A 115,343-nucleotide genomic window follows, 5' to 3' on the forward strand; every position below is an offset into this window, starting at 1 on the left:
CCGGGTTGCGCTTGCCCAGGCTTTCCAGCGGGTAGGTAGACTTGGGGAAACTGCCATCCGGGTTGGGCCCCATGACGATGGCGTCGGTTTCGCTGTTGATGATTTCGTTGCCATTGACCATGGCAATGATCGGTTTGCCGGCCTTGCCTTCGGCGATCCAGGGCTGCGTTTGCGGGTAGCGGGCCTCGTAGTCGATCACCGGCTGGCCGGTGGCGGTACGGCCGGTGGTGGCCAGGCGCATTTCTTCTTCGGTAAGGGTATTGCGGTAGGTGCGCCCGCCCTTGGGCACCACCACTACCTGGCCGAACAGGCCGTTGGCAACGTTGCCTGCCGTGCCCTCGCCGCCGAAGGTGGCGGCTTTGCTGGTAGCGGCGAAGGCGCCTTCGCGCTCTGCGTACAGCGTGTAGCTGCGGGTGCTGCCAGGGCTGACGAAGAAGTTGCCGTTACGCCCGGTGTAGGCAGAAATATCGGCGATGCTGTTGACCGCCTGCATACCGTTGACCTGGAAGCCGACCATGCGCTCGGCCACCTGTTCGTCGGCGACGAAGCCTTCAGCGGCTTCATTTTCCAGTTCCAGCCCCTCCTCTTCGCCCTCGGGCTCTGCAGCCTCAATGCCGTGCTTGTTGGGGTTGGCCTGGTAGTCAAGCAGGTTGGTCAGGTTGACCGTCAGGCAGTCACCGGCGGCCACCCGCAGCACGATGGGCCGGGGGCGCTTGTCCGGGCGCAGGGTGACCTTGCCCGGTACCGCCGCCCCACCGATGCTGAGGGGGACCAGCTTGTCGTCCACCACATCCTCGCGCAGGGCGAACATCATGCCGTTGGCGTTTTGTGCGCCAAGGCGGTTGAACATCAGCGGCTGGTCCAGCGCCACCACGTTGGCGACCAAGGTGCGCTGGCACTGCACGGCCGCTTCGCTGGCCGCTGCCCAGCCGAGCAAGGCCAGAGCGAGTGATGACAGAATGGGGCCTTTCAGTGGCGTAGGCATGCCGCACCTCCGGGACACAGGATCTCTGCGTGGAGCTGGAGCAAGGTATATGCCAGAAGATAATCTATTTGAATTTCATGAGGTTACACTAGCAAACGGAACAGATTGGGGAGGATCCCCCAACGATTTCCCCCGAATCGGGGAGTGAGGATTGCCGGTGCCAGATGGCGCTGCTCCTACATTTTCGACCACGTCGATTTCAAGCCATGTCGGCCAGACCCACCACGAAACCTTGCTAGAGTGGGCAATATCGCCACCAAGCAAAAATGCAGAATCCCCCTGCATATTTGTCGATTGTGCAAGGCAAATTCGCATGACAGGATCCTGCGATCCTCCAGCGAACTCCAGACTTCACTTGGAAAATCAATAACAAAGCAGGGAGAACGCAATGACTGCGCACGCTCATACCTCGGCAACCGACCACGTGCTGGCCGAGGTCCGCAACCAGATCGGCCACCTGACCCTGAACCGCCCCGCCGGTCTCAATGCCCTGACCCTGGACATGGTCCGCAGCCTGCGCCAGCACCTCGACCTGTGGGCCGAAGACCCGCAAGTGCACGCCGTGGTACTACGTGGTGAAGGCCCCAAGGGCTTCTGCGCCGGTGGCGATATCCGCTCGCTGCACGACAGCTTCAAGGCCGGCGAAACGCTGCATGAAACCTTCTTCGTCGAGGAATACGCCCTCGACCTGGCCATCCACCGCTACCACAAGCCAGTGTTGGTGCTGATGGACGGCTTCACCCTTGGTGGAGGCATGGGCCTGGCGCAGGGCTGCGACCTGCGCGTGGTCACCGAGCGCAGCCGCCTGGGCATGCCCGAAGTGGGGATCGGCTACTTCCCGGATGTTGGCGGTAGTTACTTCCTGTCGCGCATCCCCGGCGAGCTGGGCATCTATCTGGGCGTCAGCGGCACCCAGATCCAGGCTGCCGATGCGCTGTACTGTGGCCTGGCCGACTGGTACCTGGCCAGCGACCAGCTGGCAGCCCTCGACAAGGGCCTGGACCAGCTGCGTTTTGGCGACCACCCACTCAAGGACCTGCAAAACCTGCTGGCCACGCTCGGTACCCAGGTGCTCGACGACGCGCCGCTGGAAAAACTGCGCCCGGTCATCGACCACTTCTTCGCCCTGCCCGACGTGCCCGCCATCGTCGAGCAACTGCGTGCGGTGAGCATTGGCGACAGCCACGCCTGGGCCGTAGCCACCGCCGACCAGCTGGAAAGCCGCTCGCCGCTCGCCATGGCGGTTACTCTGGAGATGCTGCGCCGGGGTCGCCACCTGAGCCTTGACGACTGCTTTGCCATGGAGCTGCACCTGGACCGCCAGTGGTTCCAGCACGGCGACATCATCGAAGGCGTGCGCGCGCTGATCATCGACAAGGACAAGCAGCCACGCTGGAACCCGCCGACCCTGGCTGCACTGCAACGCCAGCGGGTCGACCAATTCTTCGAAGGCCTGTGAGCCCGGGAGTACACAGATGCAAGACCTGGAACTGAGCGAAGAACAGATCATGATCCGCGACATGGCCCGGGACTTTGCCCGTGGCGAGATCGCCCCGCATGCCCAGGCCTGGGAAAAGGCCGGCTGGATCGACGATGGCGTAGTGCGCAAGATGGGCGAACTGGGCCTGCTGGGCATGGTGGTGCCGGAAGACTTCGGCGGCAGCTACACCGACTACGTTGCCTACGCCCTGGCGGTGGAAGAAATCGCCGCCGGTTGCGGCGCCACCGGCGCGATGATGAGCATCCACAACTCGGTGGGCTGCGGCCCGCTGCTGGCCTACGGTACGCCCGAACAGCAACAGCAGTGGCTACCACGCCTGGCCACTGGAGAGGTGATCGGCTGCTTCTGCCTGACCGAGCCACAGGCCGGTTCCGAGGCGCACAACCTGCGCACCCGCGCCGAACTGGTGGATGGCCAGTGGGTGATCAACGGCGCCAAGCAGTTCGTCAGCAACGCCCGCCGCGCCGGGTTGGCAATCGTCTTCGCGGTGACCGATCCGGAGCTGGGCAAGAAAGGCCTGTCGGCGTTCCTGGTGCCCACCGACAACCCAGGCTTCAAGGTCGATCGCAGCGAACACAAGATGGGCATCCGCGCCTCCGACACCTGCGCGGTCACCTTCGACAACTGCCGCATCCCCGCCGCCAACATCCTCGGTGAGCGTGGCAAGGGCCTGGCCATCGCCCTGTCCAACCTCGAGGGCGGCCGTATCGGCATTGCGGCCCAGGCGTTAGGCATTGCCCGCGCTGCGTTCGAGGCTGCGTTGGCCTACTCGCGCGATCGGGTGCAGTTCGGCAAGCCGATCAACGAGCACCAGAGCATCGCCAATCTGCTGGCCGACATGCAGGTGCAGGTGAATGCCGCGCGCTTGCTGATCCTGCATGCCGCACGCCTGCGCAGCGCCGGCAAGCCCTGCCTTTCAGAGGCCTCGCAGGCCAAGCTGTTCGCTTCGGAAATGGCCGAGCGGGTATGTTCGATGGCGATCCAGGTGCATGGCGGGTATGGCTACCTGGAGGATTACCCGGTGGAGCGCTATTACCGCGATGCGCGAATCACGCAGATCTATGAAGGGTCGAGCGAGATCCAGCGGATGCTGATCGCGCGGGAATTGAAGCACTACCCGCTGTAGGCGCAGCCTTGCGCTGCGAAGAGGGCCGCCATGCGGCCCTTTCGCGACACAAGGCCGCTCCTGCAAGGGCCAGCGTTAACCGCCCCACACTCGGCTATCGCCAATACCGCGAATCATCCACCACCCTGGCATGCCCCTCGAACAGTGCCGGCAGCTGCTCCTTGAGGTAATCGATCCAGGTGCGCACCTTGGCATCCAGGTAATGCCGTGACGGGTAGATCGCATACAGCGCACTCTCGCGCAGGCGATACGGCGCCAGCAACCGGCACAACCGCCCCTGCCCGATCGCCTGGCTGGCGGTATAGAACGGCAGCAGGCCAATGCCCATGCCCAGCTCGCTGGCCACCAGCATGGCGTCGGCGACGTTGGTGGAAAAACTGTCGCTCGGCGCGATCACACACTGGTCCACTCCTTGCGGGAACACCCAGTCACCTTCGTACATCGGATAAGCCATGCGCAGGCAACGATGCTGGTGCAGGTCTTCCGGGCGCTCTGGCACGCCGTGGGCCTCCAGGTAGCTCGGCGCCGCGCAGGGGATGCTGAAAATGTTGCCCAGCGGCACGGCGATCAACTGCGAATCCGGCAACGCCCCGTCCACGGTAATCACCACGTCATGCCCTTCGGCCAGCGGGTCGGGGTTGCGCTGGGACAGGGTCAGCTCGATCACCACCTCCGGGCACAATGCGTTGTAGCCGGCCACCAGCGGCATCAGCAACAGGCCCAAGCCGTGCGGGCAATGCAAGCGCAGGTGGCCGCGGGGCGTGAGGTGCGCACCACGGGCTTCGCCCACCGCCTCTTCGGTCAGCAACATGATCTGCCGCGAGCGCTCGAGAAACCGCTCGCCCGCCTCGCTCATGCGCAAACGCCGCGTGGTGCGGTGCAGCAGGCGGGTTTGCAGCTGGTTTTCCAGCTCGGCAACGATGCGCGAAACCTGCGCCGCAGAAATGTCCAAGGCATTTGCGGCCGCAGCGAAGCTGCCACATTCCACCACACGGGCGAAGGTACGCATGGCATGCAGCATGTCCATGAAGGTGTGCTCCTTGTTCGGTCTTATTCTTGCGTTACAGGCAGGAATCTATCACGGGTTAGCCCATTTATTGTGGATAGCCAATGAATGGATCATTAGCCATACATTGAAAAAAGGAGCCTGCCATGAACCGTTCGATCGCTGTCCTTGCCGTTGCTGCTACCCTCGCCTCGTTCGGTGCCTTTGCCGACGCCGGCACCAGCCAGCCGGTCAGCAGCAGCAACTACGAATACGGCATGCCGCTGGACGTGGCCAAAGTCATCTCCATCACCCCGCCCAGCAATGCCGCCGACTGCCAGGTTGGCACCGCGCACATGGTGTATGTCGACCACCAGGGCCAGAAACGCGAAATCGATTACCGGGAGATGGGCAACTGCTCGCAGCAGTGAGTCAGGCCAGTACCCCGGTGATCCAGCCGACCTGCTGCTTGAAATCGTCGATTTTCGCCTGAGGCACGGCATCGCGGGCCCGCTCGAAATTGGCCAGGGTCTGCTGCTTCTGCCGCAGCATGCGCCGCCACTTGACCGTGAACGCCTCGCTTTTCTCCTGCAACAGCACCGGGCCGAAGTACAGCTGTTCAGCGGTGTACGCCGCCCCGCCCGGCTCGGCGACGATGATCTCGTAGTCGAAGCGGTTTTCCCGCAGCAGTTCTTCGCCGACGATCCGGTAACCATTGCCCATCAGCCACTGGCGCAGTTCGCGCTCAGCGCCATTGGGCTGCAGCACCAGGCGTGTGACGCCAGCCAGGCGCTGCTTGCCGGCCTCGAGGATCTCGCACATGGTGTCACCACCCATGCCGCAGATGCTGATCACCGAAATGCGATCTTCCGGCTCGACAGCTGCCAGGCCATCGGCCAGTCGCACGCTGACCCGGCCCTCCAGCCCGTTCCTGCGCACGTTGCGCTGGGCCGAGGCGAACGGCGTCTGCGCCACCTCGCCCGCTACCGCCCCTTCCAGCACGCCGCGCAGCATCAAGGCCACCGGCAGATAGCCATGGTCCGAGCCGATGTCGGCCAGGCGCGCGCCTTGCGGCACTTGTGCAGCCACGCGCTCCAGGCGCCTGGACAATGTCTGTTCGTTCAACGTAAACCCCTGCTTTGCAATCGGCCGCGATTCTGACGGCGAACGCCGCGCATTTCAAACACCGGGGCGCCCTCGACCGGGCCGGCGCGCTCGCGTAGGCTTGCCGCTTTCCTTCCGTTGCAAGGCAAGACACACCATGGCACATGCAGACATCATCTACACCCCGGACCCGGACGCCGAGTCGATTTCCTCCGACGTCGCCGAATACAACGGCGTGCTGGTCACCACGCAGATTCCGACCCACGCTGATGGCAGCCTGGAACTGGGCGACATCGTCGCGCAGAGCGAATGCACCCTGCAGGCGCTGAAAGTGGCGCTGGAGAAGGCCGGCAGCGGCATGGACCGCGTGCTGCACCTGACCATCTACCTCATCGACATGGCCGACCGTGCGGCGTTCAACGAGGTGTACCAGCGCTTCTTCAGCAAGCCCTGGCCGGTACGCGCCGCCGTGGGTGTGGCTGCACTGGCGTTCGAAGGCATGCGCGTGGAAGTGACCGCAATGGCCGCCAAGCGCTGATTTTCGCGCAATACGCAATCCTGTAGGAGCGGCCTTGTGTCGCGATTGGGGTGCGCAGCGCCCCCAGATTCTCAGCTCCGCAGCAGGTATTGCCGGGGCCGCGTTGCGGCCCTTCGCGACACAAGGCCGCTCCTACAAGCACCCCGATGATGCCGCCAGCCCGTTTCGCCGCTACAATGCCCGCCTAAACCGTGACAGCCCGAACCTATAACGACATGTCCCTTCCAAAGAATCACCTGGAACTGCTCAGCCCTGCCCGTGACGTGGCCATCGCCCGTGAAGCGATCCTGCACGGCGCCGACGCCATCTACATCGGTGGCCCGAGCTTCGGCGCGCGCCATAACGCCTGCAACGAAGTCAGCGATATCGCCGAACTGGTCGAGTTCGCCCATCGTTACCATGCACGCGTGTTCACCACCATCAACACCATCCTCCATGACAACGAGCTGGAGCCCGCGCGCAAGCTGATCCACCAGCTGTACGACGCCGGTGTCGACGCGCTGATCGTGCAGGACCTGGGGGTGATGGAGCTGGACATCCCGCCGATCGAGCTGCACGCCAGTACCCAGACCGACATCCGCACACTGGCGCGGGCCAAGTTCCTCGACCAGGCCGGCTTCTCCCAACTGGTGCTGGCCCGAGAGCTGAACCTGCAGCAAATCCGCGCCATCGCCGCCGAAACCGACGCCGCCATCGAGTTCTTCATCCACGGTGCGCTGTGCGTGGCCTTCTCCGGCCAGTGCAACATCTCCCATGCGCAGACCGGCCGCAGCGCCAACCGTGGCGACTGCTCGCAAGCCTGCCGCCTGCCTTACACCCTGAAGGATGACCAGGGCCGCGTGGTAGCGTTCGAGAAGCATCTGCTGTCGATGAAGGACAACAACCAGACCGCCAACCTGGCTGACCTGGTCGATGCCGGCGTGCGCTCGTTCAAGATCGAAGGCCGCTACAAAGACGTGGCCTATGTGAAGAACATCACTGCCCACTACCGCAAGGAACTCGACGCCATCCTCGAAGGCCGCCCGGAGCTGGCCCGCGCCTCCAGCGGCCGCACCGAGCACTTCTTCGTGCCTGACCCGGACAAGACTTTCCACCGCGGCAGCACCGACTACTTCGTCACCGACCGCAAGGTCGACATTGGCGCCTTCGACTCGCCAACCTTCACCGGCCTGCCGGTGGGCGTGGTGGAAAAGGTCGGCAAACGTGACATGCAAGTGGTCACCGAGGTGCCGCTGACCAACGGCGACGGCCTGAATGTGCTGGTCAAGCGTGAAGTGGTGGGCTTTCGCGCCAACATCGCCGAACCGCGTGGCGAGTTCGAAGAAGATGGCGAGAAGCGCTACCGCTACCGCGTCGAGCCCAACGAAATGCCCGAAGGCCTGCACAAGCTGCGGCCCAACCACCCGCTGTCGCGCAACCTCGACCACAACTGGCAACAGGCCCTGCAACGCACTTCGGCCGAGCGCCGCGTCGGTGTGCAATGGCATGCGGTACTGCGCGAGCAACGCCTGGCGCTGACGGTCACCAGCGAGGAAGGCGTGAGCGCGCAAGTGGCACTGAACGGCCCGTTCGGCCCGGCCAACAAGCCGCAGCAGGCGCTGGACCAACTGCACGACCTGCTCGGCCAACTGGGTACCACCATGTACCACGCCGACAGCATCGAGCTGGACGCCCCGCAGGCGTACTTCATCCCCAACTCGCAGCTCAAGGCCCTGCGCCGCGAAGCCATCGAGGCGCTGACTGAAGCACGGGTGCAGGCACACCCGCGTGGCGGGCGCAAGGCCGAGACCACGCCGCCGCCGGTCTACCCGGAGTCGCACCTGTCGTTCCTGGCCAACGTGTACAACCAGAAGGCCCGCGACTTCTACCACCGCCATGGTGTGCAGCTGATCGACGCGGCCTACGAGGCCCATGAAGAGCACGGCGAAGTACCGGTGATGATCACCAAGCACTGCCTGCGCTTCTCCTTCAACCTGTGCCCCAAGCAGGCCAAGGGCGTGACCGGCGTGCGCACCAAGGTCGCGCCGATGCAGCTGATTCAGGGTGATGAAGTGCTGACCCTGAAGTTCGACTGCAAGCCCTGCGAAATGCATGTGATCGGCAAGATGAAAAGCCACATCATCGACCTGCCGACCCCGGGCAGCGCGGTGGCCCAGGTGGTGGGGCACATCAGCCCGGAAGACCTGCTGAAGACCATTCCCCGCGGGCCGCATTGATCGGTAGCCTGTAGGGGCTTCTTCGCGGGCATGCCCGCCCCCACAGGAACTGCGCGTACCTGTGGGAGCAGGTTTACCCGCGAACACCGGCGTAGCCGGTGCCATCCACTGCTCAGCGAATCTGATGCTTATGCAGCAACCGATAGAAAGTCGGCCGCGAAATACCCAGCACCTTGGCCGCCACGCTCAGGTTGTCACTGTGCCGGCTAAGGACATCGCACAGCGCCTGGCGCTCGGCCCGGTGCTTGTACTCCTCCAGCGTGCCCAACGGTTGCTGCACCTGGTCGAGGGTCTGCAACCCCAGGTCCTGCGCCTCGATCTGCCGGCCTTCGGCCAGCACCAGCCCGCGCCGTACACGGTTGGCCAACTCACGGACATTGCCCGGCCAGTCATGCCGGCCCATGGCCGCCAAGGCATGGTCGCTGAACGAGCGCGGTCGGCGCCCGGTTTCCAGGCTATAGAAATGGGCAAAATGACTGGCCAGCATGGATAGGTCGCCATGCCGGTCGCGCAAAGGCGCGGTCACTACCTGCAACACGTTCAGGCGGTAATACAGGTCTTCGCGAAAGCGCCCTTGTTCGATGGCCCTTTCCAGGTCCACGTGGGTAGCCGCCAACACCCGCACATCCACCGGGATCGGCTGGCTGCCACCCACGCGTTCGATGTGCTTTTCCTGCAGAAAGCGCAGCAGGTTGGCCTGCAACTCCAACGGCAGGTCGCCGATTTCATCGAGGAACAACGTGCCACCATGGGCCGCTTCGATGCGCCCGGCCTTGCGCTGGTGAGCACCGGTGAAAGCGCCCTTTTCATGGCCGAACAGCTCGGACTGGATCAGGTGCTCGGGGATCGCCCCGCAGTTGATGGCAATGAACGGCTGCTCGCTGCGCTGCGACTGACGGTGCAGGGTGCGCGCCACCAGTTCTTTGCCAGTGCCGCTTTCGCCGCGGATCAGCACCGGCGATTCGGTGGGCGCCAGCTTGCCCAGCAGCTTGCGCAGCTCGCGGATCGGGCGGCTGTCGCCAAGCAACTCGTGGCTCGCTTCCTCCACCCTCGCCGCCCCTTGGCCTCGCAGGCGCGCCATGCCGAAGGCCCGGCCCAGGGTGACGTGCACGCGAGAAACGTCGAACGGCAAGGTGTGGAAGTCGAAGAACCATTCGCAGACAAAATCACCGACCGCCGGCATGCGCAGCTGTTCGGCACTGAGCACGGCAATCCATTCGGTGTTGCTGCGCTTGATCAAGTCCTTGACCCCGTCCGGGCGCCTCAGGTGCGACGCCTGCAAGCGCAGCAGGCCCACATCGCAAGGATGATCCAGCGCGGCACCGAGCATGCAACTGTCCACATCCCAGCCTGCGCTGCGCAAGCCAGGCAACAAACGGTGGCAGTCATCGCAGGGGTCGACGATGAGCAAACGGCGTTGGGCGGCAGGCTGCTGCATGATCAATCCTTGGCGTCAGTTTTCGGTTTTTCGAAAAAAAACAGTAAGTTGAGGCGCCCGATTAACAGTAGCAACGAAGTTGACGGTTCCCAGTACCGTCGGTCTGCCGAATCATTTTTTTACAATGCGTGACGGGAATTTTCGCACTTTATCGACATCACATGGCGGCGAGGGCAAGAACGGATTCGACCCCGGCAAAATTTTTTACAACCAATATGTGACTTGCCCCCGGACAACGAGCATCAGTACACATAACCCCGCGCTGCACTTCGCGATAACCGAGGCGACTTTGAAGCAACGCGGACCTCACTTCGATGTTTGGGACCATAGAGAGACCGAACCATGAATGCCCCGCTCCGTGTCAACGAAGCACTGCTGATTGCCGACCACGCCTTCGAACCTTTCCAGTGCGTAGCCTGGGATGCACCCAACGGTACTGGTGAGCTGAGCCTGGCAGTGATCGACCGGACCAGCACCCGCATCGGCAGCAAGCAAGTGTCCTCGCGTATCTACTCCGACCCGGCCCAGTGGGCCAGTCTGATCGAGGAAGTGCGCGCCGAACTGTGCGAAAAAGGTTACGACCTGCAACCGTGGTCGATGCCGAAATAATATCGGCCGGCAAATCAAGTGCGTGCACCGCCACGCACTTGTTCAACTTCAACATTGCTGTTCTGGCAACTTTTCTTATTGCGACATAGTGTCGCGCATACACTCTTCAATCCATCACCTTGAACTGCTGCAAGTGCTGGTAATCCGCCTGCAGTTGCTCTGCCAGACGCTGCGCGCGCCCCAGACGCACCGGCGCAAGTTCCATATCAACCAACAATGTGGCGCAAGGCATCGGTTGCACGCTGTTCCAGTGCTGCAGACGACCGTCGGTAAATACCAGGCAGCGCACCGCTTCCTGCGGGTGGGCCCGTTGACGCGCCAATAACCAGTGCCGGGCCTGTTCCAGCGCAGCGATCAATGGCGTCCCGCCACCTGCGCCCAGGGCCTGCAACCAGGGCTGCAAGGCGGCCGATGCCTTCAGCCCGTGGCGCTGCCACTGCGGTGTGCGGCCGCTTGCGGTGAGCAAGGCCAAACGGGCGCGCTGCCGATAAGCCTGGTCGAACAGTGTCGCCAGCAACCCTTTGGTTTGTGCCAGTGCCTGATGCCGTCGCGTCGAGGCGGAGGCATCGACGATCACCAGCCACAACTCTGCGGGTTGACCCTGGCGTTGTTGCCAGCACAGGTCATGGCGCTGACGTGGGCGCCCCTTGAGCAAAGTCGGCAGCCAGGCCACGCGGCCAGTCGCTGCATTGCGCGCGCGGCCACGGCTGGCACCGTACTGCTTGCCTGCGCCCGCCTTGGCATCCGCCCCTGTGGCATTGGGTTGGGGGATGCTCAGGGCTTTTTTGCCCAGTTCGGCACCTCGCGACGGGCGCCGCCAGCCACGGGCTGCGCCGGTAGCGCCCCCCAGTTGCCCTGCCCGCCCTGATCGCCAGGGTTGCTGGCACCTTGCTGACCGGGCTGTTGCTCGGGCTGCGACGGTGGATTGGCCTGAGGCGTGATGCGGCGGCGATGACGCAAGGCGAACTCGGCCACTGCTTCGACATCCCGTTCTTCGATAGTGGCGCCACCGCGCCAGGCGCAATGCGCACGGGCAGCGCGCAACCACACCAGGTCGGCACGCAGGCCATCCACTCCGGCGGCGTAGCAGCGCTCGGTGATCCAGGCCAGCGCCTGGTCGTCCAGGGCAATGCCAGCCAGTGCGTGGCGCGCCGCCTGGCAGCGCTCGCGCAGTTGCCCCTGTGCCCCGGCCCATTGCGCACAGAACGCCTGCGGGTCGCTGTCGAAGGCCAGGCGGCGGCGAATGATCTGTTGCCGAGCCTCGGGCTCGGGCAAGCCTTCCAGGGCCACATTCAGGCCAAAGCGGTCGAGCAACTGGGGGCGCAACTCGCCCTCTTCCGGGTTCATGGTGCCGATCAGCACGAAACGGGCACTGTGCCGGTGCGAGATGCCATCTCGCTCGATGCGGTTGGTACCGCTGGCGGCCACATCGAGCAGCAGGTCGACCAGGGTATCGGGTAGCAGGTTGACCTCATCGACGTACAGCACGCCACCATCGGCCTGGGCCAGCACGCCCGGGGAAAACTGCGCCTTGCCCTGCCCCAGTGCGGCATCCAGGTCGAGGGTGCCGACCAACCGTTCTTCGCTGGCGCCCAGTGGCAAGGTGACGAACGGGCCCTCGCCGAGCAGATCGGCCAGGCCTCGGGCCAGGGTACTCTTGGCCATGCCACGCGGCCCCTCGATCAGCACGCCGCCGATCTTCGGATCGATGGCGGTCAGGCACAGGGCCAGCTTCAGGTCGTCGGCACCGACCACGGCAGCCAGCGGAAATTGTAAGGGTTCACTCATTTCAAGCCTGTTCCTCGCCGTCGAGCAGTTGTTCCTCAAGGGCTTCGCGGTAGTCGCCCGGTGCCTGCCACAGGCCGCGCTGCTGGGCCTCCAGCAAACGCTCGGTAAGGTCGCGCAGGGCCTCAGGATTGTGCTCGCGCATGAAATCGCGGGTCGCCGGGTCGAGCACATAGGCATCGGCCAGCGCCTGGTAATGATGATCGTCGATCAGATGCGTGGTGGCATCGAAGGCGAACAGGTTGTCGACTGTCGCCGCCATCTCGAAGGCACCTTTGTAGCCATGGCGCTTGACCCCGTCGATCCACTTCGGGTTCAGCGCCCGGGCGCGAATGACCCGGTTAAGCTCTTCCTTGAGGGTACGGATGCGTGGCCGGTCGGCCTGGCTATGGTCGCCGTGGTAGCTGGCCACTGCCGAACCGGACAAGGTTTCCGACGCCGCCAGCATGCCACCCTGAAACTGGTAGTAGTCGTTGGAATCGAGCAGGTCGTGCTCGTGGTTGTCCTGGTTCTGCAGCACCGCCTGCACCTTGGCCAGGCGCTGTGCGAACTGGGCGCGCGCCGGGGTACCCTCGTCACTGGCGCCGTAGGCATAGCCACCATGGTTGAGGTAGACCTCGGCCAGGTCGTCGCGACTGTGCCACAGGCGCCCGTCGATGGCGTTCTGCACCCCGGCGCCGTAGGCCCCGGGCTTGGCACCGAACACCCGCCAGCCGGCCTGACGAGCGGCCTGCCCGGCGTCCACGCCCTGCGCCTGCAGCGCGGCCCGCTCGCTACGCACGCGGGCAGCCAAGGGGTTGAGATCGTCGGGTTCGTCCAGTGCGGCCACGGCCTGCACTGCGGCATCGAACAGGCGGATCAGGTTGCCGAAGGCATCACGGAAAAAGCCGGAAACGCGCAGGGTCACGTCCACCCGTGGGCGGTCTAGCAGGCTCAATGGCAGGATTTCGAAATCGTCGACCCGCTGGCTGCCGGTGGCCCACACCGGTCGCACGCCCATCAGTGCCATGGCCTGGGCGATGTCGTCGCCGCCGGTACGCATGGTTGCGGTGCCCCACACCGACAGGCCGAGCTGGCGCAGGTGATCGCCGTGGTCCTGCAGGTGGCGCTCGAGGATCAGGTTGGCCGAGGCGAAGCCCAGGCGCCAGGCCGTAGTAGTGGGCAGGTTGCGCACGTCCACGGTATAGAAGTTGCGCCCGGTGGGCAGCACGTCCAGGCGCCCACGGCTGGGCGCGCCACTGGGGCCAGCGGGTACGAAACGCCCGGCCAGCGCCGCCAGCAGGCCATTCATTTCGGCGCTGCCGCAGGCGTCAAGGCTGGGGGCTACCGCTTCGCGCAGGGCCTGAACCACGTCGCGCACCGGCTGCCATTCGCTCAGGGCAGGTAAGCATTCGGTTCCGCCCAGCGCCTGGTCGATTACCTGCAGCGCCAACAGTTCGAGGCGCTCGCGGGTATCGCCACAGGTGCGCCAGGGCTCGCTGCTGATGGCCTGCAACTGCTCAGGGCGCGCGCCCTGCCACGGCAGGCCAAGTTCGCAATCGAGTGGGTCAAAGCCCGGCACCAGCGCCTTGGCCAGGGCCCGCAGCAGGCTGGCATTGCCGCCGCGACCGTCGCCACGCTCGACCCGCAACAGCGCCAGCAAGGTATCCAGGCGCAGCCGGCCCTCAGGCGCTTGACCGAACACATGCAGGCCATCGCGAATCTGCGATTCCTTCAGGTCACACAGGTAGGTATCCAGGCGTGGCAGCCACACGGCGGCATCGTCCAGCTGCCCTTCGAGCTGCAGTTCACGGTCGATGTGGTTGGCCTTGACCAGTTCGAGAATGTCGCGCTGCAACTCGCGGGCCCGCCGCGGATCGAGCAGCTGTGCTTCGTAGAATTCGTCGGCCAATTGCTCCAGGTGGCGCAACGGGCCGTAGGTTTCGGCACGGGTCAGCGGCGGCATCAGGTGGTCGATGATCACCGCCTGGGTACGGCGCTTGGCCTGGGCCCCCTCGCCCGGGTCGTTGACGATGAACGGGTAGATGTTGGGCAGCGGGCCGAGCAAGGCGTCTGGCCAGCACTGCGCCGACAACCCGACGCCCTTGCCGGGTAGCCATTCGAGGTTGCCGTGCTTGCCGACATGGATCACCGCATCGGCGGCAAAGGCATGGCGCAGCCAGAAGTAAAATGCCAGGTAGCCATGCGGCGGCACCAGGTCAGGGTCGTGGTACACCGCGCTGGGGTCCACCTGGTAGCCCCGTGCCGGCTGAATGCCGACGAAAGTCAAGCCAAAACGCAGGCCGGCAACCATCAGCCGGCCACTGCGGTACATCGGGTCCTGTTGCGGCGGCCCCCAGCGCTCCAGCACCGCCTGGCGGTTGGCCTCAGGCAGGCGCTCGAAGGCACCCTGGTAGTCAGCCAGGCTCAGGCTCTGCGCGCAGGGGCGCAGGTCCAGCTGGTCGAGGTCATTGGTCACGCCGCCGAGCAACTGGTGGATCAGTTGTGTGCCACTGCCCGGCAAGTCGGCCAGCGGGTAGCCTTCGGCCTGCAGGGCCTTGAGGATGTTCAGCGCGGCCGCTGGCGTGTCCAGGCCAACGCCGTTACCAATGCGGCCATCCCGGGTCGGGTAGTTGGCCAGCACCAGGGCCACGCGCTTCTGGGCATTCGGCAGGCGCGCCAGCTCGACCCAGCGGCGCGCCAGTTCGGCAACAAAGTCCATGCGCTCGGGGTGGGCACGGTAGCAGACCACGTCGGACTGGCTGCGCTCGCTACGCCAGGCCATGTCCTTGAAACTGACCGGGCGGGTAATGATGCGCCCGTCCAGTTCGGGCAAGGCAATGTGCATGGCCAGGTCACGCGCACCCAGGCCCTGCTCGCTGGCTTCCCAGCCGGGCTGGTTGTCTTGTGCGCAGATGGCCTGCAGTACCGGAATGTCACGACGGAACGGGCGCAGGTTGGGGCGCTCGGGGCTGGACAGGGCAAAGCCGGTGGTGTTGACCAGCACTTCGGCCCCCACCTCGTCCAGCCAGGCTTCGACCTGCTCCAGGCAGGCGCTTTCCTTGAGGCTGGCCACGGCGATCGGCAATGGGTTGAGCCCGGCCGCCTGCAGGCGCTGGCAGAACACATCGATGAATGCGGTATTGGCCGCCTGCAGGTGCGAGCGGTAGAACAACAGTGGCGCCACCGGCTGCTCGGGGTGCCACTGCGGGTACCAATCCTCCAGCGTGGCGCTGCCCTTGGTCGGGTGATACACGGCGGTGCGCGGCAAAGGCTGCGGCTCGTCCCAGGCATAGTCGCGGCCCAGCCACTGGCTGGCCAGGCAGTTGAACAGGTTGATGGCGTTGGCCTTGCCGCCTTGGCGCAAGTAGTGCCAGAGGCGCTCGGCCTGCTCGCCGCTGACGCTGCCCAGGCTGGTCAGTTCCGGGTCCGGGCGGTCGTCGCCCGGCACCAGGATCAGTTGCACGCCACGGCCGGCCAGCTCGACCAGTTGCTCGACGCCATAGCGCCAGTAGCCGACGCCACCGTGCAGCGACACCAGGATGACCTTGGCATGGCGCAGCACCTGGTCGACGTACAGGTCGACCGAGGCATGGTTCTGCACCTGCATCGGGTTGGCCAGGCGCAGGCTGGGGTAATCCCCGGGCAATTGCTCGGCGGTATCGGCGAGCAATGCCAGGTGCGAATCGCCGCTGCAGAGAATCACCAGCTCGGCGGGTGTCTGGCCGAGGTCGGCAATGCTGTCATCCGGCACGAAGCCACCGGGCTGGGTCCGCAGCAGATGCATGGGTCAGGCGCCCAGGGCCTGGCGCAGGCGCGCTTCCAGCTGGGCGGCGTCAAGGTCCTGGCCAATCAGCACCAGGCGGGTGATGCGCGGTTCGTCGGCGCGCCAGGCGCGGTCGAAGTGCTTGTCGAAACGGGTACCCACGCCTTGCACCAGCAGGCGCATCGGCTTGCCCGGGATGGCAGCGAAGCCTTTTGCGCGCAGGATGCCGAACTCCACCACCAGCTGGGTCAGAGCGTCGAGCAGCAGGCTTTCGTCAGCTTCGGGCAGGTCGATGGAGATCGAATCGAAGGCGTCGTGGTCATGATCGTCATGGTCATCGTCGTCATGGTGCGAATCGTGGTGGGTACGGCGGCCATCGATGTGCGCCTCGGACTCGGCGCCCACGCCCAGCAGCACTTCCAGCGGCAGCTTGCCGCTGCTGGCTTCGATCACCTTGACCGCCGGCGGCAGCTCTTCGGCCACCTCGGCGCGAACCTTGGCCAGGCCTTCGGCGTCGATCAGGTCGGCCTTGTTCAGCACCACCAGGTCGGCGCTGGCCAGCTGGTCGGCGAACAGTTCATGCAGCGGCGATTCGTGGTCCAGGTTAGGGTCGAGCTTGCGCTGGGCATCGACCTGGTCCGGGTAGGCGGCGAAGGTGCCGGCTGCCACGGCCGGGCTGTCGACCACCGTGATCACCGCGTCGACGGTGCAGGCATTGCGGATTTCCGGCCATTGGAAGGCTTGTACCAGCGGTTTGGGCAGGGCCAGGCCGCTGGTTTCGATGAGGATATGGTCCAGGTCGCCACGGCGTGCCACCAGCTCGCGCATCACCGGGAAGAACTCTTCCTGCACGGTGCAGCACAGGCAGCCGTTGGCCAGCTCGTAGACCCGACCGCTGGCTTCTTCCTCGGTGCAACCGATGCTGCACTGCTTGAGGATTTCGCCGTCGATACCCAGTTCACCGAACTCGTTGACGATCACCGCAATGCGGCGGCCCTGGGCGTTGTCGAGCATGTGGCGCAGCAAGGTAGTCTTGCCCGAGCCGAGGAAGCCGGTGACGATGGTGACGGGGAGCTTGGCCAGTGTTTTCATGTCGCATTGCCCTTGGCAGATTGGCGCGGGCATGCAGGACGACAGCCGCAGGCCAGGCCGGCCGGGCTTGTTCGCCACCGGATCACCCCGCCCGGTTGAAAGTCGAAAACGTGACGAGGCAGGTCTCCTGGCTCGCACCGTTCCATGTGCCCGCTGGTGCAGCAGGCTGGCGGGATGACGCCTTCCCGCGCGCAGGCGCAGTGGCTGTGTCGATCCGTTGTCGGTGCTTACAGTTGCGGGGGCAGCCGCGGCTTGTACCGCGTTCCCGTCTTAGCTTCGGCCTGGCCGAAGAACCTCGAAGTGGCAAGGCTACGCAGTGGCTGGCGGGTGGTCAACCATTGCCGCCGGGTAGACCGGCCACAAGTGGCGCAACTGGGGTAAAGTGGCAGCTTTACCCTTGGTCAAGGACGCCCCATGCCCTAATGCCAGTCAGTTAAGCGATAAGGGCTGACAGGTGCTTGCCTTGGGATTTTGGTTGCCTGTTAGATCGAGCGCCGCCCGCGCGGCGCTTCGCGGCACAAGGCCGCTCCCACTGTCTGTTTCGGGCCAGTCCACCCTGTGATGGTCACCGCTGTTCGCCTTGTTTGTTCCATTCGATATCGGCTGTGCCGCTGCTCTTCAGCAATCTCCAGCCATGCACCCAGGGTGCGCGCGCCAAAGGCACAGGAATAATTGGCCCGAAACAGATGTGGGAGCGGCCTTGTGCCACGAAGCGCCGCGCGGGCGGCGCTCGATCTTGCAGGCCCTGAAAATGTTGTGGCGAACACCTCCCAGCCCCACTGCAATACCTGTGCCGGGCCGTAATCAATGCATCGCAGGCTATCAATTCGTGACTGGCCGTTCCCGATCTGCCACGGATGTATTATGGTGGCGTGGTGCGCATATAACAGCAGCCCGAGCGATCGGGCACCTGCAAGACAATGAGGGTGTCATGAGCAACGAAAGCATTAATTGGGACAAGCTCGGTTTCGACTACATCAAGACCGACAAACGCTACCTGTCCGTATGGCGCAATGGCGAGTGGGACAAAGGCACCCTGACCGAAGACAACGTACTGCACATCAGTGAAGGCTCCACTGCCCTGCACTACGGCCAGCAGTGCTTCGAAGGCCTCAAGGCCTACCGTTGCAAGGACGGTTCGATCAACCTGTTCCGCCCGGACCAGAACGCCGCCCGCATGCAGCGCAGCTGCGCCCGCCTGCTGATGCCGCAGGTGCCGACCGATGTGTTCATCGAGGCGTGCAAGCAAGTGGTCAAGGCCAACGAGAAGTTCGTGCCGCCGCATGGCAAAGGCGCCCTCTACCTGCGCCCGTTCGTGATCGGCACCGGTGACAACATTGGCGTGCGCACCGCCCCCGAGTTCATCTTCTCGATCTTCGCCATCCCGGTGGGCTCGTACTTCAAGGGCGGCATGAAGCCGCACAACTTCCAGATCTCCAGCTTCGACCGCGCCGCCCCGCAAGGCACCGGTGCGGCCAAGGTCGGTGGCAACTACGCGGCCAGCCTGCAGCCGGGCGCTGAAGCGAAGAAAGCCAATTTCGCCGACGCCATCTACCTCGACCCGCTGACCCACACCAAGATCGAGGAAGTCGGTTCGGCAAACTTCTTCGGCATCACCGCCAACAACGAGTTCGTCACCCCGAAATCGGCCTCGGTGCTGCCAGGCATCACCCGCCTGTCGCTGATGGAACTGGCGCAATCGCGCCTGGGCCTGACCGTGATCGAAGGCGATGTGGAAATCAACAAGCTGGACCGTTTCGTCGAAGCCGGCGCCTGCGGTACAGCAGCGGTGATCACCCCGATCGGCGGCATCGAGTACAACGGCAAGCTGCACGTGTTCCACGACCTGGAAAAGGTCGGCCCGGTTACCCAGAAGCTCTACAACGAGCTGACCGGTATCCAGAGCGGTGATATCGAAGCACCAGCAGGCTGGATCGTCAAAGTCGCCTGAGGCGCTCTGGCGGTTTGAAAAACGGGGCATGCCAGCGATGGCATGCCCCGTTTTTCATTGGTTGACGCGGGCACCATTGTGGGAGCGGCCTTGTGTCGCGAAAGGGCCGCAAAGCGGCCCTAGGAATTCAGCGCAGTTGCATAAATTTCTGGGGCTGCTCTGCAGCCCTTTCGCGACACAAGGCCGCTCCCACAATGGGGCCTGCATCGGCAAAACATTTATGCAAGGCGGCGCTGCATCAGCAGGTGCCGGGCTTTGTCGAAGGCCCAGTTGTACAGCACGGTGTAGGGCAAGATGATCACGAAGAAACCCAACTCCACCATCAATGCCTGCAGCAACGAAATATCCAGCATCCATGCCGCCACCGGCAGGCACCACACCACCAGCCCGGCCTCGAAGCCCAGGCCGTGCACGAAGCGTGCGCCTGCTTTCCAGTGAATGCGCTCAGCCTGCACGTAGCGATCGACCAGTGCGTTGTAGACCATGTTCCACAGCATGGCGATCACCGAAAGGGTCACCGCCAGCGCCCCCGCTGTCGCCAGCGACTTGCCCATGATCCAGGACAATAGCGGCGCGCACAGCAGCACGGCGAACACTTCATAACCGACGGCGTGAACCAGGCGTTCGGTGAAAGACACGTTTTTCATTGCAAATTCCATCCATTGCGTGAGACGTGCTTCCTATTTTCTTTGACAGAACCGATACTCGCGAAATAGCTACCATCGGTTTTATCAATACCATGCGCTACTCACCCGAAGCTCTGGTCGCCTTTGTCGAAGCCGCATCGCTGGGTTCGTTTTCCGCTGCGGCGCGCAAGCTGCGCAAAAGCCAGTCCACCATCAGCATTGCCATCGCCAATTTCGAGGCCGATGTGGGTTGCCCGCTGTTCGACCGTGGCGGCCGCCACCCCTCGCTGAACGAGGCTGGGCGGCAGGTGCTGAGCCATGTCGAGGCGATCCTCGATGCCAGCGCCCGGCTCGATGCCCTGGCGGTGCGCCTGGCAGAAAATGTCGAGGCACTGGTCTCGGTGGTGATGTCGGACAGCTACAGCGTGACCTTCCAGGGCGCGGTGATGGCCCGCTTCGCCCAGCACTATCCGCATACCGAACTGCGCTGCGGCCCGTCGGAAGATGCCGATGTGATCGAGCTGATCCAGCAGGGCCTGGCACACATCGGCATTCTTGCCACGCAACCCAGCTACCCCGCAGACGTTGCCGTGGCGCGCTTGCCCGAGCAGGCCGAGTTTGGCGTGTACGTGGCCAGCGGGCATCCATTGGCAACTTTGCCTCAGGTGCAGATGCAGCACCTGGAGAGCGTACGGCAGCTGTATATCAAGACCTATGCCCCCAGCCTGCACCACGGTCGCGGCCAGGCCTGGTCGGCACCGGATTACCTCACCCTGCTGGAGTTCGCCGTGCGCGGGTTCGGCTGGGCCGAACTGCCCAGGGCGCTGGTGGCACGGTTTGGCAGTGGACTGGTGGAGTTGCAGGTGGCCGGGTACCCGCGACGGGTTGACATGGACGTGGCCTGGTCGAGCCGGCGCGCGCTCGGGCCGGCGGGGCAGTGGCTGGTGCAGCAGATGCTGGGACAATAGACCTTCATTGCTTGCCATTTCCCACAGAGTCAATCCCCTGCAGGCACATCTAACACCTTCCAGCTGTCATCCGGGTCGAAGCGCTTCATCTCCTTGGCCAGCTTGTCCCCGTGTGGCCCGAGGTCTTTCTCGAACACCTCGCCGTCATGGCTGATCATGAAGCTCATCACCCCGGTGTCATCGTACTTGGCCGGCCAGGCAACCATGGCGAAGCCTCGGCTCATCTGGTTGCCGATCAGGTAGCTGTAGGCGCCGCCAGGGGCGGATGGGCCTTGAGCATCGAGGATGCGGAAGTGATAGCCATACCAGGCATCACCCACCACATCCCGGCCAAACAGTGGCCCCAGCGGGCTGACTTGGCCGTCTCCGTCGTCATCCCAATACAAGCCGTCATGCTTGCCGGGTTCGCTGAAAATTTTCTGCGCATACTCCAATGCACCATTGCCATTGTGGTCCTGGGTGGCGTAGTCCATCTGTGCATCGTGATAGGCCAGCAGCGACTGCAGAACGCCCAGTTCGTTGCGGCCAATGCGCCGGGCGCGGATTTCGGCGCTGCCGGCCTTGAGGTCGAAGCGCCAGCCCTGGCTGCCTTTGGTCAGAGGAATGGGCAAGGTCCAGTGATCGTTGCCCACCGCCAGGACAGCCTTGCCCTCGCCTGCCATGTCGATGCGGTGCTGCGTGTGATACTGCGCCAGGAAGGTGTCCACGTCGCTGCGTTGCACGCCGCCGCGCGGGATGTAGGTACGCCAGTCATCACCCAGCAACTGGGCCAAGCGAGCCTCGTCAGGTTTTTCCGCGCCCAGCGCAGCAACAAAGGACTCCACTGCCCTCTCCGGCGTCGGGAAGCTTTCCTGGGCAACGGCCAGGGATGTCAAGGCCAAACCTGTCGTAAGCAGCAGTGCTGCAAATGCCGAATGGTTCATCGACGACCTCCTCCGCCCCGACGAACGGGTGCACTGGGCCGTGAGATCTGGTGCCCGGAGGCACGTGAAGCACTTGGTCGCTGAGCAAACGACAAGCTGGTGCGACCGCGACTGGCCTGAGCGCTGGTACGCGACGGCGAGCGCACACCATCGAAGGCGTTGTTACGGGCACGGCCAGCGGCATTGGCAGGTCGGTTTCGGGCTACTTGCTGCCGCTCTTGGGCAGTGCGGGTTTCCTGTCGACGCTCGGTACTCCTCACATTGTCGCCACGGGATTGCATACGATTGCCAACCGCATTGCCCGCCTGCGCCTCACGCATTTGCTGACGTGCCTGGCGGTTGCTGGTAGCGGGCCGTTCGATACCGGCCCGGTCCATCGACGCCCTGGCCTTGTCCCGTGCCTGGGCGCGCCGTGCGTCGTCACCACGGAAGGCAGTACGCTGGGTGGCACCGTCCAATTGGCGGCCGTACTGCTGGCGGCTACGGGAGTCGCGGTACGGCACGCCGTCGCGGTTGGCGGCGTTGTGCTGCCATTTGTTCTGGTTGTTGGTGATGCGGTTGTTGGCGTTGATGTTGTTGTAGCGGTTGACGTCGATGTCGATGTCGTTGTTGTCCCAGTCACAGTCGCCCCACAGCGAGGCGACGATCGCCACGCCGGTGCCGAAGGCCAGGCCCGCCACCAGCGCCGAACCGGGGTAGTACATGGGCGGTGGCGGGTAGTACACCGGCGGCGAGGCCGGGTAGGCCCAGGTGCCGTAGGTGGTGGTCGGGTTGTAGCTGGGCACGTACACCACTTGCGGGTCGGCCGGCTCGATGATGATGGTGGTGGGCGGGCTGCTGGCCGTAACCACCTGGGTGCTGCTGCCGCCGGAAGCCGGTGCCGGGGCGGTCTGCACGGTCACGTTCTGGTACTGGTTGCTCTGCAGGTTGCCGGCGGCCTGGGCCTGGTGACGCAGGCGCTGCACGCCGCCCATCACATCGTCGGGTTGCGCAAGGAAGGCGTCGCCCAGGCGCTGCACCCAGACCGGGTCTTGCCCAAGGGCCGCCAGCACCTGCGGGAAGGCCACCAGCGCTTGTACACTTGGGTCCCAGGGTTGGTTCGCCACCTTCTTGACGGCGGCGTCGCCGGAGGCCTTCGGGTTAGCCTTGGACCAGGTCACCGCTTCGCTCACCTGCCCCGGATAGGTGGAAGCCATCAACACCTGGGCCAGCAGCGCATCGGGGTACAGCGCGATGGGCGCGAGCATCTGGTCCAGTTGCTCCTGGGTGAACACCGGGTCCTTGGCCGCGACCGTGTCGGCTTGCGGTGCCGGGTCGGGGGCAGGAACATCTTCTGCCAGCACCAGGCCAGGCATGGCGCCCAGATACAGGACCGCCGCCAGGACGGCTAACAATGGCATACGCATCGCATCTCCCCATGAGGTCGGACCGCGTGGGTTAAGGGTAGCAACGGCGCTGCTTTTGGCCAGATGCGGGGGCGCAAACTTTTCGCGCTCTAAGGGTGGAGGTGGTTGCTGAGATCTGTATGGACTGCGCTGTCGCGTAGAGAACTGAATTTGCAAGCGGCCCGCGTACCCTGTGGGAGCGGCTTTAGCCACGAAGAATCCAACGCGCTGCATGGCACCGGCTGCGCCGGTGTTCGCGGCTCAAGCCGCTGCCACACGGTCCGTGCTAATTCAATGAGTCATGTGCAGTTCTATGAGAGCAGGCGGTGCTCATCCGCCCAGGGCGATGATCGCCACGATCAGTGACGCCCCGACTACTGCCAGCACCATGCCGGTCAACAGGGTGCGGCCACCGGAGTAGCGTGCCAGCAGCCAGCCCGCAAGGAAGAGCATGGCCAGGGCGACCAGGTTCGACACCCGGATGGCTATACCAGTGGTCTCGATCAGCAGGAACGGGATGACCATCGGGAAGGTCGCCAGTACCACCAGCAGGAAAGTGGCCAATGCAGCCTTGAAATCATCCAGCCCCAGGCGTGCTGGCAGCGGGCGGGCAGCATCGCGCAGCATCCGCCCGCGCAGCATCTCCAGCCCGTCTTCATCCAGAGCCCGGCCAATGCGTTCAGGTAGCGCATCGGCAATCAGCCTGCGCCCCTGGCTGACATCACCGGCTTGCAGGCGGGCCAGCAAGGTCCGACTGCGGGTGCGCTCGGTCCAGGTACGCAGCAAATAAATGACCGCATCAGCCAGGCCCCAGGCCAGGTTGCAGCCGAACGCGGCAATCAGCATCAGCCGGGCATCTTCGCGCCCTGCCGTGGCCACGCTAAGCGAGCCGATGAAGGTCATTGCCATCAACAGGCCGAAGATGACTTCGGTGATCCGGTCGATCGGTTCCAGCACGCCCCATTTGCGCGGTTGCTCGTCTTGTCCCATCGCACCCTCCGGCCCCTGGAACCATCGATAGTCACTATCGAGAATGGCAATTTCTGCCGAACGACATGGCCGAATAAGCTAGCTCCATCGACTCGCCGCACATGACCCGGCCTCTGGAGCTACCTGATGAACACCCTGGCCCGCCTGCTGTCCGTCACCCTTGCCGTTTTTGCCATCGCCATCACCAGCGGCTGTGCCAGCCACCCCGAACTGCGCCCCTACAGCGCCGAAGAAACCCGTCAACTGCAACTGGAAGCACTGCAACGCCGTGGCCTGTCGCTGGACGACTACGAGCAGCAACGTCGGGTGATCCAGCGTGCCGGCAACCTGCCTGTGGTGTCCGAAGCTGCCGACGCCGACCGTTCGACCAAAGGCTGAGTGAAGCTTCCCGGCGGTTCCCTCCCGTTACCCGCTCAGGTTGGGCTACGAGGTGAGGGTTGATCCATTATAGTCAGCCAAGCATTGCATGCCCCGACAGTCGTGGTGGTGCCGATGCTCATGGTGTGGGCACCTCTGAGATCAGTTGTTGTCATAGCGGCCATGCTTTTAGGGCCAGCACCGATATACAACAGAGTGTTTATCTGACGCCACCACCGAATCGCCCGGATCTATACCGCTGCCACCGCCTCGATCTCCACCAGCATGCCGTCCAGCGCCAACCGGGGTACCGGTATCAGCGTGCAGGTCGGTTTCATGTGTGGGCCCCAGGCCCTGTCAGCCTCGGCTACCCACTGACGCAGTCGTGTCTCGGAATGCTCGACGATCAGAAGGGTCAGCTTGAACACCTGGGCCAGGCTGGCGCCTTTCGAGGCCAGGGCAATCTCCAGGTTGGCCAGCGCCTGACGCGCCTGTTCGGCAAACAGCGGCGACAGCTGCCCGTTGTGGTCCTCTCCGCCCTGGCCGGCGATGAACAGCAGGCGGCTATCGGCATGAACCTCGGCGACATGGGAGTAGGCATTACCGCTGGGGTCGTACAGACCTTCGGGGTTGCTCAGCTGGAATGCGGTTGAATGGCTCACGGTAAGCCCTCCATCAGTTGAAAGAGTGACGGAGTATCAGACCTCGAGTTAACTCGAGGTCAAGCGCGGATTGTGGAAGCGGGCTTGCTTGCGAAGCAGGCGCCGCAGGGTAGGACGTTTCGCACAGCGCACTGGATCCTCTGAACCACGCGTCTGTATGCGCAGTGGTCGCCAGGCGCTAGATTGCAAGGCCCGGCATGGACGCCTGTACTTAAGAAGGATAAAGCGATGAGCAAATATGATTTTCAACTGGCCTATACCATCAAGCCAAACAACCCTGCCCGAGATGAAACCGATGCGGCGCAGGCGCGCCTGCATCTGCGCGAGAAGATGGGCCTGGACACCGTCGAGCACATTGAAACCACCTTGCTCGGGGTGATCACACTCAAAAGCACCACACACGCAGACCGCAAGCGCGAGGCCGAAAAGCTGTTTCGCAACTACATCCATGAAGCACTCAAGCAACTGCGTGTGCTGTCGACCGTGCAGTTCTACGGTTGCCTGATGGTGGATGGGCTGGGGTCAGCCATTCGCTTCGACATCCTGCCCAAGTGAACATCGACGGCATCAGGCGCCCCCGCGTCTGATGCCGCACACCGTCATTTTTCCTGTAGTACTGCCCTGCCCTTGACTGCCCGAGGCCCGCGCCAGGCCCAGAACAGCAAGCCGGGGAATGGCGCGTAGACCACGAAGACGATCCACAACATCTTGCGCTCGGCGCGCCGGTCGCTGCCGATGATGTGCCAGATGGCCCAGACTTCCAGCAGGACTACAAAGGCCGCGATGATGATCCAGATCGTTCCGATTTCCATGAGCGCTCTCCCATTTGGCATGTAATGGGTTGGGTTGCAGAGGCTGCCGAGGGTTCAGATTGATTTGGCCGGCGGTATGGCACCGCGGCCCTTTGTAGGAGCGGCCTTGTGTCGCGATGGGCTGCGCAGCAGCCCCAGGATTTTTGCCCTACGAAAGACCGCAGGGGGCTGCTTTGCAGCCCATCGCGACACAAGGCCGCTCCTACAGGGAGCAGTGACAGCTCTCAATGCCGTGGTGCAGTCTCCAGCGCCGCCTTCAACGCCTGGGCATCGGTAAACGCCCGCTGACTCACCAGCGTGCCCTGCTCCAACTGCAGCCACTGCACCTGGCCATCCTGCCCGGGATAACGGCTGGCCACCCGCCCGTCACGGTCAAGCAGCACCCGATAGCTGTAATCACGCATGGCGGGAATGGCGAACAGCTTGCTGATCAGCGCCGGCATGCGCTGGATGTCGGCAACGAACACCGCATCGCGCGCCTCCAGGTAACCCTTGGGCTGTTCGGCCAGCGCCGCCTTCACCAGCTTGGCACCGTCCATGTCGCGCGCCACCAGCAGAATGTGTGTACCGGCATCAAGGCTATAGGCCTGGTCGTACTGGTCGAGCAGCGTCCATGGGGCGAGCTTGTCGCCCGGCTCCAGGGCATTGGCCAGCAATGGCATCAGGCAAAGCAACAGGGCAGTGGCGTACTTCATCAAGGGCATCCTCAGAGACGGGACATCAGCATAGCGGTAACGGTCCAAGCCTGACAGGTTGCCTGAACGCGACCTCGAATACGACGCGGCCACCCGGGAGATTGTCTTTCCCCCAGCCACCCGCCACACTCTCGAGGCCAGCCAGGAAGCGGAGTCCAGAGTGCCCACGCCACGCCAGTTCAGCAAGAAGACCAGCACCAGCAACATGTTGCGGCTGAAGTCCACCAGCGCCAATGCCCAGTCCCCCTATCGGGTCGATTTCGTTTTGCTCGAACATTTCTCGATGGCCAGCTTCACCGTGGCCATGGACGTGCTGGTCACGGCCAACTTGCTGCGCGCCGACAGTTTCCGGTTCACCCCGCTGTCGCTGCAAGGCGACCGCGTGCTCAGCGACCTGGGGTTGGAACTGGTGGCCACCGAGTTGTCCGCCGAGGCGCTGAAGGATCTGGACCTGCTGGTGATCTGCGGCGGCTTGCGTACGCCATTGAAGTACCCGGAGCTTGACCGCCTGCTGGGTGATTGCGCGGCCCACGGCATGGCCCTCGGCGGGCTGTGGAACGGCGCGTGGTTCCTCGGCCGCGCCGGGGTGCTGGACGACTATGGCTGCAGTATCCACCCCGAGCAGCGTGCCAGCCTGTCCGAGCGCAGCCCGCAGACACGCATCACCCCGGCCAGCTTCACCCTCGACCGCGACCGCCTCAGCGCCGCCAGCCCCAATGGCGCGATGGAGCTGATGCTCGGCCTGGTGCGCCGGCTATACGGCGACGGCCTGGCCGAAGGCGTCGAGGAGATCCTGTCGTTCTCCGGTGCCCGCTACCGGCAGGTCGGCCCGGGAGCGAAGAAATCCATGAGCCTGCACCTGCGCACCATCGTCGAGCTGATGGAGAACAACCTCGAGGAAACCCTCAGCCTCGACCAGCTGGCCGCCTACAGCGGGCGCTCGCGTCGGCAGATCGACCGCCTTTTCCAGGCCCAGCTGGGTACTTCGCCGCGGCGTTACTACATGGAACTGCGCATCACCAAAAGCCGCCGGCTGCTGCAGTATTCCGACCTGTCAGTGATGGAAGTGGCCGTGGCCTGCGGGTTTGTTTCGGTGTCGCACTTCAGCAAATGCTATGCAGCTTACTTTGGATACCCGCCGTCACGCGAGCAGCGGTTGGGCGAGTGAGGTTCAAGGCTTGTTGAGGTGTCGCCTGGGCCGGCCCTTTCGCGGGTAAACCCGCTCCCACAGGTACTGTGCGAATCTTTGGGACAGCGGTGATCCTGTGGGAGCGGGTTTACCCGCGAAGAGGCCAGCCAGGCACTGGATAACGTTCAGGGGCGGCGCTCGATCTGGATATACCGCAGCACAGCATCGCAGATCATGGCCTTGTGACGCAGCTTGACCTGTTCATCGGACAGGTCGATCTGGAATATCTCCCCGAAAGTATGACGGTTCGAAACCCGGTAGAAGCAGAACGAACTCATCAGCATGTGCAGGTCAATGACCTCGATGCCGGCGCGAAACACGCCTTCCTGTACACCGCGGCGCAGGGTATTGCCCAGGGCCTCGAGCACCAGGCTGCTCATTTCGCGAATCGCCGGCGACTGTTTGACATACTCGCCATAGTGGATGTTTTCGGTGCAGATGATTCGCACGAAATCGACGTTGCGGTCGTGGTGATCGAAGGTGAACTCCACCAGCCGGCGGATCGCCTGCTCGGCCGGCAGCGACTCCAGGTCCAGGCTTTGCTCGGTCTTGCGAATATCGCCGTACAGTTTGACCAGGCACTCGCAGTACAGCTGCTCCTTGCTGCCGAAGTAGTAGTAGATCATGCGCTTGGAGGTGGCAGTGCGCTCGGCGATGGCGTCGACGCGGGCACCAGCCAGCCCTTGCTGGACGAACTCGTTGATGGCGGCCTGGAGGATGTCCTCGCGCGTTTTTTCGGGGTTGTTCTTGCGCGTCTTGCGCCCCCCTTCGGTTTCAGGCTGGCCGAGGCTGACTACGGAATCACTCATACCCACTCACAGGCTGTTCATTGGAATGAAGGGATTATCCGCGAGCATGGCCATGCAGGGAAGCGCGCTGTTGGTCGGGTAGCCATCAGGCCGGACGCATCATCACAAAACAAATGGATATAAAAATAACAAAACAATCTAACGAACGGGAATATAAAAATTGAAAGCCGAGCACCTCCTCCTTAGTCTGGGCGCATCGTTTCCCACCCGATCCAAGGAGCAATACCCATGGCCACCCGCGCCTTCTCCCCCCTGCGCCGCCTGCTGATCGGCGGCCTGCTGGCCAGCGTCGCCAGCACCCTGCTGCCCTGGTCTGAAGCCCTTGCCGACGAGGCCAAGACCCTGCGCATCGGCTACCAGAAGTTCAACAGCATCAACATCCTCAAGGGCAGCGGCGCCCTGGAGAAGGCCCTGGCGCCGCAAGGCGTGACAGTCAGCTGGCACGAGTTCGCCGCCGGCCCGCAGTTGCTCGAAGCCCTGAGCACCGGCGCCATCGACCTTGGCCATGCCGCCGACGCCCCCTCGGTGTTCGCCCAGGCTGCAGGCAAGCCGGTGGTGTACCTGGCCGCCGAACAACCTTACCCACGCGGCATCGGTCTGGTGGTGCGCGAGCAGGATCACCTGGCCAGCGTGCAAGACCTCAAGGGCAAGCGCGTGGCCACCGGCCGCGGCTGGAACGCCCAGTACCTGCTTGCCGTTGCCCTGGAGCAGGCCGGCCTCAGCTACCAGGACATCACCCCGGCCTACGTCAACAACGCCGCCGATGCCGTCGCCGCACTGCAATCGGGCAGCGTCCAGGCCGTGACCCTGTGGGACCCGTTCCTCGCCGCCGCAGAAAGCCAGCCGGGCCTGAAGAACCTGCGCGACGGCAGCGGCCTGTCCAACAACCGCACCTTCTACCTGTCCACCGCCAGCTTCGCCGACCAGCACCGCGATTTGCTGAAGACTTTCTTCAGCGAACTGGGCAAGGTCAGCCAGTGGGCCAATGCCAAGCCTGCGGAAGTCGCCACACTGCTGGCCCCGCAACTGGGGATCAACGCCAACGTACTGCAAGTGGCTAGCGAACGGCGCAACTACAACGCCGTGGCCATTACCCCGCAGATCGTTGCCGAGCAACAGAAGCTGGCCGATACCTTCCAGAGCCTGGGCCTGATTCCACGGAAGCTGCAGGTGGCCGACGCGGTCTACCCGGCTTCCGTATTGCCTTGAGCGGAGTACGCCCACCATGCCCCGCCCGATCCGCTTCAACGCCTTCAGCATGAATGCCGCCAGCCACCAGTCCCCCGGTCTGTGGCGCCACCCGCGCAACACCAGCGTGGCCTTCAACCGCCTAAGCTACTGGACCGACCTTGCGCGCCTGCTCGAACGCGGCCTGTTCGACGCCCTGTTCATCGCCGATGTGCTGGGTATCTACGACGTCTACCAGGGCGGCCCCGATGCCGCCCTGCGCGGTGGCGTGCAGGTGCCGGTCAACGACCCTCTGCTGCTGGTGCCGGCCATGGCCGGGGTTACCGAGCACCTGGGGTTCGGCGTCACCTTCTCGCTCACCTATGAACACCCCTACCCCTTCGCCCGGCGCATGTCCACGCTCGACCACCTGAGCAATGGCAGGGTCGGCTGGAACATCGTCACCGGCTACCTCGACAGCGCCGCGCGCAACCTGGGCCTGGCGCGTCAGCTGGGCCACGACCAACGCTATGACCTGGCCGAGGAATACCTGCAGGTGCTGTACAAGCTGTGGGAGAAAAGCTGGGACGATGACGCAGTGCTGCTGGAGCGTGACAGCGCGCGCTACATCGAACCCTCCCGGGTGCACCCCATCAACCATGTAGGCGAGCACTTCCAGATAGCTGGCATACACCTATGCCAACCTTCGCCGCAACGCACGCCGGTGCTGTTCCAGGCCGGTGCTTCGGCGCGCGGCCAGCAGTTCGCAGCGCGGCATGCCGAATGCGTGTTCATCAGCGGGCCGACCCCCACGGTACTGCGCCGCTACGCCGATGGCATCCGCCAGGCCGGCCAGGCAGCCGGGCGTGACCGTGACGAGGTGCTGATCTACGCCCAGGCGCTGTTGATCGTCGCCCCCACCAGGGAGGAAGCCGAGGCGCGCTTCGCCGAGTACCGCCGCTATGTCGACCTGGACGCCGCCCTGGCGCTGCTGTCAGGCTGGACCGGCATCGACTTTGCCGGCCTCGATCCCGATGCGCCCATCGAATACGTCGAGAACGACGCCGGCCGCGCGGCCCTGGCCGCCTTCACCGCCGCCGATCCGAACCGCCGCTGGACCGTGCGCGAGGCTGCCGAATTCGTTGGCCTGGGTGGCCGTGGCCCGGTGCTGGTGGGTGCTGCCAGCGAGGTGGCCGACCAGCTGGAAAGCTGGCTGGACCAGACCGGCATCGATGGCTTCAACCTGACCTACGCGGTGCAACCAGACGACCTGGCCCATGTGGTCGAGCTGCTGGTGCCAGAACTGCAACGCCGTGGCCGCTACCCGCTGAGCTATGCTGACGGCACCTTGCGCCACAAGCTGTTCGGCCAGGGCGACCGCTTGCAGGAAGGGCACGCTGGCCGTCAGGTTCGCATTCAGCCGGCAAATACCGGGTATTCCAACATTTAATTTGTAGATGGCGCGCGCTCGACCCTATTCTGTCGCCACATCCCCTGCGCCGCACCGGCCGGTGCGGTTCACGGCATGGGGAGAGAACAACAAGTCGAGATCGTCCATGTCGAACCATTCGTACTTCGCCCCCCACGGTGGGCACCCAGCTCAGACCGAGCTGCTGACTGACCGTGCCATGTTCACCGAAGCCTATGCCGTCATCCCCAAAGGCGTGATGCGTGACATCGTCACCAGCCACCTGCCGTTCTGGGACAAGATGCGCATGTGGGTCATCGCCCGCCCACTGACCGGCTTTGCCGAAACCTTCTCCCAGTACATCGTCGAAGTGGCCCCGGAAGGCGGCAGCGAGCGCCCTGAGCTGGACCCGAACGCCGAAGCCGTGGTGTTCATCGTCGAAGGCGAACTGGACATCACCGTCGAAGGCAAGCACCACACCCTGGTACCGGGCGGCTACGCCTTCCTGGCCCCGGGCGCCGAGTGGAGCCTGCGCAACAACAGCAAGTCCAACGTCACCTTCCACTGGCTGCGCAAGCACTACCAGAAGGTCGAAGGCCTGGACGTTCCCGAGTCGTTCGTTACCCACCGTGACAACGCCACCGTCATCGAAATGCCGGGCACCGAAGGCCGCTGGGTCACCACCCGCTTCGTCGACATGGCCGACATGCGCCACGACATGCACGTGAACATCGTCACCTTCCAGCCGGGCGGCGTGATCCCGTTCGCCGAGACCCACGTGATGGAACACGGCCTGTACGTGCTGGAAGGCAAGGCGGTGTACCGCCTGAACCAGGACTGGGTCGAAGTGGAAGCCGGCGACTTCATGTGGCTGCGCGCCTTCTGCCCACAAGCCTGCTACGCCGGCGGCCCAGGCAAGTTCAGCTACCTGCTGTACAAGGATGTGAACCGTCACGTGCACCTGACGCTGAACCCTAAGCGTTGATGCATTGGGGGCGCTTTGCGCCCCTTTCGCGACACAAGGCCGCTCCCACAAAAGTACGGCGTACGCCGAACCCTGTGGGAGCGGCCTTGTGTCGCGAAAGGGCTGCAAAGCAGCCCCAGTGGCCACATACTGAAAACCCTGCCCTCGCGCGGTACCAGCCATGAACCGCTGCCTGCTGCTCGCCGCCCTGCTGCTCTGTACCCCCGTCTCAGCCGCCGATGAGTGGAACCTGGCCTACGACCGCGAAGGCATCCGCGTGTACCTGAGTGGCGTGGCCGACTCGCCCTATCAGCAATTCCGTGGTATCAGCACCATGAAAGCCAGCGTTCGCACGCTCACCGACCTGCAGGAGAACCTGCGGGTGGCCTGCAAGTGGCTGTACGCCTGCGCCGAGATGCGCTTGCTGGATGTGGAAGGCGAAAACACCTGGGTGTACCTGACCACCAACCTGCCTTGGCCGACGATGCCGCGGGACATCGTGCTGAAGGTCACGACCGAACGCCTGGATGATGGCACGCTGCTGCGCCACCTGAGCGCCGACCCCGGCAGGATCCCCAGAGTAAAGGGGCTGATCCGTGTACAGCACCTCAGCGGCGAGTGGCGGATGAAACCGCTGGGTGAACGCAAGACCGAAGTGACCTACCAACTGCAGGCCGACCCTGCCGGGGATGTGCCGGGGTGGCTGGCCAACCGGTTTGTGGTGGATGCGCCAGTGGTGACGTTGCGCACCTTGCGGGCGGTGGCCGAGCGCCAGCCCTGAAATAAGAGGCCCGCCCGCTACAGTCCCGCGAAAGCCGCTTGATTCTGCCAGCGGCATGGCTCAAGCGGAGCGCTACAGAATGCACACAGCCAAAGGGATTTTGTGCAGTTTGAAAAGCCTGGGTGACAGTTTGCGCAAGGCACCCGCCAGCAGGCTTGACCCAGCGATTACATCTTGTAAGTCGAGAGCAGGATACTGGTTTCGGTATTTTCGATGTGCGGTATCGAGCGGATGGCGTTCAACGCCCGGTCGAAGGCCTCCAGGGTGTCTGCACGCAGCTCTGCCATCAGGTCCCAGCGGCCATTGGTGCTATGGATGGCCACCACGTTGGGATGCCCACGCAACGCGTGCTTGACCTCTGCGGCGTGGTGGCCGCTGATGCCAATGCTGGTGATCGCCCGTACGCCCTGTTCCAGCGCATCGGAGCGCAGGCGTACCGTGTAGCCGATGATCACGCCCTGCTCTTCAAGTCGGGTGATGCGGTTTTGCACGGTTGCCCTGGCCACCTTGAGCTTCTTCGCCAGGGTCAGGACGGGGGTACGCGCGTTATCCCGCAACAGTGCAATCAGTTCCCGATCGATAGTATCCATGGATGCCTGCCAAATAATCAGATTGCTATTTTTGGGTGGCAGATTGTCTAGAAAGCTGATGAAACTGGCAACCTGCTCGCTTCATCTTGACGCAACCTTTCATCAAAATGCTCATGCCACTACAACAATCTCAAGCGTTCATCCTGCAGTGACTGGAGTGAGAGCGCAATAATCAGGTGCAAGAGCATGACGTATTTCATTGATGTTCCAACCATGTCGGACTTGGTGCATGACATTGGCGTAGCGCCGTTCATTGGCGAACTGGCCGCAGCCATTCGCGAAGATTTCAAACGCTGGCAGGAGTTTGATAAATCCGCGCGTGTTGCCAGCCATTCAGAAGTCGGTGTGATCGAACTGATGCCGGTTGCCGACAACAGCCGCTACGCCTTCAAATACGTCAACGGCCATCCGGCCAACACCGCCCGCGACCTGCATACGGTAATGGCCTTCGGCGTGCTGGCCGATGTCGACACCGGCTACCCGGTGCTGCTATCCGAACTGACCATCGCGACTGCCTTGCGCACTGCGGCCACCTCGCTGATGGCGGCCCAGGCGCTAGCACGGCCGAACTCGCGCAGGATGGCGTTGATCGGCAACGGTGCACAAAGCGAATTCCAGGCACTGGCCTTCCACAAGCATCTGGGCATCGAAGAAATCGTCGCCTACGACACCGACCCGCAGGCCACCGCCAAGCTGATCGCCAACCTGAAGGAATATAGCGGCCTCACGATCCGCCGCGCCGGCTCGGTGGCCGAAGCGGTGAGAGGCGTGGACGTCATCACCACGGTAACCGCCGACAAGGCCTACGCCACCATCATCACCCCCGACATGCTCGAACCCGGCATGCACCTGAATGCCGTTGGGGGCGACTGCCCGGGCAAGACCGAGCTGCATGCCGATGTGCTGCGCAACGCCCGGGTATTCGTCGAGTACGAGCCGCAAACCCGCATCGAAGGTGACATCCAGCAGTTGCCCGCGGACTTCCCGGTGGTCGACCTGTGGCGCGTGCTGCGCGGCGAAACCGAGGGCCGCCAGAACGACGGCCAGGTCACCGTGTTCGACTCGGTGGGCTTCGCCCTGGAAGACTACACCGTACTACGGTACGTACTACAGCAAGCCGAAAAACGCGGCATGGGTAGCAAGATCGACCTGGTGCCATGGGTGGAAGACGACCCGAAAGACCTGTTCAGCCATACCCGCGGCCGCGCTGCCAAAAGCCGTATCCGACGCGTTGCCTGACAAATCGTCAGATCCCGCCGCCTGCAAGCAATTGCGTCATCACCTCGGCCAACGCCTTGACCATCACATCCGCCGTCGGCCGGTGGACAATGACGATTTCATAGCTGTCGACCTCCGGCAGCCCCTGTTCTGCCCCCAGCACCCGGTGCTCGCCAGTGGCTGCCCGTGGCGGCAGCAGGCTGACGCCCATGCCATCGGCGACTGCAGCCTGGATGCCGCTGAGGCTGGAGCTGGTGAAGCTGATGCGCCAACGCCGGCCCATGCCTTCGATGGCGGTAATCATGTCGTCGCGGTACAGGCCGCGAGGCGGGAAGGTCACCAGCGGTACCGGGTCCAGCTCGAAGGCGGGCGTGCGCGCGCTGTCGATCCACTGCAGGCGCTCGGGCCAGCAGGCCACGCCTTCGCGACTGTTGCGCCGCTGCTTGAGCAACACCAGGTCGAGCTCACCGTTGTCGTAGGCCTGGCTGAGGTCGCGGCACAGGCCGCTGGTCACTTCCAGCTTCACCTGTGGGTGCAGCCGGCTGAACGCCGATAGTGCATTGGTGGTACGCCCGCCCACGAAGTCCTCGGGCACCCCAAGGCGCACGGTCACGCCAACCATCGCACCGGCCAGGGCTTCGAGCATCTGGTCGTTGAGGGCCAGCATGTGCCGGGCATAGCCAAGCAGGGTCTGCCCGGCATCGGTCGGCAGCACATCGCGATTACCACGCACCAGCAGACGGTGGCCAACCATATCCTCAAGACGGCGCACCTTCTGGCTGATGGTCGATTGGGTGGAGTGCAGGCGGGCAGCAGCCGTGGTGAAGCTGCCGCAATCGGCCACCACGACTATGGCGCGCAGCAGGTCGAGGTCGAACAGGGCCCTATTCGATTTCGCGCTGATGGACATCTTGATATTCAACTTCTGAATGGCAAGACTGACTTCTATCACGCTACCTGCTACGCCGCAATGCACACCGCCTAGTCGCCGAGTGCCACGCCTTCGCGCCGAGGGTCGGCACCGCCCGACCAACCTTCACCACTGCGCTGGATGACCTGCAGGCCACTGGTCATGGTCATCGGCGTCACCTCATGCCCCCAGGCCGCCAACTGGTGGATCAGCGTCGGGCTGGCCAGCCCCGCCTCTACCTCGGTACCGGCATTACGGCTACCGAAGTTAGGCAGGCCTGCGGCCTGCTGCGGGTCGAGCTGCCAATCCAGCAGGCCGATCAGCGCCTTGTTCACATAGCCGATGATCTGCGAACCGCCGGGCGAGCCAAGGCTGGCCACCAGCTCGCCAGAGGTTCGCGAGAACACCAGGGTCGGCGCCATGGCCGACAGCGGCCGCTTGCCCGGTTGCACCCGGTTGGCCACGGGCTTGCCCTGTTCCTGAGGGATGAACGAGAAGTCAGTCAGGTGGTTGTTGAGCAGAAAGCCCTTGACCATCAGGTGCGAGCCGAATGCCGCCTCCACCGACGTGGTCATGGCCAGAGCTTGGCCGCGGTTATCCACCGCACTCAGGTGCGAGGTGGAAATGCGCAGTGGCGAGCGGTCAGGCGCAAGGGCCAGATCCGCACCCTGCGGCTGCCCCGGGCGGGCGCGTTTCATGCTGTACTTGCCAATCTGCGCGGCGCGGCTGGCCAGGTACGCGGAGTCGGTCAGGGCCTTGAGCGGAACCGGCACGTAATCGCTGTCGGCCAGGTACTGGGCGCGGTCGGCATAGGCCAGGCGCTCGGCCTCGGTAACCAGGTGCACGGCCATCGGCGTGGCTTCCAGGCCGGCAGCTGACGAAGTGCGCAGCGGCCGCATGACTGCAAGGTCGCGTTGCGGCGAAGTCCGCTGCAGTGCTTCCAGGATGCCCAGGGTCTGCAGCACTGCCACGCCGCCCGACGAGGGTGGCGGCATGCCACAGATGCGCCAGGCCTTGTAAGGGCCGCACAGCGGCTCGCGCGCCCTGGCCTGGTACTGCTGCATATCCTGTAACGACAGGTAGCCAGCATTGGCATGGCTGCGAACCTTGGCGACGATGGCTTCGGCGATCTCGCCGCTGTAGAACACCTCGGGGCCCTGCGCAGCAATCTGCTCGAAAGTTTGCGCAAGCTCAGGGTTGCGCAAGGTAGTCCCCACCGGCAGCGGGTTGCCCTGTTCATCCAGGAAATAGCGGGCCATGGCCGGTGAACCGGCAATGAACGGGTCGCCAGCGACCAGGGTATGAAGGCGTTCGGAAACCGCGAAACCGTTACGTGCCAGCGCAATGGCTGGGGCGAACAGGTCGCGCCAGGGCAGCTTGCCGTACTGCTCATGGGCCAGCTTCAAAGCACGCAGAACCCCTGGCACGCCGACCGAACGCCCGCCAATCTGCGCCGCCCTGAATGGCATCGGTGAACCATCGGCTTGCAGGAACAGGTTTTCCGTCACCGCCGCCGGGGCTGCCTCGCGGCCGTCGAACGCCTGCACGCGCCGGCCATCCCAGTAGAGGATGAAAGCCCCGCCGCCAATCCCGCTGGATTGCGGTTCGACCAGGGTCAGCACCATCTGCATGGCGATAGCCGCGTCGATGGCGCTACCACCGGCACGCAGCATCGCCCGCCCCGCTTCGCTGGCCAGCGGATTGGCGGCGGCGGCCATGTGCCGGCTGGCATGCACCGGTTGCAGGCCAGTGCGGTAGCCGGAGGCCAGTTCCGGTGGCGCGGGCAGCACCTGGTCGGCACAGGCCCAGCCACTGGCAGCTACCAGGCACAAGGCGCCCATCAGGGGGGTGGAGAATGTCATAGTCGTGCTTCCTGCCATTACCTGTTCAGCAAGGCACTGTCGGTCATGCACAAACCTGACTTCAAGCCCTGGCGTGTTTTTACCAGGGTGGCGGGTCAGGCCACTTCTTCGAACGGCAGCCCTACATAGTTCTCGGCAATGTTCACCAGCCCCGCCGGCGAGGTCAGGAAGTACTCGCGGTCGGCCTCCTGCATCTTCTGGTCCCAGGCGTCCTTGTGGCAGCCGAAGTCATGCAGCAGCTGGGTCATGAACCAGCTGAAGCGCTCGCCTTTCCATACCCGGCGCAGGGCCAGCGGCGAATACTGCTGCAGCAGGTCGGTGCGCCCTTCGCGGTACACCTTGACCAGGATGCGGTACAGGTAGTTGACGTCCGATGCCGCCAGGTTCAGGCCCTTGGCGCCGGTCGGCGGTACGATGTGCGCGGCGTCACCGACCAGGAACAGGTGACCATACTGCATCGGCTCGACCACCAGGCTGCGCAGCGGCGCGATGCTCTTTTCCAGGGCCGGGCCGGTGACCAGGCGCGCAGCCACGTCTTCGGGCAAGCGTGCCTTCAGCTCCTTCCAGAAACGCTCGTCGGACCACGCCTCCACCTGTTCTTCCAGCGGCACCTGCAGATAGTAGCGGCTACGGGTGTGCGAACGCTGGCTGCACAGCACGAAACCGCGCTCGTGGTGGGCGTAGATCAGTTCATGGTTGACCGGTGGTGTGTCTGACAGCATGCCCAGCCAGCCAAACGGGTATACCCGCTCGTACTGCTTGAGTATGCCTTCGGGAATGCTCTGCCGCGATACGCCGTGGAAACCGTCGCAGCCAGCGATGTAGTCGCAGTCCACCCTGTGCACCTGACCGTCTATTTCATAAGTCAGGTAGGGCCGTTCGCCCTTGAGTTCATGCGGCTGGACATTGCTGGCCGAATAGATGATCGGCGCGCCGCTGGCTTGCCGTGCCTGCATCAGGTCACGGGTGACTTCGGTCTGGCCATACACCATCACCGTCTTGCCGCCGGTCAGGGCCTTGAGGTCCAGGCGTTGTCGGCGCCCGCCGACCAGCAGTTCGACACCTTCGTGTACCAGGCCTTCACGGTCCATGCGCTCGGCCACACCGGCCTCACGCAGCAGGTCGACGGTGCCTTGCTCCAGAACCCCGGCACGGATGCGGCCGAGCACGTACTCGGGCGTCTGGCGTTCGACGATGACCGTATCGATACCGGCCTTGTGCAGAAGTTGGCCCAGCAGCAGGCCAGACGGACCTGCCCCGATAATTGCGACCTGAGTTTTCATTGTTGTTGTCTCTGTGCTGACGATGCCGGCCCTGGACTGGCAGTGGGGCGACATCTGCTGTTAGGGTTTGCCCTTGCATTTTTACTGGCAAAAACAGCCATTGAAGTGTGCTATTCCATGCATAACCTGCACTTTTACAAAAAACGTTCGATTAACGCACAGGCCAACCTGCATGAAATCCACCCTCCCCGGCGTCCCCTTGTTCAAGCTGTATGGCGAAAACCAGGCCTGGCCCGGCACCGACCTGCTGCACTGCGAGTCGATCCCGGCGCGTAGCCGTTTGCACCACTGGGAGATCAAGCCGCACCAACATGCCGAGTTGTTCCAGTTGCTGTACGTGCAGCGCGGCCGGGCCGAGGTGGAGATCGAAGGGATGCGCAGCACCATCAGCGAAGCGGCGATCCAGGTGGTGCCGCCCATGACCGTACACGGCTTTCGCTTCAGCGCCGATATCCAGGGGCATGTGCTGACCTTTGGCACGGCACTGGTGGCGAACCTGGAGCAGCGCCTGGGTACGCCGCTGGCGGTACTGGCGAAAGCGGCGTGCTACCCGCTGGGCCAGGACCGTGTGCGCCTGCGCAGCCTGATCGATACCCTGCAGCAGGAGTACCAGGGCAACGGCCCGGCGCGGGCGGCCCTGCTCGAGGCGCTGGTGACGGCGCTGATGGTGTGGATCAGCCGCCGCCAGCAGCTGGGACAGGCGCCGCGCAACCGCGATGAGCGTGACCGCCAGTTACTCGGGCGGTACCTGCGCCTGGTCGAGGCGCATTACCGTGAGCACCTGTCGGTGGAGGATTTTGCCGCGCGGTTGAATATTCCGAGTTTGCAGTTGAACCAGTTGTGCCGGGCGCTGAGTGGGCAGACCGCGCTACAGGTGGTGCACCAGCGCTTGCTGCTGGAGGCACGGCGCAACCTGATTTATACGCGGATGAGTATCGGGCAGTTGTCGGATAGCCTGGGGTTTACCGACCCGACGTACTTTGCCCGGTGGTTCAAGCGGTTGAGTGGGCAGACGCCGAATGCGTATCGCAAGTCTGGGTTATCTGAGTAATTTTTTCGCCTGTGCCGGCCTGTTCGCGGGTAAACCCGCTCCCACAGGGACGGCGGTGCCCTCAAGGTCTGTGCACTTCCTGTGGGAGCGGGTTTACCCGCGAAGAGGCCGGCACAGGCAACACACGTCCCGCGCCCCTGCTTGACGTATACGTCAACCTGACGTCAGGATACCCGCATACCCTACGCCGAGCCCCAGCATGAGCACCCAGACCTACAGCATCTCCGACCTGTCCCGCGAGCTGGACATCACCACCCGCGCCATCCGCTTCTACGAGGAGCAGGGCCTGCTGAGCCCGGAGCGCCGAGGCCTGGAGCGTATCTATTCGGCCCGTGACAAGGTCAGCCTGAAGCTCATCCTGCGCGGCAAGCGCATCGGCTTTTCACTGGCCGAATGCCGCGAGCTGATCGAGCTGTACGACCCCTCAAGCGGCAACCTCAAGCAACTCAACAGCATGCTGGCAAAAATCGCCGAACGCCGCGCCCAGCTGGAACAGCAGATGCTCGACATCCACCAGATGCAGCTGGAGCTGGACACCGCCCAAGAGCGCTGTGAACAGGCTCTGGCCGCCACCCTGAACAACAAAGACAACCGCTGAACACCACAGGAAACCTGCCATGTCCTTGCCCAAACACGTCCGCCTGGTCGAAGTCGGCCCCCGCGACGGCCTTCAGAACGAAGCCCAGCCCATTAGCGTCGCCGACAAGGTGCGCCTGGTGGACGACCTCACCGAGGCAGGCCTGGCCTATATCGAAGTGGGCAGTTTCGTCTCGCCCAAGTGGGTGCCGCAGATGGCCGGCTCCGCCGATGTTTTCGCCGGCATCCACCAGCGCCCAGGTGTTACCTATGCGGCGCTGGCACCCAACCTGCGCGGTTTCGAGGACGCCCTGGCCGCCGGGGTGAAGGAAGTGGCGGTGTTCGCGGCCGCCTCCGAAGCCTTTTCGCAACGCAACATCAACTGCTCGATCAGCGACAGCCTCAAGCGCTTCGAGCCGATCATGGAAGCGGCGCGCAACCACGGCGTGCGTGTGCGTGGCTATGTGTCGTGCGTACTCGGCTGCCCCTATGAAGGCAAGGTCAGCGCCGAGCAGGTCGCCCCGGTGGCCCGCGCCCTGCACGACATGGGTTGCTACGAGGTATCGCTGGGCGACACCATCGGCACCGGTACCGCCGGCGATACCCGGCGCTTGTTCGATGTGGTGTCGGCACAGGTACCGCGCGAGCAGCTGGCCGGGCACTTCCACGATACCTATGGCCAGGCCCTGGCCAACGTGTATGCCAGCCTGCTCGAAGGCATCAGCGTGTTCGACAGCTCGGTGGCCGGGTTGGGCGGCTGCCCCTACGCCAAAGGGGCTACCGGCAATATCGCCAGTGAGGACGTGGTGTACCTGCTGCAGGGGCTGGGCATTGAAACCGGCATCGACCTGGACCGGCTGATCGCCGCCGGCCGCCGCATCAGCAGCGTGCTGGGCCGCGACAACGGGTCGCGGGTAGCACGGGCGCGCAGCGCGCAATAAGTCATACGGGTGTCACATACGTGTGGGTGAAGTGTTACCGCCCCCACGTTTCACAGCAAAAAATCGGGTAACAGGGAAACAAATCGGCAGAATTTCAGGCCAAGCGATTTCGATTGAAATCAGCAAACCATTGATTTTAAAAGATTTTAAAAAGTTGGCACGCACCCTGCTATATCTCTGGTACAAAAACAAAAAAAATGTGACACCCAATAAAAACAACAGGTAACGGCTCTGACATAACAAGAACAACACGGCAGAGGCGTAGCAAGCAGATTTTTTTGGAGTCGACACGCTTTTCAGGGGTACGCCCCGCGGTCTGGCAGAGAACAATAAAACTACCTCCTCAAGGTAGCGGCAGCCAGGTTCGGATCAGCAATGATGAAAGCAGGTCAGCGCTCAAAAAAATACGTTTGCTCTTGACCCCGCATGGGGGTCGCCCGCAACACCAGGACAGGCTGACAAAAACAACAACAGGCCGGTCCCAATAATAAAAAGAGCAGGCAACAACGCTTTGAGGGGAGCTTCGGCTCCCCTCAGTGCTTCCTGCCCTCCTCCTCCTGCTTCCCCTCATCCTGCCCTTCGAGCTTGTCCACCAGCAACGGCATCGTGCCCAGCACCAGCAGGGCCAGTATCGTGCTGATCAACGCCGTGGCTTCGCGGCCCATGCCGGCTGCCGTACCGATGGCGGCGGTCATCCACAGCCCGGCGGCGGTGGTCAGGCCCTTCACATGGCTGGTGTCCTGGCCGTTCCCCTTGAGAATGGTGCCCGCACCAAGAAAACCGATTCCGGCGACAATGCCCTGGATCACCCGGCTCAGCGCCTGCTCATCGGCCCCGGCCATGCTCGGCGCCAGCACGAACAGCGCGGCGCCCAGCGAAACCAGCATATGCGTGCGCACACCGGCGGACTTGCCCTTGTGCTCACGCTCGAAGCCCAGCACGGCACCGAGCAGGGCTGCCATCAGCAGGCGTACGAGGATTTGCGTGACCTCGCGCTCGTCGGTGATATCGGCGAATTCGGCCTGGATTGCTTGCCAGATGAGGTCCATTGCTTTCTTCCCATGCGAAGCATCGTGTTGTCAGGGCCGGCCTCTTCGCGGGTAAACCCGCTCCCACAGGGTTTGCACAAGTTTCAATGCAATGCAGTACCTGTGGGAGCGGGTTTACCCGCGAAAAGGCCGGGCCTGCCATCTGCAAGGGTTGACCTCCGAGCAAATGACAAAGTGCCGCTCAGCTTCCGGATGCAGCAACCCGCCCCGCCCTGTGGTCCACCCTGTAACCCCCAGGAGGACCACTCCATGCCCATTGAAATCGACGAATCCACCCGCCGCTGCACCCTCATCGGCGAAGACCTGCGCATCGAAGGTGATGGCCCGTCCATCGAAATCGTCACCGACGAAGCGCTGCGCATGTCCGTGGCCCTGCTCGCGGGCCAGCGTGTTCCCATCACCGAAGCCGAGGCCGATGCACTGACCGTGGCGGGTGCGGTGGATAGCCGCAGGCATCTGAAGGCCAGCACGCCAGGCTCGGTAATTTGAGGCCTGGCGGGGCTTGCCCGAAAATCTGATATGGTTTTTATCGCAAAATCTGAGTCTGTGCTGATAACAGCCCCAGGGCCATAGTGCTCATGCCTGATCGAGGCCTGATGAGCACCGAGCCATGAACGATAGAATCCCTTTCACAGAGATCGCCACCGCCCCAGCCAGCCCCCAGCCGCGCCGCACCGACAATGGCATCCATACCCGCAGCTTCACCGGGCTATACCGCAACCTGCGCATTGGCTTTGCCGGCGCCCTGTTCGTGCTGTTCTTCGGCACCGCCTGGCTGAACTGGAACGGCCGCCAGGCCGTGCTGTGGGACCTGGGCAACAGCAAGTTCCACATCTTCGGCGCCACCTTCTGGCCGCAGGACTTCATCCTGCTGTCGGCACTGTTGATCATCTGCGCCTTCGGCCTGTTCGCCATCACCGTGTATGCCGGCCGCGTGTGGTGCGGCTACAGCTGCCCGCAGAGCACCTGGACCTGGCTGTTCATGTGGTGCGAAAAGGTCACCGAGGGTGACCGCAACCAGCGCATCAAGCTGGCCGCCGCGCCCTGGAGCCTGAACAAACTGGCCCGTCGCACATTGAAGCACGGCCTGTGGCTGGCCATTGGCGTGCTCACCGGGCTGACCTTCGTCGGCTACTTCACCCCGATCCGCCCACTGGCCACGGAACTGTTCACCTTGCAACTGGGCGGCGTAGCGCTGTTCTGGGTGCTGTTCTTCACCGCCGCCACCTACATCAATGCCGGCCTGCTGCGCGAAGCGGTGTGCCTGCACATGTGCCCCTATGCGCGCTTCCAGAGCGTGATGTTCGACAAGGACACCCTGGCAGTCGCCTACGACCCGCGTCGCGGCGAAGCCCGTGGCCCGCGCAAGAAAGGCAGCGACGCCCGCGCCCAGGGCCTGGGCGACTGCATCGACTGCACCTTGTGCGTGCAGGTGTGCCCCACCGGCATTGATATCCGCGATGGCCTGCAAATGGCGTGCATCGGTTGTGCAGCGTGCATCGATGCCTGTGACGGGGTAATGGACAAGATGGGCTACGCTCGTGGCCTGATCGGCTACAAGTCCGAACGCAGCCTGCAAGGTGACACCACCCATTGGCTGCGCCCGCGCCTGCTGGGCTACGCCGCCGCGCTGGGGGTGATGATCGCGGCGCTGGTAGTGGCCTTGCAGATGCGTCCGATGGTGTCGCTGGACGTGATCAAGGACCGCGGCCTGTTCCGCGAGAATGCCCAGGGCCAGATCGAGAACATCTACCTGCTCAAGGTCATCAACAAGACCGAACGCACCCAGCACTACGAACTGCGCCTGCTGGATGCCGACGGCTTCAGCTTGCAGGGCAAGACTTCGTTCATGATCCCGGCCGGTGAAATGAGTGAACTGCCGGTGTCGGTGGCGATGCTGGCCGAGCGCCCGGCCAGCAGCTCGCAGACGCTGAGCTTCGAAATCAGCGAGCGCGACGACCCCGCAATCCGCAGCGTGGCCCACAGCCGCTTCGTCGCACCGATGTACCGCTGATCCCTTACACTGACTCCACCTTGCCTGCCAGGCTTCGACAGAAGGCCAGAATGAAACGCTACGAACGCTTTGCCGACGACATCGCCGAACTGATCCGCTCCGGGGTGCTGGGCCCCGGCCAGCGGGTGCCCTCGGTGCGCTATGCCAGCCAGACCCACGGGGTCAGCCCGTCCACCGTGTTCCAGGCCTACTACCTGCTGGAAAGGCGCGGGCTGATTAGAGCCCGACCGCGCTCGGGCTACTTCGTCAACGCCCACGCACCGCGTCAGTTCAGCGAGCCGCAGGCATTGCAGCCGGTCAGCGAGTCCACCGACGTCGACGTCAGCGCGTTGGTGTTCTCGATCCTCGACTCAATCAAGGACCCCAATACCGTGCCGTTCGGCTCGGCCTTCCCCAGCCCTGAACTGTTCCCGCTGCAACGCCTGTCACGCTCGCTGGCCAGCGCCAGCCGCAGCATGGACCCGCGCATGGTAGTGACCGACCTGTCACCCGGCAACCCGCAGCTGCGCCGGCAGATTGCCCTGCGCTACATGGTCGGCGGGCTGATGCTGCCGATGGAGGAACTGCTGATCACCAACGGCGCGCTGGAGGCCCTGAACCTGTGCCTGCAAGCCGTCACCCAGCCCGGCGACCTGGTGGCCATCGAAGCCCCCGCCTTCTATGCCTGCCTGCAGGTACTGGAGCGGCTCAAGCTCAAGGCAGTGGAAATCCCTGTGCACCCGCGCGAAGGCATGGACCTGGGCGTGCTGGCGCAGACCCTGGAAAAGCACCCGGTCAAGGCGGTGTGGTGCATGACCAACTTCCAGAACCCGGTGGGCGCCAGCATGCCGGAGGCAAAAAAGCAGGCACTGGTGGAGCTGCTGGCGCGCCATCAGGTGCCATTGATCGAAGACGACGTGTACGCCGAACTTTACTACGCGCAGCAGGCGCCCAAGCCGGCCAAGGCGTTCGACACCCAGGGCCTGGTGATGCACTGCGGCTCGTTTGCCAAGAGCCTGGCACCTGGCTACCGCATCGGCTGGGTGGCGGCCGGGCGCTTTGCGCAAAAGATCGAGCGACTCAAGCTGATGACCTCGCTGTGTGCCTCGATGCCGGCCCAGGCGGCCATCGCCGACTACCTGCAGCACGGCGGCTACGACCGCCACCTGCGCAAGCTGCGCTATGCCCTGGAAGGCCAGCAGGCCAACATGCTGGCAGCCATCGCCCGGCACTTTCCGGCGCAGACGCGGGTCAGCCAACCATCCGGCGGCTACTTCCTGTGGCTGGAACTGCCCGAGCAGATGGACGCCCTCAAGTTGTTCCACATGGCCTTGGCCCAAGGTATAAGCATCGCCCCCGGGCCGATCTTCTCGCCCACCCGGCGCTTCGGCAACTGCATCCGCCTGAACTACGGCAGCCCCTGGCATGAAGATGCCGAACGGGCCATGGAAACCCTGGGGCGCATCATCCGCTCGTTCTGATGGCTGATGACCCGGTGGGCGACTATAGTTGTCCGGTCCGCTCACCGGGTCCTCGTCATGGAAGCAGATTCGCTCCCGTCATTGGCACAGTTGCAAGCGCGTGTCGCAGAACTGGAAGCTCGCCTGGCCGAACGCGAAGACGCTGCAAAGGCCCACAGCCAACTGCTGGGCGAACTGCTCGACAACAGCCTGGCCAACGTGCTTGCCGCCGACCGCAAGATGCGCCTGGTGGCGATCAACCGCATGGCCAGGGAAACCTTCGAGCGTTACCGTGGTTTCGTGCCGCAGATCGGTGATTACGTCCCGCAGTTTCTGGCCAATGAGCCTGAAATCATGGGCCGCCTGGCACCGGTGTGGTCACGCCTGCTAGCCGGCGAAGCCTTCGTCGATACCATTACCCTCGGCCCGCCTGACGCCCCCCGCCATTACGAGCTCCGCTACCACCCGTTGCGCGATGCGCAGCAGCGGATCCAGGGCGGCTACATGCTGGCCTATAACATCACCGAGCGTTTGGCCGAGCAGGAACGTCTGCGCCAGGCCGAAGAGGCCCTGCGCCAATCGCAGAAGATGGAGGCGGTCGGCCAGTTGACCGGTGGCATCGCCCACGACTTCAACAACCTGCTGGGCAGCCTGCTTGGCGCACTGGAGCTGGCAGAACAACGTCTGGGCCAGCAACGCCTTGCCGACACTGCCCGCATGCTCGAGCTCAGCCGCAACAACGCACTGCGCGCCACAGCCCTGGTACAGCGGTTGCTGGCCTTTTCGCGCCAGCAGACACTAGTGCCACAAGCGCTAGATGTGCAGCGCCTGGTCGCCGACATGCATGACCTGATCCGCAGCTCGATCGGCCCGCATATTGACTTCCAGGACCAGACGCTAGCCGCGCAATGGTCGATCCGTGTCGACCCGCAACAGCTGGAAAATGCCCTGCTCAACCTGTGCATCAATGCCCGTGACGCCATGCCGCTGGGCGGCACCCTGCGTATCGGCTGTGAAAACGCCGATCTCGCGGCGGCAGAGGCCAAACACCTGGAACTGCCGGCGGGCCGCTATCTGCACATTAGTGTCGAGGACACCGGCGCGGGTATGTCCAGTGCGGTGCTGCAGCGCGCCCTCGAACCCTTCTTCACCACCAAGCCACTGGGTCAGGGCACCGGCCTGGGGTTGTCCATGGCCTACGGTTTTGTTCGCCAGTCCGGGGGGCAGTTGCTGATCGATAGCGTTACCGGGCAAGGCACGTGCGTTCACCTGTACCTGCCCCAGGATGATTGCTCTCCCGCAGTTCGCCACGACGAACCAGCCACATCCCCCATCGAGCCCGTACAGACGCACGTGCGCCGGATCATGCTGGTGGAGGACCAACCGGCCCTGCGCCTGGTACTGATCGAAGTGCTGACGGAGCTGGGCCACCAGGTGCAGGCTTTCGAGGGAGGCCTCCCGGCGCTTGAGTCGCTGCAGGAAGGGCCGCCACCGGATTTGCTGATCACCGATGTCAACCTGCCTGGACGGGTCGACGGTTACCAGCTTGCCGAGGCCTACCAGGACCTCGTGGAGCATGCCCCGGTATTGCTGATTAGCGGCTATGACACTACTGACACGGCGCCCTGCCCCCAGCCCGGCAGGCGCACCGAACTGCTACACAAACCCTTCGACCTGAACACGCTCGGCGAACGGATCGGACGGCTGCTGGAGGATTGACGGGCACGCTCAGCGCCCGCCGCCCAGGTCGATGAAGCTGCCGGTAGAGTACGAGGCTTTCTCCGAAAGCAGCCAGAGGATGGCCTCGGCCACTTCCTCGGGGCGCCCGCCGCGCCCCATGGGCAAGCCGGGCTCAAGCTTGCTGACCCGGTCGGGGTCACCGGACAGCGCATGGAACCCGGTATGAATGTAGCCTGGTCGTACGCCATTGACCCGCACGCCCTCGCCTGCCACTTCCTTTGCCAGGCCGATGGTGAAGGTGTCGAGGGCGCCCTTGGAAGCGGCATAGTCCACGTACTCGTTGGGCGAACCCAGGCGTGCGGCCACGGACGACACGTTGACGATGGCTCCGCCCTGCCCGCCGTGCCGGCGTGCCATGCGCAGCAAGGCGTGCTTGGTGCAGAGCATCGGGCCGATAACGTTGGTCTTCATGACCTTGAGCAGGCGGAATTCGGACATGTCCTCGACCCGGCTTTGCTGGCCGATGGTGCCGGCGTTGTTCACCAGCGCGGTGACAGGGCCAAGTTCTTCGTCCACGCGCAGGAACAGCTGAATGACCTCATCCTCGACGCTGGCGTCGGCACGCACGGTGATGGCCTTGGCGCCCAGGGCGCGGACCTGGCTGAGGATGTTCTCGGCGGCCTGGTCGTCGGTGTGGTAGTTGATGCAGATGCGGTAGCCCTGGCGGGCGGCCAGCAGTGCCGTGGCGGCGCCGATGCCGCGGCTGGCACCGGTGATGACGATGACTTTCTCCATGGATCTGCCAATCGTTTGGGAACGGAGCATCGACAATAGGGGAAAAGGCTACCCATGGGAATGACCATTCCTTCGGTTACTGCCCGGTCTTGCCTTGCGAGGGAAACAACGACTCGAACCGCGGCGTCGCCCGAGCAACGAAGCCCAGCCCCTGGTGCATGATGAAATAAGCGGCGACGTCATGCCGCTCGGCGAATGCATAGCCTTCCTCCGGGCCGAGCACCATCAACAGTGTATCCAGGGCATCGGCACGCAGCACCGAAGGGTCGACCACCGACACTGCCGCCAGCGCGTGCTTGACTGGCCTGCCGACACGTGGATCGAAGGTGTGCGAATAGCGCTGGCCACCTTCCTCGAAATAGTTGCGGTAATCACCGGCGGTGGCAACGCCGTAGCCATCCAGGGCAATGGCGCGCTCCACTTGCTGCTCGCGCCCACCGCTCGGCACCTCCAGGGCGATGCGCCAGGGCGAGCCATCCGGCTTGCGGCCGACCCCCTTGAGTTCGCCGGTGATCTCGACCAGATAGGCCTGGATGCCCAGGGCCGAAAGCCTGTCGCCGACCCGATCCACTGCATAACCGGCAAGCATGCTGTCGAAATCCAGTTGCGCCGCCACATCCTTGCACAGCTTTTCTCCATCCAGGCGCACGTGCTGGAGCCCTACGCGGCTCCGCTCCCGCGCAAGCGCACTGGCGTCGGGCACCTGCCTCCCTCGCGACTGCGGACCGAAGCCCCAGAGATTCATCAATGGCAACACCGTCAGGTCGAAAGCCCCGCCACTCTCGCGGAACAGCAACTGACCGTACACCAGCAGCTGCTGCATCTCTTCCGGCACCGCCTGACAGGTACCGGCTGGCAGAGCGTTGAAGCGGGAAACCACGGAATCGCCGCGCCAGTTGGAGAACTGCTGGTCGAGCGCTTCGAGTATCGTCTCGACTTCGGCCTTTACTTGCTGTGAGTCGGGGGTCTGCGCGGCGGGTACGTACTGGATCGAGTAAGTGCTCCCCATGGTCGGCCCGGAAAAGCGTTCGATCCTTTCGCCGCAGCCATACAGCAACGTCAACAGCATCACCAGCAGGCATGCGCGCATCATTCGACACCTCGCAGACTCTGGCCGCCCCTTCGCGGCGCAGGCTGTTTCACCAGAATTGCACGATGGCAATTGGCCTACCGTTCATCAGCAGACCTGGTCAAGAACCGAACAAATTCCTCATTCAACACTCTGATTTGCGCGGGTGATCAACCATCCCCCTCCCTTTCCGCTAAACGCCCCGGACGTAATAAAACCATCATGTGCATAAGCGCACAGGGGGCGTTTTTTGCCCAAAAATTGGAGGACAGAATATGTCTAGCCATTCGTTGCAGAGCGTCGAACGCCTGCAGAGCCGCATCCGCGCCCAGCGTCAGCCGCAACAGAAACCTTTCTGGCGGCGCCTGCTGGCCATCGCCTACTCCTCTCAGCGTAGTTGGCACGGAGGGATCGAGCTCAGGGGATACAAGGAACTATCCAACGGCACACCGATTGCGCCGGTCGCGGTCGAAAAAATACAGCTGTCAATTCCGCTCGGGCGGGGTCGCCGGTTTGTCCAGCCTTGCGTGCAGCCCGGACAGCATGTGCGCAAGGGCGAGGTGATCGGTATTGGCGATGACAACACCGCTTGGGTACATGCCAGCACCTCCGGCATCGTGGAGCGGATCGATCTCGCCTTCGTGGCCGACTCGGCCGAACCGGTCATGGCCGTCATTCTGAACGCAGATGGTCTGGATGAGTGGATCGAGCGCCCGCTGCCGGGCCTGCCGCAAACCCCGGAGGCGCTGGTCGAGCGTGCACTGCAGATGGGCATTGTCGGCCTTGGTGGGGCAGGCTTCCCCACAGCCCTCAAGCTGGCCGGTGCACAGCAGCCCGATTTGCTGCTGATCAACGGCGCCGAATGCGAGCCCTTCCTTACCTGCGATGACCGCCTCATGCGCGAGAATGCCGAGGCGTTGATCGAGGCCGCCGACTATATCGCCGCCCTGCTGGGAATAACGGCGACCCGTTTTGGTATCGAGACCAACAAACCGGAGGCGATGGCCACGTTACGTGCCGCCGCTCGCCACGCGCGCACCCGGGTCGAGATATGCCCGCTACCTGAGCGTTACCCGGCGGGTGGGCAGCCGTTGATGATCAAGAGCCTTAGTGGCCGCAACCTGGCGCCAGGGAGCCGGCCTGCCGACATCGGCGTGCTGGCGCTGAATGTCGCAACGCTCCACGCACTGGGCCGGGCCATCTTCCAGGGCGAACCACTGACTAGCCGCGTGCTGACGCTGACCGGTGACTGCGAGCGCCCCGGCAATGTCCTGGTGCCGGTGGGTTACCCGGTCAGCGTACTGCGCGGGATTGCTGGCGCAGCCCCCACCGGACAACTGACCCAGGTCGGTGGCCCGATGATGGGGCAGCCGCTACCGGCCCCCACCGCTGTGATCAGCAAGACCAGCAGTTGCCTGATATTCGGTGCTGAGCGCTACCTGCCGGCAACCCGGCCCGCAAGCAGTTGCATTCGCTGTACGCGCTGCGTGGATGTCTGCCCGATGTCGCTCAGGCCGCTGGACCTTTACGCTGCCGCCGAACGCCTTGACAAGGCCAGCCTGCAGGAACTGCGCCTGGATGCCTGTATCGAATGCGGCAGCTGCAGCAGCATCTGTCCGAGCAACATCCCGCTGCGCGAACGCTTCCGCCAGAGCAAGACGGAGGTACGTGCATGAGCCTGGTACGCCATCCCATTCCGCAACGACTACGCACCGTGATGCTGCTGGTCATCTTGTGTCTTCTGCCGGGCACCGTCCTGTATGCCTGGCAATTTGGCGTTGTGGTCTGGTTGCAGACCTTCTGGTGCGTGCTGTTCGCCCTGGGCTTCGAAGCTGGCCTGCTGCGCCTGCGCGGACGTAAAGTAGGCGAGGGTTTGAGCGACCTCAGCTGGCTGGTGCTAGGCCTGATACTGGCTCGGGCATTGCCGCTGATGGTGCCGTTGTGGATGATCGCCCTGGCCAGCTTTGCCGCTCTCGCACTATGCAAGCACGCCAGTGGAGGCCTTGGTCGCAACCGTCTCAACCCTGCCATGGTTGGCCTGGGGGTCGTTGCCATCTGCTTCTACCAGCAGCTGTACCCCGCGCCATCGAATCATGCCCCCTGGACCGCAACCCTGGACGCCAAGGCGGTTCTGCTCCAACAGCTACAGTTGGTGCCACGCCTGGAGCTCGATGCGTTCGCCGGCGCCACTCAGCTGGCGCAGAACGAGTTCACCCATGTCACCCACAATCTGTCGGGGTACGGCTACATTGCCGGCGGCTTGATACTGGCTTGCCTGCGGGTGATCCGCATCGAGATTCCGCTGGCGATGCTGGTGAGCACAGTATTGCTGTGCATGGTCGCCGGCCATAGCCTGCAGGAAAGCGTGTACAACCTCAGTCTGGGTGGCTATCTGTTCACCGCCTTCTTCATCGCCACCGATCCGGTCACCAGCCCCGATACACGCGCCGGCCGCATCCTCTTCGGCGTGACAGTTGGCACGCTGACTGAACTGATTCGCGAATTCGGGCTTTATGCCGATGGTCTCTGCTTCGCCGTGCTGGCCGGCAACCTGCTGGTGCCGCAAATCGACCGGTTGGTGCTGCGCATGCAACGCCCCTGGTACGCAGCGAGTACCTGATGTGGGCAATTAGCAAGCGCAAGAGCCTTGGGGCTTCTTCCGGTCGGGCTCAATGCCCTGCCGACGCCGGCCCCGCCTTGGCGGTAAAGGGCGGTTTGGCGAACCACACCAGCAGGATCAACCCGGCAAACACCCAGGTCATCAGGGTGAAATAATCCACCGTCGACATCATGTACGCCTGCCCGTTGAGTATCTGCTCCAGTTGCGCATAGCTCTGCGGGCTGGCACCGCCCAACTGCTCCAGGGTATGCCGCGTGGCCGGGTCGAACTGGCTGATGTGTTCGCTCAAGTAGGCATGGTGCTGATCCGCCCGGCGAATCCAGATCCATGTCGTCAGCGACGCCGCAAAACTGCCGCCCAAGGTACGCAGGAAGGTTGCCAGGCCGGAGCCATCGGCAATCTGCTGCGGTGGCAGGTCGGACAGCAGGATGCTCAAGGTCGGCATGAAGAACAGCGCCACGCCGATACCCATGAACAACTGCACCAACGCCACATGCCGGAAGTCCACCTCGCTGGTAAACCCGGCACGCATGTAGCAGCTGGTGCCGATCGCCAGGAACGCCAGCCCGGCCAGCACACGCAAGTCGAAACGGTGCGCGTACTTGCCCACGAACGGCGACATGAGCACCGGCAACAGGCCGATCGGTGCCACCGCCAGACCTGCCCACGTAGCGGTATAGCCCATCTGCGTTTGCAGCCACTGCGGCAGGATCAGGTTGATGCCGAAGAACCCGGCATAACCCCCGACCAGCACGATGGTGCCGACACGGAAGTTGCGGTGCACGAACAGACGCAGGTTGACTACCGGGTGACGGTCAGTCAGTTCCCAGATCACGAACACTGCCAGGAACACCACCGAGATCAGGCTGCCGACAATGATGAACGACGATTCGAACCAGTCCAGGTCATTGCCTTTGTCCAGCACTACCTGCAAGGCGCCGACGCCGATGATCAGCGTCAGCAGGCCGATGTAGTCCATCGGCTGGCGGCTGGTGACTACCGGCCGGGTGCGCATCTGCTGGCGCACCACGGCGGCGGCGAACAGGCCAATGGGCACGTTGATGAAGAAGATCCACGGCCAGCTGTAGCTGTCGGTGATCCAGCCGCCGAGGATCGGCCCGGCAATCGGCGCCACCACCGTGACCATCGCCAACAGCGCCAGGGCCATGCCGCGCTTGGCCGGCGGGTAGACGGCGATCAGCAAGGTCTGGGTCATCGGGTACAACGGCCCGGCCACCACGCCCTGCAATACGCGAAAACCGACCAGCTCCGGCATCGACTGGGCAATACCGCACAGGAACGAGGCCAGCACGAACAGCAGCGTGGCCCAGATGAACAGTTTCACCTCGCCAAACCGCCGACTGAGCCAGCCGGTCAGCGGCAAGGCGATGGCGTTGCTCACCGCGAACGAGGTGATGACCCAGGTACCCTGCTCGTAGCTCACCCCCAGGTTGCCGGATATGGTAGGCAAGGCCACATTGGCGATAGTGGTATCGAGTACCTGCATGAACGTCGCCAGCGACAGGCCGATGGTGGTCAGCAGCAGGCTCGGCGGCGTGAACTGGGCAGCAGCGTTGGTGCTCATCGCTGGGCCGTCTTGTCGGTTGCGCTGTTTTCGTGGATCAGCCGTGCGATCAGGTTATCGGCCTCGACCAGCTGACGGTCATAGACCTGGGTGGTGTAGCTGGCCTGCTGCGGTGGCTGCTGGGCCAAGGCCGGGCCGCTCTGGTCGTGCAGGTCGACCTCGACCACGGTGGACAGGCCGATACGCAACGGGTGGTCCTTGAGCTGGTCGGGGCTGAGGTGGATGCGCACCGGCACGCGCTGGACGATCTTGATCCAGTTACCGGTGGCATTCTGCGCCGGCAACAGGGCGAAGGCGCTGCCGGTGCCGGCGCCAAGGCTGTCGACCGTGCCGCTGTATCTGACCTCGCTACCATACAGGTCGGCGCTGATCTGCACAGGCTGGCCGATACGCATGTCGCGCAGTTGGGTTTCCTTGAAGTTGGCGTCGATCCACACCTGGTCCAGCGGGATCACCGCCATGGTCGCGGTGCCCGGCTGCAGGCGCTGACCCAGCTGCACGGTACGCTTGGCGACGTAGCCGGTGACCGGCGCCACCAGGGTGGTGCGGGCGTGGTCGAGGTAGGCCTGGCGCAGGTCGGCTGCGGCGGCCATCACCTCAGGGTGCGAGGACACCACGGTATCGTCGACCAGCGCGCTGCTGGTGCTCAGTTGCTGGCGCGCACTGTTGACAGCGGCCTGGGCCACGCTCAGGTCATCGCGGGCATGGGACAGTTCTTCCGCAGCGATCGCACCGCTGTCGGCCAAGACCTTGCGCCGGTTGAAGTCCTGCTGAGCCTTGCGCAGTTCGGCCTGCCGGGTTTCCAACTGGGCCTTGAGGGAGTCGACGTTGCTGTACAACCCGCGCACCTGGCGCACGCTGCGCGCCAGCCTGGCTTCAGCGGACTGCAAGGCCACCTCGCTGTCGGCCGGGTCGAACTGCAGCAATACCTGGCCGGCGTGGACCAGGTCGCCGTCATCGGCACCGATGCTGGTGACGGTGCCGGTGACCAGCGGGGTGATCTCCACCACGTTGCCATTGACGTAGGCGTCGTCGGTGCTTTCGTGCCAGCGCCCGACCAGGCTGTACCAGGCCCAGGCGCCGACACCGGCCAGGATCAGCACTGACAGCAGGCCAAGCAGCCAGGCCTTTCGCTTGCGCGACGGCTCGGGCGCGGCGGAGGGGGTCGAGGTGTCTGCGGGAGTGGCCATGACAATACCTTGGATAATTCGTGACAGGGATCAACGATCGCCGAAGCGACGGATCGTCAATGGGTCGCCGGCAGCAAGCAGGACCTTGACCAGCAGGCCTTCCAGGGCCTTGAGCTCTTCGGGTGCCAGTGCGCCGCACAACTCGTTCATGGCCGCTGCACCGATTTCCGGCAGGCGGTCAGCCAGGCGCTGGCCATCGGCGGTAAGGACCAGGCGCACCTGGCGACGGTCGTCGGCGCAGCGGTTGCGCTCGATCAGTTCCTTCTGCTCGAGGCGGTCGAGCATGCGGGTCATCGACCCGCTGTCCAGCCCCAGGTAGCGACACAGCTCGGCAGGGGTGTCCACCTGGTACTGGGTGACGATGATCAGCACCTTGAACTGCGCGGCGGTGACGCCTTCGGATTCGAGGTGCCAGTCGAGAATGCGGTCCTTGAGGATCGCTGCGCGGCCAAACAGCATGCCGATTGCGCAGGTCTGGAAGTTTTCAGGGGAGAAATGGGCCATCGGAGACTGCTCGAGTAAATATGTAAAAATATTACTGCTTAGGCAGTGAATGTCAAAGCTTTGATTAGGTTGCTATGGAAAATTTCATGATTTCCGCCCCTTGCGCTGCCCCCTGTAGGAGCGGCCTTGTGTCGCGATGGGCCGCAAAGCGGCCCCGGCAATTTCTGCTGGGGCACAAAACCTGGGGCCGCTTCGCGCCCCATCGCGACACAAGGCCGCTCCTACAGGGCCATGCGTCAAGGCCTGCTACGGTGTTCGCAGGCCCAATGCCTCCACCGCCCCGCAGGCTATGGCCATGCCCACCAACTCCGCCAGGCTATCGGCCTGCAACCGCTTCATCACCCGCCCCCGGTACAGGTCCACCGTCTTCACGCTCACGCCCAGCCGCTCGGCAATCTCGCGGTTGCTCAACCCTTGGGCCAGCGGCACGAACACATCACGCTCGCGCGGTGTCAGGCCATCGATGCGCGCCTGCACCTGGGCCAACGCCTGGTCATCCTGGCGTGCCCGCCCGGCGTGCTCCAGCGCGACCTGTACGCTGTCGAGCAGCAACTGGTCGTTGTAGGGTTTTTCGATGAAGTCGCAGGCGCCGGCCTTGAACGCCCGCACCACGATCGGCACATCGGCATGGCCGCTGACGAAGATCACCGGCAATCCCAACCCACGCTCCCGCATCGCCTGCTGCACCGCCAACCCACCCAACCCCGGCATGCGTACATCCAGCAGCACACAGGCCGGCCCATCGTCGACGCAGGCATCGAGAAACGCCTGCCCACTGGCGAACGGCAAGGCCTGCAAGCCCACCGACTGCAGCAGCCACACCGTCGAATCCCGCATCCCCTGGTCGTCATCGACGACATACACTTTCGCTTGCACCGCCGTCTCGCCTCCTTATCCCCTGCTGACCGCCAGGCGGCAGCACAGTACCAGACCACCGTTGTCACCGGTTCGCGCCCACAGGCTACCGCCAAAGCCTTCGATCAGGCTGCGGCTCATGCTCAGGCCCAGACCCAGGCCGTCGGCCTTGCTGGTGGTGAACGGCGTGAAGATTTCATCCAGACGCTCGGGCGCCACGCCCGGGCCCTGGTCGGCCACCTCGACCAGCACGCCATCGCCATCACGCGCGGCGCCGAGCAGGATACGTGACGGCCGCTCGCCATGCTGCTCGCGGTTGGCATCGATGGCGTTGCGCAGCAGGTTCAACAGCACCTGCTCCAACAGTACCCGGTCGGCATACACCAAGGGCAGTTGCGCACTCATGCGCAGCTCGATCACCACCTGGTCTCGCGCAGCCTCCCAGGCGCACAGGCGCATGGCTTCGCCAGCTACCTCGGCCACATCCAGCGCTTGCAGGCGGCGTGGCCCTTTGCGCAGAAAGGCGCGCAGGCGGCGGATCACTTCGGCGGCATGGGTAGCCTGTTCGCTGATGCGCTGCAGGCCCTGCCCTACCCGCTCGCGGGCCTGCGGGTCGCGATCCAGGCCCTGCAGGTAGCGCTGGCTGGCGTTGGCGTAGTTGACCACTGCAGCCAACGGCTGGTTGATCTCATGGGCAATGCCCGAAGCCAGCTCACCCAAGGTGGCCAAGCGGGCACTGTGCGCCAGGCTTTCCTGGGCTTCGATGCGCAGAGTGATGTCACGGGACACGCTGACCACCTCCACTACCGCGCCGGTGTAGGTTTCGCGGATGGCCCGGCTGGCGATCTCGAACCAGCGGTAGCCGCCTGCGGCCTGACGCACCCGACAGGTCATGGTGTGGTAGCCGTCCTGGTCCAGAGCGGCGGCGGCCTGGCGCAACACCTGGCGGCGTTCGCGCGGGTGCAGCAGGGTATGCACGGCCATGCCTCGCAGTTGCTCGGGCCACAGGCCAAGCAGGCGGAATGCTGCCGGAGAAGCATCGAGGAAACGACCATCAGGGCTGTGCCGGGAAATCAGGTCGGTGGTGTTCTCGATGATCAGCCGGTACAAGCGCCGGGCACGGCTGGCCTCGCGTGCACCGTGGCGCTCGTCACTGGCATCGCGGCAACGCGCCAGCACCTTCTGGCCCTGGTCGTCAGGGATGAAACTCCACAGCACGATGCGTTCCCCGACCTGTACTTCGACGTCGGCAATCGCCCGGCGCTGGCGCAGGCAGGCGCGCACCAGGGCGGCGCAGTTGCCCGGCAGCCAGCAGGCCAGTGCCGGGCCTTCATCGACCCATGCCTGCAGCGCCGGGTTGAGTGCCAGCGGCCTGGCGTCGCCGGCCAGCATCAGGCTGGGTTGTGGGTCCTTGGCGAGCAACGGATAGGCAGTGTTGTCCACGATAGGCGGCTCGTTGTTATAGTAGTTTTACTATATTGCTATAGTCGATATTCCTAATACCATAGCCATTCGCGTAAAACTGCGACAAGGGGAGCGGCCCAGCGTCTGCCCCCAGCACCCTGAACAGAGCTAACAATCAGCCACCGGGGGCCAAGCGCACAGGTTGTGCCTGCCTCCCCTACAGGATTACCGCATGTCGATCTATGCCCAGGGCCTGATGCCCGCTGCCGTCAACCATGTCGCCCTCACCCCGCTGAGTTTCATCGAACGCACCGCTGCCGTGTATGGCAACTACCCGGCGGTGGTCCACGGTGCCATCCGCCGCAACTGGCAGGAGACCTACCAACGCTGCCGTCGCCTGGCCAGCGCCCTGGCAGGACGGGGTATCGGCCGTGGCGATACCGTGGCGGTGATGTTGCCCAACATTCCGGCCATGCTCGAAGCCCATTTTGGCGTGCCCATGACCGGCGCAGTGCTCAATACCCTGAACGTACGCCTGGACGCCGAGGCCATCGCCTTCATGCTGCAGCATGGCGAGGCCAAGGTGCTGATTACCGACCGCGAGTTCCACACCGTCATCGAAGCGGCCCTGGCCTTGCTCGAACACCCGCCATTGGTGGTGGATGTGGATGACCCGGAGTATGGCGAAGGCCGTGCGATCAGCGAACTGGACTATGAGGCGTTCCTCGCCGAAGGTGACCCGGACTTTGCCTGGGAATGGCCTGATGACGAATGGCAGGCGATCTCGCTCAACTACACCTCCGGTACCACCGGCAACCCCAAGGGTGTGGTCTACCACCATCGTGGCGCTTACCTGAACGCCTTGGGCAACCAGATGGTCTGGGCCATGGGCCATCGCCCGGTATACCTGTGGACCTTGCCGATGTTCCACTGCAACGGCTGGTGCTACCCGTGGACCATCACCGCGCTCGCCGGCACCCATGTGTTCCTGCGCCGGGTCGACCCGCAGAAGATCCTGACCCTGATCCGCGAGCACCGGGTCAGCCACCTGTGCGGCGCGCCGATCGTGCTCAACGCCCTGGTCAACATGCCCGAGGCGGCCAAGGCAGCCATCGAGCACCCGGTGCAGGCCATGGTCGCCGGCGCCGCGCCACCGGCCAAGGTCATCGGCGCCGTGGAAGAGATGGGCATCCAGGTCACCCACACCTACGGCCTGACCGAAGTCTACGGCCCGGTGACCGTGTGTGCCTGGCATGACGAATGGGACCAACTGTCGCTGGAAGAACGTGCACGGATCAAGTCCCGCCAGGGCGTGCGCTACCCGACCCTCGACGGCCTGATGGTCGCCGACCCGCAAACCCTCGAACCGGTGCCGCGTGACGGCAACACCCTGGGCGAGATCTTCATGCGCGGCAACACGGTGATGAAGGGTTACCTGAAGAACCCCGAGGCCACCGCCGAAGCCTTCCGTGGGGGCTGGTTCCACACCGGTGACCTGGCCGTGTGGCATGCCGACGGCTACGTCGAGATCAAGGACCGGCTCAAGGACATCATCATTTCCGGTGGCGAGAACATCTCCACCATCGAGGTCGAAGACACCCTGTACAAGCACCCGGCGGTGCTGGAAGCCGCAGTGGTGGCGCGCCCGGATGAAAAATGGGGGGAAACCCCATGCGCCTTCGTTGCCCTCAAGCCTGGCCGCGAAGACACCCGCGAAGCCGACATCAGCAGCTGGTGCCGCGAGCACCTGGCCGGGTTCAAGGTACCGAAGACCGTGGTGTTTGGCGAACTGCCCAAAACCTCCACCGGCAAGATCCAGAAGTACGTGCTGCGCGACCGGGCCAAAGCCCTCTGAAGCCGTAGCGGCCTCTTCGCGGGTAAACCCGCTCCCACAGCTACAGCAACAGGCTCAGGTTTGGTGCGATCCCTGTGGAAGCGGGTTTACCCGCGAAGAGGCCAGCCCAGATTTCCCACTTTTCAAGAGCTACCGATGACCACCTACACCGCCCCCCTGCGCGACATGCGCTTCGTCCTGCATGACGTGTTCAACGCCCCGGCCCTGTGGGCCCGCCTGCCGGCCCTTGCCGAGCGCATAGACGCCGAAACCGCCGACGCCATCCTCGAGGAAGCAGCCAAAGTCACCGGCCAGCTGATCGCTCCGCTCAGCCGCAACGGTGACGAGCAAGGCGTGCGCTTCGACGCAGGCCAAGTCACCACCCCCGATGGTTTCCGCGAAGCCTGGCACACCTACCGCGAAGGCGGTTGGGTAGGCCTGGGTGGCAACCCCGAACATGGCGGCATGGGCATGCCCAAAATGCTCGGCGTGCTGTTCGAAGAAATGCTCTACGCCGCCGATTGCAGCTTCAGCCTGTATTCGGCATTGAGCGCCGGCAGCTGCCTGGCGATCGATGCCCACGCCAGCGAAACGCTCAAGGCCACCTACCTGCCGCCCCTCTACGAAGGCCGCTGGGCCGGCACCATGTGCCTCACCGAACCCCATGCCGGCACCGACCTGGGCCTGATCCGCAGCCGCGCCGAACCCCAGGCCGACGGCAGCTATCGCATCAGTGGCAGCAAGATCTTCATCACTGGCGGCGAACAGGACCTGACCGAGAACATCGTCCACCTGGTGCTGGCCAAGCTGCCGGATGCGCCTGAAGGCGCCAAGGGCATCTCGCTGTTCCTGGTACCCAAGTACCTGGTCGAGGCCGATGGCCGCCTGGGTGTGCGCAACGCCGCACATTGCGGCTCGATCGAGCACAAGATGGGCATCAAGGCTTCGGCCACCTGCGTGATGAACTTCGATGGTGCCGTCGGCTACCTGGTAGGCGAGCCGAACAAGGGCCTGGCGGCGATGTTCACGATGATGAACTACGAGCGCCTGTCCATCGGCATCCAGGGCATCGGCTGTGCCGAGGCGTCCTACCAGAGCGCCGCCCGTTACGCCAACGAGCGCCTGCAAAGCCGCGCTGCCAGCGGCCCGCAGGCACAGGACAAGGCTGCTGACCCGATCATCCACCACGGCGATGTGCGGCGCATGCTGCTGACCATGCGCACCCTCACCGAAGGTGGCCGGGCGTTTGCCGCCTACGTCGGCCAGCAGCTGGACCTGGCGCGCTACGCCGAAGACGCTGGCGAGCGCGAGCATGCGCAGCGCCTGGTGGCGCTGCTGACGCCGGTGGCCAAGGCGTTCTTCACCGACAACGGCCTGGAAAGCTGCGTGCTCGGCCAGCAGGTGTATGGCGGCCATGGCTATATCCGCGAATGGGGCCAGGAGCAACGGGTGCGCGATGTGCGCATCGCGCAGATCTATGAAGGCACCAACGGCATCCAGGCCCTCGACCTGCTCGGGCGCAAGGTGCTGGCTGACGGCGGCCAGGCACTGGCCAGCTTTGCCGCCGAGGTGCGGGCCTTCAGCGTGGATGCGCCGTTGCATCGTGAGGCCCTGCAAGCGAGCCTGGCGCGGCTGGAGGCCACCAGCACCTGGCTGCAGGCGCGGGCCGGCGAGGATGCCAACCTGGTCAGCGCGGTGGCGGTGGAATACCTGCAACTGTTCGGGCTGACCGCGTATGCCTATATGTGGGCGCGGATGGCGGCGGTGGCGTTGGCCAGGCGTGACGAGGATGCCGCGTTTCATGGGGCGAAGCTTGCGTGTGCGGAGTTCTTCTTCCAGCGGGTCTTGCCGCGGGGGTTGGGGCTGGAGGCGAGTATTCGGGCGGGAAGTGGAAGCCTTTATGGGATGACAGCCGAACAATTCTGATCCTCCTGCTCCGGGCTCCCACAGGGATCGCGCAGGCCCAAGACCTTGTGCTGCTCCTGTGGGAGCCTGGCTTGCCGGTGATGGGCTGCAGAGCAGCCCCAGTATTTCTGCCTCTATACTTGTGCGCGAAGGGTTCACAAACGCTGGAAAACCATTGGCCATCCGACGAAAAACCGGAGCATCTGATAGTTATTCGCTATTACCTTCGATTCTCGGGAGCCCTCTGCCAAGGGTAGAATGCGCAAAACCCGGAGCCGCAATGAACAAAGACCGCCTCACTCCCAGCCCAGACGATGCCATCACCGACGCCGCCGCGCACTGGTGCATGCGCCTGCACGCCGAAGATTGCACGGCGGCGGAGCGCGAGGCATTCGCCCGCTGGCTGGCGGCCGACCCGCGGCATGCCGAGGAATACCAGGCAATGCTGGAAATCTGGCAAACCGCCGACCTGCTACCGCGCAACGCTACCGTCATCGACTTCAACCCGCCCGTGCAACAGGCCACACGCCCGCACAACTGGCGGCCGCTGGCGTCTGCCGCTGCCATCGCACTGGCGGTGCTGCCGCTGGCCGGCTGGGTGGGCTGGGAACAAGGCTGGTTGCCCAATCACTACCAGCACTTCGAAACCGGCACGCGTATGCAGGCCGTGCAACTGAGCGACGGCAGCACGGTGCAGCTCAACCTCAACACCGAACTCACCTACCTCAACTACAAGGACAAGCGCCAGGTCACGCTCAAGCGTGGCGAGGCGTTCTTCAAGGTACGGCACGACAGCAGCCACCCGTTCATCGTGCATGCCGGTCGTGGCCAGACCCGCGTCACCGGCACCCAGTTCAACGTGTGGAAATACCAGGACCAGGTCAAGGTCACCCTAGTGGAAGGTTCGGTACTGGTGTCCAGCGACGGCAGCTCCGGTGGCTACCGCCTGAGCCCTGGGATGCAGGCCAGCTACCACAAGGGCGACTTCGAGCCGCAACTGGAGCAGAACGACTACAGCAACAGCCTGGCCTGGCGCGACGGCAAACTGGTGCTCGACAACCTGAGCCTGGAACAGGCGTTGCCAATGATCAACCGCTACCTCGATGCACCGCTGCTGCTGGCCGATGCCAGCACCGGCCGCATCCGCATCAGCGGCATATACAACACCCGTGACGTGGGGAGCCTGGTCAACAACCTGCCCAAGGTGCTGCCGGTCTACCTGACCCGCAGCAAGGACGGCAGCACCGTGCTCAACCGCATCTCGCCGCCGCCCGACAAGGGCTGACGCTCCCCTGCGTTACAGCGTCATCGCCGCCAGCCAGCCGAACGCCAGCAGTGGCAGGTTGTAGTGGATGAAGGTAGGCACCACGGTGTCCCAGATATGGTGGTGCTGGCCATCCACGTTCAGCCCCGAGGTCGGGCCCAGGGTCGAGTCCGAGGCAGGAGAGCCCGCGTCGCCCAGGGCACCGGCGGTCCCAACGATGCACACCGTGGCCAGTGGGTCGAAGCCCAGTTGCACGCACAGCGGCACGAAGATCGCGGCCAGGATCGGCACGGTAGAGAACGACGAGCCGATGCCCATGGTCACCAACAGGCCCACCAGCAGCATCAGCAAGGCACCGATGCCCTTGCTGTGGTCGATCCACTGCGCCGAGGTTTCCACCAGGCCCTTCACCTCACCGGTGGCCTTCATCACGTCGGCAAAGCCCGAGGCGGCAATCATGATGAAGCCGATCATGGCCATCATCTTCATGCCTTCGGTGAACAGGTCGTCAGTGTCTTTCCAGCGCACGATGCCCGACAGCGAGAAGATCAGGAAGCCGACCATGGCACCGATGATCATCGAGTCCAGCCACAACTGGACGATGAACGCCGAGGCAATCGCCAGCCCGGCCACCAGCAGGGTCAGCGGATTGTACTGCACGCTAACCTGCTCCACCTGCTCGATGCGCGCCAGGTCGTAGTCTCGCTTCTTGCGGTAGCTGATGAATACTGCCAGCAACAAGCCGGCCAACATGCCGGCAGCCGGGATGGCCATGGCGTGGGTGACATTCACACCACTCACGTCGACACCCGCGCGGGCAACGTTGGCCAGCAGGATTTCGTTGAGGAAGATGTTGCCAAAGCCCACCGGCAGGAACATGTACGGGGTGATCAGGCCGAAGGTGATCACGCAGGCGATCAGCCGGCGGTCGATGCGCAGGCGGGTCAGCACGTACAGCAACGGCGGCACCAGCAACGGGATGAAGGCGATGTGGATCGGCAGGATGTTCTGCGACGACACCGCCACCACCAGCATCAGGCCGACCAGCAACCATTTGACCTTGCTGCCATTGGCATGGCCCTGGCGGTCGATCATGGCCAGGGCGCGGTCGGCCAGGGCATGGGCCAGGCCGGACTTGGCGATGGCCACGGCAAAGGCACCCAGCAATGCGTAGGACAGGGCCACCGTAGCCCCACCGCCGAGGCCGCCGTTGAAGGCCTTGAGCGTACCCTCGATGCCCAGGCCTCCCACCAGCCCACCGGCCAGGGCCCCGATGATCAGGGCGATGACCACGTGCACGCGGGACAGGCTGAGTATCAGCATGATGCCGACCGCGGCGATCACTGCATTCATGGTTGGCTTACCTCATTGCGACGGAAAAAAAGCCCGCACTCTGAAGCAGTGGGCGACAGATGTCAAAAGCGCCATGTTGCGGCGGATTACACAGAGGGCGGAAATTTAAATTGAATGTTTGAATAAAGAAAAATTGGGATGGGCCGATACGGTGGGAAGGCCGGGAGATGCCTGGCTGGAGATTTCTGTCGTCTGTGAGATCGAGCGCCGCCCGCGCGGCGCTTCGCGGGGCAAGCCCGCTCCCACATTTGTTTCTGGCCAGTCATGCCTGTGAGGTCAGCGCTGCCCGCCTTGTCTGCCCGGCTCGATATCCAGGCATGCGCAATTGTCGCCTTATCCTTCTCAAGGCATGCACCAAGGGTGCGCGCGCCTCTGCAACAGGAGGGATTGGCCCGAAACAGATGTGGGAGCGGGCTTGCCCCGCGAAGCGCCGCGCGGGCGGCGCTCGATCTCACAATCGACACACATCTCCAGCCAGGCACCTCTCAACCCCGCCCAGACCCAAAGCCATAACCCTTACTGTCCAAAAAAGGGATACGCCCCATGCCTTTGCGACAACTTTCCATCCAGTGGAAGATCACCCTGCTCGCCGGTCTCTGCCTGGCCGGCATCGTCACCCTGCTCGTCGGCCTGTCGCTGTACCGCATGGACCACAGCTCGGACCTGGTCAAGGCCAGCAGCATGCAGATGCTGACCGAGTCGGCGCAGTCGCGTATCGAGTCGCAGGGCGAGGTGCAGGCGCTTAACATCCGCCGCCAGTTCATGGACGCCTACCAGTACGGCGCCGGCTTCGCCCGCCAGGTGCTGTTCCTGCGCGAGCAGGCGGAAAAGCGCTTTCTCGATGCCTTCGACCTGCGCGAGGACATGACCCGCCAGGTGCGCGCCGCGTTGCAGGCTAACCCTGACCTGCTCGGCCTGTCGCTGGTGTTCGAACCCAATGCCCTGGACAACAAGGACAACCTGTTCGTCGGCAAGGCGGAACTGGGCAGCAACGAAACCGGGCGCTTCGCCCTGTACTGGTCGCAACCGCGTGTCGGCCAGCTGACGGCCATGGCCCTGCCCGAGCATGACATGGCCAATACCGAGATCGGCCCCAGCGGCCAGCCGGCCAACACCTGGTGGGTGTGCCCGCGCACATCCGGCAAGGTATGCGTGGTGGAGCCCTACTTCTACGACATCGATGGCCAGCAGGTGCTGATGACCAGCATCGTCTTCCCGCTGACGGTCGACGGCAAGGTGATCGCCACCCTGTCCATCGACATCAACCTCAACAGCTTGCAAGCCCTGAGCCAGGATGCCAGCCGCAGCCTGTACGAAGGCCGCACCACGGTCGGTATCCTCAGCCCTGTCGGCCTGCTGGCCGGCTACAGCGCCGATGCCAGCAAGCTGGCCCAACGCTTCGACCAGGTCGATACGGCCAAGGGTGCCGAACTGGTACGCAAGCTGGCCGATGGCAAGCTTGCCATCGTGCACGACCAGCAGCGCCTGAAGGTGCTGGCCGCGTTCCGGCCGATCCCGGACGCCCAGCCCTGGGGCGTGTTGCTGGACGTACCGGAAAACGCCCTGACCGGGCCGGCCGAAGCGCTGAAACATGAACTGGACGCGCTGAACAATAGCGGCACACTGCTGGAACTTGGCCTGGGCCTGGCTGCGGCGATTGCCGGCCTGCTGATGGTGTGGCTGATGGCCCGCGGCGTTACCAGGCCGATCCTCGGCGTGGCAAGCATGCTCAAGGACATCGCCAGCGGCGAAGGAGACCTGACCCGCCGCCTGACCTACCAGAAACAGGACGAACTGGGCGAACTGGCCGGCTGGTTCAACCGTTTCCTCGACAAGCTGCAGCCAACCATCGCCGAGGTCAAACGCTCGGTGCAGGCCGCCCGTGGGACCGCCGACCAGTCTTCGGCAATTGCCACGCAGACCAGCGCCGGCATGGAACAGCAGTACCGCCAGGTCGACCAGGTGGCCACTGCCTCGCACGAAATGAGCGCCACCGCCCAGGACGTCGCCCGCAGCGCCGCCCAGGCCGCGCAGGCCGCCCGAGACGCCGACCAGGCCACCCGCGAAGGCCTGGCGGTGATCGACCGCACCACCCTCAGCATCGATACCCTGGCCGCCGACATGAGCAACACCATGGCAGAGGTCGAGGGCCTGGCGCAGAACAGCGAGAAGATTGGTTCGGTGCTGGAGGTGATTCGCTCGATCGCCGAACAGACCAACCTGCTGGCGCTCAACGCCGCCATCGAGGCGGCCCGCGCCGGTGAGGCCGGCCGTGGCTTTGCCGTGGTCGCTGATGAGGTGCGCAACCTGGCTCAGCGTACCCAGGAATCGGTGGAAGAAACCCGCCAGGTGATCGAAGCGTTGCAGAACGGCACCCGCGAAGTGGTCGGTGCCATGGACAACAGTCATCGCCAGGCCCAGGGCGGCGTGCAGCAGGTTGGCCAAGCCGTCACCGCGCTGCAGCGCATTGGCCAGGCAGTGACCGTCATCACCGACATGAACCTGCAGATCGCCTCGGCTGCCGAGGAACAAAGCGCGGTGGCCGAGGAAATCAACAGCAACGTGGCAACCATCCGTGATGTCACCGAATCGCTGTCGGGACAGGCCAACGAGTCGGCGCGGGTCAGCCAGTCGCTGAACAGCCTGGCCAACCAGCAGCAGGCGCTGATGGACCAGTTCCGCGTCTGAGTCACCTGCAGGCCGCTGCCAATCGTGTGCAGCGGCCTTCCTGCCAGGCCCGGGAACCGGTCGTCTACACTTGCGGCAACTCGGTAGCGCCACTCCAGGAGGCCCCATGAAAAAAATTCCGACGTTGCTGGCCGGCCTGCTGCTCGCGGTGGGCCTGGCCAGCACCGATAGCGCCGCTTCGGCGGAACGCACCACGCCCATCCACTTTGGCGCCATCGGCTGGGAAAGCGGTGCCCTCACCACCGAGATCCTGCGGCTGATCGTGGAGCGCGGGTACGGCTACCCCACCGACACCCTGCCCGGCAGTACCGTCAGCATGGAAGTGGCGCTGGCACGCAACGACCTGCAAGTGATCGCCGAGGAATGGGCCGGGCGCAGCCCTGCCTGGATCAAGGCAGAAGCAGCCGGGCAGGTGTACGCGTTGGGCGACACGGTCAAGAACGCCGAAGAAGGTTGGTGGGTCCCGGCGTACGTGGTCGAGGGCGATGCCGCACGCAAACTGCAGCCGGTGGCGCCCGACCTGCGCAGCGTCGACGACCTCAAGCGTTACCCGCAGGTGTTCCGCGACCCCGAATCGCCCGACAAAGGGCGCTTTCTCAACAGCCCCAGCGGCTGGACATCCGAGACCGTCAACAGCCAGAAACTCAAGGCCTACGGGTTGAACCACCTGTATACCAACTTCCGCAGCGGTTCCGGGGCGGCCATGGATGCCGAAATCGCCTCCGCCATCCGCCGGGAGCAACCAGTGCTGTTCTACTACTGGAACCCGACCCCGTTGATGGGGCGTTACAAACTCATACGCCTGGAAGAGCCCCCATTCGATGCCCGGGCCTGGGCCACCCTCACTGACGCCAGCCACCCTGACCCGAAGGGCAGCCGCTCGCTGCCGGCCAAATTGTCGATTGGCGTGTCCAAGGCCTTTCGTGAGGGCTACCCGGAGCTGGTGAGCATGTTCGAGCGGGTCGACCTGCCCATCGACCGCCTCAACAAGGCACTGGCCGACATGAGCGAAAAGCGGACGCCGCCCCGTGACGCGGCCCTTGCCTTCCTGCGCGATCACCGCGAGGTGTGGAAAGCCTGGTTGCCTGCGGACATTGCCACCAAGGTCGAGGGCACCCTGTGAGCGGCGGCTTCCCCCAGACTCTGCAGTTCTCTTTTGCCGACAGCGTCAACCGGCTGGTCGACTGGCTGGTGCTGAATTACGGCGATCACCTGCGCAGCTTCTCTGACCAGTTGCTGCAACTGTTGGTCGGCCTGGAAACCCTGCTGCGCCTGCTGCCGTGGTGGCTGCTGCTGTTGCTGATCGGCCTGCTCGCCTGGCATGCCAGCCGCAGCTTGCTGCGCAGCGCGGTACTGGTGGCGCTGCTGGCCCTGATCGGCGTGCTCGGGTTGTGGGACAAACTGCTGCAGACCATGGCTTTGGTGCTGGTCAGTACTGGCCTCTGCGTGCTGGTGGGCGTGCCGCTGGGCATCCTGCTGGCTGCCCGGCCGCTGGCGAAGCGGTTGCTGTTGCCGGTTCTGGATGTGATGCAGACATTGCCGGCCTTCGTTTACCTGATCCCGGTGCTGATGCTGTTCGGCCTGGGCAAGGTGCCCGCCGTGTTCGCCACGCTGATCTATGCCCTGCCGCCGCTGGTACGGCTGACCGAACTGGGCCTGAGCCAGATCGACCCCTCGCTGCTGCAAGCCGCGCATGGTCTGGGGGCCAGCCGCTGGCAGCGGTTGCGGCGCATCGCCCTGCCGCTGGCGCTGCCGAGCATCATGGCCGGGCTCAACCAGTCGGTGATGATGGCTCTGTCGATGGTGGTGGTGGCGTCGATGATTGGCGCCCGCGGGCTGGGTGAGGATGTGCTGGCGGGAATCCAGACCCTGAATGTCGGCCAAGGCGTCGAGGCCGGGTTGGCGATCGTCGCCCTGGCCATGGTGATCGACCGGATCAGCCAGGCCTATGGACGTAGCGGGCGCTGAGCAGTATTACCGGTACCGGCCCTTTTGCCCAACAAGGCGAGTCCCTGCAGGAGCAGCCTTGTGCTGCGAAAGGGCCGGGCCTGACAATGCTGCTCTGTCAGCTTGAAACCGGACCTCCCCCGCATGTCCCTCAAAGCCCTGCGCACCCTGGTGACCATCGCCCGCCACGGCACCTTCGCCCGTGCCGCCGACCTGCTCAGCCTCACCCCTTCGGCGGTGAGCCTGCACATCAAGACCCTTGAAGACGAGCTGCAAGTGACCTTGTTCGACCGCAGCCGCAGGCAGGTGGCGCTGACCGAAGCCGGCCAGTTGGCGGTGGCCCGCGCCGAGACCATCCTGGCTAGCTATGACGAACTGGCCGACGCCCTGGCCAGCGGCCCGAGCCTGCGCGGCCGCCTGCGCCTGGGGGCGATCCATACGGTGCTGGCGCGGCGCCTGCCCAAGGCGCTGGTGTGGATCAAGGCGCACCATCCGCAGTTGCATGTCAGCGTGGCCTCCGGCATGTCGGCGGAACTGGCACGGCGGGTGGAAGACGGCGAACTCGATGCAGCGATCACTACCGAGCCGGTCAGCCCCTACCCGCAGAGCCTGGACTTCACGCCGTTGTTCGAAGACCGCTTCTGGGCGGTCGCCAGCCCCGACCTGGCCGGGCAAAGCGTGCCGCAGTTGCTGGCCAGCCAGCCGTTCCTGCGCTTCGACAAGCGTGCCTGGGCCGGGCGGCAGATAGAACAGGAGCTGCGCCGCCAGCATCTGCAGGTGAGCGAGCAGATGGAACTGGACAGCCAGGAAGCACTGGCGCGCATGGCGGTGATGGGCCTGGGCGTGGCGATCATCCCCATGGCCGATGACGACCTGCAACGTTTGCCACCGGCCACCTGCCTGCCGTTTGGCGACCCGCAGCTGACCCGGCGGGTGGTGTTGCTGGAGCATGAGAAGAGCCAGCGGCGGCATTTGAGTGCGGTGCTGAAGACTGCGCTGGAGGCTTGATATTGCCGGAGCCGCTGCGCGGCCCTTTCGCGACACAAGGCCGCTCCCACAGCGAACGCCTTGCATTTGAAGCAGTGGTAAACCTGTGGGAGCGGCCTTGCGTCGCGAAAGGGGCGCACAGCGCCCCCAAAGCAAACATGCATTTTTCCTCAATGGTCAGTGCAGAAAACAACGTTTTTACAGATCGATGCGCACCAGTAGTCTGTGCCCCGTACCCGACTACGGAACATTGATCATGCTCCATCTGCTGCTGACTACCCTGCTGCCGATCATCCTGCTGATTGCCCTGGGCACTTTCCTGCGCCTGCGCGGCTTCCTCGCCGAAAACTTCTGGCCTGGCGCCGAGCGCCTGAGCTATTACGTATTGTTGCCGTCGCTGTTCCTCCATGGCCTGGCCACCGCCAACCTCGATGGCGTGCCGGTGCTGAGCATGGTCGGCGTGCTGATGCTCTCGACCCTGGCCGGGGCCGTGCTGCTGGTGCTGTACCAGGGCGCAATGAACCACGAGGGTGCCGACTTCACCTCGGTGTTCCAGGGCGGCATCCGCTTCAACAACTACATCGGCGCCACCCTTGCAGCGGGTATCTATGGCAGCGCCGGCATCGCCCTGGCGGCAGTGGCCAACGCCGCCATCGTGCCACTGGTCAACCTGCTTTGCGTGCTGGTGTTCGCCCGCTTCAGCGCCCGCCATAGCTCACCGGCCTCGGTGCTGCGGGCCATCTTCGCCAACCCCTTGATCGTCGGTTGTGGCGGAGGGCTGCTGCTGCGCGCCAGCGGGCTGGGCTTGCCAGCGGGTATCGAACCCACGGTCAAGGCATTGGGCCAGGCCGCCCTCCCGCTGGGCCTGCTGTGCGTCGGCGCAGCCCTGGGTGGCACCCGCCTGGGCCGCCAGGTGCGCCCGCTGATGGCGGCGTCGGCATTCAAGTTCCTGGTCATGCCGCTGACCACCTGGGGTTTGTGCCGCGTGCTTGGCCTGTGTGGCCAGGCAGCGGTGGTGGCGGTGCTGTTCCAGGCACTGCCTACTGCATCATCTTCCTATGTGATGGCTCGACAAATGGGCGGTAACGCACCGCTGATGGCCACCATCATCGCCCTGCAGACCGTGTTGGCTGCCGCCACCCTGCCTTTGGTACTCATGCTTACGCTTGGCTAGACTGTAGCGACTGCACGGTACGGCGTGATACGAATGATTACCAAGTCATCGCACTTTTCCGCCGACCAGTGGTCTACTCCCTCTTTTGCCGCCAGCAACGAATGCCGGTGTTTTCATTGCTTTGCACGATCCCGGGCCAAAACGCCCCGGGCTTGTGTAGGATGAGCAGCGCAAACCACGACGCTGCCAGTCATAGGGAGATCCACATGCGCGTCCTGTCATCCGTTGCCGCCTTGTCGCTGGGCCTGGTCGTCTCGACCGGAGCACTGGCTGCCACCGGCGAAGAGGCGCAACTGATCGATTCGATCAATGTCTACCGCAGCAAGGCCCAGCCCTGCGGTGGCGAGGCGTCGTTGGAGCTGCCGCCGCTCAACAGCGATACCCGCCTGGCGCTGTCGCCAGAGGGTACCCGCGACCTGCAGCAGGCCATGACCCGCGCCGCCTACCCAATGGTCAACGTGCAGGCCATCAGCCTGTCGGGGCCGCGTGATGCGCGCGCTGCCATGCATGCCATCGAGGAGAGCTTCTGCCAGGTGGTGCTCGACCCGCAGTTCGTCGATATCGGCGTCAGCCAGGAAGGTCGCGACTGGCGCATCGTGCTGGCCCGGCCGCTGCTTAGCGGCCGCCTGGGCGATTGGCAGGCCGAGGGGCAGAAGGTGCTGCAGGAGATCAATGCCGCGCGCAAGGTGCCGCGCCAATGCGGTGGCCAGCCCTTCGCCGCCGCCCCCGCGCTGAGCTGGAGCACGGTGCTGGCCGGGGTTGCCGCCAACCACACCCGGGCCATGGCCAACCAGAACTTCTTCGACCACATCGACAAGGATGGCCGCACCCCCGGTGACCGGGCAGAGCTAGCCGGCTACCTGTACCAGCAGATCGGCGAAAACATCGCCGCCGGGCGTGACACCGCGCGCAAGGTGGTCGATGGCTGGCTGGATAGCCCAGGGCACTGCGCGACGCTGATGAACCCGGACTTCCGTGAGCTGGGCGCTGCATATGCGGTGGACCCGAAGAGTGATGCAGGGATTTACTGGACGGGGTTGTTCGGGACGCCGCAGTAAGCCCGCTTTCATAGAACTGCACAAAACTCCTTGAATCAGCAGGAACCCTGTGGGAGCAGCTTTAGCCGCGAACACCGGCGCAGCCGGTGCCATGCACCGCGGTGGATCCTTCGCGGCTAAAGCCGCTCCCACAGGGTACGCGGACCGTATGTAAGTTCAGTCTCCCACAGGGAACCGCGCGCGGCTTCAAAGCGGATTCGTGCCTGCGCGCAGTTCACGGGCCGTGCAACCAAACCGTCGCCGCACGCACTTGCCCAGGTAACTGGCATCGCCCAAGCCCACTTCATCGGCAATCTGCGCCAGGCTGTGGCTGGAGTTGAGCAAGCGCCAGCGCGCCTGTTGCAAGCGCATCTCCAGCCACCAGGCCTTGGCGCTCATACCATGGCTGGCGCGAAACTGCCGGTCCAGCTGGCGCCGGCTGATGCCCAGCTCTGCGGCCAGTTGCTCCACTGCCAACGGCCTACCCAGGTGATGACGCATCAACGCCTGCGCGCGCTGCACCTGCCGCCCCTGCCCGGCCCCCAGCTCCAGCGAGCGCAAGGCATGTCGGCTATCGCGGGTTTCGTCCACCAGCATGTCGGCCAGGCCCTTGAGTGCCCGGGTCCGCCCGCAGGCGCGTGACAACAGCGCGACGGCCAGGTCGATGGCCGCGGTGCCGCCAGCGCAGGTGATGCGGCTACCGTCGATGCAGTACAGCTGCTCGCTCAGCACCTGCAAGTGCGGGAAAGCCGCACGAAATTCGGCTTCGTGGCGCCAGTGCACCACCACCTTGTGCCCCTGCAGCAATCCGCAGGCGGCCAACAGGAAGGCGCCGTTGTCGACGCCCACCAGCTTGACGCCCGCTTTGCCGGCCTGCCTGAGCAAGGCCTTGTAGCGAGGCGCCAGCGCGGCAGTGGCCATGGCGTTGCGCCCGCCGAACACCACCAGGTAGTCGAAACCGGCCAGTTCGAGCTGGCCAGCCACGGCCTCGACTTGCACCACCGCGCCACTGCTCGACGCCACCGGGTCGAGGGTCAACCCTGCCACGGTCCAGCTGCAGTAGCGCTGCTGGCTGTAGTCCTCGTCGTCGGCGCTGAAACGCAACTTGTCGAGAAAGGCACCGAACGGCAGCAGGGCAAAATCCGGTAACGGCAAGATCAGCAAGCGGATATCGGGCTGCATGGCATTGCGTCCAGGAACAACCATTAAATGTCCAGATCATACCCTTTCTGAACGAAGCCGGCGCCATAGACTGGCGCCCTCCTTATCAACAAGGCCTTACACACCATGGCACTCGACACCTGGCTCATCTACCTGCTGGCCAGCATCGGTCTGTCGCTGACCCCAGGCCCCAACAGCCTGCTGGCCCTGACCCACGGCGCCCTGTATGGCACACGCCGGACGTTGTTCACCATCGTTGGCGGGGTGTTTGGCTTCAGCGCCCTGATCGCCCTGACCATGTTCGGCCTCAGCGCGTTGCTGCAGACCTCGGCCTCGGTGCTGAGCGTGCTCAAATGGGTGGGTGGTGCCTATTTGATCTGGCTAGGTATCCAGCTGTGGCGCAGCCCGGGCCTGCACCTGGAACTCACCGCGCAAAACGCGCGGCTGGGCAATGCCGGCCTGTTCCGCCAGGGCCTGCTGTCGGCCATGGCCAACCCCAAAGTGCTGCTGTTCTATGGCGCTTTCCTGCCGCAGTTCATCGATCCACAGCGTGGGTTGCTGTTGCAGTTCGTGGTGATGGCGGCAACCTTTGCCAGCGTCGAGTTCCTGGTCGAATACCTGTTGGCACGCCTGGCGTTTCGTATCCGGCCATGGCTGGCCAAGGGCGGCAAGGGCTTCAACCGCTGCTGCGGCAGCCTGTTTGCCTTGATTGGTGTGGCGTTGCCGCTTGGGCGGTAGCACTACGCAAAGGCTGTCGCGCTCCTACAGGGATCGCGACAGCCTGTGGGCTCGCATTCAACCCCGGCGCGCTTTGACCAGGAAGATGAGCAAGGCCACCCCCGGCAACCCCGCCCCCACCAGCGCCACACCCTGCCAGCCAAACTGGCTGAACAGCGCACTGGCCACCGCCGACCCCAGCGCCCCTCCGAGGAAGATGCTGGTCATGTACACCGCGTTCAGCCGCCCGCGGCTGGCCGGGTCCAGCGCGTACACTTCACGCTGGCCGATGACCATGTTCATCTGCACCGCAAAATCCAGCAGCACGCCGGTCAGGCCCAGGCCGATCACGCTGTAGCCCGGCACCGTCAGCCCCAGCAACAGTGCCGCCGGTGCCAGCAACAACGCCAGCAGCGAACCGGCCCGGGCATGCCCGGCATCGGCCAGGCGACCGGCCATGGGCGCGGCCACGGCGCCCACCGCGCCCACCAGGGCGAATACTGCGATCTGGCTCTGCGACAGGCCATGCTCGGTAGCCAGGGCCATCGGTACCGCCGTCCAGTAAAGGCTGAACGCCGCGAACATCAATGCCTGGTACAGCGCGCGCTGGCGCAGCAAGGGATGACGGCGCAGCAGCGTGAACAGCGACAGCATCAGCCCGGCATAGCTGGCCTTGTGCTCGGGCATCCGCCGCGGCAAGGTCAGGGCCAGTAGCAGGATGATCGCCAGCATTACCCCGGCAGCGCCGATGAACACCGCACGCCAGCCGAGGTAGTCGGCCACAAGGCTGGACAACGGCCGCGCCAGCAGGATACCCAGCAGCAGGCCACCCATGATGTTGCCGACCACCCGCCCACGCTGCTGCTCCGGCGCCAGGTGCGCCGCCAGCGGAATGAGCATCTGCACCGCCACGGAACTGAAACCGATCAGCAGTGCATAGCCCAGGAACAGTTGGCCCTGGCCACTGCTGCTGGTCCCCGCCAGCAGCAGGCTGACGCAGGCCAGCACGGCGGTAGCCACCATCAGGCGGCGGTTTTCCAACAGGTCGGCCAGCGGTACCAGCAACAGCAGGCCCAGGGCATAGCCCAACTGCGTGAGCGAAACGATCAGGCTGGCATGCTCGGTGGACAGCCCCAGGTCCGGGGCGATCAGGCCAACGATGGGCTGGGCATAGTAGATATTGGCGACGATCGCGCCGCAGCAGAACGCCAGCAGCGCGACCAGGGCCTGGCTCAGGCCGGTGGCTACAGGCTGCGCGGCAGCAAGGGAGGGATTCATGCGAGGGTCCTCGGCAAGGGTGGGATATGCCGGTCACCTTACCCAGACGCACTCCCGGCGAGAATCCAGCGCTGACGCAACAGGGCTTTGCGCACTGCGCAACACTAAGTGCTGCGCTTCAACAGGTTTTCGCAAAAGTCGATGAACGCATTTACCCGCCGCGAACCACGATGATTGGGCAGGTACAGGGCGTTGATGCTGTCACTGGCCGCGCCAGGGCTGGCCTGCCAGTCGGGGAACAGCCGCTGCAGGCGCCCGGCCGCCACATCCTCATGCACCAGCCAGTCAGCCAGCAGCGCGATGCCGCTGCCCGCCAGCGCGGTTTCGCGCAACATGTCGGCATTGGCGCTACGCAACGGCCCGCTCACGTCCAGCTCCAGGCTGTCCTGCCCGCGGGCCAGGCGCCAGGGGCGCCCTTTCTGCCCGTAGCGAAAGCGCAGGCAGGCGTGTTCGAGCAACTGTCGCGGATGTAGCAGCGCGTCACGCCCGGCCAGGTAGGCCGGGCTGGCAACCAGCCAGCGCTGGAAGCGACCCAACTGGCGACACACCAGCTCCTCATTGGGCGCGGGGTCGCCCAGGCGGATCGACAGGTCATAGCGCCCGTCAAGCAGGTCATCCAGCCTGTCGCTGAGGTCAATGTCCAGCTCCAGTGCCGGGTACTGTGCCAGGAACAGCCCCAGGTGCGGAGCGATGACCCGCCTGCCGAACTCCACCGGCAAGCACAGGCGCAGCACACCGACAGGCTCTTCGCCACGGTCGGCGACACTGGCATCGGCCGCGTCCAGCGCCTCGAAAATACCCCGAGCGCGCTCGTAATAACGAGCGCCGGCCTCGGTCAGGCTGACCTGGCGGGTGGAGCGGTTGAGCAAGGTGGCGCCCAACGCCGTTTCCAGGGCATCGACCAGGCGCGTCACCGACGAAGTTGCCAGCCCTAGCTGGCGCGCGGCGGCAGAAAAGCCCTGAGCATCGACGGTGGCCACGAACATCTTCATCGCCAGGAGTTTGTCCATTTGCTGCCCGTCTTCCAAATCTCGGAAAGTTCTTACAAACAGCCGGGCGGGTCAAGAAGCGCGGTGCGCGGCAATTGCGTCCATAGTGGAACCACCCCCCTTCCAAACGAGGCCTTCCATGACACCGACCAACCTGCTGACCGCCCTGCCCCCTTGCGACCCCACCTGCGCCGAACAGGTCGACGAGCTGCTCAGCCGCCCGGGCGTGCGCGTTGAGCGTATTGTTTCCAGCGGCCAGGCCAGCCCGCCTGGCTTCTGGTACGACCAGGCCGAAGGTGAATGGATCGTGCTGCTCAGTGGAGCCGCCGGCCTGCGCTTCGAGCACGAGAGCCACACCCGCCTGCTGGCGCCGGGCGATTGCCTGGACATCCCCCCGCACTACCGCCACCGCGTGGAATGGACCGCTCCCGGCACAGCCACCGTCTGGCTCGCAGTGTTCTACAGCAAGGGCATCCCGTGGCCAGCGTGAAACCGGCCACTCCCTGTTCGGCACAAAGTTGAGTGCAGGTTACGCAACCGGCATGAAGACCCTGTTTACTGCAACTTTAACCGCCTGATCTAAACTTTTAGCCACACCTTGGCGAGCTGAACCCTGCGACAATCCGCCCCACAAAATTATGTACCAACTTGTTAATTAGCAAGCTAAGAGATTACACTGCGCGCATTCCACCTGCTGAGATCCCTGGCATGAAAGAAACACCGCGCGCTTCTGGCGCTACAAACATCATCCTGGTCGGCCTGGGCGTGATCATCGCCCTGCTCGGCCTCCTCATGGCTGCGGGCGGCATCAAGCTGGCCGGCCTGGGCGGTTCCTGGTACTTCCTGACCGGCGGCCTGGCCATGGCCATTGCCGGTGTCCTTGTCGCTCTTCGCAAGCCCGCTGGCGCATGGTTGTATGCGGCGTTCCTGGCCGGTACTGTCATCTGGGCGCTGTTCGACGCTGGCCTGGTGTTCTGGCCACTGTTCTCGCGCCTGTTCATGTTCGGCGCAATCGGCATGGTGGTGGCACTGGTCTACCCGCTGCTGGCCCGTGCCAACGGTGGCAGCGCCGGCCGTGGTGCCCATGGCGTTGCCGGGGTGATGGCCGTGGTGCTGGCGATCGCCGTCGGCAACATGTTCGTTGCCCACCCCAGCGTCGCCCCCACCGGCAAAGGCCCGGGCATGACCCCGGTCGAGGCCGACAAAGCGCAGAAGGACTGGGCCCACTACGGCAACACCGAAGGTGGCAGCCGTTTCGCCGCGCTGGACCAGATCAACCGCGACAACGTCGACAAGCTGAAAGTGGCCTGGACCTACCAGACCGGTGACGTGGCCCTCAGCGACGGCAACGGTGCCGAAGACCAGCTGACCCCGCTGCAGGTCGGCAACAAGGTGTTCATCTGCACCCCGCACAACAACCTGATCGCCCTCGATGCCGATACCGGCAAAGAGCTGTGGAAGAACGCGATCAACGCCCAGTCCAAGGTCTGGCAGCGTTGCCGCGGCATGGCCTACTTCGACGCCACCGCCGCCATCGCCCAGCCGACCCAGCCGAACAGCTCGCCGATCACCGCCGTCAGCGTGGCGGCTGGTGCCAACTGCCAGCGTCGCCTGCTGACCAACACCATCGACGGCCGCCTGATTGCCGTCGACGCCGACACCGGCGAGTTCTGCCAGGGCTTCGGCAACAACGGCCAGATCGACCTCAAGGCCGGCCTGGGGGATGTGCCGGACTCCTACTACCAGCTGTCCTCCGCGCCGCTGATGGCCGGTACCACCGTGGTGGTCGGCGGTCGCATCGCCGACAACGTCCAGACCGACATGCCGGGCGGCGTGATCCGTGGTTTCGACGTGATCACGGGTGAAATGCGCTGGGCCTTCGACCCCGGCAATCCGGGGGATCGCCAGGCACCCAAGGGCGACAGCACCTATGTGCGCAGCACCCCCAACAGCTGGGCTCCGATGTCCTACGACCCGGCAATGAATACCGTGTTCCTGCCGATGGGCTCGTCGTCCACCGACATCTACGGCGTTGAACGCAGCAAGCTGGACCATACCTACGGCGCTTCGGTACTGGCCCTGGACGCCACCACCGGCAACCAGAAGTGGGTGTTCCAGACCGTGCACAACGACCTGTGGGACTTCGACCTGCCGATGCAGCCGAGCCTGATCGACTTCACCAAGGACGACGGCCAGTCGGTACCTGCGGTGGTGATCGGCACCAAGGCCGGGCAGATCTACGTGCTCGACCGCGCCACCGGCAAGCCGCTGACCCAGGTCGACGAAGTACCGGTCAAGCCAGGCAACATCCCTGACGAGCCGTACTCGCCAACCCAGCCGAAGTCGGTGGGCATGCCGCAGATCGGCGCGCAGACCCTGACCGAATCGGACATGTGGGGCGCTACCCCGTACGACCAGCTGCTGTGCCGCATCAACTTCAAGAAGATGCGCTACGACGGCCTGTACACCGCGCCGGGCACCGACCTGTCACTGAGCTTCCCGGGTTCGCTGGGTGGCATGAACTGGGGCAGCATTTCCACCGACCCGGTACATGGTTTCATCTTCGTCAACGACATGCGCCTGGGCCTGTGGATCCAGATGATCCCGTCGCAGAACAAAGGCAATGCCGCTTCCGGTGGCGAAGCGCTGAACACCGGCATGGGCGCAGTACCGCTCAAGGGCACCCCGTATGCGGTGAACAAGAACCGCTTCCTGTCGGTGGCCGGCATTCCGTGCCAGGCACCGCCATTCGGCACCCTGACCGCCATCGACATGAAGACCCGCCAGGTGGCGTGGCAGGTACCGGTAGGCACCGTCGAGGACACCGGCCCGCTCGGCATCCGCATGCACCTGCCGATCAAGATCGGCCTGCCGACCCTCGGCGGCACCCTGTCGACCCAGGGCGGCCTGGTGTTCATCGCCGGTACCCAGGACTTCTACCTGCGCGCCTACGACAGCAGCAACGGCAACGAAATCTGGAAGGCTCGCCTGCCAGTGGGCAGCCAGGGCGGCCCGATGACCTACGTCTCGCCGAAGACCGGCAAGCAGTACGTGGTGGTCACTGCTGGCGGCGCGCGCCAGTCGACTGACCGTGGCGACTACGTGATTTCTTACGCTCTGCCGTAAGACCGCGTCGCCTTCTTCGCGGGTAAACCCGCTCCCACAGGATAAGCACTGCCCTTACTGATGGTGCAGTCACTGTGGGAGCGGGTTCACCCGCGAAGAAGCCCTGGATAACAACCCGAGATTCAGCAATGCCATCCGCAATTCGCATCACCCCCACCCTGCTGCTGGCCCTGGCCAGCAGCACCGCCCTGGCCGACGGCGACCTGATGACCCGCAGCACCCTGACCGGTGACTGGGGCGGCCTGCGTCACCAGCTGGAAGAAGACGGCGTCAAGTTCACCGGCGACTACAGCGGCGAAACCGCCTACAACGCCCACGGTGGCCTGCACCGCTCGGCGCGCTACTCGCAAAACCTGAAACTGGGCGTGCAGTTCGACCTGTCGAAACTGTATGGCCTGGACAACGGCGGCAAGGTCCAACTGACCATCAACGACCGCCGCGGCAACAGTGCCTCGGAGGACCTGGTGGGCAACCGCCTGCCTATCCAGGAAAACTTCGGCGGCCTGTACACCCGCCTGACCGAGCTGAGCTACGAGCGCACCCTGTTCACCCCCGCGCTCAACGTCAAGCTCGGCTACATGGCCATGGGCAACGACCTCGGTGGCCTGGACAGCGGCATCCTGTGCAACTTCATGAACGCCGGCTTCTGCGGCCACCCGCTGAACATGTCTGGCGGCAGTGGCTGGACCAACTACCCCAACGCCCACCTGGGCGTGCGGGTGAAATACGACCTGTCGCCGTCCTGGCAGCTGCGTGTGGCGGCGTTCAACGTCGATCCGGAAAGCAACGGCAACTCCAGCCGCGCCTGGCACCTGGGCCCTAAGCACACCACCGGCACCGTGGTACCGGTAGAGCTGGTGTACAAGCTGCAGGGCGAGCTGCCTGGCGAGTACAAACTGGGCTATTACTACGACAGCTCCGACGTGAAGCGCATCGGCAGCGACGAGGAAGTGTCCGGCCGTGGCGGCCACTACCTGCTGGTCGACCAGGCCGTGTGGAACGACCAGGGCTCGCCGGGCCGCAGCCTGCATGCCTTCGGCCAGTACTCGGCGTCGAGCAAGGCTGCCTCACCGTTCACCAAGTGGTATGGCGCCGGCGTGGTGCTGTACAAGCCGTTCGCAAGCCGCCCGAAGGATACCGTGGCGCTGGGCTATGGCCGTGCCGTGCCCAACCCGCGTAGCCGCGACGTGCTGGAAGATGCCGCGTTCAATGCCGGGCAGCCGTTCCCCGACATCGACAGCGCCGAGCAGCTGGTCGAGCTGAGCTATGGCTACCAGGCCACGCCATGGCTGAACCTGCGCCCGGATGTGCAGTACATCATTGAACCGGGTGCGTTCTCCGGGAAGGACATCGACAACGCGCTGGTGGTTGGCCTGCAGGTCAAGGCTACCTTCTGAATACCCGGGGCCGCGCTGCGGCCCATTCGCGGGTGAACCCGCTCCCACAGGTACTGCACAGGCCTTGAGACTGACGAGATCCTGTGGGAGCGGGTTTACCCGCGAAGAGGCCAGCGCAATCAACCCTGCCGGAGGTAATTCACCAGCCTCAGCAACATGGCATCACACCCCCGCAACTGCTCGACACTGACGAACTCATCCGGCTTGTGCCCCTGGTCCATGCTCCCTGGCCCACACACAACAGTCGGGATCCCTGCCTGGTCGAACAGCCCACCTTCGGTACCAAACGCCACCGTACCGAACTGATCCGAGCCACTGAGCAACGCCACCAGGCGAGCCGCCTCACTATCCGCCGGCGTGGCCAGCCCGGGATACGCACTCAACGGCTGCAGGCGAATGTCGCAGGCCGCATCGACCTTACGCATACGCGGCAGCAACTCAGCCTCGGCATAGGTCTGCAACTGATCGGCCACTGCCTGTGCCTCGAACCCCGGCAAGGCCCGCACTTCGAAATCGAATTCGCATTCCGCCGGCACGATGTTCAGCGCCCTACCCCCTTTGATCACACCGGTCTGCACAGTGGAGAACGGTGGGTCGAAGCGCTCGTCGTGGTGCTCTGGCAATGCCAAGACATCACCGATATCACCCAGCTTGCCGATCAGCTTCGCCGCATACTCGATGGCATTCACCCCATATGGCGCATACGCCGAGTGGCAGGCCGCACCCTGCACCTGGCAGCGCATCGCCAGCTTGCCTTTGTGCCCCAGCACCGGCTTGAGCTCGGTGGGCTCGCCAATCAGGCACAGCCGCGGCTTGTGCGGACGCTGCCCGAGCGCGGCCAGCATCGGGCGCACACCCAGGCAGCCGACTTCCTCATCATAGGAGAACGCCAGGTGCACCGGCAGGCGCAACGGTTGGGCAAGGAACGCGGGCACAGCCGCCAGTACCGAAGCGATGAAGCCCTTCATGTCGGCCGTGCCACGGCCATACAGGCGCCCGTCGCGTTCACTCAGGGCAAACGGCTCGACCGTCCAGGCCTGGCCGTCCACCGGCACCACATCGGTATGCCCGGACAGCACCACGCCGCCAACGTCCCTGGGGCCGATGGTGGCGAACAGGTTGGCCTTGGTACCCTCCGGGTTATGGAACAACTCGCTCTGCACGCCCAACCCGGCCAGGTAGTCGCGGATGAAGCTGATCAGTTCGAGGTTGGAATCCCGGCTGACCGTGGCAAAGCCGATCAGCCTGGCCAGCAGCGCGCGACAGGCAAATTCACTCATCGCCCGGCACCCCGTAGCTTGGCGCGGCAGTCGGGTTGAGGGCGCGGGTGACGTAGTCCTGCATCTGCGGCCGGTACGCCTGCCACAGGCCATCGAGTACAGCGATCGGGTCGGCCTCGGCCCAGTCCACGCGCAGGTCCACCAGCGGCCAGGTCAGCTCGCCGGCAATCTTCAACGCCGCCGAGTGCACCGGCCCCGCCTCGCCGCCTGCGGCCATCGCCGCGTGCATGGCCGCCAGCAGGCGGTCGGCCAGATGCCCGCCAGCCTGTTCAAAGGCCTGCACCATCGCCTCGATCACCTGGGTCGAGGCCAACAGGTTGCCTGCCGCCGCGCATTGCTCACCGGCCACGGCGTGGTGCGTGCCCAGGGCTTCCTTACCGGTGAACAGCGCCACCTGGCCATGGCTGTCGATCACCGTGACCTGGCGGTACTCGCTCCAGCCATTGGCGCTCAGCACCCGGTCCAGCGCTGCGGCAGGTGGCAACTGCCCCTGTTCCAGGGCATCGAGAATCTGCGGGCCCAGCGCCGGCAAGGTGATGTTCTGGGTGGCGACCGCGCCCACACCGGCACGTACCCACGGGCAGCGGGCGCCCACGGCGATGCTCGAAGAGCTGATGGCGATACCGACCTGGCCGGTTTCCTGGCAACGACCGATGATGGAAAAAGTCATGTCATGGTTCCTGTTGTGCTGTGCGATACACGGCATTCTGGGTTGAACCTTTCGGCCGGCGAAACGACCTTTTTCCGAGGGGTTAGGCAGGAAAAAACTTTGCTATGGCTGAGATCGAGCGCCGCCCGCGCGGCGCTTCGCAGCACAAGGCTGCTCCTACATCTGTTTCGGGCCAATTATTCCTGTCAGCACAGCGCGCGGCCCCTTTGCGTTCAACTCGCAAGCCACAGAATCCAGGGCCTTCGCCGTTTTATCGGCAAGCCCCAGCTAAATACTATTTTCGCCATTTCCACGGCATCCCTAGTCTGGCCCCAGGCAACGGCGGTCCTCCAAACCGACCTGACAAAAACCGCCTGAACAAGGGCTCGGACATGACACTGAACAACCTCGAAATCGACACCCTCGTCGTCGGCGCCGGCCAGGCCGGCGTGGCCATGAGCGAACACCTGAGCAAGCTTGGCGTGCCGCACCTGGTGCTGGAGCGCAAGCGTATCGCCGAGGCCTGGCGCACCGGTCGCTGGGACTCGCTGGTGGCCAATGGCCCGGTCTGGCACGACCGCTTCCCAGGGCTGGAATTCAACCTCGACGCCGATGCCTTCGCCGGCAAGGACCAGGTAGCCGACTACTTCGAGCAGTACGTACGCAAGTACAACCTGCCCGTACGCACCGGCATCGAAGTGAAGAAAGTGCTGCGCAACAGCGACCGCCCCGGTTTTACCATCGAAACCAGTGAAGGCGTGATTCGCGCCAACCGCGTGGTCGCCGCCACCGGCCCGTTCCAGAAGCCGGTGATCCCGGCCATAGCGCCGAAAGACAGCAACCTGTACCAGATTCACTCCGCCGCCTATTACAACCCTGGACAACTGCCCGAAGGCGCCGTGCTGGTAGTAGGCGCCGGCTCCTCCGGCGTACAGATCGCCGAAGAACTGATGCGTGCCGGGCGCCAGGTATACCTCTCGGTCGGCGCCCACGATCGCCCGCCACGCGCTTACCGCAACCGCGACTTCTGTTGGTGGCTGGGCGTGCTGGGTGAGTGGGATGCGGAAATCGCCAAGCCTGGCCGCGAGCACGTGACCATTGCCGTCAGTGGCGCCCGTGGCGGCCACACCGTGGACTTCCGCGCCCTCGCCCACCAGGGCATGACCCTGGTCGGCCTGACCCAGTCGTTCGAAAACGGCGTGGCGCGCTTCCAGGACAACCTGGTCGAGAACATCAACCGCGGCGACGACAACTACCTGGCCCTGCTCGATGCCGCCGATGCCTACATCGAACGCAATGGCCTGGACCTGCCGGAAGAGCCCGAAGCCCGCAAACGCCTGGCCGACCCGGAGTGCATGCGCAACCCGCTGCAGCAGCTGGACCTGGCCAAGGCCGGCGTCACCAGCATCATCTGGGCGACCGGTTACGGCGTCGACTTCAGCTGGCTGCAGGTAGACACCTTCGACGCCAACGGCAAGCCCCAGCACCAGCGCGGCGTGGCCCGCGAGCCGGGCGTGTACTTCCTCGGCCTGCCGTGGCTGTCGCGCCGTGGCTCGTCGTTCATCTGGGGCGTTTGGCACGACGCCAAGCACGTCGCCGGCCACATCGCCACGCAACGCACCTATGCCGCCTACCGCGACCGCGAACAACGCGCAGCGGATGAGCAGCAGCAACCCAAGATCAGCAACGTCAGCACCCTCGGAGCCCACTGATGCCTACCCATACCCGTATCCGCATGTTCAACACCAAGGCCACCTACCCCAACCAGACCCTGGACAACGATCTGTGCCAGGCAGTGCGCGCCGGCAACACCATCTATGTGCGCGGCCAGGTCGGCACCGACTTCGAAGGCAACCTGGTGGGCCTGGGTGACCCACGGGCGCAGGCCGAGCAGGCGATGAAGAACGTCAAGCAACTGCTCGAAGAAGCCGGCTCGGACCTGTCCCACATCGTCAAGACCACCACCTACATCACCGACCCGCGCTTCCGCGAACCGGTGTACAAGGAGGTGGGCAAGTGGCTCAAGGGTGTGTTCCCGATTTCCACCGGGCTGGTGGTGGCCGGGTTGGCCCAGGCCGAGTGGCTGATGGAGATCGATGTGATCGCCGTGGTGCCAGATTCGGTCTGATCGATCGGTTCAACGCGGTCAGTTGCAGGCATCCTGTGGGAGCGGCTTCAGCCGCGAACACCGGCGCAGCCGGTGCCATGCACCGCGTTGGATTCTTCGCGGCTAAAGCCGCTCCCACAGGGTACGCGGACCGCTTGCGAATTCAGTTCTCTACGGGACAGCGCAGCCCCCAAAGGCTGGGTAATCGACTACACGGAATCGCGCATGGGCTAGAAACCCACGGTCGCCGACAGCAGGTAGGTACGCGGCGTAGACAGCGTCAGCCCGGGCTCGCTGTCATCCGAAGCTCCGGCCGAGCTCCAGTACCGGTCGTCCAGCACATTCTCGACACTGGCACGCAAGGTCACCTGAGTGGCATCCACCTTGAACGCATAACGCGCGCCCAGGTCATAACGCTCCCAGCCGTCGATCTGCTTGCTGTTATTCTGGTCCAGGTACTGCGAACTCGAGTGGTCGCCCCGCGCCGTCAAGGTCAGGCCGTTCACCCCCGGTACATCCCACTCGACGCCAAGGTTGACGTTGTACTCGGGCGTGGCCGGTGCGCGGTTGCCATCGTAGGCGCCGCCGACGGTGTCGGTCAGTTCGCTGTCGATATACATCACCCCGCCCAGCACGCGCACGCCTTGCATGGGCTCGCCGAACACGCTCAGTTCAATCCCCCGGTTGTCGCGCTTGCCATTGCGGCCGAACACCCGCGACGTGGGGTTGGTTTCGTAGGCCGGCTGGCGGATGCGGAAGGCACTGGCGGTGAAGGCGACCTTGCCCAGGTCATACTTGGCCCCCACCTCGACCTGGCGGCTGGTGAACGGCGGGAAGATCTGGTCTTCGTTGACCGATGTCGACGGCGCGATCTTGCCCTGGCTCAGGCCCTCCATGTAGTTGGCATACAACGACAGCTGGTCGGTAACCTTGAGCAGCACGCCGCCCGAAGGCGACATCTTCTCTTCATCGTAGGCGGTATCCCCCTTGATGCCGTCGCTCCAGTCATCCACCTGCACCCGCTGCCAGCGCGCACCCAAGGTCAGCAGCAGGCGGTCGTCGAAGAAGCCCAGGGTGTCGGCCAGAGCCACGCCGGAGAAGCGGTTCTCCGTGTAAACCTCGGGGTCGATGCGGGTTGGCGTGCCCGGTGTCGGCGTGGCCACCGGGTGGTAGAGGTTGCTGGGCGCCGAGGCATAGCGGGCGCCGCCGTTGGTGAAGTCCATGTAGAAGTAGGTGGCGGCCAGGTTCAGTTCGTGGCTGACCGGCCCGGTATGGAACCAGTTGCGCACGCCGGCCATGGCGGTACGCACGGTTTCATCCCGGGTGAAGTCGCGCGGCTGCACGGTGAAGTCGCCGGCATCGTTGCTGATGGACACGTTGTGGCGCAGGAAGTCATGGTTGCTCTTGCGCGCGCCGACCGCGCCATAGGCCAGCAGCGACTCGCTGATATCGTACTCGGCATGCAGCGCACCGAAGGTGTCGTTGGTGCGCGCCCTGCTCCAGGCCTGGGCGTAGTTGTGGCGTACGTCGTTGGCATCCGGCACCTTGGCATTGGCACCGACCAGCACCCGCTCCTGCGGTGCATCGGTGTCGCGCTCGGTATGGCCGAGGTCTGCCGAAAGCCGCAGGCGCTCGCCACGAAAGTCCAGGCCCAACACTGCCATTTCGCGTTCGACACGCTGGTGATCCCATTCGGTGTCGCCCGACTGTTTCACGCCATTGAAACGCACGCCGAACTGCCGGCCGTCACCAAAGCGCCGGCCCACGTCCACCGCCCCGCCTGCCTGGCCCGCCGAGGCATGGCTGCCGGTAAACTCGGTGAGCGGCTGGTCACCGGCCCGCTTGGGCTGCACATTGATGCCGCCGCCAACACTACCTCGCGGCGAAATGCCGTTGATCAACTGACTGGGGCCTTTGATGATATCGACCCGGTCGGCCATTTCCATGTCGATCGAATAGGTCGGCAGGATGCCGTACAGGCCGTTGTAGGCCACATCGCTGTTGAACAGGCTGAAGCCGCGAATGGTGAACTGCTCGAAGCGCCCACCCGCCGGGTTGGTGGCGCGCACCGATGGGTCGCTGGCGATCAGCTCGCCCAAGGTTCGCGCCTGCTGATTCTTCACCAGTTCGCTGGTGTAGCTGGTGATGCTGAACGGGGTTTCCATGAAGTCGCGCGTACCCAGCAGGCCCTGTGAACCCTGACGGGCCACCTGGCCACCGGCATAGGGTTGCGTTTCGTTGCCTGCGGCCAGGCCACCGACGATGCTGGTCGGGTCGATTTCCAGGGCACCACCCGCCTGGGGGGCCGACATCAGTGTGAAAGCGCCCTCGCCCACCGGCAGCAACTGTAGGCCGCTGCCGCGCAGCAGCTGGGTGAAGCCTTCGTCGACACTGTAGTTGCCGGACAAGCCATTGCTCTGCCGGCCGTCGATCAGCGCCGGGTCCAGCGACAGGCTGACCCCGGCCTGGTCGGCAAACTGGGTAAGTGCCGCACCCAGGCTTGCGGCTGGCACCTGATAGCTGCGCCGGGCGGGTTCATCGGCCCAGGCCGGTGCACACAACAACAGGCTCATCGCGAACAACGGATGTGCTGCTCGCGCCAGTGGGCGCAGGCGGCAAGACATGACAGCAGGCATTGAACAAGGCTCCCCTTTATTTGCTCCTACCGGTAATGACCGGCGAGAGGAAAAAAGGGGACAGCCTCACACGCGATTTTCTCGTGCAGCCAGGCTCACCCAATAACGCGTGCGCCTGTCTACCTGCAACGGCAGGCTGGCGGCGAGCAAGGCCAGCACCCGGTCGGTGTCGTCGAGGCGGAACGTGCCAGTCACGCGCAGGGCCTCCAGTTCGGGCGCCCAGCGCAGCACGCCGGGGCGGTACCTGCGCAGCTCGTGCAGCAGCTCGCCCAAGGGGCGGTCCTCCAGCCGCAGCACCCCTTCGCGCCAGCCCAGCAGCCATGCGTCCAGGCCGGTGACAGGGCCAACCCCGGCCGCTTGCAGGCTGGCCTGCTGCCCGGCCTGCAGCAACAGTGCCGGGCCTTGCCGCGGTTGCAGGTGGGCCGCGCCCCTGACCACCGATACCCGGCAAGCCTGATCGACCAGGCGCAGGCACACCTCACCGGCATCTAGCGCCACCTGGCCAGAGGGCACCTGCAACGTCAGGCCCAGGTTGCCGGGCAACCTGACTGCCACTTCGCCACGCAGCATTGTCAGACGACGAGCGCCCAGGTCGATATCCACCGCACTGTCGGTGTTCAACTGCACGAATGTGCCATCGCTCAGCAGCACCTGCCGGCGCTCCCCGACCGCGGTGTGCATGTCGGCGGCCCAGGCCTCCAGCGGCAGTTCGCGGCTTGCCAGCCAGGCCGCCGGCAACAATGCCGCCACGCCCAAGGCCTGCTTGAGCAGCGCCCGGCGGCCGGTATCCGGGCGGTCCAGGGTGGCCATGGCCAATGCGCCGGGTAGCGCGGAAAAACGCTGGCGCAACAGCAGTGCCTTTTGCCAGGCGTGTTCGTGCAAGGTGCTGCTGGTGCGCCATTGCTCCAGGCGCTGCAGGTCACCCTCACTGGCACAGCCAGAGTCCACCAGCGCCAGCCAGCGGGCAGCAGCCTGCAGTGCCTCACGCGTTTCGGGGGAGTGGGAGGTCATTATAGTTCGGCCAGCAGGCAATGCTCGTAGGCCTGCGCCATGTAGCGTTTGACCGAGCGCTCGCAAACGCCCAGGCGTTTGCCGATCTCGGCATAGCCCAGGCCCTCCAGCTGGCTCCAGAGAAAGGCCTTGCGTACCGGCGCCTTGAGGCCGTCGAGCAACTCGTCGAGGGCTTGCAGGGTTTCCAGCAGCAGCCAACGCTGCTCTGGCGAGGGCACATGCTGCTCGGGCAACTGCGCCAATGCAGCGAGGTAGGCTTGTTCCAGGCTGCGCCGCTGATGGAAGTTGCTCAGCAGGCGCTTGCCCACGGTCAGCAGGTAGGCACGCGGTTCGCGAATGTCTGCCAGCGGCTGGGCGCTGGCCAGGATCCGCAGGAAGGTATCCTGGCTGAGGTCGGCGGCATCCCAGGCATTGCCCATGCGCCGCCGCAGCCAGGTTTCCAGCCAGCCGCGGTGGGCCCGGTACAGGGCGGGCAGGCTATGCTCCGGTGGCGGCGCGGCGTCGATCATGGGGAAGGCCCTGCGGTGGTGCAAATAAGATTTATTCTAATTTACACCATGCCGCAGAACCAAGCGGTTTGTTACCTGTCAGGCAATCGCCGCATCCACCAGCACCTGCGCTTCCTGCACCAGGCGCTGCAGGTGCGCCTCGTCGATGAAGCTTTCGGCGTAGATCTTGTAGATGTCCTCGGTGCCCGAAGGGCGCGCGGCGAACCAGCCATTGGCGGTCATCACCTTCAGCCCGCCAATCGCCTGGCCGTTGCCCGGTGCATGGCTGAGGATCTGCACGATCGGCTCACCCGCCAGCTCGGTCGACTTCACCTGCTCCGGCGCCAGCTTGCTCAGCAAAGCCTTCTGCCGGGCATCGGCCTTGGCTTCGACACGGGTGGCGAACGGCTTGCCCAGCGCCTCGGTCAGGTCGGCGTAGGCCTGGCTCGGGTTGCGCCCGGTGCGGGCAGTCATCTCGGCAGCCAGCAAGGCCGGGATCAGCCCGTCCTTGTCGGTGGCCCAGACCGAGCCATCGCGGCGCAGGAACGAAGCCCCCGCACTCTCCTCGCCCCCAAAGCCCAGCGAGCCGTCGAACAGGCCTTGGGCGAAGAACTTGAAGCCCACCGGCACTTCGTACAGTTCACGCCCCAGGCGCTGGGTGACGCGGTCGATCAGGCCGCTGGAGACCACGGTCTTGCCGACTGCGGCATCGCTGCGCCATTGCGGGCGGTGGCGGTACAGGTAGTCGATGGCCACGGCCAGGTAGTTGTTCGGCTGCAGCAGGCCATCCGGGGTGACGATGCCATGGCGGTCGTGGTCCGGGTCGCAGGCGAAGGCCACGTCGAAGCGTTCGCGCAGGCCGATCAGCCCCTGCATGGCGTACGGCGAGGACGGGTCCATGCGGATCTGGCCGTCCCAGTCGACGGTCATGAAGCGGAAGGTCGGGTCGACCTCGGTGTTCACCACTTCCAGGTCCAGCTGGTAGCGCTCGGCAATCGCCGACCAGTAGCGCACCCCTGCCCCGCCCAGCGGGTCAACGCCCAGGCGCAGCTTGGCGCCACGGATGACGTCGAAGTCGATGACGTTCTCCAGATCGGCCACGTAGTTGCTCACGTAGTCGTGGCGCTGGGTGGTGGAAGCCTGTAGCGCCTGGGCATGGGCCATGCGCTTGACGCCCGCCAGGTCAGCGGCCAGCAGTTCGTTGGCCTTGGCCTCGATCCACTTGGTGACGTCGCTGTCGGCCGGGCCGCCATTGGGTGGGTTGTACTTGAAGCCACCACTCTGCGGCGGGTTATGCGACGGAGTGATGACGATGCCGTCGGCCAGGCCCTGCGTGCGGCCGCGGTTATGACAAAGGATGGCGTGGGAAACCGCAGGTGTCGGCGTGTATTCGTCGTCCTTGGACAGCATCACCTGCACGCCATTGGCCGCCAGCACTTCCAGGGCACTGGCGGTGGCCGGTGCCGACAGCGCGTGGGTGTCGGCGCCGATGAACAGCGGGCCATCGATGCCCTTCTCCTGGCGATACAGGCAGATGGCCTGGGTGATGGCCAGGACATGGTACTCGTTGAAACTCAACTCAAGCGAAGTACCCCGGTGCCCCGAGGTGCCGAAGGCCACCCGCTGGGCCGCCACGGCAGCATCGGGGCGACCGGTGTAGTAGGCGGTGAGCAGTCGGGGAATATCGACCAGCACGCTGGCCGGAGCCGGCTTGCCTGCCAAAGGACTGAGCGTCATGCAGAAACCTCGAGTTCAACGGATGTTGGTGTTGGAGCGTGCAGTTTACTGAGAGTTGCTATGCCGCGCGATGGGCGGCATCAAAGAAACATCAGGCCACGCAGCCCGCGCCTACATGGGCCGCTCATCTGCCTTATGACGGTCTAGAGTAGAAGCCATGCCCCCCGCAAAAGAGGCCCCATGGCTTTCCACCGCCTGACCCGCACCCACCCGCGCCTGAGCATCGCTACCATGGTCGGCCTGCTGGGCGCTTGGCTGATCCCCGCCGATGATGCCGTGCAGCACATTCTCGCTGGCTGGAACCTGGGTGTATGGCTGTATCTGCTACTTGTACTCTACCTTAGCTGGACAGCCAGCCCGGACAGGGTCCGCAAGGTTGCCCGCATCGAAGACGAGAACGCAGGCATAGTCCTGCTCACCGTATGCATCGCCGCCATCGCCAGCCTCGCCGCCGTCACCCTGCAACTGGTGTCCAGCCGTGGCCTGCAAGGCACAGCCCTGACCCTGCACTACCTCTACACCGGCCTGACCGTGGCCGGCTCCTGGCTGCTGATCGGCTGCATTTTCAGCCTGCACTACGCCCGGCTGTTCTATACCGGACAAAGCCACGAACCGCCGCTGCGCTTCGCCGATGGCGAGCGCAACCCCGACTACTGGGACTTCCACTACTTCTCGTTCACCATCAGCATGGCCGTGCAAACCTCCGATGTGGGCGTCGCCGGGCGGGGCCTGCGGCGTGTGGTGCTGGCGCATTCACTGGTGGGGTTCGTTTTCAACACGGCTATCCTGGGATTCACTATCAATATCGCCGCCGGGTTGCTCGGTTGACCGCACCGCTCGTCCGAAAACACTGTGCGGCGAATATCGATAAAAGCAGGAGAACCTACCGGGTAATTTGCCGCTACCGAGCCAGGAAAACGTTTGCCGGGCCGGCGTCAGCCACACGCCATCCATGACAAGGATGTGACCGCTGTCATGCATTGGCACATTTGTCGTATTCGTTGCCGAGACTCACGCGTAGCAGGTGCTATGGTTAGGTTCCCGGTGGCCGCATCGATATGGCCACCCACTCACCACGTCCAGACACGGACAAGGAGGCTGGCATGAACAAGATGACGTTCCCCAACGCCTGCCAGGTGATGCGATGGCATTTCCACCCACTGGGCTTCGAAGCCAGCATGGATGCGCCACGCAGCATGGTTGCACGGCTGTTCGACCGCGCCACCGGAGTAACCCTGCTGGCGATTGCCGGCATCCCCTGCTCGGCGATCATGGCCGCTGCCGATGTAGAGCGCATCATCGAGGCCGTCGAGGCGGAGATGGATGCCTTCATGCCCGCCTTCACATTGCGCGACGCGGTCTAGCCCGCGGCCGTGCTTTCCTGGCGCATGGCCTGCAACTTGCCCATGAACTGCTCGGCCGGCACCGGCTCGCCCAGCAGGTAGCCTTGCAGCGAATCGCAGCCCAGGCGGGTCAGGAAGTCCTGCTGCCTGTCGGTCTCCACCCCTTCGGCAACGATACGCAGGCCCAGCGCCTGGCCCAACGCCACGATTGCCGAAACGATCGCTGCATCGTCGCTGTCCTGCTCCAGGTCGCGCACGAAACCGCGGTCAATCTTCAGCTCGTTGGCCGGCAGGCGCTTTAGGTACATCAGGCTGGAATAGCCGGTACCAAAGTCATCGATGGACAGGTCCACGCCCATGTCGGACAACCGCTGCAGCACCGTCAGGCTGGCATCGGCGTCGTGCATGGCCGTGGTTTCGGTAATTTCCAGGGTCAGGCAGTTGGCCGGCAGGCTGTTCTGCTGCAGGGCCCGGGCTACGCTCTCGACCAGCCCGGCATGGCAGAACTGGATGGCCGACAGGTTCACCGCCATGCGCCAGCCCTGATGCCCTTGGTCCAGCCACTCGCGCATCTGGCGGCAGGCCTCGATGAGCACCCACTCGCCAATGGGGATGATCAGGCCGGTCTTTTCCGCCAGGCCGATGAAGCGGTCAGGTAGCAACAGGCCCTGCTGCGGGTGCTCCCAGCGCAGCAAGGCCTCGGCACCGATCGCCTGGCAGGCCTGGGCGTCGAACTTGGGCTGGTAGTGCAAGCGGAACTGACGCTGCTCCAGAGCCTGGCGCAAGTCCTGCAGTAGCTGCAATTGCTGGCGGGCGTTGCTGTTCATCGACACGTCGAAGAAACTGTAGCCATTCTTGCCGGCGCTCTTGGCGTGGTACATGGCGGCGTCGGCATTGCGCAACAACTCGTGCTGATCCTGGCCATTGCCCGGGTAAAGGACGATACCCAGGCTCGCCGTCAGCTGCAGGTCATGCTCGGCCACGCGGAACGGCCGTGACACCAGGTTGACCTGCTTGACCGCCACATCCATGGCATCGTTCGGCTCCCGTAGCTCCACCAGCAGCACGAATTCGTCGCCGCCGATACGCGCCAGCGTGTCCTGGCTGTGCAGGTGACCGCGCAGGCGCGCCGCCACTGCCTTGAGCAGCAAGTCGCCGACATGGTGACCAAAGGCATCGTTGACTGGTTTGAAGCCGTCCAGGTCGATGAACATCAGGGCAAAGCAGCCGCCCTGCTCCGCTACCTTGGCGATGGCCTGTTCGATGCGGTCGGCCAGCAGGGTACGGTTGGGCAAGTCCGTGAGGGTGTCGTGCAAGGCCAGTTGGGTCAGCTCCTGGTTAGCCAGGGTCAGCGAGCGGGCCAGCTCGGCGGTGCGCGCCTCCAGGCGAGCGTCCAGCACAGAGGTGAGCAAGGCCACCGCCAATACTGCCAGGGTGGTGATCAGCACCAGGTAGACCAGGCCGTCGCCTTGCAGGCCTCCCCCCGCCAGCGCACCGCAGAAGCTGCCCTCGGGGAAGTTCGCTGCGGCCATGCCGGTGTAGTGCATGCCGACGATGGCAAGGCCCATCACCACCGCCGCCAGGCCGCGAATCTGCCGCACATAGGGTGTGTGTGCGCGAAGACGGAAGGCGATCCACAATGCCGCTGCCGAGGCGGCCACGGCAATCAGCAGCGAAGCACCGAACAGCGCCGGGTCGTAGTCGATGCCCGGCAGCATGCGCAGCGCGGCCATGCCGGTGTAGTGCATGCAGGCGATGCCGGCGCCCATGATCAGCGCGCCAAACCCCAACTGCAGCCCCGGCAGGCTCGGCTGGCTGACCAGCCACAATGCAAAGCCCGATGACAAGACGGCAATCAACAGCGAGGACGCGGTCAGGGTGAGGTCATAACCGAGGTCGATGGGCAGGCTGAATGCGAGCATGCCGATGAAGTGCATCGACCACACGCCGATACCCATGGCCAACGCGCCACCGCCCATCCAGAGGCAAGCAGCCCGGCCTTTCGCCGTGGCGATGCGGCCGGTCAGGTCAAGGGCCGTATAGGACGCCAGGATCGCCACGCACAGCGAAATCAACACCAGCGAAGAGGAGTAGCTACCGGTCAGCATTGGGAGTTCCAGCGGCGGGACGGGAGGCCCGGAAAAAGCTGACGATTGTACTCAAGCTTAAGCGAAACGCACGGGGTTTTTGCGAAGGGGGGAAGGGATCCAAAGGGAAGAGGCTATACGGTCACGCAGGAATGCACGTTCCTTTGTGGGAGCGGCCTTGTGTCGCGAAAGGGCTGCGAAGCAGCCCCAGCAACATCAGCCATTGTACCGAGAGTCTGGGGCCGCTTTGCGGCCCTTTCGCGAAACAAGGCCGCTCCCACAAAGCGCTGCGAATAATTCAATCCTGCTCGGCAAACGCCTGTTCGGCCTGCCAGCCACCGCCCAGCGCGGCAACTAGCTGCACGCTGGCCACCAGGCGCCCCTGCAGCAGGTTCAACACACTGCGCTCGTTGCTTAGTGCAGTGGTCTGTACGTTGACCACATCCAGGTAGCCGATCAGCCCGGCACGGTACTGGTTCTCGGTCAGGCGCAGTGACTCGCGGGCGGCATCCAGTGCCTCCTGGCGCACTACCGCTTCATCGCCATACACCTTCAACTGAACCAGCAGGTTTTCCACTTCCTTGAAGCCATCGAGCACGGTCTGGCGGTACTGCGCCACGGTCTGGTCATACACCGCCACCGTGCGATCCACCTCGGCGCTGCGCTTGCCGGCGTCGAACAAGGTCAACGCCAGCTGCGGCCCCACCGACCAGTAGCGGTTGGGCAGTTCGACCCAGTTGCTGAAGCTGCTGCTGGAATAACCGCCACTCATGCTCAGGCTCAAGTCCGGAAAATATGCCGCCCGCGACACGCCTATGTTGGCGTTGGCAGCCATCACATTGCGTTCAGCGGCAGCGATGTCCGGGCGTCGCTCCAGCAACTGCGATGGCAAGCTCACCGGAATTTGTGGCAGCGCCGGAATGGCCTTGCTGTCGGCCAGGGCGAAGTCGGCTGGGGTCTTGCCCAGCAACACGGCAATGGCGTTCTCGAACTGCGCACGCTGCCAGACCAGGTCGATCAGGTCGGCCTGGGTGCTCTTCAGCTGGGTCCGCGCCTGAGCCACCGCATCCGCGCCGGCGACGCCGGCGCGGTACTGGTTTTCGTTCATCCGCAGCGAGCGCTCATAGGCTGCCACAGTGGCCTCCAGCAGACGCTTCTGCTCATCGATCACCCGCAGCTGCAGGTAGTTCTGCACCAGTTCCGACTGCTGGCTGAGGCGGATCGAGGCCAGGTCGGCAAGGCTGGCTTCGGCACTGGCTTCGTTGGCATTGAGGGTCTCGCGCAACTTGCCCCACAGGTCGATTTCCCAGCTTACGCCGAGCTGGGCGTTGTAGGTGTTGCGAATACCGCTGCTGTTGTTGGACAGGCTCGAGCTGGAACTACCGGTACCCTGGGCCGAGCGGGTCTTGCCGACGCTAAGGTCCAGGCTGGGGAACAGCGCCGCCCGGCTGCTGCGCACCAGCGCCTGGGCCTGACGGTACTGGGCTTCTGATTGCGCTACGGTCTGGTTGCTGCGGTTGAGCTCTTCGACCAGCGCATTGAGCCCGGCATCACCGTAGATTTCCCACCAGGCGCCGCGGGCAATGGCATCGGACGGCGTAGCCTGGGTCCAGCCTGCGGCGTGCTTGAACTGCGCCGCGCTGCTCAGCTCGGGGCGGTGGTAGTCCGGGCTCAGGGTGCAGGCGCTGAGCAAGGCGACGCACAACCCGGCGCCGAGCAGGCGCGAGCCACGCCCACGGGTCAGCGTCTGCAGGGCACGGTGAACTGGGGTCTGGGCAAAAGTCATAGCGGGGTTTCCAGGGCGGCGTCGGTGCGCACGCCGCGCCAACGGTTGAAACGGTGACGCAGGCGGTCCAGGTACAGGTAGACCACCGGTGTCGTGTAAAGGGTGAGGATCTGGCTGAACACCAGGCCGCCAATGATGGTCAGGCCAAGCGGCTGGCGCATTTCCGCACCTTCGGCGCGGCTCAACAGCAGCGGCAAGGCACCGAGGATGGCCGCCAGGGTAGTCATCAGGATCGGTCGCAGCCGTAGCAGGCAAGCGCGGCGGATCGACTCTTCCGGTGTCAGGCCCTGGTGGCGCTCCAGCTGCAAGGCCAGGTCGATCATCAGGATGGCGTTCTTCTTCACCACACCAATCAGCAGGAACAGTCCCAACAGCGAGATCAGGCTGAACTCGCCACCGGTGACGTACAGCGCCAGCAAGGCTCCGACGCCGGCCGAGGGCAGTGTCGAGAGGATGGTCAGTGGGTGAATGTAGCTTTCGTAGAGGATACCCAGCACCAGGTAAACCAGCACCAGTGCACCAAGAATCATCAGGGGCTGGCCTTCCTGGGTCTTGGCGAAGGCATCGGCGGTACCACCGAGCTTGGCGATCACTTCCTCGGGCAAGCCCAGCTTGGCCACCGCACGCTCCAGCGCCGCCATCGCCTGGTCGGGGCTGTAGCCTTCGGCGACATCGAAGGCGATGCTTTCGGCGGCGAACTGGCCTTCGTGGCTGACCCGGTCGTTGGCCAGGCTGTTCTCGTAGTGGGCGATGGTCGACAGCGGTACGCGGGCACCGTCGGCGGTAATCACCTGCACCTGCTCGAGGGTGCTCGGGTCCCAGGCGTACTTCGGATTGATCTCCAGCACCACCTGGTACTGGTTGAGGCTGTCGTAGATGGTGGAAATCTGCCGCTGGCTGTAGGCATTGTTCAGTACCGTGGTGACCATGTCCATGTCGATACCCAGGCGCTTGGCCTGGTCGCGGTCGACCACCAGGGTCACCTGCTGGGTGCCAGCACCGTCGCGGGCGTCGATGGCAGTCAGCTGCGGCAGTGCACGCAACGCCGCCACCACTTTCGGGAACCATTCGCGCAACGCCGCCAGGTCGCCGCTCTGCAGGGAGTACAGGTACTGCGAAGAGGTCTGGTCACGGCCGCCGCCGCCCAACTGCAGGTCCTGGTCGGCCATCAGGAACAGGCGCCCACCGGGTACCTTGGGCATTTCCTTGCGCAGGCGCTCGATCACCTTCTGCGCATCGATCTTGCGCTCGCTGATCGGCTTCAGGCGTACTAACACAAAGGCATTGTTGGTCCCGCTGTTGCCGCCAATGAAACCGGCAACGCTCTGCACCGCCGGGTCGGCCAGCAAGGCGCGACGATAAACTTCCATTTTCGGCTGCATCACACTGAACGACAGACCGTCGTCGCCGCGGATGAAGCCAATCAGCTGGCCGGTGTCCTGCTGCGGCATCAATGTCTTGGGCACCACCACATACAGGGCGATGTTGATGCCGATGGTGGCCAGCAGGCTGAACAGGGTCAGGCGCTTGTGGCGCAATGCCCAGCCCAGGCTACGGTCATAGGCATCGACCATGCGCTGGTGCAACTGCTCGCTCCAGCGTTGCAGGCGGGTCTGTTCGGCCTGGTGCGGCTTGAGCCAGCGGGCGCACAGCATCGGCGTGAGGGTCAGCGACACCACCAGCGACACGATGATCGCCGCCGCCAGGGTGATGGAGAACTCCTGGAACAGGTTGCGCACGATACCACCCATGAACAGGATGGAGACGAACACCGCCACCAGCGACACGTTCATGGACAGCAAGGTGAAACCCACCTCCCTGGCACCAAGGAAGGCCGCCTTCATCGGCGGCTGGCCATCTTCGATATGCCGGGAGATGTTCTCCAGCACCACGATGGCGTCGTCCACCACCAGGCCGGTGGCGAGGATCAGCGCCATCAGCGACAGGTTGTTGAGCGAGAAACCACACAGGTACATGACCGCGAAGGTGCCCACCAGCGACACCGGCACCGCCAGGCTGGGGATCAGCGAGGCACGCAGGCTACCGAGGAACAGGTAGACCACCAGGATAACCAGCACCACAGCAATCAGCAGGGTGTGCTCGGCTTCCTTGAGGGTGGCCTTGATCACTGGCGAGCGGTCCATGGCCACGTTCAGTTGCACGCTGGCCGGCAGCAGCGACTGCAGGGCCGGCAACTGCGCCTTGATCTGGTCGACCGTTTCGATGATGTTGGCGCCGGTCTGGCGGTTGACCACCAGCAGCACCGCGCTCTGGTCATTGAAGAAGCCGCTGTTGTAGCGGTTCTCAACGCCGTCGGTGATGGTCGCCACATCGGACAGCCGCAGGATGGTGCCGTTCTGCTGGCGGATCACCACCGGCTCATAGTCCTTGGCGCTTTCCAGTTGGTCGTTGGCACGTACCTGCCAACTGCGCTCGGCGTCCTCGACAAAGCCCATCGGCCGACGCTGGTTGGCGTTGGATACCGCCGTGCGTACTTCATCCAGCGACAGGCCGTACTGGTTGAGCAATTGCGGCTCGACGGCAATGCGCACCGCCGGCAACGAACTGCCGCCGATCTGCACCTCCCCTACCCCCGGCACCTGGGCCAGGCTCTGCGACAGGATGGTGTCGGCCAGGTCGTACAGCTGGCCTTTCTGCAGCACGTCCGAGGTCAGCGACAGCACCATGATCGGTGCCTGTGACGGGTTGATCTTCTTGTAGGTGGGCATGCTACGCATACCGCTGGGCAGCAAGTTGCGGGTGGCGTTGATCGCCGCCTGCACCTCGCGGGCAGCACCGTCGATGTCGCGGCCCATCTCGAAGCCGATGATCACCCGTGTAGAGCCCTGGTTGGAACTGCTGGTCAGCGTGGTTACCCCGGCAATGCTGCCCAGCTTGCGCTCCAGCGGCGTGGCCACCGTCGACGCCATCACCTCTGGGCTGGCGCCAGACAGGTTGGCAGACACCACTATCACCGGGAAATCCATCTGCGGCAGCGGCGCCACCGGCAACAGGCCGAAGCTGACCCCGCCCAGCAGCATGATCGCCAGGCTCAACAGCATGGTCGCCACTGGGCGACGGATGAAAGGACCGGACAGGTTCATGCCTCGACCTGCTTCACGTCAGTGGCCGGGCGCCAGCGCCGGGCCAGGCGGTCGAAGTACAGGTAGATGACCGGGGTGGTGAACAGCGTCAGCACCTGGCTGACCAGCAACCCGCCGACCATCACCAGGCCCAGCGGCTGGCGCAGCTCTGCACCGGAACCGGTGGCGAGCATCAGCGGCACGGCGCCGAACAACGCGGCCAGGGTGGTCATCAGGATCGGCCGGAAGCGCAGCAGCGCCGCCTGGTAGATGGCATCGCGCGGGCTCATGCCCTGCTGGCGCTCGGCCTCAAGGGCGAAGTCAATCATCATGATCGCGTTCTTCTTGACGATGCCGATCAGCAGGATGATACCGATGATGGCGATCATGCCCAGGTCGTTGCCGCTGATGAGCAAGGCCAGCAAGGCGCCGACCGCCGCCGACGGCAGGGTCGAAAGAATGGTCACCGGGTGGATGTAGCTCTCGTACAGCACGCCCAGCACGATGTACATGGTCACCACTGCGGCCAGGATCAGCAGCAAGGTGCTCGACAACGATGCCTGGAAGGCCTGCGCCGCGCCCTGGAAGCGGGTCTGCACGCCCAGCGGCATGCCGATAACCTTTTGCACCTGCTCGATCACCTGCACCGCCTCGCCCAGCGACGCGCCGTGGGCCAGGTTGAATGACAGGGTCACCGCCGGGAACTGGCCGATGTGGGAAATGGCCAGTTGGGCCTGGCGCTGCTCGATGCGCGCCAGCGCCGACAGGCGCACCTGGCCACCATCGGCGGCCTTGACGTGGATCGACTCCAGCGCCTGCGGGCCCATAGCCGCCGCATCCTGCGACTGCAGCACCACGCGGTACTGGCTGGCCTGGGTGTAGATGGTCGAGATCTGGCGCTGGCCAAAGGCGTCGTACAGGGCGTTGGTGATCTGCGACACACTGATGCCCAAGCGGCTGGCCATGTCGCGATCGATCACCAGGTACACCTGCAGTCCCTTGTCCTGCAGGTCGCTGGCCACGTCGGCCAGCTCCGGGCGCTGCTGTAGCGCCTGCACCAGCTTGCCGCTCCACTGCGCCAGCAGCTCGGCATCCGGCGACGACAGGCTGAACTGGTATTGGGTACGGCTGACCCGGTCCTCGATGCTCAGGTCCTGTACCGGCTGCATGAACAGGCGGATGCCCACCAGACGATCGACTTGCGGCTGCAGGCGATTGATCACCTCGCTGGCAGTGACATCACGCTCGCCATGAGGCTTGAGATTGATCAGCAGGCGACCGCTGTTGAGCGTGGCATTGTCACCGTCGACGCCGATGTAGGACGACAGGCTCTGCACCGCCGGGTCCTGCAGGATCACCCTGCTCAGGGCCTGCTGGCGTTCGCTCATGGCGGCGAACGAGGTGGACTGCGGCGCTTCGGAAATCCCCTGGATCACCCCGGTGTCCTGCACCGGGAAGAAGCCCTTGGGCACCACCATGTACAGGAACACGGTGAGTACCAGGCTGGCCACGGCCACCAGCAGTGTAAGCGGCTGGCGCTTGAGTACCCACTGCAGGGCGCTGCCGTAGTGCCTGATCAGCCAGTCGATCCAGGCGCCACTGGCACGGTAGAAACGGCCCTGTTCTTCCTTCTTGGGCTCGCGCTTGAGCAGGCGCGCGCACATCATCGGCGTCAGGGTCAGCGAAACCACCAGGGAAATCAGGATGGCCACCGCCAGGGTGATGGCGAACTCGCGGAACAGGCGGCCGACCACATCGGCCATGAACAGCAGCGGGATCAGTACCGCAATCAGCGAGAAGGTCAGCGAGACCAGGGTGAAACCGATTTGCCGGGCGCCCTTGAGCGCCGCCTGCATAGGCGTCTCGCCCTCCTCGATGTGCCGGGAGATGTTCTCCAGCATGACGATAGCATCGTCGACCACGAAGCCGGTGGCGATGGTCAGGGCCATCAGCGTCAGGTTGTTGACCGAGAAGCCGGCCAGGTACATCACGCCAAAGGTGCCGATCAGCGACAGTGGCACGGCAATTGACGGAATAAGGGTGGCACTGAAGCGGCGCAGAAAGACGAAGGTGACCATTACCACCAGGGCGATGGCGATCAGCAGTTCGTGCTGCACGTCCTTGACCGCGGCGCGGATGGTCTGTGTGCGGTCGGTGAGCACCGAAACATCGAGGCCGGCCGGCAGGTTGTCGGTGATCGACGGCAGCAGGGCCTTGATGCGGTCGACCACTTCGATGACGTTGGCGCCCGGCTGGCGCTGGATATTGAGCAGCACTGCATGGTTTTCATTGGCCCAGGCAGCCAGGCGCTCGTTTTCGGCACCGTCGACGATTTCGGCCACATCCTTGAGACGCAGTGGCGCGCCGTTGTTGTAGGCCAGGATCAGGTTGGCGTATTCCTCAGGGGAGCGCAGCTGGTCGTTGGCGTCGAGCATAGACACCCGGGTCGGGCCGTCGAAGTTGCCCTTGGGCTGGTTGACGTTGGAGGCGCCGATCAGGGTGCGTACGTCATCCAGGTTCAGGCCGTTGGCGGCCAGGGCATCGACGTTGACCTTGATCCGCACCGCCTGGCGCTGGCCGCCGGCGATGCTGACCATGCCCACACCGCTGATCTGCGCGAGCTTCTGTGCCACACGGGTATCGACCAGGTCGTTGAGCTTTGGCAACGGCATGGTCTTGCTGGAGATGGCCAGGGTCAGCACCGGGGTGTCGGCCGGGTTGACCTTGTTGTACACCGGTGGCGCCGGCAGGTCGCTGGGCAGCAGGTTGCTGGCGGCGTTGATCGCGGCCTGCACCTGTTGCTCGGCAACGTCCATGTTCATGTCGAGGTTGAAGCGCAAGGTCAGCACCGAGGCGCCGCCGGAGCTGGTCGAGGCCATCTGCTCCAGGCCCGGCATCTGGCCGAACTGGCGTTCCAGCGGCGCGGTAACGGCGCTGGTCATGACCTGTGGGCTGGCGCCGGGGTACAGGGTCATGACCCGAATGGTCGGGTAATCCACCTGCGGCAAGGCAGAAACCGGCAGCAGCTTGTAGGCGATCAGGCCGGCCAGGACGATGGCCAGCATGCTTAGCGTGGTGGCAACCGGCCGCAGGATGAACAGACGCGAGAGGTTCATGCGCCCGCCTTGCCTGCTGCTTTGCCAGACTGTGCTTCACCAGCTTGCGCCGCCCCCTTGGCTTCCTGGCCTTGCAGCTGCTGACCCGGTGTGGTCGGCACTTGCGAGCTGTCTTCGACCACTTCCACCTTGGTGCCTTCGCGCAGGCGGTCGGTGCCTTCCAGCACCAGGCGGTCGCCGGCCTTCAGGCCTTCGAGGATAACGCTGTTCTCGCCATCGCTGGCCCCCACCTTGAGCTTTCGCACATTCACCTTGCTCTCGGCGTTGACCACATAGGCGAAGGTGCCGTCGTTGCCGAACTGGATAGCCGCCGCCGGGGCCATGGTCACCTGCTTGAGGGTGTCGGCCAGCAGGCGCACGTTGACGAACTGGTTGGGGAACAGGGCCAGGTCCTTGTTCTCGAAGCGGCCCTTGAACTTGAGGGTGCCGGTGGTGGTGTCGATCTGGTTGTCGATGCTGCCCAGCACGCCGGTGGCTTGCAGCTTGCTGTCACTGCGGTCCCAGGCCTCGACCGGCAGGCTGGCGCCGCTGCGGTAGCGCTCCAGCACGGTGCTCAGCTCGGTTTCCGGCAGGGTGAAGGCAACGCTGATCGGCTCGGTCTGGGTGATCACCACCAGTGCGGTGGTGTCGTTCGCCGCCACCAGGTTGCCCAGGTCGAGCTGGCGCAGGCCCACGCGGCCGTTGATCGGCGCGCGGATCTGGGTGAAATCGAGGTTCAGGCGGGCGTCGTTGACCTGCGCCTGGTTGGTCTTCACCAGCCCCTGGAACTGAGCCACCTGCGCTTCGGCGGTATCGAGGGTTTGCTTGGCGATACTGTCTTCGGCGTACAGGCCCTTGTAGCGGGCCAGGTCGACCTGGGCGTTCTTCAGCTGTGCCTGGTTCTGCGCCAGGGTGCCTTCGGCCTGTTGCAGGGCGATGCGGTAAGGGCGCGGGTCGATCTCGGCGAGCAGGTCGCCGGCCTTGACCTGCTGGCCTTCCTTGAAGTGGATTTTTACCAGTTCGCCAGCCACGCGGCTGCGCACGTTGACAGTGTTGGTCGCGGTGACTGTACCCAGGGCCTTGTAGTACAGGGGGAAGTCACCCACCCGCACCGGCTCGACGCGCACCGGCACCGGGTCGCTGGAGCTGCCGAAGCCCGGGCGGCCGCCCATCATGCCCATGCCCTTGCCACCGCGCCCGCCACTGGCTTCCTTATGCGCAGGCGTCGCTGCGGGCCACAGCCACCAGGCCAGTGCAGCCACCAGCAGCAGGACCAGCAGGCCGACGAACCAGCGACGAGGGGAACGGGAATTGGACGCTTGCATGGGTTGAACGAACCTTGTTCGGAATGACGACTTGGGGAGGATGAACGATAAGCACTGGCATCGCTTTAGCAAAGCGCCTTTACCAGAGGTTTACCTTTGCCTGACGTTGCCAAGGGGTTGAACTTTAAATGAAAACGGCCCGGAACGCGTTCCGGGCCGTTTACAGGGTGTTGCTTTGAGCAGGTGGCGGGCTAAAGGTTTCCGCTGCCTGTGCCGGCCTCTTCGCGGGTGAACCCGCTCCCACAGGTACGGCACAGGTTTCAAAGGCTGTGATATCCCTGTGGGAGCGGGTTTACCCGCGAAGGGGCCAGAGCAGTATTCAGCTGCCCTGCCGCACAACCATCACTTCAGTACAGCCAGCGCTGCATCGTAGTTCGGCTCATCAGCGATTTCGCCAACCAGCTCGCTGTGCAGCACCTTGTCGTTTTCGTCCAGCACTACCACGGCACGGGCGGCCAGGCCGGCCAGCGGGCCATCAGCGATGGCCACGCCGTAGTTTTCGAGGAACTCACGGCCACGCAGGGTCGACAGGTTCTTCACGTTGTCCAGGCCTTCGGCGCCGCAGAAACGTGCCTGGGCAAACGGCAGGTCGGCGGAGATGCACAGCACCACGGTGTTGGCCACATCGTTGGCCTGGGCGTTGAACTTGCGCACGGAGGTGGCGCAGGTCGGGGTGTCGACGCTCGGGAAGATGTTCAGCACCTTGCGCTTGCCTGCGTAGTCTTTCAGCGACTTGTCAGCAAGGCCTTCACCGACCAGGGAGAAAGCCGGAGCCTGGGCGCCGGTTTTCGGCAGCTCGCCTTTGACCTGAACCGGGTTGCCTTTGAGAGTCACTTGAGCCATGACGAAATCCTTATGCGGGGTTTGAAAAGGATAATGAGTTAAGCATGAAGGCGGCCGGGTGCCTATGGGGGCAGGCGAAATTGTTCTATTGCCAGACAATTCTTGTGGACAAAAAAATGCCCGGGTGGCGGACAAGCGACCCGGGCATTACATGTTGCAGGCGGCGTATCAGCCCAGCAGGCCGTATACCACCGAAGTCAGCGCAACCAGGCCGACCACCACCACGAACACGTTGGAGGCCGCACCGCTGTACTTGCGCATCGACGGCACGCGGCGAATGGCGTACATCGGCATCAGGAACAGCAGCACCGCGAGGATCGGGCCACCGAGCGACTCAATCATGCCGAGGATGCTTGGGTTGAGGGTGGCGACGATCCAGCACACCACCAGCATCAGCGCGGCAACCACGCGGTCAAGGGCCTTGGCGCCCGGGCGGGCGCCGGCCTTGGTGATGATGCCCTTCAGGCCTTCGCTGGCGCCGATGTAGTGGCCGAGGAACGACTTGGCGATGGCCACGAAGGCGATCAGCGGCGCAGCGAACGCGATGGTCGGGTTGCTGAAGTGGTTGGCCAGGTAAGACAGGATCGACAGGTTCTGCGCCTTGGCCTCGGCCAGCTGGGCGCTGCTCAGGGTGAGCACGCAGCTGAACACGAAGAACAGCACCATCACCACCATCAGCAGGTGGGCACGGCGCAGGATCTGGCCGCTACGCTCATCGGCATGTTCGCCGTAGCGGCGCTTCTGGTCGACGGCAAAGGCGGAGATGATCGGCGAGTGGTTGAACGAGAACACCATCACCGGAATCGCCAGCCACAGGGTGTGCAGGAAGGCCGAGGTCGACGGTACCTGGGTGGCGCTGTCGAGAATGCCACCAGTCCAGTGCGGCACCAGGTACAGGCCCAGCAACGCCAGGGCAACGATGAACGGGTAGACCAGCAGGCTCATGACCTTGACCGTGGCCTGCTCCCCGCAGCGCACGATGGCCAGCAGACCGAGGATCAGCACGAACGACAGGATGGCCCGTGGCGGCGGCTGCATGTGCAGTTGGTGCTCCATGAAGCTGGACACGGTGTTGGTCAGCGCCACGCTATAGATAAGCAGGATCGGGAAGATCGCGAAGAAGTACAGCACGGTGATCGAGGCGCCAGCAGTAATGCCGAAGTGCTCCTTGACCACTTCGGTGATGTCGCCACCGTCGCGCCCGGAAAGGACGAAACGGGTCAGCCCGCGGTGAGCGAAATAGGTCATCGGGAAAGCCAGTATGGCCAGGATCAACAACGGCCAGAAGCCGCCAAGGCCGGCGTTGATCGGCAGGAACAGGGTTCCGGCGCCGATCGCTGTGCCGAACAGGCCCAGCATCCAGGTGGTGTCGTGACGCGACCAGCTGCCGAGGGTGGCGGGGGTCGATTCTGCAAAGCGTTGTTCAACGCTTGGGGCCTGCTCATTCATTCCGGGTGAAGCTCCACTCGCAAGACTGCAACAGGCTGAGAATGGCGAAATAGACGTTTCGCCCAACTCAACCGAAAAAGGGAGCGCGATTGTGCACGGAAAGGTTGCACTTGCGAAGCCCTTTTCCGAGGAGCGGTTGCACTTGTCTTTACAAGCGGGTTATGCCGGTGGACTGCAGGAGGAATTTGACAGGTGTAGGAGCGGCCTTGTGTCGCGAAAGGGGTGCGCAGCGCCCCCAACGTTTGCAGCTTCGCCGCGAATATTGCCGGGGCCGCTTTGCGGCCCTTTCGCGACACAAGGCCGCTCCTACAGAGGCCGCACCCCACAGAAGCGGCCCCGTGCGGCGTTACTTCTGGACGGCGGCGAACGCTTCGGCAACCCGTTGCAGGTTGGCCGGGCGCAGGCCGGACATGCATACACGGCCGCTGTCGATCAGGTACACGCCGAACTCGTCACGCAGACGGCGCACCTGCTCGACGCTGAAGCCGGTGTAGCTGAACATGCCGCGCTGGCGCAGGAAGAACTGGAAGTCCTGGCCCGGCAGCAGCACGGCCAGGGCATCGACCAGCGCCTGGCGCATGTCGAGGATACGCTTGCGCATCACTTCGACTTCCTCGGCCCACTGGGCATTGAGGGCGGCATCGCTGAGCACGCCAGCGACCAGCTGGGCGCCGAAGTTGGGCGGGCTGGAGTAGTTGCGGCGCACGGTAGCCTTGAGCTGGCCGAGCACGCTCTGGGCAGTGGCATCATCGTCACAGACCACCGACAGGCCACCGACCCGCTCGCCGTACAGCGAGAAGATCTTCGAGAACGAGTTGCTGACCAGGCACGGCACGCCGGCGCGGGCCATTTCGCGGATGGCGTAGGCGTCTTCCACCAGGCCTTCGGCAAAGCCCTGGTAGGCGATGTCGAGGAACGGGATCAGTTGCCGTGCCTTGACCACTTCAACCACTTGCTGCCACTGGTGCTGTTCCAGGTCGGCACCGGTGGGGTTGTGGCAGCACGGGTGCAGCAGCACCACGCTGTTGGCCGGCAGGGTCTGCAGGGTGGCCAGCATGCCATCGAAGTCCACGCCACGGGTGGCCTGGTCGAAGTACGGGTAGGTATGCACCTTGAAACCGGCACCTTCGAAGATGGCGCGATGGTTGTCCCAGGTCGGATTGCTGACCCAGACTTCGGACTGCGGGAAGTAGCGCTTGAGGAAGTCGGCACCGACTTTCAGGGCGCCGGAGCCACCCACGGTCTGCACGGTGGCGACGCGACCGCCGGTCACAGCCGGATGATCCGCACCGAACAGCAGCGCCTGGATCGCCTGGCGGTAACTGGCCAGGCCTTCCATCGGCAGGTACAGCGAGGCTTCGTGGTCCTGGCCGGCGATGCGTTTTTCCACCGCATCCACAGCCGCCAGTTGCGGAACCACGCCGGCCTCATCGTAATAAAGGCCGATACTCAGGTTGACCTTGTCGGCACGCGGGTCGGCCTTGAAGGTTTCCATCAACGAGAGGATCGGGTCGCCGGCATAGGCATCGACATGTTTGAACACAGCGTGCAGCTCCTTGGATCAGGACAGTTCGAAAAGGCAGCCCTGAGCATACCCGGAGTGCGGGCTCAGGAACATCAACTATTGTGCAAGGTTGTCTATGCAACATTGCATGGCTAAAGATCTGTGCTGGATTCTTCGCGGGTAAACCTGCTCCCACAGGTCATGCACAGTTTTCGAAACCTGTGACAACCCTGTGGGAGCGGGCTCACCCGCGAATGGGCCGGGTCAGCCAAGCAGCTCTTTCAGGCCCTGCAACTCCTGCTCGGTCAACGCCACCCCCTCCTCATCGGCCACCTCGCGCTCGCGGTAACGCCGCTCGCCCGGCATGCGCGTCAGCCCCACCGCCTGCATCTGCTCGACCAGTTCGCGACTGCGCTGGGCAAACCGCTCGCCCTCGGCCTTGCTCGGGTCGATGACGATGATCAACTGCCCGGTCCATGGCGTCTTAGCCCCCGGGTGCCCCGACCAGTCGAACTCCCAGGAGAAATGTCCGCCAGTCAGCGCCGCCGCCAGCAGCTCGACCATCATCGACAAGGCCGAGCCCTTGTGCCCACCAAATGGCAGCAAGGCGCCGCCTTCCAGAATCGCCTTGGGGTCGGTGGTCGGCTCGCCATGGGCATCCACCCCCATGCCCTCCGGCAATTGTTGGCCCGCCCGCGCGGCAATCTGCACGTCGCCATGGGCCATGGCGCTGGTGGCCATGTCGAAGACGATCGGGTCATGTTCGGCGCAGGGCGCGGCAAAAGCGATGGGGTTGGTGCCGAACAGCGGCTTGCGGGCGCCGTGCGGCACAACGCAGGTCATGCTGTTGACCACGCTCAGGGCTACCAGGCCTTCGTCGGCGAAGGGCTCCACATCCGGCCACAGCGCGGCAAAGTGGTGCGAGTTGTGGATCGCCAGCACGGCGATGCCAGCGTTGCGTGCCTTCGCCACCAGAAGTTCACGGGCCGCCGCCAGCGACGGCTGGGCGAAGCCGCCTGCGGCATCGACGCGAACATAACCGGGCGCCACGTCGCTGACCTTCGGCGTGGCCTGGCCATCGACCCAGCCGCTGGCCAATGTCGAAACATAGCCGGGCATGCGGAACACCCCATGGCTATGGGCACCATCGCGCTGGGCGCTGGCGCAGTTGTGGGCCAGCACCCGGGCCACGCTTTCGCTGCAGCCATGGCGCTGGAAAATGCTCTGCAACAGGCCCTGCAGCTCGGTAAAAGGCACACGCACGACGGTGCTGGTGGAAGGTGCGGACATCTGAAGCTCCTTGTTGGAATTGGAATGGCTACAGCGTTGCAACGACAAAAACTTTCCTGCATGTGACAGCTATCTGTCAAATGTTGACTTGATGACAGAAAACAGCCATTTTCTTTCGCAAGCCTTACCCCTGGAGCCGCAGCATGAGCCAACCGATCAAGCAACGCCTGGAAAACAGCCTCGAAGGGGCCGCTGCTTCGGGCCGCAAGATCGCCAGCTACATGCTCGCCAACCTGCATGACCTGCCGTTCCAGACCTCGGCCAGCATTGCCGTCAAGCTGGGCGTCAGCGAATCCAGCGTCGGCCGTTTCTGCCGTTCATTGGGTTATGCCCACCTCAAGGCACTGAAGCAAGACCTGCAGAACGACCTGGGCGATGGCCCGTGGCTGGTGGGCGACCGCTTGCAAGATTACCGCCAGAACCAGGACGCCAGCGATAACGCCGGCAGCCTGAAGCTGGAAATCGCCGCACTGGTACGCGTGCACGAGTATCGCCAGAGCAGCACCTGGCACAGCGTAGCGCAACGCCTGGCGAGCAAGCGGCAGGTGTTCATTGCCGGCTTCCAGACCGAGCGCGGCATCGCCATGTGCATGAGCCACCTGCTGCAGTACCTGCGCGATGGCGTGCAACTGGTCGATATCAGTGCCGGGCACTTTGGCGAAGTACTGCTCGGCCGTGCCGAAGACAGCGCACTGGTGGTGTTCGAAGCACGCCGCTATTCCCGCCATGCCCTGCTGTTGTGCCAGAAGGCGCGCGAGGCTGGCATTGCGGTCACCCTGGTGACCGACCCCTTCTGCGACTGGGCCGATGCCAACGCCGACGAGGTGTTCCGCATCCCCACAGAGTTCAACCTGTTCTGGGAGTCCACCTCGACCATGCTGTCGTGGGTGCACCTGATGGTCAACGAGGTCTGCAAGAAGCTCGGACCGGATGTTGAAAAACGCTTGGAAGCAACTGCCGCTCTACATAACGAATTCGTTGGCTACACCTCGTGGTCGACGGGAAAACAACAATAGCAAGAGTGCAATGAGGTGCGAGATGAACAAGACCATGGCCTTGGTGGGTGCGTGCGCCCTGCTGCTGTCGGGTGCCGCCAGTGCCGAAACCCTGCGGTTCGCCACGGAGGGCGCCTACCCGCCCTTCAACTACGTCGACGCCAATAACCAGTTGCACGGCTTCGACGTCGACATCACCCATGCCCTGTGCGAGCAGATGAAAGTCGAGTGCACGCTGGTCGCCCAGGACTGGGAAGGCATCATCCCGGCGCTGATGGCACGCAAGTACGATGCAGTGGTCGCGTCGATGATCAACACCGAAGAACGGCGCAAGAAAATCGCCTTCACCGACCACTACTACCGCACCCCGCTGACCGTTGCAGTGGCCAAGGACAGCAAGATCAACGACGCCCAGACGAACTTCGACGGCTACACCGTTGGCGCCCAGTCGTCGTCCACCCAGGCCATCTACGCCGAAGACGTTTACGCCAAGGCCGGTGCCGACGTGAAGCTGTACCCGACCATGGACGAAGCCAACGCCGACCTGGCCGCGGGCCGCCTGGACGGTGTGATTGCCGACAAATTCCCCCTGAACGAGTGGATGACCAAGAACGGCGGGGACTGCTGCAAGATCCTCGGCGACGTGGCCAACACCAAAGCCGATGCCGCCATTGCCGTGCGCAAGGACGACGAGGCCCTGCGCCAGCGCCTGAACGTTGCATTGCAGCAGATCGTGGCCAACGGCACCTACCAGAAGATCGCCAGCAAGTATTTTGCTTTCGATATCTACAACTGATCTTCAGGAAACTGCGCAATTTCTGTAGGAGCGGCCTTGTGTCGCGACAGGGCCGCAAGGCGGCCCCGGCAATCCCTGCTGCGGCATAGATCCTGGGGCTGCTCCGCAGCCCTTTCGCGACACAAGGCCGCTCCTACAAAGAGTCCGCGTTGCCCATCCTAGGGGTTTGTCATGCTCGATCAATTGTCCTTGCTGTCCTTCGCCAGCGGAGGCTGGGGCCAGGCGCTGCTGGCCGGCGCGCTGGTCACCGTTTCCCTGGCCCTGGCCTGCCTGCCCATCGGCCTGCCACTGGGCCTGGTGGTCGCCCTTGCGGCACGCTCGCGCAAGCGCTTGCCGCGGGCCTGGGCCACTACCTTCTCCACCGTGTTCCGAGGCCTGCCCGAACTGCTGACACTGCTGATCATCTATTACGGCTGCCAGATCGCCGCGCAGAAGATCCTTGCGGCCATGGGCTACCAGGGTGAGTTCCTGATCAACACCTTCCTCGCCGCGATGATCGCCTTCAGCCTGGTGTTCGCCGCGTTCTCCAGCGAGATCTGGCTGGCAGCCTTCAAGACCCTGCCCAAGGGCCAGCTCGAAGCCTGCTCGGCGCTGGGGCTGAGCAAGCGCACCAGCTTCTTCAAGGTACTGCTGCCGCAACTGACCCGCATCGCCCTGCCCGGCCTGTCCAACAACTGGCTGTCGCTGCTCAAGGACACTTCGCTGGTATCCACCATCTCGCTGGTCGACCTGATGCGCCAGACCAACCTGGCCGTCAGCGTGACCAAGGAGCCAATGTTCTTCTATGGCGTCGCCTGCCTGGGCTACCTGCTGTTCGCCGCCATTTCCGGACGTGTGTTCGCCTTCATCGAACGGCGTAGCAACCGCCACCTGCAAGGAGCACGCGCATGAGCTTCGAACAACTGCTGGCGCTGGTCCTCGACCCCGACCTGCTGGACCGCTACGGCCCGCGCTTCCTTGATGGCTTGCTGGTAACCGCCAAGCTGGTGGCGATTTCCTTCAGCCTGGGTGCCGTGCTCGGCCTGTTGCTGGCCTTGGCGCGCATGTCGCGCAGCTTGCTGCTGCAGCGCATGGCCGCAGGCTACGTGTACTTCTTCCGCGGCTCGCCGCTGCTGGCCCAGCTGTTCCTGCTGTATTACGGCCTGGGCTCGCTCAAAGGCTTCTGGCAGGACGTCGGCCTGTGGTGGTTCTTCCGCGAGGCGTGGTTCTGCACCCTGCTGGCGTTCACCCTGAACACCGCTGCCTACCAGGCGGAGATCTTCCGCGGCAGCCTGATGGCCGTCGCCCCCGGCCAGCATGAGGCCGCGCGGGCGCTGAACCTGAAGCGCTCGACCACTTTCTTCAAGGTGATCCTGCCGCAGTCGCTGCTGGTGGCCATCGGCCCGCTGGGCAACGAACTGATCCTGATGATCAAGGCCAGCGCGATCGCCTCGCTGGTGACCATCTACGACCTGATGGGCGTGACCAAACTGGCCTTCTCGCGCAGTTTCGACTTCCAGATCTACTTGTGGGCAGCCGTGCTCTACCTGCTGATCGTCGAACTGGTGCGGCGCCTGCTGAAACACCTGGAAGCCCGCCTGGGCCGCCACCTGAACTGACCGAAGGATACGTTCCATGCATTGCCAGACCCTTGTCCTCGGCGCCGGCATCGTCGGCGTCAGCACCGCGCTGCACCTGCAGGCCCGCGGGCGCCAGGTGATCCTGATCGACCGCGACGAACCGGGCAGCGGCACCAGCCACGGCAACGCCGGGTTGATCGAGCGTTCCAGCGTGATCCCCTATGCCTTCCCCCGGCAACTGGGCGCACTGCTGCGCTACGGCCTGAACCGCCAGCCCGATGTGCGCTACAGCCTGCTGCACCTGCCCAAGGCCGCACCCTGGCTGTGGCGCTACTGGCGCCAGTCAGCCCCCGGGCGCCTGGCCGGGGCTGCCGCCGACATGCTGCCGCTGGTGCAACGCTGCGTCGAAGAGCACGACGCACTGATTGCTGCCGCCGGCCTGGAAGGGCTGGTGCAGGCCAAAGGCTGGATCGAAGTGTTCCGTGACCCGGCGCTGTTCGAGCAGGCCAAGGCCGACGCCAGGGGCCTGAGCCGATATGGCCTGCAGTTCGAAATCCTCGAATGCGGGCAACTGCAGGCCCGCGAACATCAACTGGACGCCAGCGTGGTCGGCGGCATCCACTGGCTCGACCCCAAGACCGTGAACAACCCCGGTGCCCTCACCCGTGGCTACGCCACCCTGTTCATGCAACGCGGCGGGCAGTTCCTGCATGGCGATGCGCGCAGCCTGCGCGAGGTCGACGGCCAATGGCGGGTGGACAGCCGGCGCGGCCCGATCACCGCCAACGAGGTGGTGGCCTGCCTCGGCCCGCAATCGGCCGACCTGTTCAGCGGCCTGGGCTACCAGATCCCGCTGGCGATCAAGCGTGGCTACCACATGCACTACAGCACCCGCGACGGCGCGCAACTGGAGCACTCCATCTGCGATACCCAGGGCGGCTACGTGCTGGCGCCAATGGCCCGCGGCGTGCGCCTGACCACTGGCATCGAGTTCGACGCCAGCAGTGCGCCGGGCAACCAGATCCAGCTGGGCCGCTGCGAAGCCCTGGCGCGCAAGCTGTTCCCGGCCCTGGGCGAGCGCCTGGACGACACCCCCTGGCTGGGCCGCCGCCCATGCCTGCCCGACATGCGTCCGGTGATCGGCCCGGCGCCGCGTCACCCAGGGCTGTGGTTCAACTTCGGCCACGCCCACCACGGCCTCACCCTGGGACCGGTCAGCGGCCGGCTGGTGGCCGAGCTGGTCACCGGCGAACACCCCTTTACCGACCCCGCGCCCTACAGCGCGACCCGTTTCGACTGAACCCCTGCGGGAGAACAACAAGATGACCGCACCACTGAGCCTTGCCACCCTTGCCCCAGAACCCGACCCGCGCCCGGTGCTGATCCGCATCGAAGGCCTGAACAAGCACTACGGCGCGTTCCACGTGCTGCGCGACATCGACCTGCAGGTGCGCGAAGGCGAACGCATCGTGCTGTGCGGGCCGTCCGGCTCGGGCAAATCGACCCTTATTCGCTGCATCAACCGCCTGGAAGTGGCCCAGCAGGGCAGCATCAAGGTGGATGGCATCGACCTGGCCGCCACCACCCGCGAAGCGGCGCAGGTGCGCAGCGACATCGGCATGGTGTTCCAGCACTTCAACCTGTTCCCGCACATGAGCGTGCTCGACAACTGCCTGCTGGCCCCCACCAGCGTGCGCGGGTTGTCGCGCAAGGACGCCGAAGAGCGGGCGCGCATGTACCTGAGCAAGGTCGGTATCGAAAGCCAGGCGCACAAGTACCCCAGCCAGCTCTCCGGCGGCCAGCAGCAGCGCGTGGCGATTGCCCGGGCGCTGTGCATGAAGCCGCGGATCATGCTGTTCGACGAGCCCACCTCGGCGCTGGACCCGGAGATGGTCGCCGAAGTGCTGGATGTGCTGGTGCAACTGGCCGGCACCGGCATGACCATGCTCTGCGTCACCCACGAAATGGGCTTTGCCCGCCAGGTCGCCGAGCGGGTGTTGTTCCTCGAGGGCGGGCAGATCATCGAAGACAGCCCGCCGCAGGTGTTCTTCAACCAGCCGCGTACAGAGCGGGCAAAGGCGTTCCTGGCGCAGATACTGCACTGATTGAAAATGATGAAAGCTGGCGCGATATCTGTGTAGGAGCGGCCTTGTGTCGCGAAAGGGCTGCGCAGCAGCCCCAGGGTTTCAGCGCAGGTGCACAAATTGCCGGGGCTGCTTTGCAGCCCTTTCGCGACACAAGGCCGCTCCTACAGGTTCCGCGTCAGCCGAAGGAGTGAGCGACTCTGCCGGCCCTTCATTGCACCGCTGCAAAGACCCAACTGCATCGTTAAATATTATTGACCTTAACCCCCGCCAAACCCACGCCACCACAGGCCCGCATCGGTTTCAGCCCCCAAAAACCGGCGCGTTCCCGGCCATCAAGCCCTGCTCCGTCGTTTGACATATCGAACGGCTCTGGCAAGCTATCTACAAGCCCCGACCGGAATCGTCGCCTCCGACGAGCCGGCAGTGCTCGGGGCTACAGGTTGCACCCAGGGCCTCGCGCCGTGCGCCTGCATAACAACGACAGGTCGAACCTGTCCCAAGGTGACATATGTCCAACAGCAACATTGGCAACAAGCAACCCTCCCTGCGCAAACCCGTCGTCCTGATGACCATGGGCAGTCAAGAGCGCAAAGGCCATGACTACCAGGTCATGACCCACAAATACATTACCCCGCTGGTCGAGTTTTCCGATTGCGTCCCGGTGCTGGTGCCTACCTGCTGCGGCATCGAAGACCTCGAGATCTATCTGGACATGGCCGACGGCGTGTACCTGACCGGCGCCGGCAGCAACATCGACCCGGCCCTGTACGGCCAGGAGAACGAGACCCCCGGCAAAGGCCAGGACAAGAACCGCGACCTGTTCGACATCCCGTTGGTGAAGGCCGCGATCAAGCGTGGCCTGCCAATCTTCGGCATCTGCCGTGGCATGCAGGAAATCAACGTGGCCCTGGGTGGCGATATCTACCAGAAGGTGTACGCAGAGCCTGGCTTCAACGACCACCGGGAAAACCCGGAAGACCCGGTCGAGGTGCAATACGCCCAGGTGCACGGCGTGAAGATCAAGCCGGGCAGCTGGCTTCAGGACACCCTGGGTACCGACGAGATTCGCGTCAACTCGCTGCATGGCCAGGGCCTGCACAAACTCGGTGCCGGCATCGAGGCCATCGCTCACGCCGAAGACGGCCTGGTCGAGGCGATCCATGCCCCGAGCATTTCGCCGTTCCTGTTCGCCGTGCAGTGGCACCCGGAGTGGCAAGCGGCGAAGAACCCGGATTCGATCAAGATCTTCCAGGCCTTCGGCGATGCTTGCCGGGCCCAGGTACGCAAGGCGCAGATCAAGCGCCAGCACGCTGCCTGACCTTCAGTTTCCTCTGCTTTGATCGCGGGGCGGTGCAAGACCGCCTCCGTTTTCCCGGTCACCCTCTGCTGGTCCCAGAACACTTCCCGTGGAAACGGGCGGCGGGCTTTCGCCTGTCTCCGCGATCGTTTTTTCGTCCCCGCCCAAGACATACGATGACTGATTGAAGGTAATCGTCTCCTGCATCCTTTGTTGTCGCCGATACCGGCCTCTTCATGCGCCTGGCGCAATAGCGCTGGAGATGCTGGACCGACACTTGTGCAAGCCTGTACTGTGCGGCCTCACGCTTATCCATGGAAGGAAACTGCAGCATGAAAACCCTCGACCGCCTGTTACTTGCCAGCGGCCTGCTGATTCCCCTCTGGCTGTTGGCAGGCGTATGGCTCACAGCCCAGGCCTACCCCGGCTACGACCACCTGCAACAGGCCATGAGCCAGCTCGGCGCCGTCGGTTCACCGACCCACAGTTGGTCACCGCTGGTCAACAACTACCCCCTCGCTGCGTTGTTCGCGCTGTTTGCGTGGGGCCTGGCGCGGTGCTGGCGGGGCTCGAAACTGGCGTTGCTGAGTGCG

At 64.3% G+C, this 115,343-nt stretch carries 98 protein-coding genes and 1 riboswitch (2 of these 99 running past the window's edge); of the genes, 51 read left to right on the forward strand and 47 right to left on the reverse strand.

Features of this window, described 5'->3' with window-relative positions; translation table 11 throughout:
* Positions 1-985 carry the start of a manganese-oxidizing multicopper oxidase MnxG gene (mnxG, locus tag CAY82_RS14025; RefSeq protein WP_087501740.1) on the reverse strand. It extends 4,862 nt beyond the left edge of the window, so 985 of the gene's 5,847 nt are visible here — the first part of the coding sequence; it begins with the start codon at positions 983-985; its stop codon lies off the left edge, out of view.
* 388 nt (positions 986-1,373) lie between these two features.
* Between mnxG and CAY82_RS14030 the strand changes: the two genes are divergently transcribed.
* Entirely contained in the window at positions 1,374-2,444 is a 1,071-nt protein-coding gene (locus tag CAY82_RS14030) for an enoyl-CoA hydratase/isomerase family protein (protein ID WP_087501741.1), read from the forward strand.
* Between the two features lie 16 nt (positions 2,445-2,460).
* Positions 2,461-3,612, forward strand: coding sequence for an acyl-CoA dehydrogenase family protein (locus CAY82_RS14035; protein WP_087501742.1), 1,152 nt, complete (start codon positions 2,461-2,463; stop codon positions 3,610-3,612).
* A 94-nt stretch (positions 3,613-3,706) separates the two neighbouring features.
* Here CAY82_RS14035 and CAY82_RS14040 read toward each other — a convergent pair whose 3' ends face one another.
* Complete coding sequence (locus tag CAY82_RS14040) at positions 3,707-4,639, reverse strand: LysR family transcriptional regulator (protein ID WP_087501743.1); 933 nt, start codon at positions 4,637-4,639, stop codon at positions 3,707-3,709.
* A 125-nt stretch (positions 4,640-4,764) separates the two neighbouring features.
* Between CAY82_RS14040 and CAY82_RS14045 the strand changes: the two genes are divergently transcribed.
* Entirely contained in the window at positions 4,765-5,028 is a 264-nt protein-coding gene (locus CAY82_RS14045) for a DUF2790 domain-containing protein (RefSeq protein ID WP_087501744.1), read from the forward strand.
* 1 nt (position 5,029) lies between these two features.
* Here the strand turns inward: CAY82_RS14045 and CAY82_RS14050 are convergent, their stop codons facing one another.
* Positions 5,030-5,722, reverse strand: coding sequence for a tRNA (adenine(22)-N(1))-methyltransferase TrmK (locus tag CAY82_RS14050; protein ID WP_087501745.1), 693 nt, complete (start codon positions 5,720-5,722; stop codon positions 5,030-5,032).
* 136 nt (positions 5,723-5,858) lie between these two features.
* Between CAY82_RS14050 and CAY82_RS14055 the strand changes: the two genes are divergently transcribed.
* On the forward strand, positions 5,859-6,239 hold the full coding sequence (locus tag CAY82_RS14055; protein ID WP_087501746.1) for a RidA family protein: 381 nt from the start codon (positions 5,859-5,861) through the stop codon (positions 6,237-6,239).
* 215 nt (positions 6,240-6,454) lie between these two features.
* Entirely contained in the window at positions 6,455-8,455 is a 2,001-nt protein-coding gene (locus CAY82_RS14060; RefSeq protein ID WP_087501747.1) for a U32 family peptidase, read from the forward strand.
* 112 nt (positions 8,456-8,567) lie between these two features.
* Here the strand turns inward: CAY82_RS14060 and CAY82_RS14065 are convergent, their stop codons facing one another.
* Entirely contained in the window at positions 8,568-9,893 is a 1,326-nt protein-coding gene (locus tag CAY82_RS14065; protein ID WP_087501748.1) for a sigma-54 dependent transcriptional regulator, read from the reverse strand.
* 342 nt (positions 9,894-10,235) lie between these two features.
* On the opposite strand from CAY82_RS14065, the gene CAY82_RS14070 reads away from it, so the two are divergent.
* Positions 10,236-10,502, forward strand: coding sequence for a hypothetical protein (locus CAY82_RS14070; RefSeq protein WP_013972506.1), 267 nt, complete (start codon positions 10,236-10,238; stop codon positions 10,500-10,502).
* 106 nt (positions 10,503-10,608) lie between these two features.
* Here CAY82_RS14070 and CAY82_RS14075 read toward each other — a convergent pair whose 3' ends face one another.
* The 4 genes from CAY82_RS14075 to cobW all read right to left on the reverse strand — a co-directional run bounded on the left by CAY82_RS14075 (position 10,609) and on the right by cobW (position 17,124).
* Entirely contained in the window at positions 10,609-11,175 is a 567-nt protein-coding gene (locus tag CAY82_RS14075; protein ID WP_087501749.1) for a VWA domain-containing protein, read from the reverse strand.
* A gap of 101 nt (positions 11,176-11,276) precedes the next feature.
* Entirely contained in the window at positions 11,277-12,290 is a 1,014-nt protein-coding gene (locus tag CAY82_RS14080; protein ID WP_087501750.1) for an ATP-binding protein, read from the reverse strand.
* 1 nt (position 12,291) lies between these two features.
* Positions 12,292-16,053 (reverse strand): cobaltochelatase subunit CobN, encoded by a 3,762-nt coding sequence (cobN, locus tag CAY82_RS14085; RefSeq protein ID WP_087501751.1) that lies wholly within the window; start codon positions 16,051-16,053, stop codon positions 12,292-12,294.
* A 3-nt stretch (positions 16,054-16,056) separates the two neighbouring features.
* Entirely contained in the window at positions 16,057-17,124 is a 1,068-nt protein-coding gene (cobW, locus tag CAY82_RS14090; protein WP_087501752.1) for a cobalamin biosynthesis protein CobW, read from the reverse strand.
* Positions 17,125-17,223: 99 nt separating this feature from the next.
* A riboswitch (cobalamin riboswitch) is annotated at positions 17,224-17,437 on the reverse strand.
* Positions 17,438-18,055: 618 nt separating this feature from the next.
* Between cobW and CAY82_RS14095 the strand changes: the two genes are divergently transcribed.
* On the forward strand, positions 18,056-19,075 hold the full coding sequence (locus tag CAY82_RS14095; protein ID WP_087501753.1) for a branched-chain amino acid aminotransferase: 1,020 nt from the start codon (positions 18,056-18,058) through the stop codon (positions 19,073-19,075).
* A 218-nt stretch (positions 19,076-19,293) separates the two neighbouring features.
* Here CAY82_RS14095 and CAY82_RS14100 read toward each other — a convergent pair whose 3' ends face one another.
* On the reverse strand, positions 19,294-19,722 hold the full coding sequence (locus CAY82_RS14100; RefSeq protein ID WP_087501754.1) for a multidrug/biocide efflux PACE transporter: 429 nt from the start codon (positions 19,720-19,722) through the stop codon (positions 19,294-19,296).
* Between the two features lie 92 nt (positions 19,723-19,814).
* On the opposite strand from CAY82_RS14100, the gene CAY82_RS14105 reads away from it, so the two are divergent.
* Positions 19,815-20,669: a LysR family transcriptional regulator gene (locus CAY82_RS14105; protein ID WP_087501755.1), complete on the forward strand. Its 855-nt coding sequence runs from the start codon at positions 19,815-19,817 to the stop codon at positions 20,667-20,669.
* Positions 20,670-20,698: 29 nt separating this feature from the next.
* Here CAY82_RS14105 and CAY82_RS14110 read toward each other — a convergent pair whose 3' ends face one another.
* The 3 genes from CAY82_RS14110 to CAY82_RS14125 all read right to left on the reverse strand — a co-directional run bounded on the left by CAY82_RS14110 (position 20,699) and on the right by CAY82_RS14125 (position 23,967).
* Positions 20,699-21,592: a DUF2950 domain-containing protein gene (locus tag CAY82_RS14110; RefSeq protein WP_087501756.1), complete on the reverse strand. Its 894-nt coding sequence runs from the start codon at positions 21,590-21,592 to the stop codon at positions 20,699-20,701.
* Entirely contained in the window at positions 21,589-22,998 is a 1,410-nt protein-coding gene (locus CAY82_RS14115) for a DUF3300 domain-containing protein (protein WP_087501757.1), read from the reverse strand. The genes CAY82_RS14110 and CAY82_RS14115 overlap by 4 nt, the downstream gene beginning before the upstream one ends.
* Before the next feature lie 309 nt (positions 22,999-23,307).
* Positions 23,308-23,967, reverse strand: a complete 660-nt coding sequence (locus CAY82_RS14125; protein WP_087501759.1) for a VIT1/CCC1 transporter family protein — start codon at positions 23,965-23,967, stop codon at positions 23,308-23,310.
* A 126-nt stretch (positions 23,968-24,093) separates the two neighbouring features.
* Here CAY82_RS14125 and CAY82_RS14130 point away from each other — a divergent pair, with 126 nt between their 5' ends.
* Positions 24,094-24,345 (forward strand): hypothetical protein, encoded by a 252-nt coding sequence (locus CAY82_RS14130; protein WP_087501760.1) that lies wholly within the window; start codon positions 24,094-24,096, stop codon positions 24,343-24,345.
* A 230-nt stretch (positions 24,346-24,575) separates the two neighbouring features.
* On the opposite strand, the gene CAY82_RS14135 is transcribed toward CAY82_RS14130, so the two are convergent.
* A complete protein-coding gene (locus CAY82_RS14135; RefSeq protein ID WP_087501761.1) occupies positions 24,576-24,986 on the reverse strand; it encodes a RidA family protein in 411 nt (136 codons plus the stop codon).
* Positions 24,987-25,214: 228 nt separating this feature from the next.
* Here CAY82_RS14135 and CAY82_RS14140 point away from each other — a divergent pair, with 228 nt between their 5' ends.
* Positions 25,215-25,541, forward strand: a complete 327-nt coding sequence (locus CAY82_RS14140; RefSeq protein ID WP_087501762.1) for a hypothetical protein — start codon at positions 25,215-25,217, stop codon at positions 25,539-25,541.
* Between the two features lie 44 nt (positions 25,542-25,585).
* Here CAY82_RS14140 and CAY82_RS14145 read toward each other — a convergent pair whose 3' ends face one another.
* On the reverse strand, positions 25,586-25,798 hold the full coding sequence (locus CAY82_RS14145) for a PLDc N-terminal domain-containing protein (protein ID WP_087501763.1): 213 nt from the start codon (positions 25,796-25,798) through the stop codon (positions 25,586-25,588).
* A 224-nt stretch (positions 25,799-26,022) separates the two neighbouring features.
* Complete coding sequence (locus CAY82_RS14150; RefSeq protein ID WP_087501764.1) at positions 26,023-26,493, reverse strand: FAD/FMN-containing dehydrogenase; 471 nt, start codon at positions 26,491-26,493, stop codon at positions 26,023-26,025.
* A 160-nt stretch (positions 26,494-26,653) separates the two neighbouring features.
* Between CAY82_RS14150 and CAY82_RS14155 the strand changes: the two genes are divergently transcribed.
* Positions 26,654-27,661: a GlxA family transcriptional regulator gene (locus tag CAY82_RS14155; RefSeq protein WP_087501765.1), complete on the forward strand. Its 1,008-nt coding sequence runs from the start codon at positions 26,654-26,656 to the stop codon at positions 27,659-27,661.
* A 146-nt stretch (positions 27,662-27,807) separates the two neighbouring features.
* On the opposite strand, the gene CAY82_RS14160 is transcribed toward CAY82_RS14155, so the two are convergent.
* Positions 27,808-28,491, reverse strand: a complete 684-nt coding sequence (locus tag CAY82_RS14160; protein ID WP_087501766.1) for a TetR/AcrR family transcriptional regulator — start codon at positions 28,489-28,491, stop codon at positions 27,808-27,810.
* A 228-nt stretch (positions 28,492-28,719) separates the two neighbouring features.
* Between CAY82_RS14160 and CAY82_RS14165 the strand changes: the two genes are divergently transcribed.
* The 4 genes from CAY82_RS14165 (at position 28,720) to CAY82_RS14180 (ending at position 32,811) form a co-directional block, all read left to right on the forward strand.
* Positions 28,720-29,700: an aliphatic sulfonate ABC transporter substrate-binding protein gene (locus tag CAY82_RS14165; protein WP_087501767.1), complete on the forward strand. Its 981-nt coding sequence runs from the start codon at positions 28,720-28,722 to the stop codon at positions 29,698-29,700.
* Positions 29,701-29,716: 16 nt separating this feature from the next.
* Positions 29,717-31,108: an LLM class flavin-dependent oxidoreductase gene (locus CAY82_RS14170; protein WP_087501768.1), complete on the forward strand. Its 1,392-nt coding sequence runs from the start codon at positions 29,717-29,719 to the stop codon at positions 31,106-31,108.
* Positions 31,109-31,214: 106 nt separating this feature from the next.
* Positions 31,215-32,051 carry a bifunctional allantoicase/(S)-ureidoglycine aminohydrolase gene (locus tag CAY82_RS14175; RefSeq protein ID WP_013972924.1) on the forward strand — a complete coding sequence of 279 codons (837 nt, stop codon included), beginning with the start codon at positions 31,215-31,217 and terminating at the stop codon, positions 32,049-32,051.
* A gap of 160 nt (positions 32,052-32,211) precedes the next feature.
* Positions 32,212-32,811 carry an START domain-containing protein gene (locus CAY82_RS14180; protein WP_087501769.1) on the forward strand — a complete coding sequence of 200 codons (600 nt, stop codon included), beginning with the start codon at positions 32,212-32,214 and terminating at the stop codon, positions 32,809-32,811.
* Positions 32,812-32,978: 167 nt separating this feature from the next.
* On the opposite strand, the gene CAY82_RS14185 is transcribed toward CAY82_RS14180, so the two are convergent.
* Entirely contained in the window at positions 32,979-33,401 is a 423-nt protein-coding gene (locus CAY82_RS14185; RefSeq protein WP_087501770.1) for an Lrp/AsnC family transcriptional regulator, read from the reverse strand.
* A gap of 186 nt (positions 33,402-33,587) precedes the next feature.
* Between CAY82_RS14185 and CAY82_RS14190 the strand changes: the two genes are divergently transcribed.
* Positions 33,588-34,640, forward strand: coding sequence for an ornithine cyclodeaminase (locus CAY82_RS14190; RefSeq protein ID WP_087501771.1), 1,053 nt, complete (start codon positions 33,588-33,590; stop codon positions 34,638-34,640).
* 7 nt (positions 34,641-34,647) lie between these two features.
* On the opposite strand, the gene CAY82_RS14195 is transcribed toward CAY82_RS14190, so the two are convergent.
* The 3 genes from CAY82_RS14195 to pobA form a co-directional block, all read right to left on the reverse strand.
* Positions 34,648-35,529, reverse strand: a complete 882-nt coding sequence (locus tag CAY82_RS14195) for a LysR substrate-binding domain-containing protein (RefSeq protein WP_087501772.1) — start codon at positions 35,527-35,529, stop codon at positions 34,648-34,650.
* Between the two features lie 71 nt (positions 35,530-35,600).
* Complete coding sequence (gene ggt, locus CAY82_RS14200; RefSeq protein ID WP_087501773.1) at positions 35,601-37,391, reverse strand: gamma-glutamyltransferase; 1,791 nt, start codon at positions 37,389-37,391, stop codon at positions 35,601-35,603.
* 95 nt (positions 37,392-37,486) lie between these two features.
* Positions 37,487-38,674: a 4-hydroxybenzoate 3-monooxygenase gene (pobA, locus tag CAY82_RS14205; RefSeq protein WP_087501774.1), complete on the reverse strand. Its 1,188-nt coding sequence runs from the start codon at positions 38,672-38,674 to the stop codon at positions 37,487-37,489.
* Between the two features lie 172 nt (positions 38,675-38,846).
* Here pobA and CAY82_RS14210 point away from each other — a divergent pair, with 172 nt between their 5' ends.
* The 4 genes from CAY82_RS14210 (at position 38,847) to CAY82_RS26110 (ending at position 41,468) form a co-directional block, all read left to right on the forward strand.
* A complete protein-coding gene (locus CAY82_RS14210; protein WP_087501775.1) occupies positions 38,847-39,725 on the forward strand; it encodes a helix-turn-helix domain-containing protein in 879 nt (292 codons plus the stop codon).
* A 199-nt stretch (positions 39,726-39,924) separates the two neighbouring features.
* A complete protein-coding gene (locus CAY82_RS14220; RefSeq protein WP_013972930.1) occupies positions 39,925-40,323 on the forward strand; it encodes a MerR family DNA-binding transcriptional regulator in 399 nt (132 codons plus the stop codon).
* Positions 40,324-40,342: 19 nt separating this feature from the next.
* On the forward strand, positions 40,343-41,242 hold the full coding sequence (locus CAY82_RS14225; protein WP_087501777.1) for a hydroxymethylglutaryl-CoA lyase: 900 nt from the start codon (positions 40,343-40,345) through the stop codon (positions 41,240-41,242).
* A gap of 22 nt (positions 41,243-41,264) precedes the next feature.
* A complete protein-coding gene (locus CAY82_RS26110; RefSeq protein ID WP_140399110.1) occupies positions 41,265-41,468 on the forward strand; it encodes a hypothetical protein in 204 nt (67 codons plus the stop codon).
* Positions 41,469-41,775: 307 nt separating this feature from the next.
* Here the strand turns inward: CAY82_RS26110 and CAY82_RS14230 are convergent, their stop codons facing one another.
* Positions 41,776-42,291: an MgtC/SapB family protein gene (locus CAY82_RS14230; protein WP_087501778.1), complete on the reverse strand. Its 516-nt coding sequence runs from the start codon at positions 42,289-42,291 to the stop codon at positions 41,776-41,778.
* Between the two features lie 249 nt (positions 42,292-42,540).
* Between CAY82_RS14230 and CAY82_RS14235 the strand changes: the two genes are divergently transcribed.
* The 4 genes from CAY82_RS14235 to CAY82_RS14250 all read left to right on the forward strand — a co-directional run bounded on the left by CAY82_RS14235 (position 42,541) and on the right by CAY82_RS14250 (position 47,463).
* Positions 42,541-42,780: a DUF3203 family protein gene (locus CAY82_RS14235; protein ID WP_087501779.1), complete on the forward strand. Its 240-nt coding sequence runs from the start codon at positions 42,541-42,543 to the stop codon at positions 42,778-42,780.
* A gap of 121 nt (positions 42,781-42,901) precedes the next feature.
* Positions 42,902-44,305: a cytochrome c oxidase accessory protein CcoG gene (ccoG, locus tag CAY82_RS14240; RefSeq protein ID WP_087501780.1), complete on the forward strand. Its 1,404-nt coding sequence runs from the start codon at positions 42,902-42,904 to the stop codon at positions 44,303-44,305.
* 50 nt (positions 44,306-44,355) lie between these two features.
* Entirely contained in the window at positions 44,356-45,765 is a 1,410-nt protein-coding gene (gene mapR / locus CAY82_RS14245; RefSeq protein ID WP_013972935.1) for a GntR family transcriptional regulator MpaR, read from the forward strand.
* 57 nt (positions 45,766-45,822) lie between these two features.
* Positions 45,823-47,463 carry a PAS domain-containing sensor histidine kinase gene (locus tag CAY82_RS14250; RefSeq protein ID WP_087501781.1) on the forward strand — a complete coding sequence of 547 codons (1,641 nt, stop codon included), beginning with the start codon at positions 45,823-45,825 and terminating at the stop codon, positions 47,461-47,463.
* A gap of 9 nt (positions 47,464-47,472) precedes the next feature.
* On the opposite strand, the gene CAY82_RS14255 is transcribed toward CAY82_RS14250, so the two are convergent.
* Positions 47,473-48,219 (reverse strand): SDR family oxidoreductase, encoded by a 747-nt coding sequence (locus CAY82_RS14255; RefSeq protein ID WP_087501782.1) that lies wholly within the window; start codon positions 48,217-48,219, stop codon positions 47,473-47,475.
* Between the two features lie 76 nt (positions 48,220-48,295).
* Entirely contained in the window at positions 48,296-49,312 is a 1,017-nt protein-coding gene (locus CAY82_RS14260; RefSeq protein WP_087501783.1) for an FAD:protein FMN transferase, read from the reverse strand.
* Between the two features lie 251 nt (positions 49,313-49,563).
* Here CAY82_RS14260 and rsxC point away from each other — a divergent pair, with 251 nt between their 5' ends.
* Positions 49,564-50,964: an electron transport complex subunit RsxC gene (gene rsxC / locus CAY82_RS14265; protein ID WP_087501784.1), complete on the forward strand. Its 1,401-nt coding sequence runs from the start codon at positions 49,564-49,566 to the stop codon at positions 50,962-50,964.
* The gene (locus tag CAY82_RS14270) at positions 50,961-51,908 is read left to right on the forward strand and encodes an RnfABCDGE type electron transport complex subunit D (RefSeq protein WP_087501785.1); all 948 of its coding nucleotides are present in this window, start codon (positions 50,961-50,963) and stop codon (positions 51,906-51,908) included. Before rsxC ends, CAY82_RS14270 begins: the two co-directional genes overlap by 4 nt.
* A gap of 49 nt (positions 51,909-51,957) precedes the next feature.
* Here the strand turns inward: CAY82_RS14270 and CAY82_RS14275 are convergent, their stop codons facing one another.
* From CAY82_RS14275 to CAY82_RS14295, 5 genes are all read right to left on the reverse strand, one after another.
* Positions 51,958-53,493: a DHA2 family efflux MFS transporter permease subunit gene (locus CAY82_RS14275; protein ID WP_087501786.1), complete on the reverse strand. Its 1,536-nt coding sequence runs from the start codon at positions 53,491-53,493 to the stop codon at positions 51,958-51,960.
* Positions 53,490-54,683, reverse strand: coding sequence for an HlyD family efflux transporter periplasmic adaptor subunit (locus CAY82_RS14280; RefSeq protein WP_087501787.1), 1,194 nt, complete (start codon positions 54,681-54,683; stop codon positions 53,490-53,492). Before CAY82_RS14280 ends, CAY82_RS14275 begins: the two co-directional genes overlap by 4 nt.
* 30 nt (positions 54,684-54,713) lie before the next feature.
* Positions 54,714-55,187 carry a MarR family winged helix-turn-helix transcriptional regulator gene (locus CAY82_RS14285; RefSeq protein WP_087501788.1) on the reverse strand — a complete coding sequence of 158 codons (474 nt, stop codon included), beginning with the start codon at positions 55,185-55,187 and terminating at the stop codon, positions 54,714-54,716.
* 246 nt (positions 55,188-55,433) lie between these two features.
* Positions 55,434-56,063 carry a response regulator transcription factor gene (locus CAY82_RS14290; protein ID WP_087501789.1) on the reverse strand — a complete coding sequence of 210 codons (630 nt, stop codon included), beginning with the start codon at positions 56,061-56,063 and terminating at the stop codon, positions 55,434-55,436.
* Between the two features lie 15 nt (positions 56,064-56,078).
* Positions 56,079-57,485, reverse strand: a complete 1,407-nt coding sequence (locus CAY82_RS14295; protein WP_087501790.1) for a sensor histidine kinase — start codon at positions 57,483-57,485, stop codon at positions 56,079-56,081.
* Between the two features lie 193 nt (positions 57,486-57,678).
* Between CAY82_RS14295 and CAY82_RS14300 the strand changes: the two genes are divergently transcribed.
* The 3 genes from CAY82_RS14300 to CAY82_RS14310 all read left to right on the forward strand — a co-directional run bounded on the left by CAY82_RS14300 (position 57,679) and on the right by CAY82_RS14310 (position 62,470).
* Entirely contained in the window at positions 57,679-59,301 is a 1,623-nt protein-coding gene (locus tag CAY82_RS14300; protein WP_087501791.1) for an acyl-CoA synthetase, read from the forward strand.
* 135 nt (positions 59,302-59,436) lie between these two features.
* The gene (locus CAY82_RS14305; protein ID WP_087501792.1) at positions 59,437-61,206 is read left to right on the forward strand and encodes an acyl-CoA dehydrogenase C-terminal domain-containing protein; all 1,770 of its coding nucleotides are present in this window, start codon (positions 59,437-59,439) and stop codon (positions 61,204-61,206) included.
* A 259-nt stretch (positions 61,207-61,465) separates the two neighbouring features.
* Complete coding sequence (locus CAY82_RS14310; RefSeq protein WP_087501793.1) at positions 61,466-62,470, forward strand: FecR family protein; 1,005 nt, start codon at positions 61,466-61,468, stop codon at positions 62,468-62,470.
* Between the two features lie 12 nt (positions 62,471-62,482).
* On the opposite strand, the gene CAY82_RS14315 is transcribed toward CAY82_RS14310, so the two are convergent.
* A complete protein-coding gene (locus CAY82_RS14315) occupies positions 62,483-63,802 on the reverse strand; it encodes a Na+/H+ antiporter family protein (protein WP_087501794.1) in 1,320 nt (439 codons plus the stop codon).
* Between the two features lie 543 nt (positions 63,803-64,345).
* Between CAY82_RS14315 and CAY82_RS14320 the strand changes: the two genes are divergently transcribed.
* From CAY82_RS14320 to CAY82_RS14345, 6 genes are all read left to right on the forward strand, one after another.
* The gene (locus tag CAY82_RS14320; protein ID WP_087501795.1) at positions 64,346-66,490 is read left to right on the forward strand and encodes a methyl-accepting chemotaxis protein; all 2,145 of its coding nucleotides are present in this window, start codon (positions 64,346-64,348) and stop codon (positions 66,488-66,490) included.
* 106 nt (positions 66,491-66,596) lie between these two features.
* Entirely contained in the window at positions 66,597-67,613 is a 1,017-nt protein-coding gene (locus tag CAY82_RS14325; RefSeq protein WP_087501796.1) for an ABC transporter substrate-binding protein, read from the forward strand.
* Positions 67,610-68,458, forward strand: a complete 849-nt coding sequence (locus CAY82_RS14330) for a proline/glycine betaine ABC transporter permease (RefSeq protein ID WP_087501797.1) — start codon at positions 67,610-67,612, stop codon at positions 68,456-68,458. The genes CAY82_RS14325 and CAY82_RS14330 overlap by 4 nt, the downstream gene beginning before the upstream one ends.
* A 123-nt stretch (positions 68,459-68,581) precedes the next feature.
* The gene (locus CAY82_RS14335) at positions 68,582-69,445 is read left to right on the forward strand and encodes a LysR family transcriptional regulator (RefSeq protein ID WP_087501798.1); all 864 of its coding nucleotides are present in this window, start codon (positions 68,582-68,584) and stop codon (positions 69,443-69,445) included.
* A gap of 235 nt (positions 69,446-69,680) precedes the next feature.
* On the forward strand, positions 69,681-70,598 hold the full coding sequence (locus tag CAY82_RS14340; RefSeq protein WP_087501799.1) for an AEC family transporter: 918 nt from the start codon (positions 69,681-69,683) through the stop codon (positions 70,596-70,598).
* Positions 70,599-70,804: 206 nt separating this feature from the next.
* Positions 70,805-71,656, forward strand: a complete 852-nt coding sequence (locus tag CAY82_RS14345; RefSeq protein ID WP_085623371.1) for a CAP domain-containing protein — start codon at positions 70,805-70,807, stop codon at positions 71,654-71,656.
* A 186-nt stretch (positions 71,657-71,842) separates the two neighbouring features.
* Here CAY82_RS14345 and CAY82_RS14350 read toward each other — a convergent pair whose 3' ends face one another.
* Positions 71,843-72,817 carry a GlxA family transcriptional regulator gene (locus CAY82_RS14350; RefSeq protein ID WP_087501800.1) on the reverse strand — a complete coding sequence of 325 codons (975 nt, stop codon included), beginning with the start codon at positions 72,815-72,817 and terminating at the stop codon, positions 71,843-71,845.
* 105 nt (positions 72,818-72,922) lie between these two features.
* Between CAY82_RS14350 and CAY82_RS14355 the strand changes: the two genes are divergently transcribed.
* Positions 72,923-73,534 carry a LysE family translocator gene (locus CAY82_RS14355; RefSeq protein ID WP_087501801.1) on the forward strand — a complete coding sequence of 204 codons (612 nt, stop codon included), beginning with the start codon at positions 72,923-72,925 and terminating at the stop codon, positions 73,532-73,534.
* Positions 73,535-73,591: 57 nt separating this feature from the next.
* Here CAY82_RS14355 and CAY82_RS14360 read toward each other — a convergent pair whose 3' ends face one another.
* Both CAY82_RS14360 and CAY82_RS14365 read right to left on the reverse strand, forming a co-directional pair.
* Complete coding sequence (locus CAY82_RS14360; protein WP_087501802.1) at positions 73,592-74,791, reverse strand: MFS transporter; 1,200 nt, start codon at positions 74,789-74,791, stop codon at positions 73,592-73,594.
* 104 nt (positions 74,792-74,895) lie between these two features.
* Entirely contained in the window at positions 74,896-75,801 is a 906-nt protein-coding gene (locus tag CAY82_RS14365; protein WP_087501803.1) for a LysR family transcriptional regulator, read from the reverse strand.
* Between the two features lie 118 nt (positions 75,802-75,919).
* On the opposite strand from CAY82_RS14365, the gene CAY82_RS14370 reads away from it, so the two are divergent.
* The 3 genes from CAY82_RS14370 to CAY82_RS14380 all read left to right on the forward strand — a co-directional run bounded on the left by CAY82_RS14370 (position 75,920) and on the right by CAY82_RS14380 (position 80,303).
* A complete protein-coding gene (locus CAY82_RS14370; RefSeq protein ID WP_087501804.1) occupies positions 75,920-76,270 on the forward strand; it encodes a cupin in 351 nt (116 codons plus the stop codon).
* Between the two features lie 218 nt (positions 76,271-76,488).
* On the forward strand, positions 76,489-78,906 hold the full coding sequence (locus tag CAY82_RS14375) for a glucose/quinate/shikimate family membrane-bound PQQ-dependent dehydrogenase (RefSeq protein WP_087501805.1): 2,418 nt from the start codon (positions 76,489-76,491) through the stop codon (positions 78,904-78,906).
* 128 nt (positions 78,907-79,034) lie between these two features.
* Entirely contained in the window at positions 79,035-80,303 is a 1,269-nt protein-coding gene (locus CAY82_RS14380; RefSeq protein WP_087501806.1) for a carbohydrate porin, read from the forward strand.
* A 119-nt stretch (positions 80,304-80,422) separates the two neighbouring features.
* On the opposite strand, the gene argE is transcribed toward CAY82_RS14380, so the two are convergent.
* The gene (argE, locus tag CAY82_RS14385) at positions 80,423-81,583 is read right to left on the reverse strand and encodes an acetylornithine deacetylase (protein WP_087501807.1); all 1,161 of its coding nucleotides are present in this window, start codon (positions 81,581-81,583) and stop codon (positions 80,423-80,425) included.
* On the reverse strand, positions 81,576-82,253 hold the full coding sequence (locus CAY82_RS14390) for a DUF1028 domain-containing protein (protein WP_087501808.1): 678 nt from the start codon (positions 82,251-82,253) through the stop codon (positions 81,576-81,578). Before CAY82_RS14390 ends, argE begins: the two co-directional genes overlap by 8 nt.
* A gap of 371 nt (positions 82,254-82,624) precedes the next feature.
* Between CAY82_RS14390 and CAY82_RS14395 the strand changes: the two genes are divergently transcribed.
* A complete protein-coding gene (locus CAY82_RS14395) occupies positions 82,625-83,944 on the forward strand; it encodes an NAD(P)/FAD-dependent oxidoreductase (protein ID WP_087501809.1) in 1,320 nt (439 codons plus the stop codon).
* A complete protein-coding gene (locus CAY82_RS14400; RefSeq protein WP_015270679.1) occupies positions 83,944-84,360 on the forward strand; it encodes a RidA family protein in 417 nt (138 codons plus the stop codon). The genes CAY82_RS14395 and CAY82_RS14400 overlap by 1 nt, the downstream gene beginning before the upstream one ends.
* Positions 84,361-84,569: 209 nt before the next feature.
* Here the strand turns inward: CAY82_RS14400 and CAY82_RS14405 are convergent, their stop codons facing one another.
* The 4 genes from CAY82_RS14405 to pgm all read right to left on the reverse strand — a co-directional run bounded on the left by CAY82_RS14405 (position 84,570) and on the right by pgm (position 90,211).
* Positions 84,570-86,975 carry a TonB-dependent receptor gene (locus CAY82_RS14405; protein ID WP_087501810.1) on the reverse strand — a complete coding sequence of 802 codons (2,406 nt, stop codon included), beginning with the start codon at positions 86,973-86,975 and terminating at the stop codon, positions 84,570-84,572.
* Between the two features lie 66 nt (positions 86,976-87,041).
* Positions 87,042-87,986 (reverse strand): FecR domain-containing protein, encoded by a 945-nt coding sequence (locus CAY82_RS14410; protein WP_087501811.1) that lies wholly within the window; start codon positions 87,984-87,986, stop codon positions 87,042-87,044.
* On the reverse strand, positions 87,986-88,495 hold the full coding sequence (locus CAY82_RS14415) for a sigma-70 family RNA polymerase sigma factor (RefSeq protein WP_087501812.1): 510 nt from the start codon (positions 88,493-88,495) through the stop codon (positions 87,986-87,988). Before CAY82_RS14415 ends, CAY82_RS14410 begins: the two co-directional genes overlap by 1 nt.
* A 78-nt stretch (positions 88,496-88,573) precedes the next feature.
* Positions 88,574-90,211, reverse strand: a complete 1,638-nt coding sequence (gene pgm / locus CAY82_RS14420; RefSeq protein ID WP_087501813.1) for a phosphoglucomutase (alpha-D-glucose-1,6-bisphosphate-dependent) — start codon at positions 90,209-90,211, stop codon at positions 88,574-88,576.
* Between the two features lie 180 nt (positions 90,212-90,391).
* Here pgm and CAY82_RS14425 point away from each other — a divergent pair, with 180 nt between their 5' ends.
* Positions 90,392-91,039: a DUF1345 domain-containing protein gene (locus CAY82_RS14425; RefSeq protein WP_087501814.1), complete on the forward strand. Its 648-nt coding sequence runs from the start codon at positions 90,392-90,394 to the stop codon at positions 91,037-91,039.
* 275 nt (positions 91,040-91,314) lie between these two features.
* A complete protein-coding gene (locus tag CAY82_RS14430) occupies positions 91,315-91,575 on the forward strand; it encodes a DUF1652 domain-containing protein (RefSeq protein WP_087501815.1) in 261 nt (86 codons plus the stop codon).
* On the opposite strand, the gene CAY82_RS14435 is transcribed toward CAY82_RS14430, so the two are convergent.
* The 9 genes from CAY82_RS14435 to CAY82_RS14480 form a co-directional block, all read right to left on the reverse strand.
* A complete protein-coding gene (locus CAY82_RS14435; RefSeq protein WP_087501816.1) occupies positions 91,572-93,662 on the reverse strand; it encodes a bifunctional diguanylate cyclase/phosphodiesterase in 2,091 nt (696 codons plus the stop codon). The genes CAY82_RS14430 and CAY82_RS14435 overlap by 4 nt on opposite strands.
* Before the next feature lie 277 nt (positions 93,663-93,939).
* Positions 93,940-95,427: an efflux transporter outer membrane subunit gene (locus CAY82_RS14440; protein WP_087501817.1), complete on the reverse strand. Its 1,488-nt coding sequence runs from the start codon at positions 95,425-95,427 to the stop codon at positions 93,940-93,942.
* Positions 95,424-98,531 carry an efflux RND transporter permease subunit gene (locus CAY82_RS14445; RefSeq protein ID WP_087501818.1) on the reverse strand — a complete coding sequence of 1,036 codons (3,108 nt, stop codon included), beginning with the start codon at positions 98,529-98,531 and terminating at the stop codon, positions 95,424-95,426. Before CAY82_RS14445 ends, CAY82_RS14440 begins: the two co-directional genes overlap by 4 nt.
* On the reverse strand, positions 98,528-101,626 hold the full coding sequence (locus CAY82_RS14450) for an MdtB/MuxB family multidrug efflux RND transporter permease subunit (protein WP_087501819.1): 3,099 nt from the start codon (positions 101,624-101,626) through the stop codon (positions 98,528-98,530). Before CAY82_RS14450 ends, CAY82_RS14445 begins: the two co-directional genes overlap by 4 nt.
* Positions 101,623-102,930 carry an MdtA/MuxA family multidrug efflux RND transporter periplasmic adaptor subunit gene (locus tag CAY82_RS14455; RefSeq protein WP_087501820.1) on the reverse strand — a complete coding sequence of 436 codons (1,308 nt, stop codon included), beginning with the start codon at positions 102,928-102,930 and terminating at the stop codon, positions 101,623-101,625. The genes CAY82_RS14450 and CAY82_RS14455 overlap by 4 nt, the downstream gene beginning before the upstream one ends.
* 342 nt (positions 102,931-103,272) lie before the next feature.
* Positions 103,273-103,773 carry a thiol peroxidase gene (gene tpx / locus CAY82_RS14465; RefSeq protein ID WP_046615428.1) on the reverse strand — a complete coding sequence of 167 codons (501 nt, stop codon included), beginning with the start codon at positions 103,771-103,773 and terminating at the stop codon, positions 103,273-103,275.
* Between the two features lie 168 nt (positions 103,774-103,941).
* The gene (locus tag CAY82_RS14470; RefSeq protein WP_087501821.1) at positions 103,942-105,222 is read right to left on the reverse strand and encodes a serine/threonine transporter; all 1,281 of its coding nucleotides are present in this window, start codon (positions 105,220-105,222) and stop codon (positions 103,942-103,944) included.
* A 346-nt stretch (positions 105,223-105,568) separates the two neighbouring features.
* On the reverse strand, positions 105,569-106,765 hold the full coding sequence (locus CAY82_RS14475; protein ID WP_063915003.1) for an amino acid aminotransferase: 1,197 nt from the start codon (positions 106,763-106,765) through the stop codon (positions 105,569-105,571).
* Between the two features lie 225 nt (positions 106,766-106,990).
* Positions 106,991-108,016 (reverse strand): Ldh family oxidoreductase, encoded by a 1,026-nt coding sequence (locus CAY82_RS14480; RefSeq protein ID WP_087501822.1) that lies wholly within the window; start codon positions 108,014-108,016, stop codon positions 106,991-106,993.
* A gap of 143 nt (positions 108,017-108,159) precedes the next feature.
* Here CAY82_RS14480 and CAY82_RS14485 point away from each other — a divergent pair, with 143 nt between their 5' ends.
* From CAY82_RS14485 to CAY82_RS14520, 8 genes are all read left to right on the forward strand, one after another.
* A complete protein-coding gene (locus tag CAY82_RS14485; protein WP_087501823.1) occupies positions 108,160-109,032 on the forward strand; it encodes a MurR/RpiR family transcriptional regulator in 873 nt (290 codons plus the stop codon).
* A 22-nt stretch (positions 109,033-109,054) separates the two neighbouring features.
* A complete protein-coding gene (locus CAY82_RS14490) occupies positions 109,055-109,807 on the forward strand; it encodes a transporter substrate-binding domain-containing protein (protein WP_087501824.1) in 753 nt (250 codons plus the stop codon).
* 171 nt (positions 109,808-109,978) lie between these two features.
* Entirely contained in the window at positions 109,979-110,698 is a 720-nt protein-coding gene (locus CAY82_RS14495; protein WP_087501825.1) for an ABC transporter permease, read from the forward strand.
* Complete coding sequence (locus CAY82_RS14500) at positions 110,695-111,405, forward strand: ABC transporter permease (protein WP_025338833.1); 711 nt, start codon at positions 110,695-110,697, stop codon at positions 111,403-111,405. Before CAY82_RS14495 ends, CAY82_RS14500 begins: the two co-directional genes overlap by 4 nt.
* A gap of 16 nt (positions 111,406-111,421) precedes the next feature.
* Positions 111,422-112,666 (forward strand): FAD-binding oxidoreductase, encoded by a 1,245-nt coding sequence (locus tag CAY82_RS14505; protein ID WP_087501826.1) that lies wholly within the window; start codon positions 111,422-111,424, stop codon positions 112,664-112,666.
* A gap of 22 nt (positions 112,667-112,688) precedes the next feature.
* Positions 112,689-113,471 carry an amino acid ABC transporter ATP-binding protein gene (locus CAY82_RS14510; RefSeq protein WP_087501827.1) on the forward strand — a complete coding sequence of 261 codons (783 nt, stop codon included), beginning with the start codon at positions 112,689-112,691 and terminating at the stop codon, positions 113,469-113,471.
* A 490-nt stretch (positions 113,472-113,961) separates the two neighbouring features.
* On the forward strand, positions 113,962-114,771 hold the full coding sequence (locus CAY82_RS14515) for a gamma-glutamyl-gamma-aminobutyrate hydrolase family protein (RefSeq protein WP_087501828.1): 810 nt from the start codon (positions 113,962-113,964) through the stop codon (positions 114,769-114,771).
* Positions 114,772-115,082: 311 nt separating this feature from the next.
* On the forward strand, positions 115,083-115,343 hold the start of the coding sequence (locus CAY82_RS14520; protein WP_087501829.1) for a DUF998 domain-containing protein. 390 nt of this gene lie beyond the right edge of the window; 261 of the gene's 651 nt are visible here — the first part of the coding sequence; its start codon is at positions 115,083-115,085; its stop codon lies beyond the right edge, outside the window.

Origin of the sequence: Pseudomonas sp. SID14000 (genome assembly GCF_002165135.1) — a bacterium.
Classification (GTDB): Bacteria; Pseudomonadota; Gammaproteobacteria; order Pseudomonadales; family Pseudomonadaceae; genus Aquipseudomonas.

Coding starts and splice junctions, on each gene's coding strand:
- CAY82_RS14095 (WP_087501753.1), top strand. CDS start 18,056: ATGAGCAACGAAAGCATTAATTGGGACAAGCTCGGTTTCGACTACATC.
- CAY82_RS14175 (WP_013972924.1), top strand. CDS start 31,215: ATGTCGAACCATTCGTACTTCGCCCCCCACGGTGGGCACCCAGCTCAG.
- CAY82_RS14485 (WP_087501823.1), top strand. CDS start 108,160: ATGAGCCAACCGATCAAGCAACGCCTGGAAAACAGCCTCGAAGGGGCC.
- CAY82_RS14070 (WP_013972506.1), top strand. CDS start 10,236: ATGAATGCCCCGCTCCGTGTCAACGAAGCACTGCTGATTGCCGACCAC.
- CAY82_RS14495 (WP_087501825.1), top strand. CDS start 109,979: ATGCTCGATCAATTGTCCTTGCTGTCCTTCGCCAGCGGAGGCTGGGGC.
- CAY82_RS14225 (WP_087501777.1), top strand. CDS start 40,343: ATGTCCTTGCCCAAACACGTCCGCCTGGTCGAAGTCGGCCCCCGCGAC.
- CAY82_RS14300 (WP_087501791.1), top strand. CDS start 57,679: ATGTCGATCTATGCCCAGGGCCTGATGCCCGCTGCCGTCAACCATGTC.
- CAY82_RS14455 (WP_087501820.1), bottom strand. CDS start 102,930: ATGCAAGCGTCCAATTCCCGTTCCCCTCGTCGCTGGTTCGTCGGCCTG.
- CAY82_RS14350 (WP_087501800.1), bottom strand. CDS start 72,817: ATGCAGCCCGATATCCGCTTGCTGATCTTGCCGTTACCGGATTTTGCC.
- CAY82_RS14380 (WP_087501806.1), top strand. CDS start 79,035: ATGCCATCCGCAATTCGCATCACCCCCACCCTGCTGCTGGCCCTGGCC.
- CAY82_RS14415 (WP_087501812.1), bottom strand. CDS start 88,495: ATGATCGACGCCGCGCCGCCACCGGAGCATAGCCTGCCCGCCCTGTAC.
- CAY82_RS14450 (WP_087501819.1), bottom strand. CDS start 101,626: ATGAACCTCTCGCGTCTGTTCATCCTGCGGCCGGTTGCCACCACGCTA.
- mapR (WP_013972935.1), top strand. CDS start 44,356: ATGAAACGCTACGAACGCTTTGCCGACGACATCGCCGAACTGATCCGC.
- CAY82_RS14445 (WP_087501818.1), bottom strand. CDS start 98,531: ATGAACCTGTCCGGTCCTTTCATCCGTCGCCCAGTGGCGACCATGCTG.
- CAY82_RS14220 (WP_013972930.1), top strand. CDS start 39,925: ATGAGCACCCAGACCTACAGCATCTCCGACCTGTCCCGCGAGCTGGAC.
- CAY82_RS14315 (WP_087501794.1), bottom strand. CDS start 63,802: ATGAATGCAGTGATCGCCGCGGTCGGCATCATGCTGATACTCAGCCTG.
- CAY82_RS14065 (WP_087501748.1), bottom strand. CDS start 9,893: ATGCAGCAGCCTGCCGCCCAACGCCGTTTGCTCATCGTCGACCCCTGC.
- CAY82_RS14250 (WP_087501781.1), top strand. CDS start 45,823: ATGGAAGCAGATTCGCTCCCGTCATTGGCACAGTTGCAAGCGCGTGTC.
- argE (WP_087501807.1), bottom strand. CDS start 81,583: ATGAGTGAATTTGCCTGTCGCGCGCTGCTGGCCAGGCTGATCGGCTTT.
- CAY82_RS14515 (WP_087501828.1), top strand. CDS start 113,962: ATGTCCAACAGCAACATTGGCAACAAGCAACCCTCCCTGCGCAAACCC.
- CAY82_RS14325 (WP_087501796.1), top strand. CDS start 66,597: ATGAAAAAAATTCCGACGTTGCTGGCCGGCCTGCTGCTCGCGGTGGGC.
- CAY82_RS14230 (WP_087501778.1), bottom strand. CDS start 42,291: ATGGACCTCATCTGGCAAGCAATCCAGGCCGAATTCGCCGATATCACC.
- CAY82_RS14125 (WP_087501759.1), bottom strand. CDS start 23,967: ATGGGACAAGACGAGCAACCGCGCAAATGGGGCGTGCTGGAACCGATC.
- CAY82_RS14435 (WP_087501816.1), bottom strand. CDS start 93,662: ATGCTGACCGGTAGCTACTCCTCTTCGCTGGTGTTGATTTCGCTGTGC.
- CAY82_RS14405 (WP_087501810.1), bottom strand. CDS start 86,975: ATGCCTGCTGTCATGTCTTGCCGCCTGCGCCCACTGGCGCGAGCAGCA.
- CAY82_RS14440 (WP_087501817.1), bottom strand. CDS start 95,427: ATGACTTTTGCCCAGACCCCAGTTCACCGTGCCCTGCAGACGCTGACC.
- pgm (WP_087501813.1), bottom strand. CDS start 90,211: ATGACGCTCAGTCCTTTGGCAGGCAAGCCGGCTCCGGCCAGCGTGCTG.
- CAY82_RS14500 (WP_025338833.1), top strand. CDS start 110,695: ATGAGCTTCGAACAACTGCTGGCGCTGGTCCTCGACCCCGACCTGCTG.
- CAY82_RS14040 (WP_087501743.1), bottom strand. CDS start 4,639: ATGGACATGCTGCATGCCATGCGTACCTTCGCCCGTGTGGTGGAATGT.
- CAY82_RS14360 (WP_087501802.1), bottom strand. CDS start 74,791: ATGAATCCCTCCCTTGCTGCCGCGCAGCCTGTAGCCACCGGCCTGAGC.
- CAY82_RS14490 (WP_087501824.1), top strand. CDS start 109,055: ATGAACAAGACCATGGCCTTGGTGGGTGCGTGCGCCCTGCTGCTGTCG.
- CAY82_RS14255 (WP_087501782.1), bottom strand. CDS start 48,219: ATGGAGAAAGTCATCGTCATCACCGGTGCCAGCCGCGGCATCGGCGCC.
- CAY82_RS14365 (WP_087501803.1), bottom strand. CDS start 75,801: ATGGACAAACTCCTGGCGATGAAGATGTTCGTGGCCACCGTCGATGCT.
- CAY82_RS14260 (WP_087501783.1), bottom strand. CDS start 49,312: ATGATGCGCGCATGCCTGCTGGTGATGCTGTTGACGTTGCTGTATGGC.
- CAY82_RS14335 (WP_087501798.1), top strand. CDS start 68,582: ATGTCCCTCAAAGCCCTGCGCACCCTGGTGACCATCGCCCGCCACGGC.
- CAY82_RS14170 (WP_087501768.1), top strand. CDS start 29,717: ATGCCCCGCCCGATCCGCTTCAACGCCTTCAGCATGAATGCCGCCAGC.
- rsxC (WP_087501784.1), top strand. CDS start 49,564: ATGTCTAGCCATTCGTTGCAGAGCGTCGAACGCCTGCAGAGCCGCATC.
- CAY82_RS14105 (WP_087501755.1), top strand. CDS start 19,815: ATGCGCTACTCACCCGAAGCTCTGGTCGCCTTTGTCGAAGCCGCATCG.
- CAY82_RS14470 (WP_087501821.1), bottom strand. CDS start 105,222: ATGAATGAGCAGGCCCCAAGCGTTGAACAACGCTTTGCAGAATCGACC.
- CAY82_RS14165 (WP_087501767.1), top strand. CDS start 28,720: ATGGCCACCCGCGCCTTCTCCCCCCTGCGCCGCCTGCTGATCGGCGGC.
- CAY82_RS14480 (WP_087501822.1), bottom strand. CDS start 108,016: ATGTCCGCACCTTCCACCAGCACCGTCGTGCGTGTGCCTTTTACCGAG.
- CAY82_RS14395 (WP_087501809.1), top strand. CDS start 82,625: ATGACACTGAACAACCTCGAAATCGACACCCTCGTCGTCGGCGCCGGC.
- CAY82_RS14210 (WP_087501775.1), top strand. CDS start 38,847: ATGAAATCCACCCTCCCCGGCGTCCCCTTGTTCAAGCTGTATGGCGAA.
- CAY82_RS14060 (WP_087501747.1), top strand. CDS start 6,455: ATGTCCCTTCCAAAGAATCACCTGGAACTGCTCAGCCCTGCCCGTGAC.
- CAY82_RS14430 (WP_087501815.1), top strand. CDS start 91,315: ATGAACAAGATGACGTTCCCCAACGCCTGCCAGGTGATGCGATGGCAT.
- CAY82_RS14370 (WP_087501804.1), top strand. CDS start 75,920: ATGACACCGACCAACCTGCTGACCGCCCTGCCCCCTTGCGACCCCACC.
- tpx (WP_046615428.1), bottom strand. CDS start 103,773: ATGGCTCAAGTGACTCTCAAAGGCAACCCGGTTCAGGTCAAAGGCGAG.
- CAY82_RS14140 (WP_087501762.1), top strand. CDS start 25,215: ATGAGCAAATATGATTTTCAACTGGCCTATACCATCAAGCCAAACAAC.
- CAY82_RS14160 (WP_087501766.1), bottom strand. CDS start 28,491: ATGAGTGATTCCGTAGTCAGCCTCGGCCAGCCTGAAACCGAAGGGGGG.
- CAY82_RS14195 (WP_087501772.1), bottom strand. CDS start 35,529: ATGTCCATCAGCGCGAAATCGAATAGGGCCCTGTTCGACCTCGACCTG.
- cobW (WP_087501752.1), bottom strand. CDS start 17,124: ATGAAAACACTGGCCAAGCTCCCCGTCACCATCGTCACCGGCTTCCTC.
- CAY82_RS14080 (WP_087501750.1), bottom strand. CDS start 12,290: ATGAGTGAACCCTTACAATTTCCGCTGGCTGCCGTGGTCGGTGCCGAC.
- CAY82_RS14035 (WP_087501742.1), top strand. CDS start 2,461: ATGCAAGACCTGGAACTGAGCGAAGAACAGATCATGATCCGCGACATG.
- cobN (WP_087501751.1), bottom strand. CDS start 16,053: ATGCATCTGCTGCGGACCCAGCCCGGTGGCTTCGTGCCGGATGACAGC.
- CAY82_RS14185 (WP_087501770.1), bottom strand. CDS start 33,401: ATGGATACTATCGATCGGGAACTGATTGCACTGTTGCGGGATAACGCG.
- pobA (WP_087501774.1), bottom strand. CDS start 38,674: ATGAAAACTCAGGTCGCAATTATCGGGGCAGGTCCGTCTGGCCTGCTG.
- CAY82_RS14055 (WP_087501746.1), top strand. CDS start 5,859: ATGGCACATGCAGACATCATCTACACCCCGGACCCGGACGCCGAGTCG.
- CAY82_RS14110 (WP_087501756.1), bottom strand. CDS start 21,592: ATGAACCATTCGGCATTTGCAGCACTGCTGCTTACGACAGGTTTGGCC.
- CAY82_RS14235 (WP_087501779.1), top strand. CDS start 42,541: ATGCCCATTGAAATCGACGAATCCACCCGCCGCTGCACCCTCATCGGC.
- CAY82_RS14130 (WP_087501760.1), top strand. CDS start 24,094: ATGAACACCCTGGCCCGCCTGCTGTCCGTCACCCTTGCCGTTTTTGCC.
- CAY82_RS14355 (WP_087501801.1), top strand. CDS start 72,923: ATGGCACTCGACACCTGGCTCATCTACCTGCTGGCCAGCATCGGTCTG.
- CAY82_RS14410 (WP_087501811.1), bottom strand. CDS start 87,986: ATGACCTCCCACTCCCCCGAAACGCGTGAGGCACTGCAGGCTGCTGCC.
- CAY82_RS14145 (WP_087501763.1), bottom strand. CDS start 25,798: ATGGAAATCGGAACGATCTGGATCATCATCGCGGCCTTTGTAGTCCTG.
- CAY82_RS14345 (WP_085623371.1), top strand. CDS start 70,805: ATGCGCGTCCTGTCATCCGTTGCCGCCTTGTCGCTGGGCCTGGTCGTC.
- CAY82_RS14310 (WP_087501793.1), top strand. CDS start 61,466: ATGAACAAAGACCGCCTCACTCCCAGCCCAGACGATGCCATCACCGAC.
- CAY82_RS14285 (WP_087501788.1), bottom strand. CDS start 55,187: ATGGCCCATTTCTCCCCTGAAAACTTCCAGACCTGCGCAATCGGCATG.
- CAY82_RS14400 (WP_015270679.1), top strand. CDS start 83,944: ATGCCTACCCATACCCGTATCCGCATGTTCAACACCAAGGCCACCTAC.
- ccoG (WP_087501780.1), top strand. CDS start 42,902: ATGAACGATAGAATCCCTTTCACAGAGATCGCCACCGCCCCAGCCAGC.
- CAY82_RS14375 (WP_087501805.1), top strand. CDS start 76,489: ATGAAAGAAACACCGCGCGCTTCTGGCGCTACAAACATCATCCTGGTC.
- CAY82_RS14510 (WP_087501827.1), top strand. CDS start 112,689: ATGACCGCACCACTGAGCCTTGCCACCCTTGCCCCAGAACCCGACCCG.
- CAY82_RS14275 (WP_087501786.1), bottom strand. CDS start 53,493: ATGAGCACCAACGCTGCTGCCCAGTTCACGCCGCCGAGCCTGCTGCTG.
- CAY82_RS14280 (WP_087501787.1), bottom strand. CDS start 54,683: ATGGCCACTCCCGCAGACACCTCGACCCCCTCCGCCGCGCCCGAGCCG.
- CAY82_RS14115 (WP_087501757.1), bottom strand. CDS start 22,998: ATGCGTATGCCATTGTTAGCCGTCCTGGCGGCGGTCCTGTATCTGGGC.
- CAY82_RS14030 (WP_087501741.1), top strand. CDS start 1,374: ATGACTGCGCACGCTCATACCTCGGCAACCGACCACGTGCTGGCCGAG.
- CAY82_RS14180 (WP_087501769.1), top strand. CDS start 32,212: ATGAACCGCTGCCTGCTGCTCGCCGCCCTGCTGCTCTGTACCCCCGTC.
- CAY82_RS14390 (WP_087501808.1), bottom strand. CDS start 82,253: ATGACTTTTTCCATCATCGGTCGTTGCCAGGAAACCGGCCAGGTCGGT.
- CAY82_RS14505 (WP_087501826.1), top strand. CDS start 111,422: ATGCATTGCCAGACCCTTGTCCTCGGCGCCGGCATCGTCGGCGTCAGC.
- CAY82_RS14305 (WP_087501792.1), top strand. CDS start 59,437: ATGACCACCTACACCGCCCCCCTGCGCGACATGCGCTTCGTCCTGCAT.
- CAY82_RS14270 (WP_087501785.1), top strand. CDS start 50,961: ATGAGCCTGGTACGCCATCCCATTCCGCAACGACTACGCACCGTGATG.
- CAY82_RS14190 (WP_087501771.1), top strand. CDS start 33,588: ATGACGTATTTCATTGATGTTCCAACCATGTCGGACTTGGTGCATGAC.
- CAY82_RS14150 (WP_087501764.1), bottom strand. CDS start 26,493: ATGAAGTACGCCACTGCCCTGTTGCTTTGCCTGATGCCATTGCTGGCC.
- CAY82_RS14100 (WP_087501754.1), bottom strand. CDS start 19,722: ATGAAAAACGTGTCTTTCACCGAACGCCTGGTTCACGCCGTCGGTTAT.
- CAY82_RS14340 (WP_087501799.1), top strand. CDS start 69,681: ATGCTCCATCTGCTGCTGACTACCCTGCTGCCGATCATCCTGCTGATT.
- CAY82_RS14045 (WP_087501744.1), top strand. CDS start 4,765: ATGAACCGTTCGATCGCTGTCCTTGCCGTTGCTGCTACCCTCGCCTCG.
- ggt (WP_087501773.1), bottom strand. CDS start 37,391: ATGACATTCTCCACCCCCCTGATGGGCGCCTTGTGCCTGGTAGCTGCC.
- CAY82_RS14320 (WP_087501795.1), top strand. CDS start 64,346: ATGCCTTTGCGACAACTTTCCATCCAGTGGAAGATCACCCTGCTCGCC.
- CAY82_RS14425 (WP_087501814.1), top strand. CDS start 90,392: ATGGCTTTCCACCGCCTGACCCGCACCCACCCGCGCCTGAGCATCGCT.